We start from the raw sequence: 87,297 nt of genomic DNA, 5'->3' as shown, positions 1-87,297 counted from the left end.
GGTGTGTATTTTAGATTTTAAAAATTATCCACACTTTTTATGTGGATTAGTGTGGATAACGGTGGATAGGGCTAATTTGGTTACCATAAATCAAATAGAGGTAGCAAATAATTTTAAAATAATGTGTATAATTTTGTCCACTGTCGAAAAGGCACAAATAAAGGATTTTTAATGCTATATGTGTAAAAATGAGTCGTAAAAAGTGGATATTTTTGCAGATAATACACAAGTTATCCACAAGTTATCCACAAAATGTGGATAATGTTACGTAAACCATGAAAATAATACACATAATACCTTTTTCCACATATTTGTAAACTGTACTCTGGTATGATAGGGATTCCCGGCTATCCTCAAAAATGCTGAAAAAATCTCGATTTTATGCTTTTTTATGCTTGACGGGCGGCGTTTTTATGAATATAATTGAAATGATGTTCTGATTAGGTTAGAATAATTTAATATTTAGGATAGATAAAGGAGGTGCTTTACCTATGAAAATGACATTTCAGCCGAAAAAGAGATCCAGAGCGAAAGTCCATGGCTTCAGAGCTCGTATGAGCACAAAGGGCGGACGTAAAGTATTAGCTGCCAGAAGATTAAAAGGAAGAAAGCAGTTATCTGCTTAAGACTGATAAGACCGCAGTTAATGTGGTCTTTTCTTCTATATAAAAAAATTTCTTTAGAAAAGGAGAATTAGATGAAATACTCAGACTCCTTAAAGAAGAATCAGGATTTTCAAAAAGTATACCGAAAAGGAACATCACAGGCAAATCGGTATCTGGTGATGTACGTGCTCAAAAATAAAGAAGAGCACATGAAGAATCGTCTGGGAATATCAGTAAGCAAAAAAGTAGGGAATAGTGTGGTACGCCACAGAGTCACCAGGTTGATCAGAGAGAGTTATCGTTTAAACGAAGAGGTATTCAGGCGCGGACTTGATATTGTTGTGATAGCAAGGCCGGGAGCAAAGGGCAGGACTTACAGAGAAATAGAGAGCGCTCTTTTGCACCTTGCGGACAAGCAGCATATTTCCAACAGCCATGATAATGAGACTGAAATTCCGCTGAATAACAGAAATGGGGCTGATCCCGCGGAGGAAAAAGATCATGATAAAAAAGTTAATGATTAAGATGATTCGTCTCTATCAAAAATATTTATCACCGATGAAGAGAACAAAATGTCCTTATATTCCCACATGTTCTCAATATGGTTTAGAAGCAATCGAAAAATATGGTGCGTTAAAGGGCGGACTTCTTGCGGTGTGGAGGATACTCAGATGTAATCCTTTTTCCCACGGAGGTTACGACCCTGTACCATAAAACGACAAAAGGTTACAGTTCAGCTGAAGGATGAACTGCAACACAAAAAGTCTAGGAGGAATTAAACTTGGATATTTTTTTAGCAACGAAGAGCAGTGCGCCTATCATAGGCCAGGTTGCATCCATCATGGGATGGATCATGAATGGCATTTACAAAATGCTTGACAGTCTGTTTGGTATTCAGAATCTTGGCCTGTGTATTATTATTTTCAGTATTATCATATTTGCTCTTATGACACCGCTGCAGATTAAACAGCAGAAATTCTCCAAATTAAGCGCAGTAATGCAGCCTGAAATTCAGAAAATCCAGAAAAAATACCAGAATAAAAAAGATCAGGCTTCCATGCAGAAGATGCAGGAAGAAACGCAGCTCGTATATCAGAAATATGGAGTTTCACCTACTGGTAGCTGTGTGCAGTTAGCCATACAGTTCCCTATTCTGATGGCATTGTGGCAGGTTATTTATAAGATCCCTGCATATGTAGGAAGCGTTGGGGATGTTTTCACAGACGTAGTAGCCAAAATCGTAAGCGTAAACGGATATACGGATTTAATCCAGAACTTTATTACAGATAACAAAATGACCCGTGTGCAGCTTATCCTTGAAGAAGGGAAAGCTACCAGCAATTCCATTATTGACTTTTTGTATGCATTATCTCCTTCCCAGTGGAAGGATTTATCTGAGATGAGTCAGTTTTCCAGCTTTTCCGGAATGATTGACAAGTCTGCTTCAGAGATTTCAAAGATGCAGAACTTCTTTGGATTGAACATTGCAGATCAGCCATTGAACTATATTAAAGCTGCCTTTACTGGCGGTGCAATCGCTCTTGCAATTGCGGCTGTTTTGATTCCTGTTCTTGCATGGGTAACTCAGGTGCTGAACTATAAGCTGATGCCCCAGGCTGCAAATCAGGATGACAGCAATTCTACTATGAATGCTTCCATGAAAACAATGAATACGGTTATGCCTTTAATGTCAGCAGTATTCTGTTTTACATTCCCGGTAGGTCTTGGTATTTACTGGATTTCCAGTGCAGTAGTGCGTAGTGTACAGCAGGTTATGATCAACCGTCATCTTGATAAAATTGACATTAACGATTTAGTTAATGAAAATATGAAAAAGATTGAAAAGAAACGTGAAAAAGAAGGTTTGCCGCCTCAGAAAATAACCAATCAGGCAAGTATAAGCACCAAAAATATTAATACAAAAATTGACAAGGGTGAAAGCGGCAAAAACGCCGGCGAGAGAGCAAAAAAAGTCGATGAATCCTACCAGAATGCAAGGAATGCGAAACCCGGAAGTATTACAGCCAAGGCAAATATGGTAAGAGATTTTGATGAAAGAAACAAGAAGAAGTAATTGGAACGGAGGGTTTCAAAATGCAGGATTACATTCAGTTTTCAGCGAAAACAAAAAGTGAGGCAATCACAAAAGCATGTATTGAGCTGGGAGCATCCAGTGATCAGTTAGATATTCAGGTTGTCAGCGAAGGCAGCTCCGGATTTTTCGGTATTGGCAGCAAGCCCGCTATCATCAAAGCAAAGAAGATTCAGACAGTTTCTGAGGATGAGGAACTGAAGGAAATTGTAGAAGCTGTTAAGGTTGAGGCCATTAAAGAAGAAGGTTTCAAAAAGCCGGTTCAGAAGCCAGCGAAAAAGCCAGCCCGCAAACCGGAGCCTGTAAAGAATGAAGCTGGAAAAGCAGAGCCTGTGAAGGTTCAGAAGGAGCAGCCTAAGGAAGCTGTAAAGGAGCAAAAAGAAACAAAGGAATTTAAGGAAAAACAGCCAAAACCAGCAAGAGAGAAACAAAATAAAGAACGTCCTGCAAAGGAAAAGCCTGTGAGAGAAAGACAGCCGAAGGAGAAGGAAGTTCAGAAAGAAAAACCGGTAAAGGCATCCAAGCCGGTAGAAATCATTTCAGATCCGGAAGAAATTAAAGAGATTGAAGAGAGAGCAAAGGTTTTCCTTCATGATGTATTTGCTTCTATGAATCTTGGAGAAGTGGAAGTAAATTCCAAATATAATACGAAAGACGGTTGTTTGGAAGTGGATTTCGAGGGTGACGATATGGGAATCCTGATCGGTAAGAGAGGACAGACCCTTGATTCTCTCCAGTATCTTACAAGCCTTGTGGTAAACAAAGGAAAATCCAATTACATCCGCGTGAAGCTGGATACAGAGGATTACCGCAGACGCCGTAAGGAAACTCTGGAAAATCTTGCAAGGGGAATTGCCAGCAAGGTAAAGAAAACCAGAAAACCAGTTGTTTTAGAGCCAATGAATCCATACGAGAGACGAATCATCCATTCCGCACTTCAGGGAAACCGATATGTGGAAACTATCAGTGAGGGTGAGGAGCCATACCGTCATGTGGTTGTAAAATTAAAGAGATAGTAAAAAACTATGATTTATAAAGGTGTTATTCCAGGTGAAAGATGGAAGAGCAGGTATGAAAGCGGATGAATCCGTTCTGTTCCTATGTCTTTTTGGAATAACACTTTTTTATTAAAAAAATTCCGTAAAAGACAAATTTTCATAAGGAGATCAATAGATATGGACACAACGATTGCTGCCATTTCTACTGCCGTGAGCGCCTCCGGAATCGGAATCATCCGTATCAGCGGACCGGAATCTATGGATGTTATTTCCCGTATTTACCGCTCAAAGGGAGGCAAAAAAAAGATAAAAGAGGCAGAAACCCATACCATCCATTACGGTTACATTTATGATGGAGAAGAGGAAGTTGATGAGGTTCTGGTCATGATCATGCGCGCTCCCCGTACCTTTACAGGGGAGGATACGGTTGAGATAGATTGTCACGGCGGCGTGTATGCCATGAATCGTGTATTGGAAACTGTTTTGAAAAACGGAGCAAAAACAGCGCAGCCCGGAGAATTTACAAAGAGAGCCTTTTTAAACGGAAGGCTGGATCTGTCTCAGGCAGAGGCTGTTATGGATGTGATCCAGGCAAAAAATGATTATGCCCTGAAAAGTTCCATGAACCAGCTAAAAGGTTCTGTCCAGAAGGCAATTAAAAATATCAGAGGTGACCTGCTTTATGAGATCGCCTATATCGAATCCGCGTTGGATGACCCGGAGCATATCAGTCTGGATGGGTATCCACAAAGATTAATGAGGATTGTGGAAAAAGAAGAAAAAGAGCTTCAGCATTTGTTGAAAACTGCCTCTGACGGAAAAATCATCCGGGAAGGAATCCAGACAGTTATCCTTGGAAAGCCAAATGCCGGAAAATCTTCTCTTTTAAATATTCTTGTAGGTGAAAACAAAGCAATTGTGACAGATATAGCGGGAACGACCCGGGATATTCTGGAAGAATACATCACTCTTAACGGAATCACCTTAAAGATGGTGGATACAGCCGGAATCCGGGAAACCCAGGATGTGGTGGAAAAAATCGGTGTAAGCCGCGCCCGGGAGATGGCAAAAAAGGCGGATCTGATCCTCTATGTGGTAGATTCCTCAACTTCTTTGGATGAAAATGACGAGGAGATCATTTCTCTGCTGAGAGACAAAAAGGCAATCGTTATTTACAATAAAACGGATCTTGAGCCAGTGGTAGATATGGAGGAATTGAAGACAAGGATCCAACATCCGGTAATCCCTGTTTCAGCAAGGGAGGAGACAGGAATCCGTGAATTGGAGGAAGAGATAAAAGCCATGTTTTTCGGCGGAAATATCTCCTTTAACGATCAGGTTTATATCACCAATGCACGTCACAAGGAAGCTTTGGAAGAGGCAAATGCAAGCCTTCTGATGGTAAAGCAGAGTATTGAATTAGGGATGCCTGAGGACTTTTTCTCCATTGATCTTACAAACGCCTGTGAAAGCCTGGGCAGGATCACGGGAGAATCAGTGGGCGAAGATTTGGTAAATGAGATATTCAGTAAGTTTTGTATGGGAAAATAAAGGAGCAGGTGATCATCATGAAAAATTTATGTGAAGATTATGATATCGTCGTAGTCGGTGCAGGTCATGCCGGATGCGAGGCTGCCCTGGCAGGTGCGCGCCTGGGGCTTCGGACGATCATGTTTACCGTAAGTGTGGACAGCATTGCCCTGATGCCGTGCAATCCAAATGTCGGAGGAAGCTCCAAAGGGCATCTGGTGAGGGAGCTGGACGCATTAGGCGGAGAAATGGGAAAAAATATTGACAAAACCTTTATCCAGTCAAAAATGCTCAATTGTTCAAAAGGCCCTGCTGTCCATTCTCTGCGCGCGCAGGCGGATAAGCAGGCGTACAGCAATGAGATGAGAAAAACACTGGAAAATCAGGAAAACCTTACGATCCGTCAGGGAGAGGTGACAAAGCTGCTGGTGGAGGACGGAAGGATAACAGGTGTTTTGACTTATTCAGGTGCTGTTTATCATTGCAAGGCCGTGGTCTTGTGTACAGGAACTTATCTGAAGGCAAGATGTATTTACGGTGATGTAAGCAATTATACAGGCCCGAACGGTCTGCAGGCAGCCAATTATCTCACGGACTCCCTGAAGGAGCTGGGAATCGAAATGTTCCGCTTCAAGACAGGAACTCCTGCCAGAATAGCGGGAAATACCATTGATTACAGCAAGATGGAAGAGCAGTTCGGAGATGAAAGGATCGTTCCGTTTTCCTTTTCCACAAATCCGGAGGATGTACAGATTGAGCAGAAGTCCTGCTGGCTGACTTACACAAATGAAAAGACACATGAGATCATCCGGGCAAACCTGGACCGCTCGCCGCTGTATTCCGGAAAAATAGAGGGAACAGGGCCCCGTTATTGTCCGTCCATAGAGGATAAGGTGGTCCGGTTTGCGGATAAAAACCGTCATCAGGTGTTTATCGAGCCGGAAGGACTTTATACAAATGAGATGTATATCGGAGGTATGTCAAGTTCTCTGCCGGAAGACGTGCAGGCAGAGATGTATCACAGTGTAGCAGGACTGGAAAATGCGAAAATCGTTAAAAATGCCTACGCCATTGAGTATGACTGCATCAATCCGAGACAGCTTTATCCTACTTTGGAGTTTAAAAAGATAAAGGGACTTTTCAGCGCAGGACAGTTTAACGGAAGCTCAGGATACGAGGAAGCAGCCGCCCAGGGCCTGATAGCGGGAATTAATGCAGCGCTGGAAATAAAAGGGCAGGAGCAATTGATCCTGGATCGTTCAGAGGCATATATCGGCGTTCTCATTGATGACCTTGTTACAAAAGAAAATCATGAACCCTATCGTATGATGACAAGCCGTGCGGAATACCGCCTGCTTTTGCGCCAGGATAACGCGGATCTGCGTCTGCGCAAAAAGGGCTATGAGGCGGGTCTGGTGGATGAGAAAACATACCGGAAAATACTGGAAAAGGAGCGCATGATCCAGGAGGAGATCAAGAGGGTGGAAAACACTCACATAGGAAGTACACAGGAGGTACAAAGCCTTCTGGAAAGCTTGAGCAGCACTCTGCTGAAGTCAGGAACAACGCTGGCTGAGCTGATCCGCCGCCCGGAGCTTTCTTATGAAGTTCTTGCGCCTATTGATAAAGAGCGCCCGCAGCTTCCGTGGGATGTAAAAGAGCAGGTTGACATTAACATTAAATATGATGGTTATATCCGCCGTCAGTTGAAGCAGGTAGAACAGTTTAAAAAGCTGGAAGCGAAAAAGATCCCGGAAGATCTGGATTATGAAAAGGTGGGAAGCCTTAGAATCGAAGCGCGGCAGAAGCTGGAATTATACCGCCCTGTCTCCATTGGACAGGCATCCAGGATTTCCGGCGTTTCTCCGGCAGATATATCGGTTCTTCTGGTCTATATGGAACAGTACGGCAGGGAAAAGAAGGAGGATTAGCTTATGAATTACGATCTGACCCTTTTCGAGCAGGGCCTGGAACAGCTTAATATTCCGCTTTCTCAGGCGCAGAAGGAACAGTTTATAAAGTATTACGAATACCTTGTGGAAAAAAATAAGGTCATGAACCTGACCGCTATAACGGAATACGAAGAGGTGATCGTAAAGCATTTTCTGGACAGTCTGTCCCTTGTAAAGGTACAGGATTTTTCCGGGAAAATAGAAGGGAAAACCATGATCGATGTGGGAACCGGGGCAGGTTTTCCGGGTATACCGCTGAAAATAGCCTTTCCGGAGCTTCAGATCGTGCTGTTGGATTCTCTGAACAAAAGAGTAGGCTTTTTAAATGAGGTAATAGAGATGCTGAAGCTGCAGGGAATCAAGGCAGTTCATGGAAGAGCAGAGGATTTTGCACGTCAGAAGGATTACAGGGAAAGCTTTGATTTCTGCGTATCCCGTGCAGTTGCAAATCTCAGCACGTTATCAGAATATTGTCTGCCCTTTGTAAAGGAGGGAGGATGTTTTATTTCCTATAAATCCGGAAAAATAGAGGAGGAGCTTTCTCAGGCAGGGGAAGCTGTAAAAATCCTTGGGGGAAAGGTACAGGATGTGATAAAATTTTCTCTTATGGATCAGGATATGGACCGATCTTTTGTAGTTATAGGAAAAAAGAAACCGACGCCGAAAAAGTATCCGAGAAAAGCTGGACTGCCGTCTAAGGAACCCCTTTCAGCAGCTACAAGGCCAGGTAAATAACAAAATGAATATAAAATAGAATCAGCCGTCCGCACAGACCGCCCTCAAAGCAGGGAAAGTCAAGTGCAGGCGGCTTTAAAAATGCTCACTTTTCATCACTTTATTTTCACATATTACTCACAAAATTCTCACACATTCATCTAAATTTCATCACATATAGTACATAAACTTAAGAGACAGGTTTTAATAAAGGAGGAGAAAAAATTGATTGAAGTAAAAAATCTGGTCAAGCGCTATGGAAACCATACAGCAGTAGACCACCTTTCTTTTTCTATTGAGAAAGGAAAAATCTATGGTTTTTTGGGACCGAACGGCGCCGGAAAGTCCACTACAATGAATATGATAACAGGATACATTGCCTCTACGGAAGGAACCGTAGTGATCGATGGGCATGATATTCTGGACGAGCCGGAGGAGGCAAAAAAATGTATTGGATATCTGCCGGAGCAGCCGCCCCTTTATTTTGATATGACAGTTCTGGAATATCTGAAATTTGTGGCAGATCTGAAAAAAATTCCAAGAGATAAAAAAGCATCCATGATCGAAGAAATTATGGATTTGGTAAAAATTACAGATATGAAAGATCGTTTGATAAAGAATCTTTCAAAAGGATACCGTCAGAGAGTGGGAATTGCACAGGCTGTTTTAGGCTATCCTGAGGTGATCATTCTGGACGAGCCGACAGTTGGTCTGGATCCGAAGCAGATCAATGAAATCCGTGAGCTGATCAAGGGATTGAAAAAGAAGCATACGGTGATCCTGAGTTCTCATATTTTGTCAGAGGTAAGCGCTGTCTGCGATTATGTTCTGATCATTTCTCATGGAAAGCTTGTTGCCAGTGACACACCTGAGAATTTGGAGCGTCTTGCAGTGGGGTCAAACAGCCTGGATATGCTGGTAAAAGGCCATAAAGAGGAAATCCGCATGGCTCTTGAAAAGGTGGATGGAGTGAAGGATGTAACTCTGGCTCACAGTCAGGAAGATCACGTATATAAGGTAAGCCTGAATACAAAAGAAAATGCGGACGTAAGGGAAGATATTTTCTACAGTATGGTAAAGGCGGATTGCCCGATTCTGGAAATGCAGTCCAAGAAGGTATCTCTGGAGGAGATTTTCCTGGAGCTGACAGAAAGTGAAAAGCAGGATGAGAATGATAGCTCAGAATCTGATCCATCAGTAGCTATTGATGTTGATAATGTGGATCATGAACCGGAAGATACGGACATAGAGAAGGAGATTGTGGAAAAGGAGGAAGAAATCAATGACAGCGATTTATAAAAGAGAACTGAAAAGCTATCTTACCTCTATGATTGGGTATTTATTTATATTTTTTATTCTGGTATTGGCAGGAATTTATTTTTCCGCATATCAGCTTTCAGCAGCATATCCGAAATTTGAGTATACCTTAAATGCTCTTACCTTTGTATTTTTGATAGGAGTTCCCATCCTGACCATGCGTGTAATGGCAGAAGAAAGAAAGCAGAAAACAGACCAGCTTCTTTTGACATCGCCGGTGTCCGTGGGAGGCATTGTGATGGGAAAATATCTGGCTTTGGTTACCGTATATGCCATTCCTGTAGGTGTTATGTGTTTCTATCCTTTATTAATGTCTAAGTTCGGAACAGTATCCTTTGCAGGCGCGTACACGGCCATTCTTGGATTTTTCCTTTTGGGCTGCTCTAATATCGCCATCGGTGTATTTTTCTCATCCATTACGGAAAGCCAGGTAATTGCGGCAGTTCTGACTTTTGTGTTCTTATTTGCGTTTTATATGATGAGCGGAATTTCATCCTTCTTTTCACAGACCGCGATGTCTACCTGCATTGCCTTTGGACTGCTGATCCTGGTAGTGTGTATGATTATTTATACTATGATAAAAAATCTGGTGATATCGGCTGTTGTGTGTGTGGTAGGTGAAGCTGCCTTGATCATCACTTATATTTTGAAGTCTAGCATTTTTGAGGGAGGAATCCAGAAGATGCTCGAGGTACTGAACTTAAGCGCCCACTTTGAGAATTTTACAAATAATATTTTTGACGTAACTGGAATTCTTTATTTCCTTTCCGTGATTGCTGTCTGCATGTTTCTTACTATGCAGTCCATTATGAAGAGACGCTGGAATTAGGGGGTGGGAAAATGAAAATCGGAAAGAAAAGAAAAAATAACAATATTGACAAAAAGAAATTTAAAGAAACTATCAACAAAAAATATTTAAAGAACGGATCATACAGCGCGGCAATAACAGTAATATTTATTGCAATCATTATTGTTATAAATTTGATAATTGGAAAACTGCCTTCCAAATATACACAGTTTGATATCAGTGAGCAGAAACTGTACAGTATCGGCGAGCAGACAGCAGAAATGCTGAAAGATCTTGATAAAGACGTAACTATTTACCAGGTGGCTCAAAGCGGAAGTGAGGACGAAAATATCAGTAAGCTGCTTCAGAGATATGAGGATGAGTCAGATCATGTAAAAGTAGAATTAAAGGATCCGGTAGTAAATCCAAAATTTGTTTCTGAATATACAACTGATAATCTTTCGTCCAACAGCCTGATCGTTGTCTGTGGAGATAGAAATAAAATTGTAAATTATAACAATATTTACGAATCTAGTATTGATTACAACACTTATAGCTACCAGACGACGGGATTTGACGGAGAAGGACAGATAACAAGTGCGATTGCCTACGTAACGTCAGAAGATCTTCCGATTTTATATACATTAGAGGGACATGGGGAAGCTACCCTGGATTCTACAATAAAGGAGGATATAGAAAAGGCAAACATGGAGATTAAATCTCTGAATCTATTAACAGAGGGAAGCGTACCGGAGGATGCAGATTGCCTTTTGATCGAATCACCAACGTCAGATATTTCCGAAGATGAAAGAGATGCCATCCTGGAATATTTGGAAAACGGTGGAAAAGCAATGATTTTCTCTGATTATACTGGGAATAAACTGGAAAATTTCAGCGCAATCATGGAAAATTACGGTGTGACAACTGCAGACGGTATTGTATTTGAAGGTGATTCCCAGCATTATGCAATGCAGATGCCATATTATCTTGTGCCAACTATAAACAGCGCAGAAGCTGTTTCAGATGTAGCCTCTGCCGGATATTACGTTTTAGCCCCATATGCCCAGGGAATCCAGAAACTTGAGGATGTAAGAGATACGGTTACGATAGAAAGCCTTCTGACAACCTCTGACAGTGCATATTCAAAGACAAATATGAACAGCGATACTCTTGAAAAAGAGAGCGATGATGTATCCGGACCGTTTGATTTGGGCGTAAGCATTACAGAAACTTTGGATGATGATAAAGAAACGCAAATTGTTTATTATTCAACAGCAAATCTTTTGGAGAGCCAGGTGAACCAAATGGTTTCCGGAGGTAATGAGCAGTTGATCATGTCCTCCTTAAAGTGGATGACCGATACAGAGGAAAATACTTCGGTATCAATTCCTTCCAAGAGCATGGAGGTTTCTCGCCTGACTTTGACAGCTTATGATGCAAGCTTTTGGAAAATCTGTACCATTGGATTGATTCCGGGAGTGTTCCTGGTTGCTGGATTTTTGATTTGGTTAAAGAGGAGAAAAGCCTGATGAAGAAAAAGACGGTAAATTTAGTTACTGCGGTGGGGGTTTTGGTTGTCCTGAGCGGAACTTATGCTGGTGTAAAAACTTATGTAGCAAAACAGGAAGAAAAGGAGCAGGAAAGCGAGGAAGAGGAACCTGTCAGTGTTGTATCTGTCGATACTGAGAAGATAAAATCCATTGGATTCTTAATTGAAAAAAGTGAAGTGGTTTTTGATAAAGAGGACGATAATTGGGTGAAAAGCGATGACAGGAATTTTCCTGTGAATCAGGATAAGCTTACGGAGGCAGCGGGAACGCTGAACTCCGTGGAAGCTGACAGAGTTTTGGAGGATGTTGAGGATTTGAGTGAATATGGACTTGACGTTCCTTCCAATACAATTGCTGTTACTACGGAAGATGAAGAAAAAACGATTTTACAGGTGGGTGAAGAGAATGCTTCCACCGGCCAGTATTATATAAAGAAAAGCGATGACGATTCTACCGTATATGTAGTTGCTAGCTCTGTTGTTGATCCCTTTATGAAAAATCTTTATGATTATGCACAAGCCGATACCTTTCCAACTATAGATTCTTCTACGATAAGTAAAATCTCTGTTAATGAGGAAAACTCGTCATACGAATTAGTGAAAAATGACGAGAGCGGAACCTGGGATATAAAGAGTAAAGAGGAAACAGATAGTGCTGATTCTGCCAAAGCAAGCAGCCTTACTTCTACTTTTTCCAGTATGTCATATGGTGAGTTTGTAAATTATGATTGTGAAGATCTGTCAGAGTATGGATTAGATAAACCTTATGCGGAAATCACTGTGGATTATCAGGAAGAAGTTGAGGAGGATGATTCAGAGGGTTCGGAAGAGAATACGGACGAAACTGAAGAGGAAGAATCTGAGCCTGTGATGGTGGATAAACAGTTGGTACTCCAGATTGGAAATGAAGCGGATGATAATGGACGATATGTCAGAGTGAATGACAGTAATGCTATTTATACAATATCAAATGATACTCTGGATTCATTATTTGGGAAAACGAATGAAGATTTCTGGAATATGACAGTAAATTACTTGTCTGTAAATAATCTGGATTCTCTGGAAGTGACATTTGAAAATGAAACGCATACTATAAATGTTTCACGTGAAACATCAGAAGATGAAGAGGATAGCGAAAGCAGTACAGAAACTCTTTCTTATCAGTTAGATGGAGCCGATATTGATTCTCTGAAGTTTACAACTTTCTATAATAAGCTTATCAATATGGCAGGGCAGAAGAGGTTAACTGAGAAGTTTGAAGTGGCATCAGATCCGGAAATGACAGTAGTGTTTACAGATACAGATGGAAATATTGAAACAGAGGATTTCTATTCTTACGATACTAATTTTTACGCTGCTGTAATTGACGAAAAAGTGTATCTGGTAAATAAAATGACAGCTAAGGAAATGATAAGCTCATTTGAGGAGTTGATTGAACAAAATAGTGAAGAGACTTCAGTAGAGGCAGATGCTGAGGAGTAAAACAAAAACAACATTTCATGTAATACTAGATAACGGCAATCGCTAATAATGGCGGTTGCCGTTTCTTTATGTTATAGAGAAACACTCCATTTGTTCTTTACGGAAGTTTACCAAAATTTCCTATAACATAAAAGACGTAGCTACGCTGTGGGGATTCGCACTGCTTTGTGAGCTATTGCTACTAAGCTTGGAAATACCTCGCTAAGTAAGTGTAATATATGTACTGTAATTGTAATATGTGTACATACAAGAGGAATATGGCTGCTGACGCAACCGCACTTCGGCGCATACTTTTTTATTTCATAGGAAAGCTACTTAGCTTTGCTCTAAATACAAGTCGATTTCCTATGAAACTAAAAACTGCCGGGGGCACTGTGCGCGTTCCCTGGCAGCTTTTTTTACTTTCAAATATAAATCAGAAAAATGCACCAACTTGTTCCAGAAATTCTTCAGCATTTTCAATATGTGGGAAATGTTTGGATTTCTTTACTACTGCAGTTTCGATAGAAGGATTAGTTTTGCAATAATCATCTACAATAGAAGATCCATTCATTTCATCTTCACCTTCTACAATATAAATACTATTATCCAGTGTCGCTAATGCATGACGAATATTAATATTCATATATTTGGACGAAAAACTGGTGTACAAATATTTGGAATAGTATCCTCCTTTATGGGCTGCTTCATAATAAGCGTCCATTAAATCCTGATCTACTCGGAAGGGGTTATAGTATAGACTATTAATAAATTGATTACTTAGTGTTTCACGTGAAACAACCATGTGATAAATCAAAGTTCCAAAAACAGGAAGTTCTACAAGAAACTTGAAAATCTTATCCTTTTCTGTAGTTGTCTGGCAAAGAGTATTCATACTAGTAGGATTTACAAGCATGAGCTTGTTGAAACAATCTTTATCATACATGCTTGCCATAATTGCAAACGAACCGGAAAATCCACTGGCAATAACGTCTGTCTTTTCTTTAATGACTTTTTTGGTGAAATCGCAAAGCATTTGTACAAAAAGGAAGTTTGTGTAAGTCAAACCGGGCTTTTCGGAACGTCCGCATCCCAGTAAATCAATAGTATAAACGGTATGTTCTAAAGCAAGCTTATCTTCTATGCGGTTCCACTCGTAACCGGAAGCTCCGGGCATGGTATCATGAATTAAAAGAAGAGGACTCCCTTTTCCTTTTTTTGTATAATAAATTTTTCCAAAACGCCATTCGAAATAGTTATGGTTGGAAAAATCCAACATTTCTTTCAACTGTGCAGAAGCAGCTACGACTCTATTTGTTATATGGACAATGCAAGTTGCAATAGTAGTTAATGCAGCAAGAGTCACGATTTTATGTCTATTATTTTTCATGCGAATCCTCCTTTATGATATAGTCATATTATACGTCAAAATCAGATGATTTACAATCTTTATATTTTTATTAATATTAATGAGGCAAGATGCGGTTACTGTCCACTGAGAATATTTCACGACACCGAAGGCGTGCTGTGCAAGTGTTTTATTTGATCAAAGGTCACATAAAAAACGAGACATACAAGCGCAAAATTGCATACACGATTTTTGTGATCACGCGTAGTGTGTTTATAAACTACTTCTTTAATTACATTCAATTCTCTCTCTAGGCCGAGGACCTATAACAACAATTTGATTCTGAGTTTGCAGGCGATAAATTGGACAACTGCGATTTCTGTGAAACACTGGAGAGAGTTATTTCGAATGTAGGTGATAGTAAGAAGAGTGATTATATATTAATAAATTTGGATATAATAAAATAGAAAGAGAGACCAGATTTTTTGCAAAAAAATATACAATATTTTGACGAAAAGAAATGCCATTTTCTATGTTTCACGTGAAACATTGTGTGGCGGTATAAAAATAAAAGTGATATAATAGCAATATCCAATGAACTTGATCATTATAATATCTAAATCCACGTAAAAGGAGGGTTGATATTGGGTAGAATTATAGCAGTTGCAAATCAAAAGGGTGGCGTGGGAAAATCTACAACAGCCATTAATCTCTCTGCATGCCTTGCCGAAAAGGGAAAAAAGGTATTAACAATTGACATAGATCCCCAGGGCAATACTACAAGCGGTCTTGGTGTAGATAAAAACTCTGTTGAAAATACTTTATATGAACTGCTTCTGGGAGAAGCCGATTTGCAGAATACCATTGTCAAAGATGTAGTTGAAAGAGTTGATCTGATACCTTCCAATGTAAATCTTTCCGGTGCGGAAATTGAGTTGATAGGAATAGAAAACAAAGAGTATATATTGCAGGGAATCGTGGAAAAGATTCGTGATGAGTACGATTACATAATTATGGATTGTCCACCTTCATTGAGTATGCTGACAATCAATGCTTTAACAGCATCTACATCGGTTCTTGTCCCGATACAGTGCGAATACTACGCATTGGAAGGACTTTCCCAGTTGATACACACAATTGAATTGGTGAAAGACAGATTGAATCAAAAGTTGGAAATAGAAGGTGTTGTGTTTACCATGTATGATGCCCGTACAAATCTGTCGCTGCAGGTTGTGGAAAATGTCAAGGATAATCTACAGCAAAATATATACAAGACCATAATTCCAAGAAATGTAAGACTGGCAGAAGCTCCAAGTTATGGACAGCCAATTACTATTTACGATTCTAAATCTGCCGGAGCCGAAAGCTACCGTCTCCTGGCTGAAGAAGTCATAAACAGGGAGGGTGAATAATGTCAGCGAAGAAAACAGGACTTGGCAGAGGATTAGATGCACTTTTTCCGGAAAAATCAGTGGATAAAGAGCCTGCTAAGAAAACACGGGCGAAAGTGGAACCTATGAAAAAAACTGTAGAAAAAGCAGAGCCTTCTGTGGAAGAGAAAAAAACAGAAATGCTTGTGAAAATCTCAAAGGTTGAGCCTAATCGCAGTCAGCCCAGAAAACAGTTTGATGAGGATGCACTTTTGGAGCTTTCAGAGTCTATTAAGCAGTACGGCATTTTACAGCCCCTTCTCGTGTCCGATAAAGGGGACTTCTATGAAATTATTGCAGGGGAACGTCGATGGAGAGCCGCAAAGCTTGCTGGCATAAAGGAAGTTCCGGTTATTATTAAAGAATTTAATGACCAGCAGGTTGTGGAAATTTCTCTCATTGAGAATATTCAAAGAGAAGACTTAAATCCAATTGAGGAGGCTATGGCTTATAAACGTCTGATGGATGAATTTAATCTCAAGCAGGATGAAATTGCAGAAAAAGTTTCGAAAAGCAGAACTGCAGTAACAAATTCCATGAGACTTTTGAAACTAAATGAAAAAGTACAGCAGATGCTGATCGATGAGATGATATCATCCGGTCATGCAAGAGCAATTCTGGCGATACCGGATGGGGAGATGCAGACAACGGTGGCTATGAAGGTTTTCGATGAAAAGCTGAGCGTCCGTGAAACAGAAAAGCTGGTAAAAGCCGTTATGGAGCCTCCAAAGCAAAAACAGGCAGTGAAAAATACAGCCGAGGATGCCATTTACGAAAGCCTGGAAGAAAAGATGAAGGGAATCATGGGAACCCGGGTATTTATTCACAGAAAGAAGAACAATAAGGGGAAAATAGAAATAGAATATTATTCTAAGGATGAATTGGAAAGAATCATAGAGCTATTTGAATCAATCAGATAAGGAGAAGGCATGAGTAGTATTTTTGACAGCCTGGGAATAGATCCTGGGATTATCATTATTATCCTGCTGATTCTGTCCATCATTCTTTTGGTGAACGTTGTCAGCAGCAAAATGCGTCTCACCCGCCTGGAACGAAAATATAAAATGTTTATGAAAGGCAGTGACGCGCAATCTCTGGAAAAGGTATTCATGCGTAAGTTTGCGCAGATTGACCGTCTCTATGAGGCAAAGGAAGACCACGAGCATGATATTAATTTTATCAAGCACAATATGGAAACCATGTTCAGCAAATACGGAGTGGAAAAGTATGATGCCTTTGATGATGTAGGCGGAAAATTAAGCTTTGCCCTTGCTTTGCTTGATAAAGATAATTCAGGTCTGATTTTAAATGCGGTTCACAGCCGCGATAACTGTTTCCTGTATTTAAAGGAAATAGTAAAAGGGGAGTCTTATGTCATGCTAAGCCAGGAAGAGGTAGAGGCACTAAGAAAAGCCGTAAACTTCGGACTTGGCAACATCGAAACAGAAGAGTAAAATATAGCTGAGCCGTAGAGCGAAGCTATATGCCGCGGTGCGATTTGCAGAGCAAATTGCAGCGATTCCCGTAACTTTATGAAGCGAGGGACGAGCGGAATAAAGTATAGCTGAGCCGTAGAGCGAAGCTATATGCCGCGATGCGATTTGCAGAGCAAATTGCATTGATTCCCGTAACTTTATGAAGCGAGGGACGAGCAAAATAAAAATAGCTGAGCCGTAGAGCGAAGTTATATGCCGCGGTGGAATTTGCAGAGAAAAAATTAGCGTATCGAGATAGAAAACGCACATATACAGGAGGAAAGAAATGTTAGATATTAAATTTGTGAGAGAAAATCCAGATGTAGTAAAACAGAATATCCGCAACAAATTTCAGGACAGCAAACTGGAACTGGTAGATAAGGTTTTAGAGCTGGATAAAGAAAATCGTGAGATTAAACAGGAAGTTGAAGCACTTCGTGCAGAGAGAAATAAAATTTCCAAACAGATCGGCGCTCTCATGGGACAGGGAAAGAGAGAAGAAGCAGAAGAGATCAAGAAAAAGGTTGCTGCTTCCGGTACCCGTATTGAAGAGCTTTCTGCAAGAGAAAAGGCAGTTGAGGAAGAGCTTCTTAAAAATATGATGGTAATTCCAAACATTATTGATCCGTCCGTACCGATTGGAAAAGATGACAGTGAAAACGTTGAGGTTGAGAAGTTTGGAGAGCCGATTGTACCGGATTTTGAAATCCCGTATCATACAGAAATCATGGAAAGCTTTGATGGAATTGACCTTGACAGTGCCAGACGTGTCGCTGGAAACGGTTTTTATTATTTGATGGGAGATATAGCAAGACTTCACTCCGCAGTTATTTCCTATGCCCGTGATTTCATGATCAATAGAGGATTTACCTACTGTGTACCTCCGTTTATGATCCGCAGCAATGTTGTGACAGGCGTTATGAGCTTCGCAGAGATGGATGCCATGATGTACAAAATCGAGGGTGAGGACTTATATCTGATTGGAACAAGCGAACATTCTATGATTGGTAAATTCATTGACCAGATTATTCCGGAAGAGGAGCTTCCAAAAACCCTCACAAGCTATTCTCCATGCTTCCGTAAGGAAAAAGGCGCTCACGGTCTCGAAGAAAGAGGCGTATATCGTATCCATCAGTTTGAAAAGCAGGAAATGATCGTTGTCTGCAAGCCTGAGGAAAGCCCAATGTGGTTTGATAAGCTGTGGCAGAATACTGTGGATTTATTCCGTTCTCTTGATATTCCGGTACGTACTCTGGAATGCTGCTCCGGTGACCTGGCTGATCTGAAGGTAAAATCCGTTGATGTGGAAGCCTGGTCTCCAAGACAGAAAAAATATTTCGAAGTAGGAAGCTGTTCTAATTTGGGTGATGCGCAGGCACGTCGTCTGAAAATCCGCGTAAACGGTCAGGATGGTAAGAAATACCTTGCACATACATTGAATAACACGGTTGTTGCTCCTCCGAGAATGCTGATCGCATTCCTGGAAAATAACTTAAATGCCGATGGCAGTGTGAGCATTCCGACAGCTTTACAGCCTTATATGGGCGGAATGACAAAAATTGAGAAAAAGTCCAATAAATAGTACTAAATTAAAGTTCTATAAATGGTACATTAAAACTTCGCCAGGGAGGTGTTCTTGTGCATAGTTATTTAAAAGCAGTTGGTTTTTCCAATGTCACAAAGCGCAGCGAAATGCAGGAAATAATACAGGATGTTATTAAGACTTATGATGAAAAGATTGCCGTGGAAAATCATCCTGACGGTGTTTTCGTGGAATATTCAAAGAATTATGGCTGTGATTGCGGAATTACCGTCTGCGGTCAGTACGATGAGGACAATGAGTTTCATGTTGAATATTCATTTCCGTTTTTCCGCGGTACAGGGATTACGACCCAGGAACATGTGGTGATTGAAAGACATGCTGAGAAGGAATCCTTTGCAGGTGCCTGTGACGACCTTAGAATTGGCGTGACATTGATTTTTTATCTACAGAATCCGGCAGAATATATGCTGGAAAAGTATAAGGGAAATTATCTGGGAAATCAGCCTTTGACACTTACGGGTCTTGCAAGGGAAGGAACCATACTTTTCCCTGTGCAGAAGGATAAGGAGGCCGTAAAGGTGGAGCGGGAGCTTACAAAGAACCGCAATAACCTTATTGCTGCCGCCAGAAACGGGGATGAGGAGGCGATGGAGAGCCTCACCATGGAGGATATGGATACCTATTCCATGATTTCGGAGCGTATCGTGACAGACGATGTGTTTACTATTGTGGATTCTTATTTCATGCCTTATGGAATCGAGTGCGACCAGTATAATATTATGGGAGAAATCCTGGATATTATGAGCTTCAAAAATATCCTTACAGGTGAAACAATCTACCAAATGACAATAGAGAGCAACGATATGCAGTTTGATATCTGTATCAATAAGAATGACTTGCTGGGCGAACCAGCAGTAGGACGTCGCTTTAAGGGCATTATCTGGCTGCAGGGGCAGCTTCATTTTTAAAACCGGAAGGCCTGAATCGTAATATTATGATGAAAAAAGCTATGACAAAAATACTTTAATGTCTTGTTTTTTTCTGCAGGATATAGTAAAATCATCGTTGTGAAATCTAATTGATAAAAGTTTCATAATTCAAATTGTTCCTATAGCTCAGCAGGATAGAGCGTTCGCCTCCTAAGTCTTGACAACGCTTATCGCTTTTACTACTATAAAAAAATGAGTAGCAGTTCGATTTGAGCAGGAGACGCATAAAATTGACAACATAGTCATCGCCAAATAGGCGATAACAACATCGTCAATCAAAGTGAAATAACAGCGGGTTACGGTCATGAAAACAGACCTTAATCATATATAAGAGAAGTCGGTGAAATGGCAAAAAACCTTGATTTTAAGCCAAAAAACCGATGCTTGTTCCTTTAGTTAAATGGATATAACAAGTGCCTCCTAAGCACTAGTTGTGGGTTCGATTCCCGCAGGGAACGCTAGATTGAAGCGGAAAAACGATTAGCTAGCTAAGCAGATCGGGATCCGCTTCTTTTATTTTGGAAAGATTCTGATTGTGAGATGAAGAAAAATCTCAGCTAAGAGAAATGAAAAATCAATTAGCTGCCAGCTAAGCAAAATCGGTTTCAGCTAAGCGGTGAAAATATGGTTTCTGCTAATAAAAGTTTTTCGTTGTGTGATATGGCAGAGATTTCCCGTATTTGTCCACGTTTTTCCGGTTTTTTCCGGGGAAAGAGGTGGATAACTGCTTAGCAGAATTAGCAGAATGTTACTATATTTCTTAGCTGCAGCTAAGAGGACGAAGAACCTGTTTGGTCAGATGAATAAGCATCTGTCCAGGCGGGTTCTTTTTATCTCAGTCGAATATGCGACTGAGATAAACGCTCCGCGAGGATGCGGAAAGGAAATGGAGTGAGGATATGCAATGCAAGCAAAAAGAAAAGGATCTTGAAGAAAAAGTGATTGAGATCAGCACCGAGAGACTGAAAGGCTTTAAGAATCATCCTTTTAAGGTGAAAAATGATCAGCAGATGGAAGCTCTCCGTGAAAGCATTAGACGTTTTGGAATTCTGAACCCAATCATAGTCAGACCCAAACTGGAAGGATATTACGAGATCGTATCCGGTCATCGTAGATGTGAAGCTGCCAGACAGCTTGGATTTACCAAAGTTCCGGTACTGATCAGGGTTCTGAGTGATGATGAGGCCATTCTGGAAATGGTAGATTCCAATGTTCAGAGAGAACAGATCAGTCCCAGTGAGAAGGCATTTGCCTACAGAATGAAATATGATGTTCTGAGAAGAAGTGTCGGCAGACCGAAATCAGGACAAATCGGCTATGTTTATCCAAAAGGAAAATCGCCACTGCAGGAAATTGGAGCTGAGGCAGGTGACAGTCAGAAGCAGGTACAGCGTTATATCCGGATAACATATCTGATTCCGGAATTTCTGAAATTATTGGATGAAGGAATGCTGGCTTTCAATCCTGCGGTAGATATTTCTTTTTTAAGCGAAGAAGAACAGAAAGAACTGTTAAATGCAATGGATGCCACACAGTCATCGCCATCCATATCGCAGGCACAGAGGATAAAAGAACTGAGCCAGAGTGGCAACTGCACACGGGAAAAGATGCAGGAAATTCTTGGAGAAATTAAAAAGGGTGAAACCAACAGAGTCATGTTCAAGAATGAGCAGTTATACCGTTTCTTTCCAAGAAGCTATACACCGGCGCAGATGAAAAAAGAAATCGTTGCTTTATTACAGACCTATTGTGAACAGTACTGGGGAAATTAAGGAGGAAAAATCATGTGTAAGATTATAGCAATCGCAAACCAAAAAGGGGGCCAGTCCAAGTCAACGACTGCAGTAAATCTGGCAGTTGGACTTGCAAGAAACGGAAAAAGAGTAGCTGTTGTGGATGCCGATCCGCAGGGAAGCTGCACAGCAAGCCTTGGTTATAAGGAACCGGACGAACTGGAAATCACTCTTGCAACCATTCTGGGACATATCATTGATGAAGAGGAATTTGATCCGAGAGCCGGAATTCTTCATCACGAAGAAGGGGTAGATTTAATACCTGCAAATATTGAATTGTCCGGGCTGGAAGTAGCAATGATCAACATCATCAGCAGAGAACATCTGATGCAGGAATACCTGGATATGATCAAAGAAGACTATGACTATATTATTATAGATTGTTCACCCAGTTTGGGAATGATGACGATCAATGCCCTGGTAGCTGCAACATCTGTTCTTATTCCGGTTCAGGCACAGTTTCTTCCGGTAAAAGGTCTGCAGATGCTGTTGCATACGATTACGATGGTGCAGCGCAGACTCAATAAGTCATTAAAAGTAGAAGGAATTCTTCTTTCCATGGTTGATATGCGATCCAATTATACGAAGGATATCTTTGCTACAGTCAAAGAAACATATGCAGACACACTTGGAATATTTGAAACTTATATTCCAATGTCGGTGAAAGCATCTGAAATCAGCGCAGAAGGAATCAGTATTTATGCGCACTGTCCAAACAGCAAAGTTGCAAAAGCATATGAAGCACTGACACAGGAGGTACTTGCGAAATGAAAGAAAGAGTTGGTCAGAAAATCAAATTAACGAATTATGAAGCACTGCTTGGAGTAAGTAATGAAGAATCTGCAGTAGATGTAAGCATCCGTGATATCCACAGTTTTGAAAATCATCCGTTCAAGGTAGTTGATGATGATAAGATGGCAGAACTGGTTGAAAGCATTAAAGTTAATGGAGTTCTTACACCGGTATTGATCCGACCATCCAAAAAGACCAGAGGATATGAGATGATTTCCGGTCACCGCAGATTACATGCCGCCGGACTTGCGGGACTTAGCATGATTCCTGCAATTGTCAGAGAAATGGATGATGATACCGCAGTCCTGGCTATGGTGGATGCGAATATTCAGAGAGAAGAATTACTGCCGAGTGAGAAGGCCTTTGCGTTTAAAATGAAAATGGATGCCATGAGACATCAAGGCACTTCTCGACATGAAGTCGAGAAGTCAGAAAAATGGACTTGTGAAAAAGTAGGTGAAGCGGGAGGTATTGGTGGGCGTCAGGTACAAAGATATATTCGATTGACAGAACTAATCCCAGAATTGATAGAGTTTGTTGATAAGAAAAAAATCCAGTTATCTCTAGGTGTAGATATTTCCTACATAGATAAGGAAATCCAGCAGTGGATTTATGAGTACATCAAAGAGAATGGTACGGTAAAACCGAAACAGATCTCAGCTCTTCGCGAGGAATGTGAAAAAGGAGTTATGACACAGCCAAAGCTGATAATGATTATGAATAACTATCAGACCGGAAAGACTTCTGGCGGCAAGCTCACCTTATCAGAAAAGAAACTCAGAGAGTATTTCCCTGCAAGTTATGGTTCTGATGATATTAAGAATGTCCTGTTCCAGCTTCTGGACAAATGGAAAAACGGGGAGGTGTGACATGAATTTCGATTATTACTATGGTGCTCAGGCCGAGCAGTTCAATTTCATTCGTATCCCAAGAGTTATGATTACCGAGAATACATTTTCAGATTTGTCCCTGCAGGCAAAAATACTCTATTCGATACTTCTGGACCGAATGACATTATCAAGAAAAAACAGCTGGTTCGACGAAAAAAATCGTGTATTTATCATTTATCCGATTTCAGATATACAGTCGGATCTGGGATTTTCCAGAAAAAAAGCCATGGAGTATCTTACAGAACTGGAAGCGTTTGGACTGGTGGAAAAGAAAAAACGGGGATTTGGTCTTCCCAGTATTATATATGTAAAAAGCTTTATGTCACAGGAAGTGACCAGAGGTATCGAAATGGGAACTACAGGAAAAGCCACTAACATATATGAAGCAAGAGGTGCTGAAAAGGGAACTTCTGGTGGTTCCAAGACAGACACGTCAAGAGATCCCCAAACGGGCACTACTATAGTCCCGAAATTGACACGTCAAGAGGTTCCCGTTAGGGCACCTCTAAAGAATAAGACTAATATAAACCAGAACTATATGAATGAGAATAAATCGAATCATATCTTATCGTATTCAGGTCAGGATGCGATAAGATGTGATGAGATGCCAGATCAGACATTGCAGGCATATGGAGAAATCATTCGAAAAAATATTGAATACGGTTCATTGCTGATCACACATAATCATGATCAGGAACTTGTTGAAGGTATTTACAATCTCATTCTGGAAACAGTCATGAGCAAACGAAAAGAAATCCTTATTGCCAGTGAACATTATCCGGCAGAACTGGTGAAAAGCAAATTCCTGAAACTAAATTATTCCCACATAGATTACGTGATCCAGTGTCTGCATGGGAACACAACAAAGGTAAAGAATATCAAGAAATACTTACTGGCAGCGTTGTTTAATGCACCGTCTACGATGGATGGTTATTACTGCGCCGAAGTCAATCATGATATGCCGATGTTTGCAAGATAAATGTAACGAGGGGAAAGAAGAAATATGAAGATGATGAGTTTATTCGGAAATGCCATAATCAGAGCAGCGTTAGTTCCGGTGTTATTGGTGCTGCTCATGTGTCAGGGAGCAATGAAACTTGTGGTGAATGTGTATTCCCTGTTCAAATGGGTGATCGGTGTCTTGTGTGGTATTATTTTGATCGGAACCGTGATCTGGTTCCGTCAGGATTACATGAGATATGTGCTGGTAGCCGTTGTGGAAGCAGTATTGCTTGCAGCTTTGACCTGCGGAGTATTTGTAGAGGTACTTCTGGGTTTTGCTGTAAAGGCAGTATCTGAAAAAATCGTAGGGGGATTTTGAAAATGAAAAAGAAAGAATATCTGCAGTTACCGCCTATTGAATACGGTGAGGATAGCAATACTGTCAAAATAATCTGGGAATATCTTCACTTGGATGATGATGCTCAAAAAGCTGCCAGGGCCGAGCTGGATCTTTTAATGAGTGAAGAATCCGATTCAAAAAAAGGCCATGAGGCAATTATAAGAAATATATCTGCAGAAGACTTGCAGGGGTATCATGAAGCAATACGTGAGACAATCCGTGAGTGTATTCAGCAGGCATGCAGTCTGACATATCTTATTATGAAAGAGTGTTTCTTCAAGGGAAGACCGGTGGAAGATCTGATCGAAGAAATGCCGACGGGAGAAATTATGATCCGCGCAATCTATGAATTATTCCTGACGGATGAAGATACTTTTTTTGAAGATCTTGCAAAAAGCGAAAGTGAAGGTAAAAAATTCAATCCATACGAAAACATGACTTCCTAACACAGTAGGATAAAATAATAAATTACCAGACGGTGATTTTCACAAGTTACGTGAGAGTCACCGTCTTTTTTCTTTTCAAAGACCATTTTTCATGCGAAGGATGATCTTTTTCTATGATTTCACATCCAAAAACCATGTCAAAAACAATATTTCAAAAAATTTTTTCATTTTTTTCAAAATCGTCCTTTATTTTTGCCAAAAACTTTGTCCTTAGAACTTGAGAAGAATAAGTGAAAATTCTCGACACGAACATTGACAACTGAATGAGCTCGCCAATCCGCCGGGATCACTATAGATGGTTCCGGATAATCCGGCAGGATAATCGGTCCTCCGGAAAATAAAACAGAGGTTTGCATTAAAAGGTATCGATGATGCCCACGGCTTTCTATAAGAAGCAGCGAACTTATAATGAGACTCCCGAATGATGTCGGCCAGGAGGAGTGAGGATCCTGGAGACCACATACGATGTGGCTGTGGCTGCCTGCAATGGCGCAAACGGATTGGGTGTTCCCTGAAATGGGAAACACGTGTAAAGAGACAAAGAGCACTGTATGAAAAAAATCAAACTGACAATAGAAGCTGTGCGGCAGAATGGATCGATTGGTTCGGAAAGTTCTGCCGCATTCTTGTGTTGCCGGTTAAGGTGACTGGGAAAAGGAGATGAAAAAATGAGACCATGTATAAAGTCAAGTGAGATTCCGAAAGAATTGAAGGGAGACCTTCCGGTAATCTCAAACACAATCTGTAATGAAAGGTTCTGCACGATCTGCCCTTACTACGGCGGTGTTTATCAGAAAAAACGCAGGTGCATGCTTGTCAGCTGCGCATGGGATGTTGCCAGTGAAATCTTTCATCCGTCATTAAAAAGGATGCTTGCCATTGCAAAGGAAGAATGCAGTGATGCAGAAAAGTATTATCTGAACAAAAAGAAGAGAGTCGATCTTCTGGAGCAGATGTTCGAAAAGGAATTGAAGGAAGACGAGAAGAAAAATAAAAAGTGTTATGGCTGCCCTTATGGAGCAGTACAGCCGTGTATCGGCATCTGTTATGCGGATCTGGCAGGAAGGAGAAGGAAAGTATGAACAAAATTATTCTAATCGGAAGGCTGACGAGGGATCCCGAGTACAATACTTACCCTACTGAAAATGGTGAATTCCGAGTAGCAAAATTCAGTCTGGCGGTAAGCAGAAACACAGAAAGAGATGTCACGGATTTTTTCAATGTCAGAGGATTCAATAAGCTTGCGGACACGGCTTTCAGGTATCTGCACAAGGGGATGCGGATCATGGTAGAGGGAGAACTTCAGACTTCCACCTATCCTGATAAGAAAACAGGAGAAAAGAAAACAGCATATGACATTATTGCCCAGAGATTTGAATTTCTGGACAGCAGGAAAGACAGTGGTAACGATCAGTCAGGTAATTATCCGCCACCGGCACCGGAAGATTTCGACGGATTTATGAGTATTCCGGATGGATATGATGAAGAGCTTCCATTTCGATAGGAGGAAAGACCATGAATCAGGTAGATAAAGAACTCTTGATCAGCAAGAGATTTATGAATGAAGAGGAACAGATAAATGTGAAACAGATTGAGTTAGAAGCCATGATGGAGGCAACCATATTTGCCGGAGCAATCATGGATAACAGTATGGATGTTGATATACTGCTGGCAATCAGTCAGAAGATTATGCATTTAGACTGCAATAATCAGCAGCTTCAAATGCATCTGCTTGTTCAGAGACTTTTTAAAGATAGCAGAGCACGCGGAGAACTGGACAGCTTTTATGTAGCGTCACTTCATGGGGAAACATTAAAAACGTATTCTGTTTGTTTTTCGCGGTTTCTTGTGAAGCTGGTGAATGAAATGTCAAAAACAAAAAAGTCAATTGGAACGAACAGAGGGTTAGAGTTTCCGGTGAGTAAGATCCGCTGGTTAATACTCGATATGCCGCAGAATTATGGTATGGATAATTTTGTAACTGAAATGGAGGCAGAAAAGGAATGATGAACAGATTGGGATATGAACCGGTTGAATGTCTGCAGGTTCCGAAGATCCTGTTCAGGGATCCGGAATACAGAAAAATGTCAGTAGAAGCAAAGGTTTTATATGCACTGCTTCTGGACCGTATGAATGTGGCTGCATTAAACGGCTGGATCGATGATTACGGAACACGCTATGTGATCTATCCGAAAAGTGAGATGAAGAAAGATTTGAATGCTACCCGGCACCGTGTGGACATGGCACTGGAAGAACTTTATCAGAAAGAGAAAATGGTGGTTGTAACACAGCCGTATCCTGGCAGACCATGCCAGATTTATGTGAAAGATATTACAGGAAAAGCTGAGGAGGATAAAAATGATATGAAAAGAATGATGACACAGGAAAAGATGAAAGGATTTCCCAGAAAAGAAAGTGAAGAAAACTATGATGAAAAGGTGGTATATGATCAGTCCGATTTCGATGAAATCCTCAAGATTGAGGGAAGCTTTGGTCGTCTTACAGGTCTTATAGAAATCGTAAAATTTGCATTAAATCAGATGCGCACATACAGCGGTCAGAATGATGAATATTTTGGACTTGATGAGTTAAAAAAAGTTTTGGATAAAGAAGAAGCGGATGTTGCTGCCGGTCTCGATGGAGAGGATGATTTTGAATTGTGCTCACCAGGAGAGCAGAATCAGAAGCGGCAGGAGGCTATCATCAAAGGGGAAATCTTTAAGGAACTGTATGTAAGAAATATGATTAACGACTATGGTAAGCCGGATAGCAACGTGATCCGTCGGAGAAGTACTATGTGTGCGCTTTCCTTTTTCAGTGTGCTTATCGAACTTGATAAGAAAGGTGTAATTGATGGAGACCGTCTGGTGGAGATGATTCGTACATTATATGACTGTAACGATTACGATGGTGTTTATGATGTACTTTATATCATGAAAGAAGTTGTAAACTGGGGTTTTGAAGAGATGCAGGACATTGAATGGCTGCAAATAGGTGATTTGCGCCTGCTTTATATTGATGGTTTTATGAATGCTCTTAACCAGGAAATCTTTGAAACAGAAGAGGCAAATCTGGAAGTTGAAGATGATAAGAAGGAAGAATAAGAACCATGCGCTATTATGACTACTTTCACAGTGGGGAGTCAGATCGCTTTGCTTTTTTCCGGATGCCAAAGATACTGTTTACTGATCCGAAGTTCAATAAAATATCCACAGATTCTAAAGTATTGTACGGACTGCTGTTGGATCGAATGGATATGTCCCGCAGAAATGGATGGGTGGATGAAGAAGACAGGGTCTACATTATTTTTACAGTAGAAGAAATGGCGGAAATTTTGAACCGGTCGGAGAGCTATGTTTATAAGATACTCAGTGAACTGGATACTTCCGAGGAAGGAATCGGGTTGATTGAAAGAAAGCGTCAGGGACAGGGGTATCCAAATATAATCTATGTAAAAAAATTCTATGAGGATTATTTAAGACCTCTACAGAATGGAGGTCAAGACCTCCATGAAAAAGAGATCAAGACCTCCACAGAAAAGAGGTCAAGACCTCCACAGATAAAAGGTCAAGACCTCCACGAAAAACACCCTAATAATACTAATAATAGTAATACAGATAAGAACAAGACGGATAGAACAAGTTACAGTGATTCTGCTTCTGTGTATGGTTCGTTTCATAATGTCCACCTTATGAAACAGGAGCTGGACGAATTGAAAAAAATGTATCCCTACGACTGGGAGTACTGGATCGAGAGTCTTTCAAAATATATGGCATCAACAGGGAGGACTTATCAGAATCATTTTGCAACGATCTGTATGTGGGCAGATAAAGAGAAACCAAAGAAGAAAAAACGCAATTACAGTTTTCCGGAAGGAGCAAGTTTATGACAGAAACTGAGATGATCGATTTTCTGCAGAAAAAAACAGACCAGGTATCTGAAAACAGCAATGTTTCAGAGGAATATCTGGATGAAGCTGGTTTCCGGTGCTGCAAGGTCTGCGGAAAACGCAGGGAAAATGAATATTCCATGCTCGGAAAAATATTCCGGGTCAGATGCCTGTGTGAATGTGAGCAGGCAGAACAGAAAAGAATACAGGAAGAGCAGAGGAAAAAGGAATTTGCTCTGCAGGTGCATGCATTGAAATCTGTAGGTCTTACAGAAAAAAGATTCTATGAATGGTGCTTTGATAATGATAATGGCAGGAATTCTAAGATGGAGCTGGCGTATTCCTATGTGCAGAAGTGGCCGCAGATGAAAGAAAAGAATATTGGATACATTCTCTGGGGAGAAGTGGGAACCGGAAAGAGTTTCTTTGCCGGATGCATAGCCAATGCTCTTATGGAGCAGGGAATCAGTGTCATGATGACAAATTTCTCCAAAATACTGAATGAACTGAATTCAAGATTTGAAGGGAAAAATGAGTTTATCGGGCATCTGGTGTCGTATCCTCTTCTGATCATAGATGATTTTGGAATAGAGAGGAATTCCTCGTTTGCTATGGAGATGATCTATCACGTGATTGATCGCAGATACTGTACTAAGCTGCCATTGATCATTACCACCAATATTTCTTATAAAGAAATGACGGATCCTGAGATGGATGAGGAACATCAGCGTATTTATTCCAGATTGTTTGAAATATGCATTCCTATTTGTTTTGAAGGGCAGGATATGCGTGGAGGAGAGCATTTGAAAAAAAGAGAAGTGTTTCATCAGTTACTGCAGTAGAAAGGGGGTGATTTCATTGCAAGTATAATTTTTAAATCAGAATCGGAAAGAAAGGAGCAGCTTACATGCAGGAAGAAGTTACAAATAAAACCGTGACCTTTGTGGTGCAGACGGCCAAGTTCTCGGCGGACATTATGCGCCGGATGATGGAGAAGTACCTGCAGTCCAGACAGCAGAACCACCGCAGTAAAAAGGCACAGAAACAGCAGGATAAGCTGGCCAGAAAAAGAGAGCCCCCTCAGGGGAGAATCAAAGTAAAAGATCTGGCAAAGCAGAATGCCGGTATGGAAAATTATGAGATTGCAAATAAAGAGCTGAAAAGATTCGAAAAATATGCAAGAAAATATGGTATTAACTATGCTGTAAAAAAAGATAAGAGTAAAGATCCACCGGTATATCTGGTATTTTTTAAAGGAAGGGACAGGGCTGCCATAGATGCAGCATTTAGAGATTTTACCGGGGAACAGCTCAGAAAAAAGAATAAGAACAGGGTTGGTATCCGTAAGAAACTGGCACTGTACAGGGCAGCAGCGAAGAACCAGAAGAAGACTAGAGATAAAAACAGACAGCAGGTGAGATGATCTTTGTCAAAGAAAAAGAAGAAATCATCTGCACTGCCGGAATTAGCCCTGATTCGGCAGTCGATAAGAAAACTGACAGGCAGATTTGAAGTCAGGGACATGAAGAAGTTCCTGATGTTAAATCTGCCTTATCTGTTTGTGTTTCTTCTGTCTGACCGGGCATCACTGCTCTACCGGCTGAGCCCTGGAAGTACTGCAGGAGAGAAAATCCTGTATGTGATGGAGCATTCCGATAAGGTACTGGGGCTTGTGCCGAGCCTGAATTCAAAGGATATTATGGTGGGGATCGGATGTGCGGTCGTGGCAAAATTACTGATCTGGCAGAAACAACTGGATAGCAAAAAGCTTCGAAAAGGAGTAGAATATGGTTCGGCAAGGTGGGGAACGCCGGAAGATATCCGTCCATATCAGGCGGATGATCCATGGATGAATATTCCGCTGACAGCAACGGAAAGTCTTACAATGGAGAGCAGACCGAAAAACCCCAAGTATGCGAGAAATAAGAATATACTGGTCATAGGTGGTTCCGGTTCCGGTAAGACGAGGTTCTTTGTGAAACCATCAGTGATGCAGATGAACTGCTCATATGTCCTCACGGATCCGAAAGGAACTTTGATCGAAGAAGTTGGCTGCATGCTGGAAAAGGGTCCGCCGAAGAGAGATGAAAGCGGCCGGATCGTGAAGGATAAAAACGGCAGAGTGATACATGAACCGTATGATATCAAGGTATTAAATACCATCAACTTCTCAAAAAGCATGCATTATAACCCGTTTGCCTATCTCAGGTCAGAGAAGGACATCCTGAAGCTGGTTACCGTTATCATGGCAAATACAAAGGGTGAAGGCGAAAAAGAGAATCAGGATTTCTGGTACAAAGCAGAAAAGCTGCTGTATACAGCACTGATTGCATTCATCTGGTATGAGGGCAATGAAGATGAAAAGAACTTTTCCACACTTCTGGATCTGTTAAATGAATCAGAGGTCAAGGAAGAGGATGAGGATTATAAAAATCCGGTGGATTTGTTGTTTGAAGAGCTGGAGGAGGAAGAACCGGAGCACTTTGCGGTAAGACAGTACAAAAAATATAAGATGGCTGCGGGCAAGACTGCGAAAAGTATTCTTGTAAGCTGTGGTGCGAGACTTGCATCCTTTGACATTGCAGAACTTCGTGAGATCATGTCCTATGATGAGATGGAACTGGATCTGATCGGAGACAGAAAGACGGCATTGTTTCTGATCATGTCGGATACAGATACTACATTTAACTTTGTGATTGCCATGCTGCAGTCACAGCTTTTCAATCTGCTTTGTGACAGGGCAGATGATGTTTATCACGGAAGACTTCCGGTTCACGTCCGAGTGATCTGTGATGAGTTCGCCAACATCGGTCAGATACCACAATTTGATAAGTTGATTGCAACCATACGAAGCAGGGAAATCTCTGCTTCTATTATTTTGCAGGCACAGTCGCAGCTGAAAACCATATACAAAGATGCTGCGGATACCGTAATCGGCAATTGTGATACCACCCTGTTTCTGGGCGGCAAGGAAAAGACGACATTAAAAGAAATGAGCGAGATTCTTGGAAAAGAGACTATCGATCTGTATAATACATCAGAAACCAGAAGCAACCAGAAGTCTTACGGTCTGAATTATCAGAAGCTGGGAAAACAGCTGATGACAGAGGACGAACTGGCAGTTATGGACGGTGGAAAATGTATCCTGCAGATCCGTGGAACAAGACCGTTCTTTTCTGACAAATACGATATCACAAAGCATAAGAATTACCGGCTTTTGGCGGATGCCAGTGAGAAAAACAGATATCATGTAGAGAAAAAACTGCATCCGGTCTATGAACCATCTCCAGAAGATGAGACGGTTGTGATCCGGATGGAACTTGAAGAGGCAGAAGAAACAGATACAACTGAATAAAGAAAAATAACGATGAGAGCAGTACAGTGCGTAGAAATATGTGTTGTACTGCTCTTTTTTTGTTGCGAAAGGAGAAAAACGAAATGATAAACAGACATTTTTGTGTAGCAGAGGATTTAGAAGAGGTAATGACCAGATGGCTGTGGGATCCATACATTCCGTATGGAAGAGTTACATTTCTGCACGGTGAGGAATCGGTTGGAAAGACGATGCTGGCAATCAGGCTTATGGCAGCGGTAACCGGAAAAGCAAAGATGGATCGTATGGGGGATAAGCCGGAGAAAGGACGATGCCTGTATCTGACAAAAGAAGAACGTTTGTCAGAGGTGATCAAGCCCAAACTGAAAGAGGCAGGAGCAAACCTGAAGGATATCCTGATCATCAATGACAACATCCCTATCACACTTGCGGATGACAGTCTGAAGGAAATCATCAGGAAAGAAGGAATCAGCCTGATGGTCATTGATCCGCTTTCTTCCTATCTGGAAAAGGAGGAGGGGCTGGTAAATAATCCGGGTGCCGTATATCCGATCATCAGGAAGCTGTCAGATCTGGCAGAAGAAACCGGGTGTGCCATCCTGGTGATCGAAAAGTCGGATGGAACAGACTGTTTTCAGTCAAAGGCCTGGAGGACTGGGTTTAACAGCTGTGTATCCAGCTTTCTGTGTCTGGAGTGGGAGGATGAATCTGCATTTGAAGAAAGATGGCTTTTTCACGAATATTCCCTTCTTTCAGTGGAAGGAGATCCCATTGCTTATGAGCTGACTCCCGGAAAGGGATTGAAATGCGTATAAGCGAAAACTCCACTTTAAAAGTGTTTACATAGATACCATGATGGCAGAAAGGAGATGGAGGCGTTGTATGTCGGAAAGTATGAAAGTAACGGAGTGAGGAAATGAGAAGAATATGGAAACAGATATTCGGTATACTGGCCCTGGTGATCGGTCTTGGTATTTATCTGTATCCGGATTACCGGGAATGGAGGCTGATGAAAGAGATTGAAGTAATTACGGAAATCTCACAGCAGGAAAACAGGCAGAAGCATAGCCAGGAAGGGTCTGCGGTATCTGAATATGCTCCGGATGAAACATTTGATCCGGCCAATGAGACTGAATCGGAAACTGATTTGGCATCTTTGGATCTGTGGAGAGCCCTGATGGATTATAACATTCATCTGGCAGAAGAAAAACAGGAGATCACAGATGCCTGGACATTCCGTCAGTCACCTGTGGATATTGCAGCATTGAATAATGGATCTCCGGCAGTCGGCTATATCGAAATTCCGGAAATAGAACTGAAGCTTCCGCTTTTTGTAGGAGCTACAGAAGAAAATATGAGTAAGGGTGCAGTCGTACTTGCGGGAACCAGCATGCCGGTTGGAGGAACGAATACCAACTGCGTGATTGCCGGACACCGAGGCTACGGAGGCAGCCCGTATTTCAGGGATATTGATCAGCTGCAGGTTGGGTCAGAGGTTCATATCAACAATCTGTGGGAAAGCATGACTTACAAGGTGACCGGAACAAGGATCATCCATGCCACAGAATGCGATATCCTGCAGATTCAGCCGGATAAGGATATGGTAACACTCTTTTCCTGTTATCCATATCTTTCTATCGGTACCAAATACCGTCTTGTGATTTTCTGTGAAAGAGCAGAAGAAGAGGAGAAGGAAACAGAGAGTGAGACCACTCTGAATAAAACAGCCACAGTCAGAGATCTGATCGAACAGGATCTGCAGGAGCAGGGAATAGTGATCAGTGATCTGGAAAAGGAAGAACTGTCCCATCAGGAGAATCTGATCAGGAAAATAGTACCGGTAATCTGTATCCTGCTTACATTTCTTCTGATCCTGATTCGCCTGAGACCAGAAAAGAAAAAGCATTCCAAACATAAGAATAATTAAAGGAGAATAATGACCATGAGAAAATTTATTATGAATCTTAGTGCATTCATGCTCAGTGCAGCATGTATGGCAACCAGCGTACTGCCGGTAATGGCAGCACCAAATGACATTATTGATACTTCAAGAAGTGCTTCAGTCACCATCCATAAATATGATATGACTGCAGCGACCAATGACGGCATCGATATTTACCAGTACACAGCCAACGGAAAGAAAGATTCCGGAGCAGAGTCAGCCCTGCAGGATTACGTGATCGAAGGTGTGGAATTTACCTATGCAAGAGTGGGTGATATCAATACGGAGAGTGTGAACGGAAACGTGAAGCTTCTGTATGATATTCCACCGGCACTGGAGTCTGCGCTGAGCCTTTCTGATTCCAGAGGGGATCACAAATACACATCTGATGAACTGAACAAAGCTCTTTCGAGTACTCTTGCCGACAATACTGCAGGTAAGAATACCATTGAGGATTACATCGCATCTGCCAGCGGTTCCACACGAATGTCGCTGACAAAAGCAGACGGAACGACATCAGCAACCGGATTACAGGTAGGTCTTTATCTGTTTGTGGAAACCAAAGTTCCTGCAAATGTTCATACCACTGTGGATCCGTTTTTTATTTCCCTTCCGATGACAGATAACGAAGGTGATGACTGGTTCTATGATGTGGATGTTTATCCGAAGAACCAGACCAACATTCCGGATCTGGATAAAATGGTAAGACAGCATGATGACGCTGCTCTCTATGGAAAAGCGGAGTACGCAGACATTGCTACCGGTTCTGAAGGAGATGTGATGGATTATATTTTTGTCAGCCACCTGCCGAAGATTACATCTGGTTCTACTTATCTGACACAGTATACCTTTGTTGATAAGATGGACAAAGGTCTTACTTACAACAAAGACGCTGCAATCTATTTTTACAACAACGAAGCAGATGCAAGGGCAAACAATACTGCAAATGCAATCAAAACCTGGAGCCATGGAAGTTCAGCTTTTGAAGAGACTTATGAAGGTTCCAACAGTGATTACAACCAGATGACAGTTGCTCCTACTGCAGCTGGACTGAAAGAAATCAATCCTTCCCTTTCCCAGTGCTGGCTTGTCGTTGCATATTCTGCAACAGTAAATTCTGATGCAACACCGGTCCTTGGAGATGCAGGTAACACCAACGATGTTAAGCTTACCTGGAAACGTACAAGCATGGATTATATCGATACCTTAGAGGATAGATGCCGTGTTTATACTTTTGGCCTGAACATCAAAAAGGAATTTACAGATTCCAAAACAAAGGGAGATCCTACAAAAGTTAAATTCGTTCTGAAAAATGAAACAGACGGACACTACATCACAGCTAAGAAAACGGAAGATGGTATCTACTACGTAACTGATGCAGCAAAGGGTGCAAAGGAAGAAGAAGGAACCGTATTTTCACCGGATGGCAGCGGAAAACTGATCATCAATGGTCTTGAGGCTAACACTTATGTGCTGACTGAGACTCATACTTCCGCAGGATATTCCCTTCTGAAGGAGCCGATCACCATCGATATCAAATGTACCGTAGATGATTTGACTCCTTCCCAGACAACTCTTTATGACATCAAGGACATTACAGGAAATGCCCATAAGAACATGATCGAAGCTGCAGGAGAAAGAGCAAGTGCGACTGTAGACGGTAAGACCACAGCCATGAGCGTGGATGCAGTGAAGAATGTAAATTCCACAAATGCCCGCGTGGATATGACAGTTGTGAATACTTCTACTTTTGAACTTCCTCAGACAGGCGGTTACGGAACGATCCTTTTCACACTTGCAGGATGTGCCGTTGCATTCGCCGGTGTGATGGTACTGACTAAGAAGTCCAGAAAAGAGGCGTGATCCATATGAAAAAGCGGGGCATCACAAAGATACTTCTGATGTTCCTGGTTTTTCTGGCATCTTCCGCTCTGATCCTCTACCCGTTCATTGCAAATTATGTATTTGAGCACCGGACAGATTCCATTGTCCAGGCGGTAGAGGAGGAAGCGGACGAAATCGACGATTCCGTGAGAAAAGCAGAGCTGGAGCGTGCAGGGCAGTACAATGAAATGATTGCCAGCGGACATATCCGTCTGCAGGATCCATTTGTGGAACAGGAAGATTATTCAGAGACTTACGGGTCACTGCTCTGCATGAATGAAGACGGAGTAATGGGTTTTATCCGCATTCCGTCAATTGAAGTATCGCTTCCAATCTATCACGGAACAGCAGAGCACACTCTGGAAGCCGGAGCAGGACATCTGGAAGGCTCGTCACTTCCAATTGGCGGATCCAGTACCCACAGCGTCATTACAGGCCATACCGGACTCAGCAGCGCAAAGATGTTTACGGATCTGATCGAACTGCAGGAGGGAGATATCTTTATCCTGAATATTTATGGCGAAAAGCTGATATATGAAGTAGACCAGATTAAAACAGTACTGCCTTATGAACTGGGAGAGCTGACGATTACACCCGGGCAGGATTACTGTACGCTGGTAACCTGTACACCATATGGAGTAAATACACACCGTCTTCTGGTACGGGGTGTACGGACCACAGAATTGGAAGACACAGAACAAGGGGAGGTATTTAAAGCAAAAGCAGTGGAATCCAGATGGATGCAGGAATATAAGAGGGATGTCCTGATCAGCTTTGGATTATTTATTTTGGGCATGATCATCCTTGTCATTACGAGATTTGCCCTAAGAACAAAAGGAGGAAACAGAGAATGAAATTTAGTGTCAGGAAAATGACTTCGGTAACATTACTTGCTTCCATGATGCTTACAACGGTATCGCCTCCTATGATACCCGTACTGGCACAGGAAACAGAGACCGAAATGACATCATCTTCAGAAGTGGAAACAGAAATGGAGATCACATCGGCCATGAAGCTGGACCTGAAGGAAGAGGAAGCTTTTTCGGAAGCAGAACCGGAAACAGATGCTGCCGTAGTAAAAACGGATGAGAAACCACTTACTGAAGCAGTGACGGAAGCGGAAGAACAGACTGAGGCAGAATCGAAGCCTGTAAAAGACAAAAAAGAAGAGACAGAAAAAGAAACATCCGTCCTGGAAGTACATTCTGAAAAAGAGACGGAAGCTGTTACAGAAAGAGTAACAGAGAAGAATACTGAGAAAGCGAGTGAAACAGCAGCAGAAGAAATGACGGAAGAAATGGAACTTATTCCGGTACAGGTACATCTGGACCTTGAACCGGTTGAAATACCGGAAGATGGATCAGATCCAAAACAGGCCGGCCAGGCACAGAAAGTAAAATTCAGTGCAGTGAATCCATCTACAGAGTCAGCAGAACTGAGACTGTATTTCTGGGATTATGCCGGGGAGGAAAGAAACGGACAGAACATTGCACGCACCATTCTGACGGATGTATGTGAAGATGTCATGATTCCAGAATGCAGGGAGACAGGTGTTTTTCCTGTTGTACTGTCAGATGCAGATGGTATGGCAGCATATGAGCAGGCATTTCTTCGAAGCGAACAGGAAGAAGGAAATGTGATTTCAAGATATCTGGAGATCAGTATTCCGGCAGGATATTCCTGTGAAGAGAGTTTCCAGATCCTGGATGAGAAGGCAGAGACGATTGTTGTAAGTCCGGTCGTTTTTCCGGCAGAACTGGAGACAGATCAGGAATACGATAAATGTGTGATTACCTGGAATGAAAAACCAGAGAAAATGACAGAGGAAACTGCTGGGGAAGCTGGCGATGCAGATGAAGCAGAAATAGTAGCAGTTGAAGAAAAGACAGAAACTGTCGAGGAAGAGACGGACGCTATGTTTGTAGAAACTGAGACAGATAGTATTGAAGTTCAGACTTCTGAAACAGAGCAGATTACAGAGGAGCAGAAACCTGCGGCAGATACAGAAGATATGCAGGAAGTTGCAGAAAAAGAAGTGTTTATGGAAGAACTTCTTGGCAGATTAAATGCCGAAGATTTTGCATCGAGACGTCTGATTGTAATTTTAAAAGATGAACAGAAGCTCCGTAAGAGTGATGAAGTCATCAACAATTATGATGATCTGTATGTGATTGATTATGAAACCGTAGAAGAATGTATGGCAGCTTATGCATATTATGCTGAGGTTGCCGAGGCAGTAGAACCGGATGCTTTCATGGAGATTGCATCGGATGGATTCGAGGAGGCGCTTTCCGAAAAGGAGAGCGCTTCTGTTCGTCCTGACGGTGTGACCAGAGTAATTGCACTTCTCGATACAGGTGCATCTGCATCTGCCAATGTGATCGACCGTGTTTCCATGGTTGATGATGCACTGGAAGGACATTCCCATGGTAATCAGATGGTGAATGCGATTGTCAGCCAGAACCCTGATGCACAGATCATGTCTGTCAGAGTTATGGGGAATGATGGACGGGGAACTGTATCCGATATCATTGCAGGCATGAATTATGCGATGGAGCACGGTGCATCCATTATTAACCTTTCCCTGTCTTCCAGAAAAAATGATATGAATGCAGCTCTGGAAGCAGAAATCAAAAAAGCAGTGTCCAAAGGGATTATTGTTGTGGGTGCTGCAGGGAATAATGCCGCAGATGTCATGAATTATATGCCTGGTTCTGTGGAAGAAGCTTATATTATCGGTGCATGCAATACCAGCGGTGTGAGAATTACTTCTTCCAACTATGGTGCAACGGTGGATTATAACGTGATTGCAGGTACAACTTCCGAAGCTGCAGCAAAGTTCAGCGGTTGCGTATCACTTGCCGGTCTGGAAGGACTGCAGGTCAATTCCGGTGTGATTTATGATTCCAACTATGTGGCAGTAACTCCGGAAACAGATCCGGCAGAGTCTGAGACAGAAAATCCGGATGATTTTCTTACAGACGAGGAGCTTGCGGATATGGCAGGTACGGAAGAAGACGGAGAATATCCTGCAAAAGGTTCTTCTATTTCGCAGACCGTGAAGATCTGGACGAGAGATACGGAATTTGATTTCCGTGCTTATAATCCATACAAAAACGATGACAATGTAGCAACCGTTTGTACAGATGAAATTCTGCAGGTGGTAAGTGAAAAATCTTCCAGACGTCAGGCAGAGTATATCTGCAGCTTAAAGGATCAGGAAAACTACAGCTGGAACGTACTGGTTACCTTCCTTTATGTAGATGACAGAAGCATTGTAACAGCAGGTTCTGATCTTCTGGATAATCTGATGCCGGAAGCTGTCAGCCAGGAAAGAAATGCAGGATACGGCGGTATCGTGCCGGAACATATGGGTGAAACCGTTGCTGGAAGAGAATTTACCGTTCTCAAAGGTGATGAGCAGTTTGATCTTTATGGTCTTCTTATTGATTACAATCCGGAAACATTCAAGGTCAACAACCTTGCAGATGACGGCGGATTTGACGTAAATCAGGCAGGAACTTATACCGTTACTTATGAGATGTCTTATTTCATGTATCCGGAATATACCTGGTTTGTGGCAAACAAGGTAAATGTGGTTGAAAAGGAAAATCTGGAAGCGGGCATTTATCTTACTTCCACTGAATCGACCCTGATGTTTAAACGTGCCGGGGACAGCCATTTCAGTGGTTATGGTGATCTGGTCAGAGTGGAAAATGGAGAAGAAATCAAGGTTTCCTGTATTGATGCAGATTATGAAGTGGATTTTATATCCTCATCCGAGAACGTGACAGCAGATATCTGTGCCACGGCAGACAATGAAGATGGAAGCAAGAAGCTTACCATCACCATTCCGGAAGGACTGGAAGAAGCAGTGATCCTGTCTATGTATCGTCCGGGATATCAGTCTGCAAAGTTTTTTACAGGAGGCGGTTGGGTAAACGGCGAAGAATTCAATATCGAAGAAGCTGCTGTTGACCAGCTGACAGCTGAAGATGTGGAACATCTTGAGGAAACTGTGCTTGGAAAAGTTGATAAGGATGATGAGGAATACATGGAAATCGCAGCTGCCTGGTCGAATGTTGAAACCAAAAACATCAGCGGTGTGGTAAAGACTGGTTCTGCCAATACAACAAACCACTCCTGGTCTATCGGAAGTGCAGGTGGATGTAACTATGGTACAGCGCAGATCACAGCAAAGAAGAATGACATTACATCATGGATCAGTGATAAGGGATACGATATGGATCCGGGAGATCTGAGTAACTTTACAGTAAGCTGTTCCAGTGGTCATGATTATCTTGGTCTGTGGCCGAACAGCTCCTATAACGTAACCTTTAAATGTTATATCCAGAAAAGCGGCGATAATTATCGTCTGAAGATCACCTGCAGTCTGCATCCGGGAAGCGACAGTCATGGTAACTACCAGGGCTTTTATGGTTCAAAAACCTACAGCTCACTGACAAACGGTGCAAGACTCAGAGTGTACAAACGTTTCAGAGACCCTGCTTTTATGGACGAGAATCCAAACAAATACGGCTATATCAAGACGACCTTTGCAATCTATCCGGCATCTGCCTACAACAAGACTACAAATGTTCTTGATACCACAGTAGATCCGGAAGGTACGATTGTTCTGAACGATAAGGAAGATGACACGGTTTATGGTGATTCTGACATCCTCGATCCCGGAACCTATTATGTGGTAGAGACCAGACGTATTGCAGGATGTACCCAGAATACAGATATCTATGGCCCTGTTGTGATCAAAGATACTGACAGCGGCGTAATCAAGCTTCACGACAAAGTAAATAATGCGTATTATCCATCCATGGGAAGCAATAACTGGATCTACAATGATCCGATGTACTTTAACGGAAAGATTCTGACAAAGACAGATGATTCCGGACTTCCAGTGGAAGGTGCGATTTATAAAGTCGAATACAGTAACGCCACCAGCGTAGAAAGTTTCAGTACTTATAAGACCTGGTATTTCAAAACGGATGCAAGCGGAAATCTTGCTTATGATCAGAGCCATTACGTAGCTTCCTTCACTTATGGAGGAAAGACCTACAAAAGTGATGAGCTGATCATGAATGCCGGAAAAACAGTAGCTATGCTTCCATTTGGTTTCCTGAAGATCAAGGAGATCATGCCGCCTTCCGATATCTATGATATTGATACCAATACCTATACGATTGAACTGGCAGCCCAGAAGGATGCAGCCGGAGCCTATACAATCCGAAAACTTGCTGTAAAAGGAAATATTCCTTCGTCTGTGGATAAGCTTCGTTACTGGAAGCTGACTGTTGAAAAGGCTTCTCTTGCAAGTGCTGATGTACTGGGACTTCGCTCCTACTCGCTGGCAGGTGCAACATTTGCTGTTTATACAGATCAGGCCTGCACAAAGCTTGCACAGCTTTATACAGATGAAAAGCTTACGACAAAGGTGACCAACAATGTATTTACAACAGATGAAAAAGGTAAAAGACCGACTTATTATCTGAAAGCGGGCGCAGGCAGTGCGACATATTACGTAAAAGAGCAGAAAGCACCTGCAGGACATCAGCTTGTTACCAGCCCAGTTCCTGTTCAGGTTACGATGCCAAACGATGCACTGAAACTGAAAACCGCATCCTTCACTCAGGGCTTTTCCGAACCATACGATTATATGGAATTGGATGCACTGGTTGAGAAACTTTCCATGCATGGAAATCCGGTAAAAGGTGTTGTATTTAAGGTCTGCTATTATGATGATTCCACAGCGAACGCAGGACAGCTGAAAAAGACATGGTATCTTGTATCTGATGATAATGGAAAAGTCCTGATGGATCAGAGCCATGTATATAGCGGAGATGCATCCATGAAGAGTGATGCTTTTTATACTGACGCGGCATCCGGTAAGGTGATCCTCCCAATTGGCGGTTATGTGACCATGCAGGAAGTAAAGGCACCTGCCCAGTATATCATGGATGATACTGTACGTGGATTTGAAACCAAAAAGATGAAAGTCACGATGCAGCGTCTTCATAATGAAACGGTTCCTTGTGAAATCCGGCTGAAAAAATATGATAAGACCGGTGCAAAACCATTAGCCGGAGTACAGTTTGAACTGAAATTCGTGAAGGCATCTGAGAAAGATACTTCCCTGGCAGGCAAATATACCAGACTTCTGAAGGAAGGCGAAACAAAGCTCATGACTACAGATAAGAATGGTGAGATCAAATTCAACAACCTGGATCAGGGTACTTATGAGATCACGGAAGTGAAGACAGTAGCCGGACAGACACTTCTGAAAGAGAAGATCACGGTAGAACTGCCGATCACAATGACAAAGGCAGAAGCTGACAAATACGGAAACGTAGATTTCGCCAGTGCAAAAGAAGATAAGGGCTATACAGAAAAATGGTTCTTCTACAGCTGTCTTTATGAGATCACAAACGAACCACAGTTTACCATTCCACAGACCGGTGGATTTGGAGGATGGAAATACGGTTACCTTGGAGTTGCAATACTGCTTGGCGCATTCGCTGCAATCGCACTGTCGACCAGAAAGAAAAGACATCCCGCATAAAAACTGAATAAAAGATTTAAGAACAGACAGTAAATCCGAAATGAATAAACGGAGAGACTGTTTTTTTCTTGTAAAAAATCGAAAGGAAACAATATGGAATGGATCCGTGCACCCTGTAAATCACAGAAACATAAAGGACAAAAATCAAAGAACTATCCCGAAAACCAGAATACAAAAATAAAAAGAAAGGAAAAGAACCCGATTCCCTGGGATATGAAAGAAAACGGCAAAACAAGCCGTTTAGGGAATCTGGGTTTCGTTAAATTATATGGCATTCTTCTCTAGTGCGATAACAACACTTAGTACCCTCGTTTCGGCGATTGGGGCGGGCCTCGGAGTTTGGGGCGTAGTAAACCTTCTGGAAGGGTACGGGAATGACAATCCCGGCGCGAAGAGCCAGGGCATCAAACAGCTCATGGCCGGCGCCGGAATCATGCTGCTTGGAACATCCCTGATTCCACAGCTTTCCACACTCTTTGGGTAAGGAGAGACAATTAATTGAATACGATCATTGAGCGTATTACGGAGGCGATAAAGGATATCCTGATCGGATTTATCACATCCGGTATGGGAGATATGTTTACGGAAGTAAACGAAAAGGTCGGTACGATCTCTACACAGGTAGGGCAGACCCCGCAGGGCTGGAACGGGAGCATCTTTGCTTTGATTCAGTCCCTGTCGGATACTGTGATCGTCCCCATTGCGGGTATGATCATATCTTTTGTACTCTGCTATGAGCTGATCACCATGGTCACGCAGAAAAACAATTTCCACGAGTTTGAAACATTCAATCTTTTTATCTGGGTTTTCAAGGCATATATCGCAATCTATCTGGTAAGCAATACCTTCAATATCACGATGGCGGTATTTGACGTGGGACAGCATGTGGTGAACAGTGCTTCCGGAGTAATCAGTGGCACCACGGAAATTGATGCGACATCTGCTATAGAAGGTCTGATTGAGACCATGGAAGAGATGGAAGTAGGGGAACTGTTCCTTCTGGCTCTGGAAACGATGCTGATCAGCCTGACCATGAAGATCTTATCCATCATCATAACCGTTGTCCTGTATGGACGAATGATTGAGATTTATCTGACCTGTTCCGTTGCGCCGATTCCGTTTGCCACCATGACCAACAAGGAATGGGGCAATATCGGAACCAACTATTTAAAGGGACTGTTTGCATTGGCATTTCAGGGGTTCTTCATGATGGTCTGTGTGGGTATCTATGCGATTCTGGTGAATTCCATGACCATATCCAGCAACATTCATGGAGCAATGTTTTCAATCGCAGCATATACAGTTATCCTTGCATTTTCATTATTTAAGACTGGAAGCTTATCGAAATCCGTCTTCAATGCACACTAATATTGTGAAAGGAGGAAAACCGGTAAAATGATCCGGTTTCAAACGATCATATGAGTTATGTTCCAGTACCAAAAGACCTGACACAGGTCAAAACCAAAGTAGCATTTAATCTGACAAAACGCCAGCTGGTCTTTTTCAGTCTGGCAGGAGTTACGGGAATTCCGTTGTATTTTCTTTTAAAAAAGCCTCTTACGTCGGGAGTTGCGGCTATCATTATGGTGACTGTCATGCTCCCGTTTTTCTTTATGGCAATGTATGAAAAGGACGGTCTTCCCTTTGAAAAAGTAATGGGCTACATCATCAGGCAGAAATTCCGGTATCCTGCGGTGAGACCGTATAAAACGGAGAATTTCTATGCGGCGGTGGATGCCCTGGTAAAAGAGGGGGTGCCTTATGGCGAAGAGAGAACGCCGGGATCAGCAGCTGTCCCAGCTGGAGGCGGCAGAAAAAAGAAACCGAAGCGAAAGAAAAAAAGCAAAAAAACATAAAGAAACAAAAGAAGAAAAGCTTTCCCGAAAAAGAGAGAAGGAAAGAAAAAAGCTGGAGAAAAAGAGAAGGAAGGATAAGAAGATTCCGAGAACAGCACAGCAGTCTATTCCTTACATCCGTATGCTGCAGGATGGAATCTGCCAGGTGACGAAGACATTTTTCTCCAAAACGATCCAGTTTTATGACATTAACTATCAGCTGGCTCTGAATGAGGACAAAACAACAATCTTTGAGAATTACTGTGATTTCCTGAATTACTTTGATTCATCCATTTCCGTGCAGCTGTCCTTCATCAATCAGCAGGTCGATGTTGCAGAGTATGAGAGGATCATTGATATTCCGTCGCAGAGGGATGCATTCAACGCAATCCGTGAGGAATATAAGACCATGCTGAAGAATCAGCTTTCCAAAGGAAATAATGGTCTGGTGAAAACCAAGTATATTACTTTTGGAATCGAGGCGGAAGATCTGAAAGCAGCAAGGCCACGGCTGGAGCGTATTGAAACAGATATCCTGAACAACTTCAAGGTGCTTGGAGCACAGGCACATTCCCTGAATGGAAAAGAACGTCTGGAAGTGATGTATCATGTTTTCAATCAGGACAAAGTGGAACCGTTCCGCTTTACCTACAAAACACTGCCTTATTCAGGACTGAGTACGAAGGATTTCATTGCACCGACTGGATTTGGATTTTCAAAAAAACAGTCCTTTACGATGGGAAATACCCTTGGATGTGTCAGTTATCTGCAGATCCTGGCACCGGAACTGACAGACCGTATGCTGGCAGATTTTCTGGATGTCGAAGATTCCATCAACGTGAATATCCATATTCAGTCTATTGACCAGTCTTCAGCAATCAAGATGATCAAAGGTAAAATATCCGATCTGGATAAAATGAAAATTGAGGAGCAGAAAAAAGCGGTACGTTCCGGATATGACATGGACGTGCTGCCATCCGACCTGATCACCTATGGCGAGGAAGCAAAAAATCTGCTGGAAGATCTTCAGAGCAGGAATGAGCGAATGTTCCTCGTGACGGTGCTGGTCATGAATACTGCGGCCAGACGTCAGAAGCTTGAAAACAACCTGTTTCAGGTACAGGGGATTGCACAGAAATATAACTGTACTTTGAAACTGCTGGATTATCAGCAGGAACAGGGGCTGATGTCCAGTGTGCCGCTTGGTGTGAATCATATTGAAATTCAGCGTGGGCTTACTACTTCGGCAACAGCAATCTTCGTGCCTTTTACGACACAGGAACTGTTCCAGGATGGGGAAGCTCTTTACTATGGCCTGAATGCATTGTCCAACAACATGATTATGGTGGACAGAAAGAAACTGAAAAACCCGAATGGTCTGATCCTTGGTACCCCTGGTTCCGGTAAATCCTTCTCGGCAAAGAGGGAGATCACCAACTGTTTCCTGATTACGGAAGATGACATTATCATCTGTGATCCGGAGTCAGAGTATTCGCCTCTGGTCAATGCACTGCAGGGACAGGTGATCCGCATTTCACCGGTATCCAGCCAGTACATCAATCCAATGGATCTGAACCTGAATTATTCGGAAGAAGATAACCCGTTGTCATTAAAATCTGACTTTATCCTTTCCCTCTGTGAGCTGATCGTAGGAGGAAAGAACGGACTGGAGCCGGTAGAAAAGACTATCATTGACCGATGTGTAAGGCTGGTCTATCAGGATTATCTTGCAGACCCGGTACCGGAGAAAATGCCGATCCTGGAAGATCTTTATAACCTTCTGAGGGATCAGGATGAACCGGAAGCCCAGAGACTGGCAACGGCACTGGAAATCTATGTAACAGGCTCCCTGAATGTATTCAATCATCAGACAAACGTGGATATCAATAACCGCATCGTCTGTTTTGATATCAAGGAGCTTGGAAAACAGCTGAAGAAGATCGGAATGATCGTTGTCCAGGATCAGGTGTGGAACCGGGTGACAATCAACCGTTCTGTCCACAAAAGTACCCGTTACTATGTGGATGAGTTCCATCTTTTGTTAAAAGAAGAACAGACAGCAAACTATTCTGTGGAAATCTGGAAGAGATTCCGTAAATGGGGAGGTATTCCGACAGGTATTACACAGAACATCAAGGATCTTCTGGCAAGCCGCGAGATTGAGAACATATTTGAGAATTCTGATTTTATTTATATGCTGAACCAGGCATCCGGTGACAGACAGATCCTCGCAAGGCAGCTGAACATTTCACCAACACAGCTGTCTTATGTAACGAACAGTAATGAAGGTGAAGGACTTCTTTTTTATGGAAATGTCATCATTCCATTTGTGGATCATTTCCCGAAGGATTCTTCCCTTTACCGTATCATGACAACCAAATTGACAGAGCAGGAGGAGTAAACATGAGTACGACAGTTTTGGTCATAGGACTTGCAGCAATCTCTTTTATTCTGGGTGCAGTAGCTGGAATCGGGCTTTTTGTTCTGGTTGTGACCAGCGGGAAGCCGTAAGGAGGGATGGCTGTGAGATACATTTTTTATGGAATATCAGCTGTTTTTGGTGCACTGGTTATGCTGGTTTGTATGTGCCTTGCAATCAGTGCCGGAGAGGCTGATAGATTAATGGAGGAGGAATTGTTAAGTGGCACAGAGAATGAAAGCCAGGGCAAAGACCGTTCAGAGGATGACGAGGGACGGTCTTGTGCAGGAGAACCTGAGCAGTAATTCTTCTGTAAGGCTCAGCAGACGAGAGGCTGACCACAGGATGGAGAGGAAGAAGCACCTTGGAAAAGAGAAAAAAGTTTCTGCAGACCGCCGTCCAGGTCAGACCAGGGATGCACCCGTCAGAAGAAATTATAAGTTAAGAAAACAAAGGATACGAAGCTCTGCCGATTCAGTATATGAACGGTCAGAGCTTTCTGTTTCTCTGAAAGAAGGAGAAGCGGCAGGAGAACTGCCTGTGAACGAAAGCGGCAGATCTGTCAGAGGAGGAGCTTCTGCAAAAAGCAAACGTGCTGTAAAAAGAGCTGCATCAGCGATTGATATGAGCGGTGCAAACAGTGCTGATGAGGGGGTTGTGATATCTGGTCAGTCTGGTTCCGGAAGCAAACTAAGACAGAGAAAGAAAGCAACTTATCAGAAACAGAAAAGGATAACAACAGAAGCTGCTGATAAATCTGTGGTATCTGAAATTCCTGATGGCAGACGGTCGTCCATGCGTTCTTCCAGAGATGTCCCGCCAAACGAGAAGGGCAAGTCTAATCCTTCGAGCAAACTGTATCAGAAGAAACATGCTGTTGCAGACAGGCGTGGCGATAGCCGTAAAGCAGAAAATGGCGGAGCGGCAAAGCCACAGAGTAAGAAACGACTGCGTTTTTCCTATGAAGAAACCGGTGCTGCGGATGCAGGAAAAACCGAAAAAGAAGCAGAAAAAAAGCGCAGAAACAGTAGGGAACAGTCTGACCGTTATCAGAATACAGATTATTTCAATCTGAGAGAAGATAAACAGACAGCACGAAACCAGAAGCTGGCTTTTGAAGCAGAACGGAAAGGTACCGCTTCGGAACTGAAGACACATTCCAGAAAAGGAAAAATTTACAGGGAAGAAGCTGCAGGAAAAAAGGTGAGTAAGCTTCTGCATGGCGATCCGGAAGCAGGTAAAAAAAGTATGATCTCTGGTGCTGCAGGTGCGGTAGTGGTTTCAGCAAAGCAGAAGATCCGTCAGGAAAATGATGGAAATGCATCTGTACAGGGAACCCTTGCGGTAGCAGATAGCGCAGGTGCAGGAAAAAGACTTGCGGACAGAAGTGTGAGGAGCCGTAACCAGAGCAGGAAACGAAGGGCGGCCAGGATAGAGAGAAAAGCGGACAGAATAGAAATCAAAGCCAGATATCAGGAAGCACTTCAGAAGGATGCGAAGCTCAGGGACAGTTCACTCCTGAAAAAACAGATTCAGAAAGCCAGAATCAAAAGGGAATATGCAAAAGCCAAAAGAGCAGAGCAGATCACTCAGGGAGCACCGGTAGGAACCGTGGAATTCATCAAAAAAGTCGGCGGTAAGGTAACGAACTTCTTTGTGGAAAACAGAAAGATGTATGTGAGTGTCGGTGTTCTGATCGGAATGATGATGCTGATCATGGCATCGTTTACTTCCTGTTCCGTTATGTTTCTAAACAATGTAGTGGATTACTCCGGATACAGCTATATGTCCACAGATCAGGCCATCCGGGATGCTGATCTGTATTACACGCAGCTGGAGGCTGAACTTCAGGAAAGAGTCAATCGTATGGAAAATGAAAACGGAGGTTATGACAATTACCGCTATAACATCGGTATGATCGGTCATGATCCATTTGTTCTGATGAGCTATCTGCATGCAAAGTATGGAGAATTTACGTTCAACAATACGATAAAAGCAGAGCTGCGATCCCTGTTTGAAGCGCAGTATCAGATATCAACGACTTCTTCTAATGAGACCATTACAGAAACCAGAACCGTAAGAGTTGGAGAATCTTTAGGTCCGGTCGTAACCAGTGCCTACTGTGCATGTTCCATCTGCTGTGGTCAGTGGGCAGGAAGCCCGACAGCAAGCGGTGTCTATCCGACAGCAAATCATACGCTGGCGGTTGATGCTTCAAATCCAATCGTACCTATGGGAACAAAAGTAGTAATGAATGGGGTGGAATACAAAGTTGAAGATACCGGAAACTTTGCCCAGTATGGTGTTGCATTCGATGTTTATTATGACGACCACAATGCAGCACTGAACCATGGACACCAGACCTGGGAGGCTTATCTTTCTGATGCAAATGGAAGTCAGGAGATCGAAGTAACCACAACGACCCAGCAGTCCGTATTTTCAGTCACACTGGCAAGTGGAAGTCTTTCTGTAATCTGTCAGTCAAGGCTTGATGATGAACAGAAGGAATGGTACGACGGCTACAACCATGTCAAAGGTAATCTGCAGATGTTTGAAACTCCGTTGGATTACAACTGGTATTACATGGTCAGCAGTTATTACGGATACCGCATCCATCCGATCACAGGAGAAAACCAGCTCCACAATGGAATGGATATCGCGGCACCGGAAGGAACACCGGTCATGGCAGGTCTGACAGGAAGGGTAACCTCAGCCAGCTATAATGACAGTTATGGCAATTATGTCATACTGGAGGATTCCGATGGCTACGAGATCCGTTATGCACATCTGAACAGTATCAGCGTTTCTGCCGGTGCACAGATTGAAAAGGGAGAAGAAATCGGAACTGTTGGAAGTACAGGTAATTCCACAGGAAACCATCTGCATCTGGAACTGCTTCATAACGGGGAACGTCTGAACCCGATCTTCTATTTTGAAGCAGGAGAAGGAAGCCTATTCGGAGGAGATGTGGAATATTCTTCTGAAGCAGCCAGAAGACTTTGTGAATATGCAGTCCAGTTCCTTGGAACGCCTTATGTATGGGGCGGCTATTCACCGAGCGGTTTTGACTGTTCAGGATTTGTCAGCTACTGTCTGACCAATTCCGGGGCACTGAATATCGGACATGCGACGACCTGGGGACTGATCGCAGCCATGCACAGGGTTCCGGAATCCGAAATGATGCCTGGAGATATCATCTTTTTCCAGGGGACTTATAGTGCAGAGCCACCGACCCACGTTGGCATTTATCTTGGAAATGGACAGATGGTTCATTCCGGACATCCGAACCAGATCACCAGTATTTATGATGCTTACTGGCAGCAGCACTGGTATTGTGTGGGAAGATGGTAATTAAGGGGCGGCCGATGGGCTGCCTCTTTCGATAGAAAGGAGCTATTTATGAAAGCATTGAAGAAAGCAAGGGCTGAATACCAGAAAGCCGTAGCAAAAAGAGATAAGACAAAAGAACAGCTGGAAGCAGATGAGTTTGCAGTAAAGGAATGCGAAGCTAAAGTGATCGAAGCAGAAAATAATGAATATGTAGGTATGATCCGCGAGCTTGGTGTTTCTGTTGAGGAATTCTTGCTGATCAAGGAAGAACTGAAGAGAGGCTCCCTGGCATCCATTGTGGGAGCAGGAAAGGAGAAAAAGGAGAATGAAGAATCTGTCAAAGGTGAATAAGAAAAACAAACATATGAAGATGAGCAGGAAGATCGGAAGAAGCCTGATCACCGGAGCATGCTCAGCCATCCTTTTTTCTGGTATGGCTGCAGTTCCTGCCATGGCAGAAGCAGTTGATCCGGCAGAAGCAATCAGCATTGAAAAGCCCAGCGGATGGAAACAGGGAAGCACGGATGTCCACATCACTGTGGATGGCTCCCATTTTGGAGAAGGAGTATCTGTTTCGAAGGTAGAAGCCAAAGTAGGGGAGGGAAGCTGGCAGGATGTTACTGCAGGCATGGTTGTAACGATCAATACAAATACAACCGTATATGTAAGAATTACAGATTCCGAAGGCAATATCTATGAACAGAACCGCTCTATCCGCTGTTATGACACAGAGAAGCCGACACTTTCTGCATCACTGACAGACGGTGTGCTGACGATCCAGGGACAGGATACTTTTTCCGGAATTTCCAGAATTACCGTAAATGGTGCTGAGTATAAGGAACTGAAGGACGGTGTATTAAAGATCCAGCTGACACAGAAGGATTTTACAACCAAAAAGATCGAGATCACCGTCACAGATGGGGCAGGAAATACATCTGACACTTACTCTTTGCAGAATCCATATTATGAATGGGCTGTAAAACAGGCAATTGCCCAGCAGGCAGATACCTCCGGGGATCTGAGCACGACAACAGGAACTACGCAGGAAACAGAAGTGACTGCACCTCTTCCGCAGTCTGCCACATCGAGTGAACCGACCGAATCCCGGGGAACAGTGGAAGACCGCACGATCACCGGTATTGAGCAGGAACTGGCACAGAAAAATGAAACTGTGGATACGATTTCTTCCACAACAACCGCCGGGGGAAAAGAGTTCTATACGATCTCCACGAAATCCGGAAAGGTGTTTTATCTGATCATTGATAATGACAGCAAACAGGACAACGTATATTTCCTGACAGAAGTTGATAATGAAGACCTGATGAACTTTACACTTTCGGATACTGTGACGCTGCCTGCAGTAGATACAGTGTACGCAACTCTGGAAGATAAGCCGGAGCCTACACCGATGACAGAAGTAACTCCGGAACCGGAAACAGAACAGCCGGAGACAGAGGTTCAGATGCCGGAAGAACAGTCAAAACTGCCGGGATACGTTCTGCTTGGAATTCTTTGTACCGGTGCACTGGCAGGTGCTTATTATTTCAAAATCTACAGACCAAAGAAGGATGATTTTGATGATGAGGAATATGAAGAAGACCTTGCACAGGAAGAGGAAGCACAGGGGGAAGAACCGGAATACCTGGACGATGAGAATGACGAAGGTCTGAATCCGTCAGGATATTTCCTTGATGACGAGGAGGATTAAGGATGGGATATTTTACGGACAGTGTTTTCGAAAGAATACTGACAGCAAGTCCGGGTCCTTCTGACATTGTAAAAAAGAAAATGGAAGGGAGTTGTAACAATGGCTAATTGGAGAAGCTGGGGACCAGATAGAAGAGTTGAATTTGAAAAAGAGCTTTCGGCACCGGAACTGGAACATGAGCTTCGCTATTATCAGAACTATCTCAGTGGTGAGTTTGAAGTAAGAGAGCTTCTGATGTTGAAGGATATTGAAGCAAAAGCCCGCATTGCAGAAGCGATAAATGATCTGCCGGAGTTTCTGCTGGATCAGATTGGGATTGCAATCAATGAGAGGTTATTTGTCCCGGCAGGGAATGCAATCGAAGAGCTTAAGGAAGTTCTGGATGAAAAACTTGGAGGTGAAGATGGGTGAAGCTTGTAATTGCAGAAAAGCCTTCTGTGGCCATGTCGATTGCCAGAGTCCTGGGAGCAGATAAAAGGCACGATGGCTATGTGGAGGGAAACGGATATCAGGTCAGCTGGTGCATCGGACATCTGGTCGGCCTGTGTGATGCCGGAGAATATGATGAGAAATACATCAGATGGAATTATGAAGATCTGCCGATCATACCGAATCAGTGGCAGACAAAGGTACTTGAAAATACGAAAAAGCAGTTTGGCATTCTGAAAAAACTGATGAATGCTTCTGATATCGCAGAAGTGATCTGTGCAACAGACGCTGGAAAGGAAGGAGAACTTATCTTCCGGCTGGTATATGAAAAAGCAGGATGCAAAAAACCAATCAAACGGTTATGGATATCCTCTATGGAAGAATCCGCTATCCGGGATGGTTTTGCAGATTTAAAAGACGGCTCGTGTTACGACGATCTTTATCAGTCAGCACTTTGCAGGGCGAAGGCAGACTGGATCGTTGGTATCAATGCAAGCCGTCTTTTTTCTGTTCTTTACAATAAAAATCTGAGAGTAGGACGGGTTCAGACACCGACACTTGCGATGATCGTAGAGCGAAATCAGAAAGTTACCGGGTTTAAGAAAGAGGCATATTACGAAGTTCATCTGATGAAGGGAGAGCTGGATGCAGTTAGCAGAAAATTCACATTCAGACAGGAGGCAGAGGAGACAGCGGCGAAATGCCAGGGAGCTGATGCCACCGTCATCAAAGAGGATATCCAGAAAAAGACAGTAGCAGCTCCGAAGTTATATGATCTGACAACGCTGCAGAGAGATGCCAACAGGCTGTTTGGTTATACAGCCCAGCAGACACTTACGCAGGCGCAGGCTTTGTATGAGGAAAAACTGATCACGTACCCAAGAACAGACAGCCAGTATCTGACAGATGATATGGGGGATACCTTTAGAAACCTTGTAAATATGATCTGGGAAATGGAATTATTCGGCTGCCGTGGGGTTCCGGCATATCATTTCCAGGGACTCCTGAATTCAAAGAAAGTATCCGATCATCATGCAATCCTTCCTACGCTGGAGATGAAAAAAACAGATTTGTCTGCACTTACAAAACAGAAAAGGGATATTCTCTTTCTTATTGCAGCCAGAGTTCTGATGTCGGCAGAAGAGCCGTACGTTTATGAGACACATCACTGTGAACTTCTCTGCAAGGGTGAGATTTACACGGTTACAGCCAAAGAAGTCCTGCAGACTGGGTGGAAAGAAATACAGAAAGGCTATTATAAATTTCTTGGAAAGGCACGTGAGGAGGAAGATGGGAAAGAGTTTCAGATTCGTCTTCACGATACATTTTCATCCTGTGACGCCCAGGTGCAGGAAAAATTTACTCAGCCTCCAAGGCAGTACACGGAGGATCTCCTTCTTGCAGCAATGGAAACAGCCGGAAAAGAAGAGTTTGAAGAGGGAGCAGAGCGAAAGGGGCTGGGCACTCCGGCAACCAGAGCAGGAATCATTGAAAAACTGATCAGTTCCGGTTTTGTCAGAAGAGAGAAGAAAAACCTGATCCCTACGGATGACGGCAATGTACTGATCACCATTCTTCCGGAGGAACTCCGTTCTCCCAATATGACAGCAGAATGGGAGAATACACTGACCCATATCGCAAATGGTGAAGCAGATCCGAAACAGTTCCTTCAGAAGATCACAGAGATGATGCATACGATCACCAATCGTTATCAGGGAGTTTCCGAGAATGTAAACGCAGAGTTTACAAAAAGGGGCAGAGAATCCCTTGGTGCATGTCCCAGATGTGGATGCGATGTATATGAGGGAAAGCAGAATTTCTACTGTTCCAGCAAAGAGTGCAGCTTTGCACTTTGGAAAAATGACCGCTTTTTTCAGAGCATCGGAAAGGAACTGGATGAAAAGGCAGCCAGGAAGCTTTTGAAGGATGGAAGGATCCATTACAAAAACCTTCATTCCAGAAAGACTGGAAAAAGCTTTGTGGCAACGGTAATCATGGCGGATTCGGGAGAAGGATATGTAAAATTCAACCTTCAGTTTCCGCAGAGATAAAACGAATTATGAAAGACGAGGTAAAAATAGAATGAAGACTGGAAGAATGAAAAGAAAAATGTCAGGCCTGATGGCAATCGTTACGCTGATGAGTTCACTGACAGCTCCGTTTCATGTTCTGGCAGAATCTGTGGAGGAAGTAAAGGTTCCATTTTTTAAGCAGATCAGAGATCTTCTTGATGATAAAGAGGTTGTTAGGGCAAGGGCACTTGGGGTTGATCTTGGCAGCAATTTTGATGTAAAAATCGACTTTTCCAATATTGAGATCCCGGATAATGAGGCTGTTAAAGTTACCTTTGAGGAAGCCAAAAACGAAGAGGGAGACGATTTTTCCACGGAAAAGCTCGATGTGTATGATGCAGTCTATTATGTGGAACCGCTTCTGACAGACCATCCCAAGTATCAGATCAGCAGAAAACTGGTGGTGAAAGAGCCGGGTACAGAGATTGATCTGTCAGTCTATGACGAAGAGGATACGGAAGAAGATGTTTCTGTGCAGGAAAAGGAGAAAGCTGCAGATGAGGAAGGACTTCCGGTTCCCACAGAACCAGTGACGGAAGTACCACAGATGACAGAAGAGACAGAAGCACCCGTACAGACAGAAGAATCCTGTTTGATGACAGAAACACCTGCAGAGGATGAAACCGTGGTGGAAGATGAGACTATCACAGGTCTTGAAGCGATGGATTTTACGGAAGAAACGATGGAAGTCTATCCGGAGCAGGAAGTGCAGGAACTCCAGGAGTCAGAACAGCAGGAGATCACAACAGAGGCCATCCAGGAACCGGAGACGGATGTTATGGCAGTAATTCCGGAAGAAGTGTCCGAAGCAATCAGCGAAACCGTTCAGGAAACAGGGGAAGTGATGCTGGCTGAACAGGACATTACCGAAACTGAGTCGGATGCAGAGGAAACAGATGTTGCAGTATCGGAACAGCAGACAGAAGCAGTTCAGCAGACGGAACAGGAAGTGGCTGAGGAAGTAATAGATGCACAGGTCCTTTCAGAGGCGGGCGACGAGCAGGCAAAGTTTCAGGCGAAACTGAAGATCGTAACAATGGATGCCGATACAAAGCAGCTCATTAAGATCCCGAATACGGAATTCCGTGTATATGACCTGGATCATGAGTGTTATGTGGAGCAGGTAACCAGCTATCCGCAGATTTATACCCATACTTCATATTTTACAGATAGTCAGGGTTCCCTGATCATGCCAAGAAAGATGGAAGCGGGCAATTACCGTATTGAAGAAGTACAGGCTCCTGCAGGCTATGCATTTACAGGTAATGCAATACAGGTAACAGTCAGTCCTGAGAGTACTTATGAAGTAGATGCAACATCCGGTGACAATCTGATCGAGGTGGTATTTGAGCACCAGGCAGTAAAAGGAAAGGTAAATATTACAGCAAAAGGGGAACACTTAGCAGGTTTTGAGGACGGCGCATTTATCTATGAAATGGGCAGTCTTGCAGGGGTGGAATATGAGCTGATTGCAGCAGAGGATATTTATTCCTCTGATTACCAGATGGGAGATGACGGCAAGCGAAGAATTCTTTACACAAAGGGAGCCAGTGTTATGACTGTTGTGACAGATGAAAATGGCGTTGTGGCTGCAGAAAATCTTCCTATGGGTACTTATGAGATCCGTCAGTTGGATGTACCGGAAGGATATCTGAAAAATGACATTTCCAAAACGGTAACATTTGAGTATCAGGATCAGGGAGCTGCACTGATTCAGCAGGAACTGCTGTTTAGCTGTGACAGACAGGTTCTGGAGATCTGTGCCACACAGCATGATGCGGATAATCATTCCTTTGTGGAAGGTGCAGTCTTTGGACTGTATCCGGCGCAGGATTTCAAAACAGCAGACGGGAAAGTGATCCTGAAAGCAGATACTCTGATCGCCAGGGCAGAATCAGGAGAAGATGGAAAAGCGACATTCCGATCCGACCTTGTACCAGGTAAGTATTATGTGAAACAGCTTAAAGCTCCGTCTGGATATGTATCATCGGATGGAGTCATTCCGTTCAGCGTGAAATATATGGGCCATGAAATGGCTGTATTCCAGTTTAGAGGTATGATCCAGAGTGAAATCACTACCATGGAGCTCTCAGTGACAGATAAAAAGACAGGCACTGCCCTTAGCGGAGCTAACATTTACCTTCTGGACAAAAAAGGAAATAAGATATCCGAGTGGACCAGTGAAAAAGACCATTCACTGACAATGAAGCGAATGAAAGCAGGAGAAACCTATACACTTCATGTGGGGTTCGCACCATACGGTTATCTGAGAACATCAGAAAATGTGGAATTTACCGTGGAAGATACAGCAGAAGTACAGAAGCTTCAGGTTGAGCTGGATGTTCCGACTGCACTTCTGATCATCAATTCCAGAGGACAGTTTTTAAGCTCTGTGGATGCAGATACCGATGCTGTTAAGGGTAAAAAGGTGACCTTTAACGTATACGCTGCTGAGGATATCAAATCAGCAGATGGAGTCAGTGCGGATCATTACAAAACAGATGATCTGGTGACGACGATCACAACCAATGAACAGGCCGTTGCGCAGGCTGGAGATCTTCCGGTTGGAAAATACTATGTAGTTGAAGTGCCTGGAACAGGCGGATATCAGCTGGATGATGCAAAGCGATATGTGGATTTAAGTTACCGTGACCAGGATACCCCGGTCGTAACTTATAGTGAGGAATGGCAGTGTGAAAGAGCCAGAGTATCTGTAAAGGTAAGCAGTGTAGACCGCAAGAGTCAGAAAGCACTGCAGGGAGCAGTATTTGGCCTGTATTCTGCAGAAGCAGTAAAAACAGAAGGGGGTGCACAGCTGTATCAGAAAGATCAGTTGATCGAACAGCTGACAACGGATAAAAACGGATCTCTTTCTTTTACAGCAGAACTTCCTGTGAATAAAGGATTCTATGTAAAGGAAATCACGGCAGCGGATGGTTATGTTACATCGGATCAGATGCAGAGCTTTCAGATGAAATATAACGGATCAGACACAGAGGTCATTCCATATGAATTTACTTTTGAAGAGGACATCACTGTCAGCCAGATAGTTATTACGGATCAGAGTTCTGAAAGTAAAGTATCCGGTGCACAGATGAAGCTGACCAGCAAAGAAGGAGATGTGATCGATACGTGGACTTCCGGAAAGGAACCGCATGAGATCAAGGGACTTACTGTTGGAAAAACATATATTCTGATCAATACAAAACCGGCAAAAGGTTATGTCACAGCAAAAAAAGTGAAATTCACTGTAAAGAATGTTGCGACAGAGCAGAAACAGGAAATGCTGACCGATGTGACAAAACTCCAGATCAGCAAGACGGATGCATCCGGTAAGAATCAGGTCAAAGGTGCCGGACTTGTCATCCTGGATAAGAATGATCAGATCGTAGAGAAATGGACATCTGATTCCAGGGAACATTACGTAGAAAAACTTCCGGTTGGTTCTTATACCATCCGTGAAGAGACAACTGCCAAGGGATATGTCATGCGTGGAGATGTGAACTTTGAACTGGCGGATTCTGCCAGGGTACAGTATGTATCCATGAGCAATGAAACAGCAAAAGGAAAGCTTATTCTGAACGTATCTGAGGAAGAGGGAAAGCCTCTGATGGGTGCAGAATTTGAACTGCGTAACAGTGACGGAAAAGTAGTGGATACTTTGAAAACCGACGCTGCAGGACATGCAGAAAGCAGTCTGCAGGCAATCGCAGATTTCAGTAATGGAACGATGGGTAATACATTAAAATATTATCTTGTACAAACCAAATGTGTGCAGGGGTATTCTCCGGATACAGAAAAGCATGAACTGACTTTCTCTTATGCAGATCAGAACACACCGATCATTGAGGTGACAATGGACCTGAAGAATCCGGTGGATACAAAGAATCCGCAGGCACCTGTTTCTGCAACCACCACAAAGGATGTACCGCAGACAGGTGATACTACAAATTTGCTGCTTCCAATCCTGATGCTGTTGTCATCTGCAGCATTTATCATCGGTATTCTGGCAGGCAGAAAACGAAAAACAACAAAATAAATAATCTGGAAATCAGTGCAGTCATTCATGTGGCTGCACTTTTTTTAATTCATTAACAAATTCAATCAAAAGAAAGTGAGGACTATTTTTATGAAGACTATGGCAATGAGCAGAAACCAGGAAACCGTTATGAGAGAGCAGAATATGCTGCACAGACTGATGGCATATCAGAAAAAGTCTGACACCATCAAAAGAGGGAAAACGAACAGACACATGATCAGAAGGGGGTAATATATTATGATGAACAGAAAAGAATTTCAGCAGTATCTGCAGGAAAACGTGAAGGATTATCTTCCGGAAAGCTTTGCAGATGCCAGGATTATTTTTAATGATGTGGTGAAAAATAACGACAATCACATGATGGGAATGTCTATCGTCCGTGAAGGGGAAGGAATAGTACCGAATATTTATATTGACGGGTTCTATCAGCAGTATCAGGAAGGCCGCAATATTGATGAGATCGTGGGAGATATCGCAGATACCCGCATTGAACATGATTCACAGATCCAGGCAGAGGAGATTACGCATAATCTGATGAATTATGAAAATGTGAAAGACAAACTGGAAATCTGTATTTGTGATACAGAAGAAAACAGAGAACATCTACAGGGACTGGTTCATACAGAACATGGTGATTTTTCTGCAACTTATCATGTTCGTATTTCAGAAATGGCACAGGATGGATTGGTAGCCAGTTCTGCTGTAACGCCGCAGCTTCTGGATGTCTGGGGAATTTCTCTGTCGCATCTCCATCAGGATGCGCTGAAGTCAGATATTCAGAGAATGCCACAGTTTATTGACATGATTGATATGATGGAAAGTCTGATGACAGATGAAAATCCGAGGAATCTTCTGGAAACAGGTGAAAAGGTAAGCCCTGACGGAATGGGAATGTACTGTTTGACCAACAGTGAAAGGATGGATGGTGCAAGCCTGATTCTGCAGGATGGACTGATGCAGCAGATTGAAGGTATAGTAGGTGGAAACTTCTATGTGCTCCCGTCAAGCATCCATGAGGTGCTGGTTGTTCCGGACAATGGTCAGCTTGAACTTCGTGAGCTTTCCGCTATGGTCTACAAGATCAATCGTACTGAAGTAGCTCCGCAGGACAGACTCTCGGATTCGGTTCAGTATTACGATGCCGAAACCAGAACTTTGGAAAATGCCCAGAACAGGGAAGGACGTAAGGAGTTGGAAAAATCGGAGAAAATGATTGCAAAAGAAAGCAAAAAAGGCATTCATGACCGTCTTAGTGAAAAGAAGGCAGATGCAAAAGCAACACCGAAAGCCGAAAAAGCTATGGAAAAAGCTGCGAAGAAAAATCAGGATATGTCAATCTGATATTGTCCATTTTATTCTGGCTGGGTCTGTGTTATGCAGACCTGGCCTCTTATGAAAAAAATAAGAGGAAATGAGAATCAAAAGATGTTATGATAGAGACATATCTGAAATCCACGAGGAGGGATAGCATGATTTTGAAAACTTTGATTGCTTTGATATTTGGAGCATTCATTGTGGGTTGTTCAGGAGAACTGAATACTGAAGTCACAACAAATGAGACTGGAGAAAGCATTTCTATTATTGGAGGAGCTGACGGACCGACGTCTATATTTCTTGCAGGAAAGCTGGATGATACAGAGGATGGTCTGGTTCTTGTACAGAGTGAGAACGATAAGAACGAGATCGCAACACTTCCGTTGGAAGTTTCCATGAAGGCTGTAGAATATGAAAAAGGGCAGCTTGCAGTACTGATCGATAACCAAAGCGGGTATGAATATCGTTATGGGAAGGAATATTTTCTTCAGAAAAAAGTGGATGGTGAATGGCAGGATCTGGAAGCTGTTGAGGAATATGGATGGCCGAGGATATCCTTACAGCTAAAGGATACCGAAAATACTACAGAGATTTATGACCTGACAGTATTTGGAAATTTGGAAGCAGGGGAGTATAAGCTGGTAAAAAATGATCTGGAAGCAGAGTTTGAGCTGGCAGAACAATAATTGGAAAAATGAGGCGGTGGTCGAGATGATCATCGCTTTTTCTATTTGGGAGAAGGAAGAACAATGTATAACAAAATGTATTTTCAGATGTATGTGATCGTTCTGAATGATGGAACGGAATTAGAAGTTGCAGAGGATTATGACCGTCCTGAAGAGGACAGCCTGTTTGCTGTGTTTGAAGAAACTGGAATGGATGGGACTATTATTGCAACCAATCGTATGGGCGAATCGATTTGCATATTGAAAAAGAATATTCGGTATATCAGGATGACCCATGTGGAGTCAGTATAAAAGAGGTGCGCTATGAGCAACAAGAATGAAAAATACAGGGAGCTGGCAGACCGGATTTGCAGGGAGCTGGAAGATGTGAAGGATACGGAATTCGTTCTGCAGATTCCATTGAGAAAAGAGGTGGCGGCAGATGCCAGAACGTTATGGATTGGAGCAAGTATCCATACGTATGGTCAGGGATGCTCCGCTGATCAGTGAGGAGTCAATTGAAACACCGGAGGATGCAATCCGTCTTCTGGGAGAGACATTTAAGGATTATGATCGTGAAGTTGTGGGAGTGGTGCACCTGAGGAACGATAATTCTCCTATCAATATGACAATCGTAAGTATGGGCTGTTTGAATCAATCCATCGTGCATCCACGGGAAATGATGAAGGCTGCCTTTTTGAGTAATGCGAGTTCCATTTTGATGTTCCACAATCACCCAGCAGGCAGCCTCAGTCCATCAAAGAATGATATCGCCATAACCAACCGTATGCAGCAGGTGTGTATGATGGCGGGAATTCCCATGCTGGATCATATTATTCTGGGAAAGGAAAACTACTACTATTCCTTCCGTGAAAAGGGGATTCTTCCGATGGAGGAAGTGAGATATTCCACAAGCCTGTCAGATGTGGACTTAAAGGTTGCGGAAAAAGAAGCTGAAAAATACGGATATCAAAAAGCTGAAAAAAGCAGTCCAAAGAAATCCATCAAATCATCCTTGGCTGAAAAGAAAAAGCTGGCTGGGGCTTCTAAAGATACGAAAAAAAGAAAAACAATGAAACGAGGACCGGAATTATAGCCGGTCTTTTTGAATGCAAAAATATAAAAAGAAAGGGGTAAAACAGCTATGGCAAACAGATATACATCAGGCAATGAACAGCGCAGACAGCAGGTTCAGGAACTGACAAAACAGCTGGAAGAAGGCACAAAGGCTGTATTTGAGTCGACCCGCTACGAGGAGTACCTGCGTGTTATGGGTAAATTCCCTAAGTATTCTGTACGGAATACGATCCTTATTGCCATGCAGAGACCGGATGCTTCTCTGGTGGCAGGCTATTCCGCCTGGCAGACGAATTTTGGCAGACAGGTAAATAAAGGGGAACATGCCATCAAGATTCTTGCACCGATGACCTATACCGCAACCAGAGAACGTGACATGATCAATCCGGATACACAGCAGCCTATGATCGATGAATCGGGCAGGGTGATGAAGGAGCAGGTAGAGGTGACCATTCCGTCTTTTAAGGTAACAAATGTTTTTGACGTGAAGCAGACATCAGGACGTCTGCTTCCTACCATTGTGGACGATCTGGAAGGTTCTGTCCAGGGCTATCGTGATTTTATGGAAGCCTTACGAAGAGTGTCACCGGTACCGATTCGGTTTGAGGAAATGGAAGGAAAAGACGGATTCTATCATCAGGTAGAACAGAGAATTGCTATCAATGATGATTTAAGTGAACGACAGACAATGGCAGCAATGATTCATGAAATCGCACATGCAAAGCTTCACGCACTGGATCCGGATAATTTAAAAGAATCTGCAAAGGCCAGAGGAAAAGACCAGAGAACCATGGAGGTTGAAGCGGAGTCGATCAGCTTTGTTGTGAATTCACATTTTGGTATTGATACAAGTGCGAATTCACTGGGATATGTTGCTTCCTGGTCAAAGAATAAAGAACTTCCGGAACTGCATGCATCACTGCAGGTAATTAAGGATACGGCAGCTGAAATGATCGATAGTATTGAAATGGAGCTTATGGAGATCCGTCACGTATATGTGGAAAAGAGTGAAGCACTGGAAGCATTTGATCAGGGAGAATATGTATTTAGTTCACCGGAAAGGGGAATGATGGTTCCGGCAAGACGAAGTGATATTTCCGATGCGGATGAAGGAACATTCTTCCGTATGCAGCGGGAAGAGTGGAAAAACTATAAAAATGTTCAGGCAGAAATGGATCTGGTTCCTGCGGTTACCAGCATCAAAGAGGCCAGACTATTACTCATGCAGGAAGACAGTTTTGGAATCTATCAGGTGAATCCTGAAACCAAAGGCCGTGAGTATGAATACATGAATTTTCAATTTGTAGAAAGTCATAACTTATCAGTGGATCGTGGTGATTATAGTCTGATCTATACCGGAAGCCTGCAGGAAGGTGATACGATGGATCTGCTTTTTGAACGCTTTAACATTGAACGACCGGAAGATTTCCGTGGGCATTCTTTATCTATCAGCGACATTGTAGTTATGAACAGGGAAGGGGAAGTGAAAGCATATTTCGTGGATAGTTTTGGTTTTCAGGAAGTGCCTGAATTCCTGGAAGGAATGCTGATGCCGGATGCTTCTCTTGAGCAGGCAGTTTTTCGAATCGCTGATCGTTATATTGAAATGCACCAGACAGATGGGGGATATGATTACTCCGTTTACGATGCAGAGTACAAACTTCTGGATGGCGGACTGTATGAAAGTGATATCGGTATCATTACGGCAGCAAGAGATGTTGCGGCGGATCTGAAAGAACCGGCATTTAATACGGCGACCGAAAAGTATGAGCGCAGGGAAATTCAGGGGGAGGTTTCTGCAGGTGACAGATTATATCGACTGCCTGCATCAGAACAGGCTTCCTTTCTGGAACAGGCAGAGAAGGCTAATCAGATTATTCCGGCGCAGACACAGGACAGAAAATATCAGCCGCTTCGAAAAGTAGAGGAACTGAAAGAAAGCAATTACAATATGATCGATGAGGTTTTGAACAACGGATTTGGTGATGAAGAAAAAAGAGAAGCATTGCGCCAGTCTGCAGAGCAGTACCAGCAGGCAACGAATGCATCTCTTTCTTTTTTTGCGGCAGCCTGTGAAGAATACCATGATATGGGGCCATTTTATGAAACGGTTTCTCTTCCTGAAGCTGTGGAAAGATACAAAGAAATTTTAGACGATCCGAGAATGAAACATATGGGTAATGTACTGGGAGTGGTACTTCATGATCCTACTCTTCCGGATTATTCGGAGTCAGAACTGACGTTGATTAAGGGTCAGACTATTTTGGGATCAAATCTTGATCTGGTAGAGACATTTCTGCTTCATCCTCTTGTGCAGGAGGCACTGGTCGAACTGAGGGAAACATTCCCGGGATTTGCTTATGAGCCGCCGATGTCTGTTCTGAAAGCAGTCTATCCGGAAAATATGACAGCGCAGGAGATTGCAACAAGTCTGATCAATCTGGCAGAAAACTTTGATCTTTATGATTTCCGGGACAGAGTAGAACATCCGGATCAGCTGCAGGAAGAAGTGACCACTGCAATTTCTGAAGGCAGGGGAATGGAGTATGCTCCTTTTTTGAATGATGTGATGGAAGAATCACCAATGCTTCGTTACCAGGCAGAAATTCTTCTGGAAAGACTTCGAGCCTTTACACCGGAACCGGAAAAAGCAGTCGAAGCAGAAAAATGTATGGGGCCTGCTGAGGTAACGCCGGCAGCGGAGCAGGAAGTTCAGACGAAAGAAAGTACGGTTGGAAAAACTAAAGAACCTGAGAATGCACCTGAAAAAACAAAAGCTGCGAAGATGAAAGGTAAAGAAACGGATGCAGAAAAGAAACCAAAAAAGAAAGGTTCCATTCATAAGCGTTTAAAGGAGAATAAGGAAAAACTGGAAAAACAGCAGGGAAAAGAAAAACCACAGAAGGGAGTTGAGTTATCTTGATCATGTTAACAGAAGAACAGAAAGCATTATTAAATTGTTACCAGGGCGGCAGATATAAAGTGATCCGGCAGTTAAAGGAAGGCATTGAAATTCTGAAGGAGGAGCATGAGGATGTAGAGATGATTGAAGATATGGAAGCGGTTGTCGCATTCCTGCGGGGATGCAGCAATCGAATGTTCTTCCAGATGAAAAAATCCGTAGTGCTGGATACTGAGACAGAAGGTGAAGAGATTGACATGGAAAGAACTGACGGATAAAGATAAGAGACTGATCCGTATGTCCGTGCAGAAGAAATGTGCCTGTTATGATCCGTATTATGGCTGTCTTCCACTGGATGGCGACTGCTATATGACAAAAATCGGATTTACTAACAGCAGTCTGTGCAGGTACTATGAAAAAGTGGTTTTGCCGGATGAGCCTGATATTATGGTATTACTATCCTATGATCGAGGAAAAATGAGGTTATGCAAGATCTGTGGCAGAAAATTTGTTATGAATGGAAACAGACAGTATTGCTCTGATCATTGCTCCCTTATTGCACGAAGAAAAGCCACTGCGAGAAGGATGCGAAAAGCACGTAAAAAAGGGATGTAATGTGACGTTTTCGGCCTCTGGAATGCCTGTATTTATGGGCGTTCCAGAGGCTATTTTTGTGTTAGGCAATACTTTTATCGTTGAAGCCGGAAAACGGGGGTGAAAGCGTCACATTTTTATAGAACATCCTGCGTTCTGGTGGTGTCTGGCTCATGGGCTTTATCCTGCTGATCTTCATGGGAGATATCAACTCCTGCCTCTTCAAGAAGGACTTCAAAATTACTTTGGATAACGGATAGCATTTCCAGATTTCGGTCATGTTTTTTCAATTCGGCTTTCAAGGCTGTACGTTCCTTTTGCAGTTCTTCCAACTGTCGGTCCAGCTTATCAGCGGATGGAAGTTTTGTAATACCAAGATCTTTTAACTCCTGTAGCAGAGTATCATGCAGACGGTATTCCTGTGCATGTGCCTTGCGGTAAGCTGCAGGATCAGCAGCATTTTTTTCGCCCTGAATGATGTCCCTGCACATACGGTAAGCATTGCATTTCTTCTGGATGATCTGTTGCTGTTCCAGTGCTTTATTACAATTTAGAAGTGTCTGTTCTGCAACAGTCTTAGATTCTTTGGCATCAGATACATGCTGCAGAAAGTCATCATAGTTCAAAAGATTATGCTCCGACAGATAGTTATAGGTTTTGGCTGCTTGCTGTAGGTTATGAAGACTGCAGTAGCGTTCATATCCTGGCCTGTTATGTGAATCGACATAAACCGTCATCTGACGAAAGATACGAATTTCCCTGGTAATAAATTTCGGCAGCTTTGCCCTGGTACGATTTTTTTCCAATCTGGCAAGAATACTGTCCTCGGTATAATAGCTCCCAAGAGTTTTGACATTTATAAAATGTTTCTGCTCCGGATGCTTAAACGCCAGGTACTTACCCTGACGGATTTCGTATCCGGCCGACTGCATTTTCATCAGGAATTCATCGTAGGTGACAGAAGACCAGATGGCCCGGTCTACCGTAAATTTCAGCTTCGCCTTCCAACTGTTTCCACGTTTATATTCCATATTTTCCTTGTAGGAACGACTGCGTTCACCGGTCGGCATATTCTCGTTCAGACCATACTCTCTGCAGATTTTATTGCTCAGCATGCAAAGTCTGCGATAACTTTTTTTGTTGGAATGATATTTGTGATAATCCACAAAGCTGGTGGCATTGAAGATCAGATGACAGTGGACATGATCTTTATCGGTGTGTACTGATAGCACATATTCATATTTTCCTTTCAGAGCAGCTTCAGCTATTTTTTCTCCAACCTCCTGTGCAATAGCAGGATCCGTAATCTCGCCCGGCTTGAAAGAAATGATCATATGCCAGGCAAGATTGTCACCTTTATCCATGTTGTTTCGTTTTCCCATTTCTTCCGTGTAAGCAAATTCCATGGCTGCGGTTTCCGGTGCACATGCAAAAGAACTGACCAGATTCTGACTGTCGGTTTTATTCGGATTTGTAATGTATTTCACTGCATGATCTACAGTGGATTTAATCGGGAAGATTTTAATATATGCCATATCTTATTCAACAATCCTTTCATCTCAGCCATATCTTCAGGGGTAGCAGCACCGGTTGTATTTGCAACCTTTGCCAGCTGATTTGCGTTCACACCAATTTTGTGCATCTCCTGAAAAATTTCTTTCTGATACGTCGTATCGATGTTAGTAATAATCCCGTCAATTGCCATCTTCCTAAGATAAGCACTCATATTTCCGGTCTTTGACAGAATCATCTTCTTTCGGATCATCTTCTTTTCCTCTTCATTCACATAGAACTGCAGGGGGATTTTTCTCTTCAAATTTGCCATCGTAGTACCTCACTTTCATTGTTGTTTTGTGTTTTTTGAGCGAAGCGAAAATCAAGATTGGGCAGGGACCCGGTCTTGCAGCGAATGCCCGCCAGAGAAAGTTCATGAATCTGGCTGTCCTTGCTCGTATTTGAAAATCCCTTCATATTCTAAGAACAAAGAAAATGATCTAAATAAAGGAGGGTTTTGGAAAAAAGGATAAAATTTGTATAATTGAAAATACCAATCTGAGATTGAAGAATTTTTCAGGCCGAATTATAATAAAAATGTCGAATTTTGGGTTCTTGTGAAGATATGCGTTGCTTTGAATTGTACAATAGATAATATCATGGAGGTTATCATTGAGGGAAAATGACATAATACGATTTAATCAAATCGAATGGAGGTATAGGTGTGAAAAAACTAATTTCTTCAGTATTTATTATTGGGATTACTCTAATATTGTCTGCAATTCCGGTTGCAGCATCTACTGGAACAGGTGGATTTAGGCAGATAGATTCTTCAGAAAGTACAACTGAGTTAAGAAATGAACAACCTGTTTCTTCAAAGACCTTGGAGGGTATGGTATCTTCTCAAACAATCCAGGAAGTCCAGGAAAAGCTGAATGAATTGGGATACGATTGCGGTATACCCGATGGTATTTCAGGAGATAAAACAATTGAAGCTGTGAAACGATATCAAGAAGAACATGAGATGATGGTATCGGGTATCATTGATCCTGATTTTGCAGCCGCACTATTAGATTATTCCAATCACGAAGGAATTCAGATTAGTACTTTCTTAGAACGCTATAATCAGGGTGTTACTTATTATAATCGGCTTACAGGTAGTTCTTTAAATGAATGGAATTTTGTTCCAGATCCAAGTTTAGGATTATCTTCTAATGGTGGAACATTTTATTTTGAATTTGATTCCGATAAAGATCATATACGACAGGTGACATATACGTCGAGTTCAAAAAAATACTATGATAATGATAATCGTAATCTTACATGTATTGTGTATGCGATGAATCCGTTCCTTGATAGTATTGATAATACGGAGCGAACTGTAAAAATTATACGTTATTATTATGATGGAAGCGCAGAGTACTCATTGCTGTCAATAAAAGGAGAGGAAGCGTTTGCAAAACAATATAATCAGATTATTTCTTATCGTATAGAGAATTCGATTATTAATAAAGAATTGGATATCTCAATATGGGAGAAGGATATTCCAGTAGAACCAGAGAAAGAAGAACCGATTGATTCATCAGAACCTTTATCTGCAACACCAACTCCCAAAATAACAGAAATTTATGATCACATTTGTGAGGCAGATGATTGCAAGGAAGAGGGGATTAGATTGGTTACAGGTATTTCTGGTTTACCAGAATATTACTGTGAGACTCATTATCAGGAAATTCAGAAAATCATTGATAAGATGGAAAAAGATGTTGGAAATGGTTCTTACTCGAAACATACATGCATTGTAGAGGGCTGCAGTAAAGAAGGAACCAGAGAGTTTGACGGTTTTTCCGGAACCGAGTATTACTGTACAGAACATTATAATGACTTATTATCTATGTTTTCAGAACTTTTAAAATAGTAGTTAATCAAAGCGAAGGAGTATATGATTATTGGCCATAAATTACGTTGTATATTCTGCAAGAAAAAGACACGATAAGTGAGGTTGATATTATATGGCAGATATAGTATATACGCCAGAAACGAAGAAATTTAGTATAAAATTTGAGATAAAAGATAGTGGTAAGGATACGTTTTATTAGGACAAACTGGAAGATATTATCAGCGGGTATATTATTCTACGTTTTGATCAGAATGGAACTGAAAAGATACTGTGCAGTATCGGACCAAACGAAATATAATTTACTGATGGAAATCCACTGTATGGAGAAACATGCAAATATTAGATTCTTGCATATAAAAGAGTTATGAAGACGAACAAGATTCTTGCAGAGTCCAATGAGGTTAATGTTGTTGTTCCAGAAAAACAAGTACCTAAAGTGAAACCGGAAAACAGACCCATAACAGTGCGCAGTACATTGGAAAAAATTGATTCCATGGAAGGACATGCATTTGAATCATTTTGTACAGAACTATTAAGGTTAAATGGCTATCCCCAAGTAAACGTTACGAAGGGGAGTGGTGATTAGGGTTTAGATCCAATTGCACACCGTGACGGTGTTGATTTTGGAATATAATGCAAATGCTACAGTTCGGATATAGGGAATAAAGCAGTCCAAGAGCCATTCGCTAGAAAAACATATTATGGCTGTCATGTGGCAATTGTTTTAACGAATCAATACTTTACAAAAGCGGCGAAAGATTTGGCTGAAATTAATAAGGTTGTTTTATGGGATCGAGATAAGCTCGAAGAATTTGTGAAGAAGACGATAAAATAATTCAATATATACAATTACAAAAGAGTGGTGAGATTATTATGGCAAATGATAAATTTACCGTAGTCGGTACGAATATAGCAGAAAAAGCAACGATGATCTGGAACGTAGCAGATATGCTGCGCGGTCCTTTCAAACCTCATGAGTATGGTCTTGTTATTCTTCCAATGACAGTAGTAAAGCGTTTCCATGACTGCCTTGTTCCTACTCATCAGGCTGTACTTGATACTTGGGAGAAAGTGAAAAAGTTTGCAGTAGTAGATGGGTTTCTGACCAAGGCATCGGGCTATCAGTTTTACAATACAAGCAAATTTACTTTTGATGCTTTGCTTGCTGATCCTGAAAATATTGAAGCAAACTTCAAAGATTATTTGAATGGTTTTTCTGCGAATGTGCAGGATGTTCTGTCTAAATTCGACTTTGATAATGTCATAAAACGTATGGTGGAAAGCAATACCCTGTATCTTGTTATTAAGGAATATAATTCGCAGAAGGGATACCTTGGGCCAGATAAAATCAGTGCGGTTGATTGTGGCTACATCTTTGAAGATTTGGTAAAAAGATTCTCAGAAAGTTTTGGTGAAGAAGCAGGAGCACATTTTACAAGTCGTGATGTAATCTATCTTATGACAGACATTTTGCTCAGTGATGCAGACCTGAGCAAGGGTGGTAATGTTACTGTTTATGATATGGCAATGGGAACAAGTCAGATGCTTTCCTGTATGGAAGAACGTGTTCATGAGCTGAATGCAGATATTGATGTTACTTGTTTTGGTCAGGAATTTAACCCTTCTACTTTTGCTATTGCAAAGGCGGATATGATGATCCGAGGTGGTGATCCTAACAATATGAGATTCGGAGATACACTTTCTGAAGATCAATTTTCTGGTTATCAGTTCCAGTACATCATATCAAATCCGCCATTTGGAATTGACTGGAAGCGTGAACAGAAAGCCGTCGAAGCAGAAGCAAAGAAAGGTGAACTCGGACGTTTTGCACCAGGACTTCCTAAGATATCTGATGGTCAGCAACTCTTTGTGTTAAATGGACTTTCAAAGCTAGCAAACAATGGAAAGATGGCAATTATTCAAAATGCATCTGCGATGTTTTCGGGAGATGCTGGTAGTGGTTCATCGAACATTAGAAAATACATTATTGAAAATGATTGGTTGGATGCAATTATAGAACTATCTACAGATCAGTTTATGAATACTGGGATTGGAACATATATTTGGATTATAGATAAGAATAAAAAGAGTCACAGAAGGGGTAAGGTACAGCTGATTGATGCGTCTCATTGCTACGAACCTCGAAGAAGGCCGATAGGAACCAAGAGATGCGATATATCTGATGACTGTAGAAAAATGATTGTTGCTGCTTATGGTGAATTTAGAAATAGCAAGATATATGGGGATTTATCAGGTATATACTGTGAAAGTAAAATTGTTGAGGCCAGTGAATTTGGATATAGAAAGGTTGTTATTGAAAGACCACTACTTGATGACACCGGAAAAATCATTAAGAAAAATGGGAAACCTATTCCTAATCAGGAGCTAAGGGATACAGAAATGATTCCGTTGACCGAAAAAACTGAAGACTTTATGAGTAAAAAAATATATCCTTTATCGCCAGACGCATGGATTGACGAGAAGAAAACAAAAATTGGATATGAGATATCTATGACAAAGTACTTCTTTAGGTATAGTAATTTGGAAAGTGTTAACGATGTGATTCAGAGAATTAAAGCCTTAGAAGAAAATATATCTTCTCATATGAGAACTCTTTTTGGAGAAGGGAGCATTCAATAATGCGAATAATGAAGGATAGTCATGAAGCTTGGATAGGACATATTCCATATGAGTGGGATTTAACAACGATAGGGGATATATACAAAGAACGTTCTGTAAAAGTGAGTGATTTGGATTATCCTGCTCTTTCGGTAACCATGAATGGTGTTGTGCCCCAACTTGATTCAGTGGCTAAATCTGATGATAGATTTAATCGAAAACTGGTTAGAAAAGGCGACTTTGTCATTAACAGTAGATCAGATCGGAGAGGAGCATATGGTGTTGCGAGCCAAGATGGTTCCTGCTCACTAATAAATATTGTATTACAGTCAAAATCTTGTGATGTTGATTATTATAATTATGTATTTTTTACTAAATCCTTTCCAGAAGAATTTTATAAGATGGGAAATGGAATTGTCGCTGATTTATGGACAACTCGTTGGGACAAAATGAGACACATAAAACTTCCTAATCCTCCAATTGGTGAACAAAAAAGGATTAGTAAATATCTGGATAAAAAGTGTGAAGAAATAGAAAAGCTTATTACGCTTATTGATGCTTCGATAAAAGAATACAAAACTGTAAAAAATGCTTTAATACTTAAAATAGTATTAGAAGGAATTAATGATTCTCATCCTCAAAAAGTACATAGAAATGATTGGCTACAATTAGTCCCTGCTGATTGGAAGATAGGAAGAATTGCTGATTTATTTAGGGAAATAAGTGAGCCAGGGGAAGAGGATCTTCCAATTTTAACAGTATCCATAAATACTGGAGTATCTGATCGTGAATTATCAGAAGATGAACAGGATAGAGCATTTGTACGAAGTGAAGATCGGACAAAATACAAGCGAGTATATCCGGGCTGCATTACGTATAATATGATGAGGGCTTGGCAGGGAGCTATTGGAACTGTAAGGGTGGACGGATTAGTTAGCCCTGCGTATGTAGTCGCAAGACCAATTTCCAATGTAGATAGTAGATATATTGGGTACTTGATATCAACAAAACCTGCTATCGAAGAAATGCGTCGATATTCCTATGGCGTTGCAGATTTTAGGTTGAGATTATACTGGAGATATTTCAAAAATATGTCAGTATGTTTGCCGCCACTAGAAGAACAGGTTATGATTGCTGATTATTTGGATGAAAAGATAGTAGCTATTGATTCACTTATTAGAGAAAAAGAACAACTTTTAACAGAATTAAAAAACTATAAAAAGGCTTTGATCTACGAATATGTTACTGGCAAAAAGGAGGTCCCGCAGTCATGAGTGTTGACATTACAAATGAAAAACGTTTTGAAGACGATATCACTGCGTCCTTCTTGTCTCCAGATGGTGGCTACACTATCAATGAGGATGTTTATGATACGAATCTTGGATTATTCCCTGACACATTAATTCGCTTTATACAGAACACACAGCCTAATGAGTGGAGAAGATTTGAGTTGCAAAACAGCGGTGATACCACTCGCAAATTTTGTCTGAATTTTAATAATGCATGTGATACATACGGACTTTTGGAAGTACTGCGCCATGGTTTTAGACATCGTGGTATCAGTTTTAAAGTTTGTTATTTCAAGCCGGAATCAGGATTGAACCAGACTGCAGCGGAACTGTATGCGAAGAACGAAATTACATGTAATCGTCAGTGGTTTTACTCAACAACATCGCATAATTCTGTAGATATGATGATTGCGATTAACGGTATTCCTGTCTTTGCATTTGAATTAAAAAATCAGTACACAGGACAGAACGTGGATAATGCAAAGCGACAGTGGATGTATGACCGTGATCCGCGTGAGATTTGTTTTCAGTTCAACAAGCGTATCCTGGGATATTTTTGTGTGGATCAGCTTGAAGTGTGGATGACAACAAAACTGGATGGAAAGAATACATATTTTCTTCCTTTTAATCAGGGATCCAATGGTGCTGGCAATGATGGTGGCAAAGGAAATCCTGCAAATCCTGAAGGCTATCCGTCGGCATATCTCTGGGAATATGTCTTCCAGAAAGATAGCATGATGGACATTGTTCAAAAGTTTATCCATCTGCAGGTGAAAGAAGATAAGAAGTTGCTGTCTGATGGAACAGAACGAGTAACAAAGAAAAAAGCGTTGATTTTCCCAAGATATCATCAGCTTGATGTTGTACGGAAACTGATTGCAGATGTTCGTGAGAATGGATCAGGACAAAATTATTTAATTCAGCACAGTGCCGGTTCAGGAAAATCAAATTCGATAGCGTGGACAGCATATCGTCTTGCATCTTTACATGACGAAGAGAATAAAGCTGTATTTAGCAGCGTAGTTGTTGTAACAGATCGTACTGTATTGGATGCTCAGTTACAGGAAACAATATCTGGTTTTGATCATACGATTGGCGCCGTTGAGACGATTGGTGAGGACAAGAATTCTAGAGATCTGCGTGATGCTCTTAACAATGGAGTACGTATTATCGTCACGACATTGCAGAAATTCCCAGTGATTTATCAGGAAGTAGATGCGGCAGCAGGACGTAATTATGCAATCATTGTTGATGAAGCACATTCATCTCAGACTGGAAGTTCCGCAATGAAATTGAAATCAGCCCTTGCTGATACAGAGGAAGCCCTGTGCGAATATGCAGAAATCGAAGGCAAGAGCGAGGATGAAATAGACCAGAATGATAAGGTTGTGCAGGAGATGCTGACCCACGGAAAGCATAAGAATTTATCGTTCTTTGCATTCACGGCAACTCCAAAAGCCGCAACACTTGAAATGTTTGGTACCGAACTCGATGATGGATCATTCCATCCATTCCATATATACAGCATGAGACAGGCTATTGAAGAGGGATTCATTCTGAATGTCCTTCAGAATTATATGACCTATAATACCTGTTTCAAAATTGCAAAGAATACGGAAGATAATCCTGAACTGCCAGAAAGCCGGGCAACAAAAATTATCAAGAAGTATGAAAAATTGCACCCATACAATATCAGCCAGAAAGCCCAGATTATCGTTGAGACATTCCGTGATACTACCCGCCATAAGATTGCCGGACGTGGAAAGATGATGGTTGTTACAGATTCCAGACTAGCAGCAGTGCGCTATTTCCATGAAGTGAAGCGATATATTCAGGAACAGAAATACTCAGATATGGATGTACTGGTAGCTTTTTCCGGCGTTGTTAAGGATGGGGAAGAAGATGTCACAGAATCTGGATTAAACGTTCGAAGAGATGGCAGTCATATTTCTGATACACAGACTAAAGCAGAATTCCATGACAATTTCAATGTTTTGATTGTTGCGGAGAAGTATCAGACAGGTTTTGATGAGCCACTCCTTCATACAATGATCGTAGATAAGAAACTGAAAAATGTAAAAGCAGTTCAAACATTGTCGCGCTTGAATCGTACCTGCCCGGGCAAAACAGATACTTTTGTTCTTGATTTTGCAAACAGAAAAGAAGACATTTTGGATGCATTCCAGCCATTTTATCAGGAAACCAGCTTGGAACAGGAAGTAAATGCGGATCTGATTTATCAGACGGAACGTGAGTTGTTAGATTATGCGATTTATAATCAGAATGATGTAGTGGCATTTATCGAGGTCTGGAATAAACCAGGTAAGCAAGATGATCGAGCAATGGGGCGAATGACAAGTGTTCTTAAGCCGGTTGCTGACCGATATAATCTGAAAAATCCGGAAGAGAGATACCAGTTCAGAAGATTGGTTCGTAGCTTGATTCGTTGGTACAGCTACATTACACAGGTTGCCAGAATGTTCGACAAAGATATGCATAAGGAATATCTGTTCCTGAGCTATTTGATTAGTTTGCTTCCTGCAGAACCGGAGGATCCTGTTGATCTTGATGGAAAACTGAAGTTGGAATACTACAAACTTCAGAAGACATTCGAAGGTGAAATTCGTCTTGAAAATGTAGATGGGCAGTATGTTCCGGCAACCAGCAAGAGTGCTCAGGGTAAACGCCAAAAGAGTACGCTGGATGAAATACTGGAGAAGATTAACGAGAAATACAAGGGTGAGTTCAAGGATTCTGATCGTGTAATGATTGGTGCGCTTCATGATAAACTGATTGCTGATAAGAAATTGGAAAGTTCTGCCAGAACCAGTGATCCAAGAATCTTTGTGGAAAGCATTTTCCCGGCTGCGTTTGGTACAGCTGCGATGGAAAGTTTTATGGAATCGCAGGAGAGCTATTCTGCACTTTTCGAAGATCAGTCAAAATACAATGCTGTTATGAGTGCATTGGCAGGTGTTATTTATAGAGAAATGAGACAAGCTGCCGAGAGTACAACCTGACACAATGGAGGGAATAAATGATTAACGATGCACTATTGGCAAATCCAGAAGACCGTCTTCGTGATCTGGCAGCCAATATTGAAGAAATCAAAATGATTCTGAAGGATATCCAGGCTATGCTGGATGATAATGACGAGTATGATAATGCGACTGAGGCAATTGTGGAAATCGATCATGCTCTGGAGTTTTTGGATTCTGCATTTGACAGCGTAGATGAGGCAGGTGACCTGCTCGAATTGTAAAGAGAAAGAATGGAAGGAGGATCGGTATGCCTTTAAAAATTGTTCGAAATGACATTACAAAAATGAATACGGAAATCATTGTGAATACGGCGAATGATCATCCGACCGTTGGGACAGGTTGTGATTTTGCCATATATCAGGCGGCAGGTTGCGAGGAATTGCTTGCATATCGCAGAGAGCATATTGGATATGTTCCGGAGGGTGAAGTGTTTATCACTCCTGCATTTCATCTTCCTGCAAAGCATATCATTCATGCGGTTAGTCCGTATTATGAAGATGGATTGCACGGTGAAGAAGAAAAACTACGTGCCTGCTATCGCAAAAGTCTGCAACTTGCATATGAGGTTCATGCAGAGTCGATTGCATTCCCGTTGATATCCACAGGCGGGTTTGGATATCCAAAAGAAGAGGGACTGCGTATTGCTGTGGATGAGGTCAATACGTTTTTACTCAGCTACGATATGCTTATTTATCTGGTAGTATTTGATCAGAAAACTTCGAAGCTTGGCATCAGGCTGTACCCGGATCTGGAGTCATATATTGATCAGAAGTACGTAGAGGAAAAGCGACAGGAAGAATACTGTGGATCTTACGATGCAGGTAATTTTGTTCCGTCAATGGATTCTGATACAACAGCAGCCTTTTCAGATTATACTCAGCGCAGAAGAAGAGAGGAGCCTGATAGCAGAAGCAAAAACATGATGCTATCTCAGGTATCGTCGGAACCACTGCCTCCGCAGGCGGCAAAAAAGAAAGGCATCTTTCCGGAGTTTTCCTGGAAAAAGAAAGATAAAAAGGTACAGTCTGAAATTTTACAGGAAGAATTACAGGAGTCCTGTACGGTAGACGCCGTATCCTTTGAAGAAGGAGAAGACGAGTTCCTGGATTTTGAGAGTTTGCATGAAAGCAAGCTGCAGGAACGGATGCTTCATCTGTCAGATACATTTTCTCAGTATCTGCTATATCTGATTCAGTCAAAGAACATGGAAAATGCGGAAGTGTACAAACGTGCGATTGTTGATAAAAAGATCTTTTCAAAGATCAAGAACAACGTGAATTATCATCCACAGAAGATGACAGCTCTCTGCCTGTGTATCGGTGCAAAGCTGAACCTGGATGAGAGCCGGGATCTGCTGGCAAGAGCAGGATATGCGCTTTCTCCATGTGACAAAACGGACGTGATCTTTTCATATTTCATAGAAAACAAGATATATGATATGATCGAGCTGGATATCCAGCTGGAGGAACACGGACTTCCGTGCATTATTTCATAGCAGATATAAATTTGCAGGTCGTTTCTGAAGCGACCTGTTTTTTTAACCCTTACGCTATAATGAGTCCATCAGATGAAACAAGAACAAATCAGAAAGATCAGGGAGGATATCAATTATGCGTAAAGGATTAACAGAAGTAGTTTTTATTTTGGACAGAAGCGGATCAATGAGCGGACTGGAAGCAGATACGATTGGTGGTTTCAACAGTATGATCGAGAAACAGAAAAGAGAAGATGGAGAGGCTGTCATTTCCACGGTTCTTTTTGATGACAAAACGGAAGTCATCTATGACAGAGTATCCATTGACAAGGTGGCTCCAATGACAGACAAGGAATATTATGTAAGAGGATGTACCGCTCTTCTTGATGCAATCGGCGGGGCAATTCATCATATCGGAAACGTTCATAAATATGGCCGCGAAGAGGATCGTCCGGAGAAAACTCTTTTTATCATTACAACTGACGGTATGGAGAATTCCAGCCGTATTTACAGCTATGACAAAGTAAAGAGAATGGTAGAGAAAGAAAAAGAAAAATACGGATGGGAATTCCTGTTCCTTGGTGCAAACATCGATGCTGTTTCTGTAGCAGGACGATTTGGCATCGGAGCAGACAGAGCCATTGATTATGAGTGTGATGAAGAAGGAACACTTCTGAATTATGAAGCTATCTCTCAGACTGTTTCAGCCATGAGAAGATCCAAATCAAAAGCAGAGATGGACATGGCATTCGATGCCTGCATGGCACCTGTTCGTGCAGATTATGCAAAAAGACATGGTGGAAGAAGAAACTGATAATCACAGCATGGTAAATGTGAATGCGAAAGTAAAATAAGTAAAAAGAAGACCAGCTGATTTCAGGTTTTTGCCTGTAATCAGCTGGTCTCTTTATGAGGAGAGAGTTATTCTTGCTAACAATATTCACTGTATTCTGTGGATCCGTATGCTGCCTTATCTTCCTTCAGATAATTGCCCTTTGCATAATCCGAGGAATAGGCGGTGTACCCTTTGTGCGAGAATGTACGGAGCTTTAAATCCAGAAGAGCAGGCGGTACATTCAAGATGGAAGCGGCATTAAAAAATGCGTGGGAATGAAGTGCTTCCAAAGCGGCTTCATCTTCTATTAAAAGTTCAGAAGCGAACATATTTGCCTCGAATTCCTCATCCTGAATGGAATTCTTTTCATCAGCTTCAAGCAGCTCGTATTCCTGAAATACGAATGGATGCACCATTCCTGTCTGACGGTGCAGAAAATAATGTCCCAGCTCATGTGCCATCAGTACTCGGTAAAAAATTTCCTGAATGTTACTGTCAATGACAATGATGGGCACTTCATCTGCCGGGTTAAAATAAAAATATGCTTTCAGTTTTTTCTGCAGGTCATGTCTTCTGATCAGGATGTTATAATAGCTGCAGATATCTTCAAGATTACGGGAACCAACCGTTTCAATGATCTCGTTTACAGCGTTAATAATGTAATCAAATTTCAATTCTTTGTTACCTCCCGATAGTATATAATCCACTGTATTCAGCCTACCTATAGTTTACTCACCTTGATGTCCGTTTGTTTGTACAACTAAAGATGAATTTCTGCTTGACAGCCGGGCGGTTATGTGCCGAATCTCTATCATTCTGTGGGATCGATCAGTGACTGACCGGTCTTCTTTTTTCTTCTGCGTGCAGCCTCCTGTTTGGAATCGATATAGACTTCCATCAGGGACTGGATAAACACTTCTTTCGCATCATCATCCAAATCACCACCGGCAAGAAAGGTTGATACATGATCCAGGATTTCCTGAGCTTCGTGTGCACCTTTATTTCCCTGGGTATCTTTTATTTTATGAATGAAATCCTTCTTTTCCATATCTTTCTGCGTATTTTCTTCAGCATCATCCAGCAGATAGGTTACCGATACATGTAATGCCTTTGCAAGTTTTTCAAGATTGCTTTTGCGAGGGATGATATTCCCCTGTTCATAGGTATAGAGAGAACGTTCGGAAATGCCGGTCAACTGTGCAAGTTCTGTCTGAGTGATGTTCAGAGTGGTACGTGCTTTCAAAATCTTTTGGCCGAATGTCATGGTCAGATAACCTCTTTTCTAAAATATTTCTTCTTAACTTCCGATTAACTATTGACAAACTTCTGAAGCGTGCTTATAATCACAAATATAAAAGAAGTTCCGAATAACTAAATATTACTTCCGATTCGGAAGAATGTCAAGAAGTTTTCGGAAGTTCTAAAGGGTATAAATGAAAACTAAGGGTTAAATAAAGATTAAACAAATGGGAAGTGAACAATATGGACAGAAGTATTCTTCATGTTGATGCCAACTCTTTTTACGCTTCGGTAGAGATGCTCCATCATCCGGAACTGGCGGGAAAGCCGCTGGCTGTTGGAGGGGATCCGGAAGCAAGACACGGTATTGTGCTGACGGCAAATTATATAGCGAAGCGCAAAGGTGTGAAAACAGGAATGGCATTATGGCAGGCCAAACAGGCTTGCCCGGACATTGTATTTGTCCCTGCAAGAATGGATCTGTATCTCAGATTTTCCAGATATCTTCTGAATATCTATTCGGATTATACGGATAAGATTCAGAGCTATGGATGTGATGAGGCATGGCTGCAGGTGGATGAAAGTGCAGCAATCAAAGGGGATGCCATGAAGATTGCCAGAGAGATCAGCAATCGCGTGAAACGGGAGCTTGGAATCACAGTCAGTATCGGAATTTCCTGGAATAAGATTTTTGCAAAACTCGGCAGTGATTATAAGAAGCCGGATGCCATTACAGAAATCAATCGGGAAAATTACAGGCAGATTGTCTGGGGACTTCCGGCATCGGATCTTCTGTATGTGGGAAGGCGTACCGCACCAAAACTTGCAAAGTATGGAATCCACACGATTGGCAATCTGGCACAGACAGATCCTGCTTTTCTGGAACAGCAGCTGGGAAAGATGGGACTGATTCTGTACGCATTTGCAAATGGAATGGATGATTCTCCGGTAACAAAGGAAGGATACGATGCACCGATTAAATCCATCGGAAACAGTACTACTACACCGAGAGATCTGACCTGTGACCAGGATGTGCAGATCATCTTCCAGGCACTGGCAGAGAGCGTTTCTGCAAGGCTTCGCAAACATGGATTTCAGTGCAGGGTAGTCGGCATATCCATACGAAGCAACGATCTATATCACTTTTCCAGACAGAAAAAGCTGTCAGAGCCGACGAATATAACAGAAGAAATCATGGCAGCTGCATTTGAGCTGTTTCAGGACAATTACGATTGGAGGCTTCCAATCAGAAGTCTCGGTATCCGGGGAGCGGATCTTGTAACGGATGACTATCCGGTTCAGCTGGATCTTTTTATGAACGAGCAGAACCGTGAAAGACAGAAAAAACTGGATGCATGTGTAGATGAGATCAGAAGACGTTTTGGTTATTTCAGCATACAGAAAGCATTCATGTTGAAGGACCCGGCACTTGCGGGACTGGATGCGATGGGAACCCACACCGTACACCCAGTTGGATATTTTTAGCCTGGTTACGGAATGCATTTTATCATAGAAACAGGAGGCAAAATTATGTCAAGAGTACGATTATCAGATAAACAGGCAGAGGTGTTCTGGTTCATCCAGGACTGTCAGGACAAGAAAGGCTGGTCACCAACGGTGAGAGAGATTGCAGATGCGATTGGAGTTGGTTCAACATCCACTGTATATGCGTATCTGAAAGCGCTGGAGAAAAAAGGCTTCATTGAGAGAATGAAGGGATCGCCAAGAGCCATTAAAATCCTGAGAAATTACAATCTGATGGAAGAAATCATGTATCTGATTGCAGAAGGGGCAGGAGAGGATTATGAACAGAGAAGCGGAGAATGCACAGACAACAGCGGCTTTAAAGGTATATGTGGATGTTCATGCCCTGCTTTCTAAGGAAGGCGATCTGATACCAAAGTCTTTCGTATGGGAAGACGGCCGCACCTATGAAATTGACAGAATCAAGAAAAAAGAAATGCAGGCAAACAGAAAGGCCGGAGGAACCGGTCTCATGTACACGATTATCGTAGATGGTAAGGAATGCCATCTGTACTACGAAGTAGATAGGTTCTTTATGGAAAAGAAGCTGGTTTGAGAGCAGATAATACCAATCAGGAAAATACTATCCGTGGACGTTGACTTTCCCTTTACCATTCACGGATTTATATAAGGACTTCCTGCCAGATCAGAGGGCAGACACCCACAACCTGCCATGGTATAGTCCTGAAATTGAAACATACGTATCCCATCAAATCATAGGGAATATCAGAAAGCAGACAGCTTTTACAGATGAATTTGAAGGAGTAAAGAAACAATTGAAGATAAATGCAAGAGAATATGCAATCAAAAGTATGCGCGACGTCGCAGAAAAATTACGAGGCAGGAGCATTACAGAAGCCGGAGACCATGAAAAGGAAATGAAGAGTTTCTTCAGAAGATACGGCGAAATGCTGCAGAACAGCCAGCTGGGTATCCACGAACTGGACGAAGAGTGCCACGAAATGATTAACGAAAGCCTGGATTATGCACTGACATACCTCTTCGACTGGGATTACCGCATCAACGTTCCGAAATTAAAGAAAGAAGTACACAGACTGATGGATCTGAAATGCCTTTGCGATCTGGTATCCAGAGCAAGGATTCTGACAAAATACTATGCACCGAACGGTGTGGTACTGGAAGAACTGATCTACCGGAGATATTGCAGTAATATTGTCCGTACTGATGTTGAAGTATGGCAGGAGATGGGATTCAGCCGGTCAGTCTATTATGAAAAGAAAAAAACAGCACTGCAGTATATGGGATTCTTTTTCTTCGAGATCGTGATCCCGCAGGCAGTTGATAATCAGAAAAGAGTATCTGAGATAGGCTGGATTTAATAAATACGGGAGGAATTGTTATGCTGCTGAAAATGAATCAGATGAAAGAAATAGCAGTAAAGACTGTAAAGGAGTATCTTGGAGAGAAATATCCAGGAATTGAAGTGGAATTTGAGTCGGAAGTGGATGAAAATTCAGTAACGACAGAGTATCTTATGATATCTGATCATCATGTTATGGGATTTAGAATTCCAGTAGAGAAATTATTTGATAAGTGCCGGAATGGCGAAGATGTTGAAGAGTATCTGAAAGAGGAATTGGGAGAGTTCCTGAAAGAATATGAAAAAGTAAAGGAAGCCTATGCATTCTTTGATCATGTAAAGGAAGATTTTTCAATAGCAAAGGAATACCTCGTCCCATACGTATTCGATGCAGAGGCCAGGTCAACGCTTCTTGAGAATCATCCGTATCGACGTATTGGAGATATTGCACTGGAATGTCATCTGTTATATGAAAGAGACGGTCTTGGAATGCAGATGTCTATTAATCACGATACGATTCAAAAATGGGGAATTACAGAAGATGAAATGGTGGAACTCTTATTTGCCAGACATCAGGAAAATGTATATTTGGCAGGTGCAAACGAAATGGAATATTGTATTGAAAATGAAAAAGAGCCTGGCAATCTTCTGAAAACAGGTGATAAATCTGGTGCAGAAACAGAGTACATTCTCGGATGTTCATCCCTTTATGATTATGAAGCTGCTTTTATCTTCAATTCTGCAATTATGAAAAAAGTGGCAGATGTTCTTGAGGATGATTTCTATGTTATTTCGGTGTGTACGGATAATGTAATTATAACTCCTGTAGGATGTTGGAGCGGAGCGAACAGGATGGAAGAACTTCATGAAAAGATACATCAGTTGATGGTGGAAATGGAAGAGGATAGAAATGTGTTGTCGGAACAGTTAATGATGTACAGTAGAGAACTTGGGAAAGTGGTAGTGGTTACGGAAGAAGAAAAAGGGCAGATGGCTGGATAAATGAAATAGGAACTTTTCTTTCTGCATAAATGGAAAAGGCGGAGAGCAGTGTGATGAGCATTGCTTTCCGCTTTTTCAAATGTTTGGAGAATCATCGATGAATTCTATGATATCTGAAATGGAACAATGGAGAATTTTACATAATGCATCAAGGGTATTAGTAGATACAGATTCATTTGCCTTTAAGCGGCGGATCGTAGAACTGCTAATATTTCCTTTCACTTGCAGCGTATATGTAGTTGCACCAGTTTTTTTCATTGTTTCCCACAACCGGTCGTATGAAATCAAATTCTCATCACCTCATATCATTGACAGATATGCTCATTATTGCCTATAATCAGGGTAAAGTGTTATAGGCAATAATGCCTATAACAGAGCAATGAAAAAGCATGTCGCAGCAAAGAATGAGAGAGTTGATTCGTAAAGTTGCTTAGTCTACGAAAACTGTCGAAAAGAGAGGTGCTTCTATGGACATCGATAAAATCATTAAGCAGGTAGCCAGGGTACACAATACAATAGCGGAAGAAGTATATGCTGAAATGCAGATTGCTTTAGATGCCGCATTTCAAAGTAAAGACCCAGAGGTACAGAAAGAGTGGGCGAAGATTCCTTTTAAAGGAGATCATCCGATCCCTGAGGATGTCATCCCGTATCTGGTGGGTCAGTTAAAGAATCCGCAGGCGGCAGTTTCATGAAGGGGGCTGGTCGGATCGCAGTTCTGGCTCTATTGGTTTGTTGTATTGGCTCTGGGTGCAACAATAAAAAAGAAGGAGAGCCGGATTTGCTGAGTAGCTTCAGCATGAACCGTGATGAGAACCTTGTGGTAATAGCAAATCGGGATAAGATCGAGGATAAGGATGAATTTGCACGGTTGCTCGTTCGTATGTGCAAGGAGAATTCATTCCAGTCCATCAGGTTTTCCACAGACCGCGGGTATGCAACAAGCCTGGATATGCGTGTGTATCTTTGGAGGGATGAGGTCGAAGGTAATGATCCTGTTATGACAGTGGAATACAAACCGGAAGAGTGGAACCACGATTATGATATCATCAACAATCCGGAAGAATTCAGGCTCTATGTTGATGGAGAATTGATTGAAAATCAATGATAAAAGATGATAGGCTCAGTAATACGGAAATGCCGTATTCCGGAGCCTATTTTTTTTAATGCCTACTGTGTAGGTATCTCATCTGCCAGGGACACGGTTGATGGCCTGAATACGCTCAGGCATTTGAAAGACCTGGAAATAGAGGTCTATTTTGTAAAAGAGAACATATGGACGCTGGATGCCAAGGGCGAGTTGATGATAACCATCATGAGTTCCCTGGCACAGGAGGAAAGCCGGAGTATTTCCGAGAACACGACCTGGGGCAAGCGAAAGCAGTTTGCCGATGGCAAAGGCAGCGTTGCCTTTGGTTGTTTCCTTGGGTATGACAAGGACATTAAGATAAACGAGGAACAGGCAGCCACGGTTCGACTGATTTATCGGCTTTTCATCAGCGGTCTTTCCCTTTACGCCATCACAAAAGAACTGGAAAACTGGGGCATCAAGCCAGAAGAATGTTTTCTGGCAGGTGCTAACGATATGGAATACTGTATCGAGAATGATAAAAAGATGATCAATCATCTGAAACCAGGTGCTAAATCCGGATACGAATCAAGTTACGTTCTTGGCTGTAATACTCTTTATGATTTCGAAGTAGCTTTTATTTTCAACACTGCAATTATGAATAAAGTGGCATATGTTCTTGATGATGATTTCTACATCTCACCAGTGTGTACGGACAATGTGGTTGTGACACCGGTAGGATTGTGGAAGGGAACTGACAAGATGGCAGAACTTCATGCGAATATCCGTGAATTGACTGCGGAAATGGAAGAGTACAGAACTAAGCTGCCGGAACAGCTGATGATGTACAGCAGGGAACTTGGGGAAGTTGTTGGGGTAACAGAAGAAGAAAAAGGACAGATGGCTGGGTAAATGAAATAATTTTTTCCCATCTCTCTTTCTTATATGTAAGAAAAGGCGGAGGACAATGATGAGCATAGTTCTTCGCCTTTTCGTGTGTTCTGAAAATATATTGGATCATCGGGTCATAAAGCAATGTAATGTTATAGGCGAAATATGACCTTTATTTGATTTCAGTGGTACTTTCTGTACTGACAATATTGCCAGAGTGATGAAACTCATTATTGAGATTATAGTTATATTATCATAGGTAATTGCGAAACAAGTTCGCAATCCTGAGAGAATCGGCGAAAAAACAGAAAAAAATGTCTATTCATGAGAGACTAAATATTAACAAGGAGCTGATTGTAAAACAGCAGGGAGAATAAAGGAAAGCGAAAGGGGCTGAAATATTTTAGAAACCAATATTCTATTCGGAAGTTTTTGCATGCTGAAAAGTGGAAATTGATAAGCCGAGATCATATAAGTGTGCAGGTTTGATGAACGTACACACTTATATAATCATACAGAGAGTATTATTTGCCAAATCCGATGGATTTTGTATTAGTTGGTAAATTTTCTTTAAGATAATTTTGCATCTTTGTACAAGTGTATTCCACTGGAAGGGAAGGAATACCATTATTGAATTGGAGAATATCAAGAATAATATTTTCCAATTCTCTTTCTATTTCTCGGATACCTGAACTTCTTGAATATTGGTTCACAAATAGTTGCAACGCATCATCATGGATATGAATTATTGAACTATTTAAAGTATACTTTCCTAATAGTTTTGGAAGAACATAATTTTTAGCAATATGATATTTCTCGTCACATGTATAGTCACCGAGTTCAATTTCGTAAAATCTATTACGAAGGGGCGATGAAAGTAAATTAATATCATTTACTGTTCCGATGAAAATTGTCTCTGATAAATCAAGATCTAGCCCAAGAAAAACATCTGTAAATCTATTAGATGAGTCTAGTAGGTCAATCAATGTATTTTGTACGGAAAGTGAACATTTTTCAATTTCATCCAATCGCACTATGCAACGAGTAGTACCTGCTTGACAAATTTGCTTGGCAATTAATCCTGGAGTTGCATCAATATATGTTATAGAAAAACCTTTTAAACTCTCAGGATTAGAAAGTCCATTCATGTTGATTGTTACAAGTGGTCGATTTAAAGCTGTAGCAATAGCGGTGGTTATAGAAGTTTTTCCAACTCCTGGTTTTCCAGATAAAAGAATTCTTGCCTCGCTGATTTTTCCGGTTACCGCATGGCTATAAAAAAGTCGAGCTATTTGGCGTTTAACACTAACCATTCCAAAGTGACTGCTAGACAGCGTTGTATGGATGGTATTCACATCTAAACATTCCGGGGAAGATTCAGCAAAAAGTTTACATAATATCTCTAGTTTCTGTTCAAATTTAGCAATAGTTGTGTTCTCCGAATCAATACTTTCCATATGGTACAATGTTTTGCGAATTTCATTTCGTACCTTGTCATCATAATAAAGCTCATTTCTTTTAAATATGAGTTTGGGGCTAGTACTATCAATCAGTGATAAAAAACAGTCATCAATATATGCTTCATCAATGACAGTAGTTGTAGGTTTTTCTGAGAGAATGCGAGTAATTAATTTCTGAAGATGACCGTTATAACATCTCATTCCATCATCATCTGTATACCATGCAATGCGTTTTAATGCACTTTCGGAAAATGATAAATTGTTTAATTGATAATTAGATAACATTGAAATAGACTTGCTTTTACCAATTATCGCTTTCTCTTCGATTGTATAGGAAGGAAATCTAATTATATGAGTAAATCGCTGGCGGAGGACCTCAGGAATACCTTCTTCGTAGTTTGCCGTTGCCACTATGATAGAATGTCTCATATCTAGATATGTTTCTAGATAACGGTCATAGTGCAAGCCATCAGCAAGTAAGCCTAGAAGAGACATATAGGGATCTCCGTTTTTATTGTTTCTACTCATTTTATCAAGTTCATCAAATAGAAAAACACATTCTGAGGTACTACCATTTTGGTACATTTTCTTAACAATTTCACTAGGAGATGCTTGATCAAAGGCAGCTTCATCACCAGTGAAAGGGATAGCGGTACTAATACCGGCGCAAGAAATCGAAGAGAATGGAATTCCAAGATTATTACTATAAATGAGTAAATCCCAAATATTGCACAAAATAAAGATACCCTCCGTTGAATGATGTATAATTGAAGTACCAACAAACAACATACACATTTCAACAAGGGGTGCCTGTTGCAAACAGTATACATCATTCTAACAGTATTTACAATTACTTTAACGCTTTAAAACTCGGATTATTTTTGTCCGATGTGTACCTGAACCATTTGATGACCATTATCGTTTCTGTTTTCCTTCGAGGTTACAAAGGAAAAACCATCGATTTTGCAGAAGTCAGCTCTATGCACCGGACTACAACTGCTTTTTCCTGAATCACGGTAAATGGGATGACTATGCTCTCCAGACTGTTTTGAAAAACAGTGTGATACAGGTTGTCTACC

Annotated in this window: 78 protein-coding genes, 1 tRNA gene and 3 pseudogenes; 75 read left to right on the top strand and 7 right to left on the bottom strand. The window is 41.9% G+C overall.

What is annotated here, in order from left to right; genetic code table 11:
• The first annotated feature begins 491 nt into the window (after positions 1–491).
• The 12 genes from rpmH to ACESZH_RS16605 all read left to right on the top strand — a co-directional run bounded on the left by rpmH (position 492) and on the right by ACESZH_RS16605 (position 13,026).
• Positions 492–626 (top strand): 50S ribosomal protein L34, encoded by a 135-nt coding sequence (gene rpmH, locus ACESZH_RS16660; RefSeq protein ID WP_005423866.1) that lies wholly within the window; start codon positions 492–494, stop codon positions 624–626.
• A gap of 71 nt (positions 627–697) precedes the next feature.
• Entirely contained in the window at positions 698–1,129 is a 432-nt protein-coding gene (rnpA, locus tag ACESZH_RS16655; RefSeq protein ID WP_373215787.1) for a ribonuclease P protein component, read from the top strand.
• Positions 1,110–1,319, top strand: coding sequence for a membrane protein insertion efficiency factor YidD (gene yidD / locus ACESZH_RS16650; protein WP_373215908.1), 210 nt, complete (start codon positions 1,110–1,112; stop codon positions 1,317–1,319). The genes rnpA and yidD overlap by 20 nt, the downstream gene beginning before the upstream one ends.
• Before the next feature lie 67 nt (positions 1,320–1,386).
• Positions 1,387–2,679, top strand: a complete 1,293-nt coding sequence (gene yidC, locus ACESZH_RS16645) for a membrane protein insertase YidC (protein WP_373215789.1) — start codon at positions 1,387–1,389, stop codon at positions 2,677–2,679.
• A gap of 20 nt (positions 2,680–2,699) precedes the next feature.
• Positions 2,700–3,713, top strand: a complete 1,014-nt coding sequence (gene jag, locus ACESZH_RS16640; RefSeq protein ID WP_373215791.1) for an RNA-binding cell elongation regulator Jag/EloR — start codon at positions 2,700–2,702, stop codon at positions 3,711–3,713.
• Positions 3,714–3,872: 159 nt separating this feature from the next.
• Entirely contained in the window at positions 3,873–5,246 is a 1,374-nt protein-coding gene (mnmE, locus tag ACESZH_RS16635; protein WP_373215793.1) for a tRNA uridine-5-carboxymethylaminomethyl(34) synthesis GTPase MnmE, read from the top strand.
• Between the two features lie 17 nt (positions 5,247–5,263).
• Positions 5,264–7,156, top strand: a complete 1,893-nt coding sequence (mnmG, locus tag ACESZH_RS16630; RefSeq protein ID WP_373215795.1) for a tRNA uridine-5-carboxymethylaminomethyl(34) synthesis enzyme MnmG — start codon at positions 5,264–5,266, stop codon at positions 7,154–7,156.
• Between the two features lie 3 nt (positions 7,157–7,159).
• Positions 7,160–7,912 carry a 16S rRNA (guanine(527)-N(7))-methyltransferase RsmG gene (gene rsmG, locus ACESZH_RS16625; protein WP_373215797.1) on the top strand — a complete coding sequence of 251 codons (753 nt, stop codon included), beginning with the start codon at positions 7,160–7,162 and terminating at the stop codon, positions 7,910–7,912.
• 204 nt (positions 7,913–8,116) lie between these two features.
• The gene (locus tag ACESZH_RS16620) at positions 8,117–9,190 is read left to right on the top strand and encodes an ABC transporter ATP-binding protein (RefSeq protein ID WP_373215799.1); all 1,074 of its coding nucleotides are present in this window, start codon (positions 8,117–8,119) and stop codon (positions 9,188–9,190) included.
• Complete coding sequence (locus ACESZH_RS16615) at positions 9,174–10,037, top strand: ABC transporter permease (protein ID WP_373215800.1); 864 nt, start codon at positions 9,174–9,176, stop codon at positions 10,035–10,037. The genes ACESZH_RS16620 and ACESZH_RS16615 overlap by 17 nt, the downstream gene beginning before the upstream one ends.
• An 11-nt stretch (positions 10,038–10,048) precedes the next feature.
• Positions 10,049–11,524 carry a GldG family protein gene (locus ACESZH_RS16610; RefSeq protein WP_373215802.1) on the top strand — a complete coding sequence of 492 codons (1,476 nt, stop codon included), beginning with the start codon at positions 10,049–10,051 and terminating at the stop codon, positions 11,522–11,524.
• Complete coding sequence (locus tag ACESZH_RS16605; protein WP_373215804.1) at positions 11,524–13,026, top strand: DUF4340 domain-containing protein; 1,503 nt, start codon at positions 11,524–11,526, stop codon at positions 13,024–13,026. Before ACESZH_RS16610 ends, ACESZH_RS16605 begins: the two co-directional genes overlap by 1 nt.
• Positions 13,027–13,441: 415 nt before the next feature.
• On the opposite strand, the gene ACESZH_RS16600 is transcribed toward ACESZH_RS16605, so the two are convergent.
• Positions 13,442–14,395, bottom strand: a complete 954-nt coding sequence (locus ACESZH_RS16600; protein ID WP_373215806.1) for an alpha/beta fold hydrolase — start codon at positions 14,393–14,395, stop codon at positions 13,442–13,444.
• 602 nt (positions 14,396–14,997) lie between these two features.
• On the opposite strand from ACESZH_RS16600, the gene ACESZH_RS16595 reads away from it, so the two are divergent.
• The 46 genes and pseudogenes from ACESZH_RS16595 (at position 14,998) to ACESZH_RS16370 (ending at position 65,081) form a co-directional block, all read left to right on the top strand.
• A complete protein-coding gene (locus ACESZH_RS16595) occupies positions 14,998–15,765 on the top strand; it encodes a ParA family protein (protein WP_373215807.1) in 768 nt (255 codons plus the stop codon).
• Entirely contained in the window at positions 15,765–16,703 is a 939-nt protein-coding gene (locus ACESZH_RS16590; protein WP_373215809.1) for a ParB/RepB/Spo0J family partition protein, read from the top strand. The genes ACESZH_RS16595 and ACESZH_RS16590 overlap by 1 nt, the downstream gene beginning before the upstream one ends.
• 9 nt (positions 16,704–16,712) lie before the next feature.
• Positions 16,713–17,237 (top strand): DUF4446 family protein, encoded by a 525-nt coding sequence (locus tag ACESZH_RS16585; RefSeq protein ID WP_373215812.1) that lies wholly within the window; start codon positions 16,713–16,715, stop codon positions 17,235–17,237.
• Between the two features lie 307 nt (positions 17,238–17,544).
• The gene (serS, locus tag ACESZH_RS16580; RefSeq protein WP_373215815.1) at positions 17,545–18,840 is read left to right on the top strand and encodes a serine--tRNA ligase; all 1,296 of its coding nucleotides are present in this window, start codon (positions 17,545–17,547) and stop codon (positions 18,838–18,840) included.
• A gap of 56 nt (positions 18,841–18,896) precedes the next feature.
• Positions 18,897–19,769 (top strand): DUF3881 family protein, encoded by an 873-nt coding sequence (locus tag ACESZH_RS16575; protein WP_373215816.1) that lies wholly within the window; start codon positions 18,897–18,899, stop codon positions 19,767–19,769.
• Between the two features lie 407 nt (positions 19,770–20,176).
• A tRNA-Arg gene (locus tag ACESZH_RS16570) sits at positions 20,177–20,248 on the top strand.
• A 441-nt stretch (positions 20,249–20,689) separates the two neighbouring features.
• Positions 20,690–21,562, top strand: coding sequence for a ParB/RepB/Spo0J family partition protein (locus tag ACESZH_RS16565; protein ID WP_373215818.1), 873 nt, complete (start codon positions 20,690–20,692; stop codon positions 21,560–21,562).
• Between the two features lie 12 nt (positions 21,563–21,574).
• Positions 21,575–22,354, top strand: a complete 780-nt coding sequence (locus tag ACESZH_RS16560) for a ParA family protein (protein WP_373215820.1) — start codon at positions 21,575–21,577, stop codon at positions 22,352–22,354.
• Complete coding sequence (locus tag ACESZH_RS16555) at positions 22,351–23,244, top strand: ParB/RepB/Spo0J family partition protein (protein WP_373215822.1); 894 nt, start codon at positions 22,351–22,353, stop codon at positions 23,242–23,244. The genes ACESZH_RS16560 and ACESZH_RS16555 overlap by 4 nt, the downstream gene beginning before the upstream one ends.
• Before the next feature lies 1 nt (position 23,245).
• Positions 23,246–24,244 (top strand): DUF6017 domain-containing protein, encoded by a 999-nt coding sequence (locus tag ACESZH_RS16550; protein ID WP_373215823.1) that lies wholly within the window; start codon positions 23,246–23,248, stop codon positions 24,242–24,244.
• Positions 24,245–24,268: 24 nt separating this feature from the next.
• A complete protein-coding gene (locus ACESZH_RS16545; RefSeq protein WP_373215825.1) occupies positions 24,269–24,586 on the top strand; it encodes a hypothetical protein in 318 nt (105 codons plus the stop codon).
• Between the two features lie 2 nt (positions 24,587–24,588).
• Complete coding sequence (locus ACESZH_RS16540; RefSeq protein WP_373215826.1) at positions 24,589–25,053, top strand: hypothetical protein; 465 nt, start codon at positions 24,589–24,591, stop codon at positions 25,051–25,053.
• A 668-nt stretch (positions 25,054–25,721) separates the two neighbouring features.
• Entirely contained in the window at positions 25,722–26,135 is a 414-nt protein-coding gene (locus tag ACESZH_RS16535) for a hypothetical protein (protein WP_373215828.1), read from the top strand.
• Positions 26,132–26,557, top strand: coding sequence for a single-stranded DNA-binding protein (locus tag ACESZH_RS16530; protein ID WP_373215830.1), 426 nt, complete (start codon positions 26,132–26,134; stop codon positions 26,555–26,557). The genes ACESZH_RS16535 and ACESZH_RS16530 overlap by 4 nt, the downstream gene beginning before the upstream one ends.
• A gap of 11 nt (positions 26,558–26,568) precedes the next feature.
• The gene (locus ACESZH_RS16525; RefSeq protein WP_373215831.1) at positions 26,569–27,060 is read left to right on the top strand and encodes a hypothetical protein; all 492 of its coding nucleotides are present in this window, start codon (positions 26,569–26,571) and stop codon (positions 27,058–27,060) included.
• A complete protein-coding gene (locus ACESZH_RS16520; protein WP_373215832.1) occupies positions 27,057–28,157 on the top strand; it encodes a replication initiator protein A in 1,101 nt (366 codons plus the stop codon). The genes ACESZH_RS16525 and ACESZH_RS16520 overlap by 4 nt, the downstream gene beginning before the upstream one ends.
• Before the next feature lie 5 nt (positions 28,158–28,162).
• Positions 28,163–28,942: a replication initiator protein A gene (locus ACESZH_RS16515; protein ID WP_373219942.1), complete on the top strand. Its 780-nt coding sequence runs from the start codon at positions 28,163–28,165 to the stop codon at positions 28,940–28,942.
• Complete coding sequence (locus ACESZH_RS16510) at positions 28,939–29,784, top strand: ATP-binding protein (protein WP_373215834.1); 846 nt, start codon at positions 28,939–28,941, stop codon at positions 29,782–29,784. The genes ACESZH_RS16515 and ACESZH_RS16510 overlap by 4 nt, the downstream gene beginning before the upstream one ends.
• 65 nt (positions 29,785–29,849) lie before the next feature.
• Positions 29,850–30,365 (top strand): PcfB family protein, encoded by a 516-nt coding sequence (locus ACESZH_RS16505; protein WP_373215835.1) that lies wholly within the window; start codon positions 29,850–29,852, stop codon positions 30,363–30,365.
• 99 nt (positions 30,366–30,464) lie between these two features.
• Entirely contained in the window at positions 30,465–32,297 is a 1,833-nt protein-coding gene (locus ACESZH_RS16500; protein WP_373215910.1) for a VirD4-like conjugal transfer protein, CD1115 family, read from the top strand.
• An 83-nt stretch (positions 32,298–32,380) separates the two neighbouring features.
• Positions 32,381–33,091 carry an AAA family ATPase gene (locus ACESZH_RS16495; protein ID WP_373215836.1) on the top strand — a complete coding sequence of 237 codons (711 nt, stop codon included), beginning with the start codon at positions 32,381–32,383 and terminating at the stop codon, positions 33,089–33,091.
• Between the two features lie 101 nt (positions 33,092–33,192).
• Entirely contained in the window at positions 33,193–34,203 is a 1,011-nt protein-coding gene (locus tag ACESZH_RS16490) for a class C sortase (RefSeq protein WP_373215838.1), read from the top strand.
• 15 nt (positions 34,204–34,218) lie between these two features.
• Positions 34,219–36,081, top strand: a complete 1,863-nt coding sequence (locus ACESZH_RS16485) for a SpaH/EbpB family LPXTG-anchored major pilin (RefSeq protein ID WP_373215839.1) — start codon at positions 34,219–34,221, stop codon at positions 36,079–36,081.
• Positions 36,082–36,086: 5 nt separating this feature from the next.
• The gene (locus tag ACESZH_RS16480; RefSeq protein ID WP_373215841.1) at positions 36,087–36,956 is read left to right on the top strand and encodes a class C sortase; all 870 of its coding nucleotides are present in this window, start codon (positions 36,087–36,089) and stop codon (positions 36,954–36,956) included.
• Complete coding sequence (locus tag ACESZH_RS16475) at positions 36,953–42,676, top strand: SpaA isopeptide-forming pilin-related protein (RefSeq protein ID WP_373215842.1); 5,724 nt, start codon at positions 36,953–36,955, stop codon at positions 42,674–42,676. Before ACESZH_RS16480 ends, ACESZH_RS16475 begins: the two co-directional genes overlap by 4 nt.
• 268 nt (positions 42,677–42,944) lie before the next feature.
• Entirely contained in the window at positions 42,945–43,160 is a 216-nt protein-coding gene (locus tag ACESZH_RS16470) for a Maff2 family mobile element protein (RefSeq protein WP_373215843.1), read from the top strand.
• Between the two features lie 14 nt (positions 43,161–43,174).
• Positions 43,175–44,044, top strand: coding sequence for a VirB6/TrbL-like conjugal transfer protein, CD1112 family (locus tag ACESZH_RS16465; RefSeq protein WP_373215845.1), 870 nt, complete (start codon positions 43,175–43,177; stop codon positions 44,042–44,044).
• A gap of 50 nt (positions 44,045–44,094) precedes the next feature.
• Positions 44,095–44,532, top strand: coding sequence for a PrgI family protein (locus tag ACESZH_RS16460; protein ID WP_373215846.1), 438 nt, complete (start codon positions 44,095–44,097; stop codon positions 44,530–44,532).
• Entirely contained in the window at positions 44,438–46,912 is a 2,475-nt protein-coding gene (locus tag ACESZH_RS16455; protein ID WP_373215849.1) for a VirB4-like conjugal transfer ATPase, CD1110 family, read from the top strand. The genes ACESZH_RS16460 and ACESZH_RS16455 overlap by 95 nt, the downstream gene beginning before the upstream one ends.
• A 122-nt stretch (positions 46,913–47,034) precedes the next feature.
• Complete coding sequence (locus ACESZH_RS16450; RefSeq protein ID WP_373215850.1) at positions 47,035–47,235, top strand: hypothetical protein; 201 nt, start codon at positions 47,035–47,037, stop codon at positions 47,233–47,235.
• Entirely contained in the window at positions 47,153–50,281 is a 3,129-nt protein-coding gene (locus ACESZH_RS16445) for a CD1108 family mobile element protein (RefSeq protein ID WP_373219940.1), read from the top strand. Before ACESZH_RS16450 ends, ACESZH_RS16445 begins: the two co-directional genes overlap by 83 nt.
• Before the next feature lie 48 nt (positions 50,282–50,329).
• Entirely contained in the window at positions 50,330–50,611 is a 282-nt protein-coding gene (locus tag ACESZH_RS16440; RefSeq protein ID WP_373215855.1) for a DUF4315 family protein, read from the top strand.
• Positions 50,586–51,968 carry a CD1107 family mobile element protein gene (locus ACESZH_RS16435; RefSeq protein ID WP_373215857.1) on the top strand — a complete coding sequence of 461 codons (1,383 nt, stop codon included), beginning with the start codon at positions 50,586–50,588 and terminating at the stop codon, positions 51,966–51,968. The genes ACESZH_RS16440 and ACESZH_RS16435 overlap by 26 nt, the downstream gene beginning before the upstream one ends.
• Positions 51,969–52,067: 99 nt before the next feature.
• The gene (locus ACESZH_RS16430) at positions 52,068–52,379 is read left to right on the top strand and encodes a hypothetical protein (RefSeq protein WP_373215860.1); all 312 of its coding nucleotides are present in this window, start codon (positions 52,068–52,070) and stop codon (positions 52,377–52,379) included.
• Positions 52,376–54,448 carry a DNA topoisomerase 3 gene (locus ACESZH_RS16425; protein WP_373215863.1) on the top strand — a complete coding sequence of 691 codons (2,073 nt, stop codon included), beginning with the start codon at positions 52,376–52,378 and terminating at the stop codon, positions 54,446–54,448. The genes ACESZH_RS16430 and ACESZH_RS16425 overlap by 4 nt, the downstream gene beginning before the upstream one ends.
• Positions 54,449–54,479: 31 nt before the next feature.
• Positions 54,480–58,508 carry a SpaA isopeptide-forming pilin-related protein gene (locus ACESZH_RS16420; protein WP_373215865.1) on the top strand — a complete coding sequence of 1,343 codons (4,029 nt, stop codon included), beginning with the start codon at positions 54,480–54,482 and terminating at the stop codon, positions 58,506–58,508.
• A gap of 90 nt (positions 58,509–58,598) precedes the next feature.
• Complete coding sequence (locus ACESZH_RS16415) at positions 58,599–58,739, top strand: hypothetical protein (RefSeq protein ID WP_373215867.1); 141 nt, start codon at positions 58,599–58,601, stop codon at positions 58,737–58,739.
• A gap of 6 nt (positions 58,740–58,745) precedes the next feature.
• The gene (locus ACESZH_RS16410; protein ID WP_373215869.1) at positions 58,746–59,849 is read left to right on the top strand and encodes a DUF5688 family protein; all 1,104 of its coding nucleotides are present in this window, start codon (positions 58,746–58,748) and stop codon (positions 59,847–59,849) included.
• Positions 59,850–60,076: 227 nt separating this feature from the next.
• A pseudogene (locus tag ACESZH_RS16405) lies at positions 60,077–60,145 on the top strand (oxaloacetate decarboxylase); the annotation flags it as partial.
• Positions 60,146–60,217: 72 nt separating this feature from the next.
• Positions 60,218–60,508, top strand: coding sequence for an immunoglobulin-like domain-containing protein (locus tag ACESZH_RS16400; RefSeq protein ID WP_373215912.1), 291 nt, complete (start codon positions 60,218–60,220; stop codon positions 60,506–60,508).
• A 63-nt stretch (positions 60,509–60,571) separates the two neighbouring features.
• Positions 60,572–60,799 (top strand): hypothetical protein, encoded by a 228-nt coding sequence (locus ACESZH_RS16395; RefSeq protein WP_373215871.1) that lies wholly within the window; start codon positions 60,572–60,574, stop codon positions 60,797–60,799.
• A gap of 12 nt (positions 60,800–60,811) precedes the next feature.
• Positions 60,812–60,997, top strand: coding sequence for a hypothetical protein (locus ACESZH_RS16390; RefSeq protein WP_373215873.1), 186 nt, complete (start codon positions 60,812–60,814; stop codon positions 60,995–60,997).
• Positions 60,930–61,583 (top strand): JAB domain-containing protein, encoded by a 654-nt coding sequence (locus tag ACESZH_RS16385; protein WP_373215874.1) that lies wholly within the window; start codon positions 60,930–60,932, stop codon positions 61,581–61,583. The genes ACESZH_RS16390 and ACESZH_RS16385 overlap by 68 nt, the downstream gene beginning before the upstream one ends.
• Before the next feature lie 48 nt (positions 61,584–61,631).
• Positions 61,632–64,487 carry a YodL domain-containing protein gene (locus ACESZH_RS16380; protein ID WP_373215876.1) on the top strand — a complete coding sequence of 952 codons (2,856 nt, stop codon included), beginning with the start codon at positions 61,632–61,634 and terminating at the stop codon, positions 64,485–64,487.
• Complete coding sequence (locus ACESZH_RS16375; protein ID WP_373215878.1) at positions 64,484–64,744, top strand: hypothetical protein; 261 nt, start codon at positions 64,484–64,486, stop codon at positions 64,742–64,744. Before ACESZH_RS16380 ends, ACESZH_RS16375 begins: the two co-directional genes overlap by 4 nt.
• Positions 64,719–65,081, top strand: a complete 363-nt coding sequence (locus ACESZH_RS16370; RefSeq protein WP_373215880.1) for a cysteine-rich VLP protein — start codon at positions 64,719–64,721, stop codon at positions 65,079–65,081. The genes ACESZH_RS16375 and ACESZH_RS16370 overlap by 26 nt, the downstream gene beginning before the upstream one ends.
• Positions 65,082–65,197: 116 nt before the next feature.
• Here ACESZH_RS16370 and ACESZH_RS16365 read toward each other — a convergent pair whose 3' ends face one another.
• Positions 65,198–66,595, bottom strand: a complete 1,398-nt coding sequence (locus ACESZH_RS16365) for a relaxase/mobilization nuclease domain-containing protein (protein WP_373215882.1) — start codon at positions 66,593–66,595, stop codon at positions 65,198–65,200.
• Complete coding sequence (mobC, locus tag ACESZH_RS16360) at positions 66,556–66,885, bottom strand: plasmid mobilization relaxosome protein MobC (protein WP_373215884.1); 330 nt, start codon at positions 66,883–66,885, stop codon at positions 66,556–66,558. Before mobC ends, ACESZH_RS16365 begins: the two co-directional genes overlap by 40 nt.
• 232 nt (positions 66,886–67,117) lie before the next feature.
• Between mobC and ACESZH_RS16355 the strand changes: the two genes are divergently transcribed.
• The 9 genes and pseudogenes from ACESZH_RS16355 to ACESZH_RS16315 all read left to right on the top strand — a co-directional run bounded on the left by ACESZH_RS16355 (position 67,118) and on the right by ACESZH_RS16315 (position 77,691).
• Entirely contained in the window at positions 67,118–67,240 is a 123-nt protein-coding gene (locus ACESZH_RS16355; protein ID WP_373215914.1) for a helix-turn-helix domain-containing protein, read from the top strand.
• 38 nt (positions 67,241–67,278) lie between these two features.
• On the top strand, positions 67,279–68,472 hold the full coding sequence (locus tag ACESZH_RS16350; RefSeq protein ID WP_373215886.1) for a peptidoglycan-binding protein: 1,194 nt from the start codon (positions 67,279–67,281) through the stop codon (positions 68,470–68,472).
• A gap of 346 nt (positions 68,473–68,818) precedes the next feature.
• Positions 68,819–69,289: pseudogene (locus ACESZH_RS16345) on the top strand (restriction endonuclease).
• A gap of 38 nt (positions 69,290–69,327) precedes the next feature.
• Positions 69,328–71,094: an N-6 DNA methylase gene (locus ACESZH_RS16340; protein ID WP_373215887.1), complete on the top strand. Its 1,767-nt coding sequence runs from the start codon at positions 69,328–69,330 to the stop codon at positions 71,092–71,094.
• A complete protein-coding gene (locus tag ACESZH_RS16335) occupies positions 71,094–72,347 on the top strand; it encodes a hypothetical protein (RefSeq protein WP_373215889.1) in 1,254 nt (417 codons plus the stop codon). The genes ACESZH_RS16340 and ACESZH_RS16335 overlap by 1 nt, the downstream gene beginning before the upstream one ends.
• Positions 72,344–75,382, top strand: coding sequence for a type I restriction endonuclease subunit R (locus ACESZH_RS16330; protein ID WP_373215890.1), 3,039 nt, complete (start codon positions 72,344–72,346; stop codon positions 75,380–75,382). The genes ACESZH_RS16335 and ACESZH_RS16330 overlap by 4 nt, the downstream gene beginning before the upstream one ends.
• A 17-nt stretch (positions 75,383–75,399) precedes the next feature.
• Positions 75,400–75,624: a hypothetical protein gene (locus ACESZH_RS16325; protein ID WP_373215892.1), complete on the top strand. Its 225-nt coding sequence runs from the start codon at positions 75,400–75,402 to the stop codon at positions 75,622–75,624.
• Between the two features lie 26 nt (positions 75,625–75,650).
• Complete coding sequence (locus tag ACESZH_RS16320) at positions 75,651–76,898, top strand: macro domain-containing protein (RefSeq protein WP_373215893.1); 1,248 nt, start codon at positions 75,651–75,653, stop codon at positions 76,896–76,898.
• Between the two features lie 115 nt (positions 76,899–77,013).
• Positions 77,014–77,691: a hypothetical protein gene (locus ACESZH_RS16315; protein ID WP_373215894.1), complete on the top strand. Its 678-nt coding sequence runs from the start codon at positions 77,014–77,016 to the stop codon at positions 77,689–77,691.
• A gap of 116 nt (positions 77,692–77,807) precedes the next feature.
• On the opposite strand, the gene ACESZH_RS16310 is transcribed toward ACESZH_RS16315, so the two are convergent.
• Both ACESZH_RS16310 and ACESZH_RS16305 read right to left on the bottom strand, forming a co-directional pair.
• Complete coding sequence (locus tag ACESZH_RS16310; protein ID WP_373215895.1) at positions 77,808–78,386, bottom strand: ImmA/IrrE family metallo-endopeptidase; 579 nt, start codon at positions 78,384–78,386, stop codon at positions 77,808–77,810.
• A 137-nt stretch (positions 78,387–78,523) separates the two neighbouring features.
• Positions 78,524–78,976 carry a helix-turn-helix domain-containing protein gene (locus ACESZH_RS16305; RefSeq protein WP_373215897.1) on the bottom strand — a complete coding sequence of 151 codons (453 nt, stop codon included), beginning with the start codon at positions 78,974–78,976 and terminating at the stop codon, positions 78,524–78,526.
• A gap of 218 nt (positions 78,977–79,194) precedes the next feature.
• Here ACESZH_RS16305 and dinB point away from each other — a divergent pair, with 218 nt between their 5' ends.
• The 5 genes from dinB to ACESZH_RS16280 all read left to right on the top strand — a co-directional run bounded on the left by dinB (position 79,195) and on the right by ACESZH_RS16280 (position 82,798).
• Positions 79,195–80,436: a DNA polymerase IV gene (gene dinB, locus ACESZH_RS16300; RefSeq protein ID WP_373215898.1), complete on the top strand. Its 1,242-nt coding sequence runs from the start codon at positions 79,195–79,197 to the stop codon at positions 80,434–80,436.
• 45 nt (positions 80,437–80,481) lie between these two features.
• The gene (locus ACESZH_RS16295; protein ID WP_373215899.1) at positions 80,482–80,832 is read left to right on the top strand and encodes a helix-turn-helix domain-containing protein; all 351 of its coding nucleotides are present in this window, start codon (positions 80,482–80,484) and stop codon (positions 80,830–80,832) included.
• On the top strand, positions 80,756–81,031 hold the full coding sequence (locus tag ACESZH_RS16290) for a hypothetical protein (RefSeq protein ID WP_373215900.1): 276 nt from the start codon (positions 80,756–80,758) through the stop codon (positions 81,029–81,031). Before ACESZH_RS16295 ends, ACESZH_RS16290 begins: the two co-directional genes overlap by 77 nt.
• Before the next feature lie 220 nt (positions 81,032–81,251).
• Positions 81,252–81,815 carry a hypothetical protein gene (locus ACESZH_RS16285; protein ID WP_373215901.1) on the top strand — a complete coding sequence of 188 codons (564 nt, stop codon included), beginning with the start codon at positions 81,252–81,254 and terminating at the stop codon, positions 81,813–81,815.
• Between the two features lie 20 nt (positions 81,816–81,835).
• Positions 81,836–82,798 (top strand): DUF5688 family protein, encoded by a 963-nt coding sequence (locus ACESZH_RS16280; protein ID WP_373215902.1) that lies wholly within the window; start codon positions 81,836–81,838, stop codon positions 82,796–82,798.
• A gap of 75 nt (positions 82,799–82,873) precedes the next feature.
• Here ACESZH_RS16280 and ACESZH_RS16275 read toward each other — a convergent pair whose 3' ends face one another.
• A complete protein-coding gene (locus ACESZH_RS16275) occupies positions 82,874–83,068 on the bottom strand; it encodes a helix-turn-helix domain-containing protein (protein WP_373219944.1) in 195 nt (64 codons plus the stop codon).
• 197 nt (positions 83,069–83,265) lie between these two features.
• On the opposite strand from ACESZH_RS16275, the gene ACESZH_RS16270 reads away from it, so the two are divergent.
• The 3 genes and pseudogenes from ACESZH_RS16270 to ACESZH_RS16260 form a co-directional block, all read left to right on the top strand.
• Entirely contained in the window at positions 83,266–83,493 is a 228-nt protein-coding gene (locus ACESZH_RS16270; RefSeq protein WP_373215904.1) for a sporulation initiation factor Spo0A, read from the top strand.
• Positions 83,490–83,906, top strand: coding sequence for a hypothetical protein (locus tag ACESZH_RS16265; RefSeq protein WP_373215905.1), 417 nt, complete (start codon positions 83,490–83,492; stop codon positions 83,904–83,906). Before ACESZH_RS16270 ends, ACESZH_RS16265 begins: the two co-directional genes overlap by 4 nt.
• Before the next feature lie 84 nt (positions 83,907–83,990).
• Positions 83,991–84,350 (top strand): annotated as a pseudogene (locus ACESZH_RS16260) (recombinase family protein); the annotation flags it as partial.
• Positions 84,351–85,282: 932 nt separating this feature from the next.
• Here ACESZH_RS16260 and ACESZH_RS16255 read toward each other — a convergent pair.
• Positions 85,283–86,953 (bottom strand): AAA family ATPase, encoded by a 1,671-nt coding sequence (locus ACESZH_RS16255; protein ID WP_373215906.1) that lies wholly within the window; start codon positions 86,951–86,953, stop codon positions 85,283–85,285.
• Positions 86,954–87,297 lie beyond the last annotated feature (344 nt).

It is taken from the genome of Ruminococcus sp. 5_1_39BFAA (genome assembly GCF_964240875.1).
Classification (GTDB): Bacteria; Bacillota; Clostridia; order Lachnospirales; family Lachnospiraceae; genus Blautia_A.
This window is presented reverse-complemented; position numbering and strand designations above follow the sequence as displayed.

Excerpts from the sequence above, each read along its gene's own strand:
- ACESZH_RS16280 (WP_373215902.1), top strand. The coding sequence starts at position 81,836 with ATGCTGCTGAAAATGAATCAGATGAAAGAAATAGCAGTAAAGACTGTA.
- ACESZH_RS16540 (WP_373215826.1), top strand. The coding sequence starts at position 24,589 with ATGAAAAAGAAAGAATATCTGCAGTTACCGCCTATTGAATACGGTGAG.
- ACESZH_RS16505 (WP_373215835.1), top strand. The coding sequence starts at position 29,850 with ATGCAGGAAGAAGTTACAAATAAAACCGTGACCTTTGTGGTGCAGACG.
- ACESZH_RS16560 (WP_373215820.1), top strand. The coding sequence starts at position 21,575 with ATGTGTAAGATTATAGCAATCGCAAACCAAAAAGGGGGCCAGTCCAAG.
- ACESZH_RS16610 (WP_373215802.1), top strand. The coding sequence starts at position 10,049 with ATGAAAATCGGAAAGAAAAGAAAAAATAACAATATTGACAAAAAGAAA.
- ACESZH_RS16525 (WP_373215831.1), top strand. The coding sequence starts at position 26,569 with ATGAATCAGGTAGATAAAGAACTCTTGATCAGCAAGAGATTTATGAAT.
- ACESZH_RS16590 (WP_373215809.1), top strand. The coding sequence starts at position 15,765 with ATGTCAGCGAAGAAAACAGGACTTGGCAGAGGATTAGATGCACTTTTT.
- ACESZH_RS16555 (WP_373215822.1), top strand. The coding sequence starts at position 22,351 with ATGAAAGAAAGAGTTGGTCAGAAAATCAAATTAACGAATTATGAAGCA.
- mnmG (WP_373215795.1), top strand. The coding sequence starts at position 5,264 with ATGAAAAATTTATGTGAAGATTATGATATCGTCGTAGTCGGTGCAGGT.
- ACESZH_RS16415 (WP_373215867.1), top strand. The coding sequence starts at position 58,599 with ATGAAGACTATGGCAATGAGCAGAAACCAGGAAACCGTTATGAGAGAG.
- ACESZH_RS16265 (WP_373215905.1), top strand. The coding sequence starts at position 83,490 with ATGAAGGGGGCTGGTCGGATCGCAGTTCTGGCTCTATTGGTTTGTTGT.
- ACESZH_RS16605 (WP_373215804.1), top strand. The coding sequence starts at position 11,524 with ATGAAGAAAAAGACGGTAAATTTAGTTACTGCGGTGGGGGTTTTGGTT.
- ACESZH_RS16460 (WP_373215846.1), top strand. The coding sequence starts at position 44,095 with ATGAGTTATGTTCCAGTACCAAAAGACCTGACACAGGTCAAAACCAAA.
- ACESZH_RS16535 (WP_373215828.1), top strand. The coding sequence starts at position 25,722 with ATGAGACCATGTATAAAGTCAAGTGAGATTCCGAAAGAATTGAAGGGA.
- ACESZH_RS16390 (WP_373215873.1), top strand. The coding sequence starts at position 60,812 with ATGAGCAACAAGAATGAAAAATACAGGGAGCTGGCAGACCGGATTTGC.
- dinB (WP_373215898.1), top strand. The coding sequence starts at position 79,195 with ATGGACAGAAGTATTCTTCATGTTGATGCCAACTCTTTTTACGCTTCG.
- ACESZH_RS16490 (WP_373215838.1), top strand. The coding sequence starts at position 33,193 with ATGAGAAGAATATGGAAACAGATATTCGGTATACTGGCCCTGGTGATC.
- ACESZH_RS16330 (WP_373215890.1), top strand. The coding sequence starts at position 72,344 with ATGAGTGTTGACATTACAAATGAAAAACGTTTTGAAGACGATATCACT.
- ACESZH_RS16420 (WP_373215865.1), top strand. The coding sequence starts at position 54,480 with ATGAAGACTGGAAGAATGAAAAGAAAAATGTCAGGCCTGATGGCAATC.
- ACESZH_RS16585 (WP_373215812.1), top strand. The coding sequence starts at position 16,713 with ATGAGTAGTATTTTTGACAGCCTGGGAATAGATCCTGGGATTATCATT.
- ACESZH_RS16385 (WP_373215874.1), top strand. The coding sequence starts at position 60,930 with ATGCCAGAACGTTATGGATTGGAGCAAGTATCCATACGTATGGTCAGG.
- ACESZH_RS16455 (WP_373215849.1), top strand. The coding sequence starts at position 44,438 with ATGGCGAAGAGAGAACGCCGGGATCAGCAGCTGTCCCAGCTGGAGGCG.
- ACESZH_RS16295 (WP_373215899.1), top strand. The coding sequence starts at position 80,482 with ATGTCAAGAGTACGATTATCAGATAAACAGGCAGAGGTGTTCTGGTTC.
- ACESZH_RS16400 (WP_373215912.1), top strand. The coding sequence starts at position 60,218 with ATGAAGGCTGTAGAATATGAAAAAGGGCAGCTTGCAGTACTGATCGAT.
- ACESZH_RS16325 (WP_373215892.1), top strand. The coding sequence starts at position 75,400 with ATGATTAACGATGCACTATTGGCAAATCCAGAAGACCGTCTTCGTGAT.
- ACESZH_RS16430 (WP_373215860.1), top strand. The coding sequence starts at position 52,068 with ATGGCTAATTGGAGAAGCTGGGGACCAGATAGAAGAGTTGAATTTGAA.
- ACESZH_RS16475 (WP_373215842.1), top strand. The coding sequence starts at position 36,953 with ATGAAATTTAGTGTCAGGAAAATGACTTCGGTAACATTACTTGCTTCC.
- ACESZH_RS16565 (WP_373215818.1), top strand. The coding sequence starts at position 20,690 with ATGCAATGCAAGCAAAAAGAAAAGGATCTTGAAGAAAAAGTGATTGAG.
- ACESZH_RS16315 (WP_373215894.1), top strand. The coding sequence starts at position 77,014 with ATGCGTAAAGGATTAACAGAAGTAGTTTTTATTTTGGACAGAAGCGGA.
- ACESZH_RS16500 (WP_373215910.1), top strand. The coding sequence starts at position 30,465 with ATGAAGAAGTTCCTGATGTTAAATCTGCCTTATCTGTTTGTGTTTCTT.
- rsmG (WP_373215797.1), top strand. The coding sequence starts at position 7,160 with ATGAATTACGATCTGACCCTTTTCGAGCAGGGCCTGGAACAGCTTAAT.
- rnpA (WP_373215787.1), top strand. The coding sequence starts at position 698 with ATGAAATACTCAGACTCCTTAAAGAAGAATCAGGATTTTCAAAAAGTA.
- ACESZH_RS16545 (WP_373215825.1), top strand. The coding sequence starts at position 24,269 with ATGAAGATGATGAGTTTATTCGGAAATGCCATAATCAGAGCAGCGTTA.
- ACESZH_RS16495 (WP_373215836.1), top strand. The coding sequence starts at position 32,381 with ATGATAAACAGACATTTTTGTGTAGCAGAGGATTTAGAAGAGGTAATG.
- ACESZH_RS16510 (WP_373215834.1), top strand. The coding sequence starts at position 28,939 with ATGACAGAAACTGAGATGATCGATTTTCTGCAGAAAAAAACAGACCAG.
- ACESZH_RS16290 (WP_373215900.1), top strand. The coding sequence starts at position 80,756 with ATGAACAGAGAAGCGGAGAATGCACAGACAACAGCGGCTTTAAAGGTA.
- mnmE (WP_373215793.1), top strand. The coding sequence starts at position 3,873 with ATGGACACAACGATTGCTGCCATTTCTACTGCCGTGAGCGCCTCCGGA.
- ACESZH_RS16410 (WP_373215869.1), top strand. The coding sequence starts at position 58,746 with ATGATGAACAGAAAAGAATTTCAGCAGTATCTGCAGGAAAACGTGAAG.
- jag (WP_373215791.1), top strand. The coding sequence starts at position 2,700 with ATGCAGGATTACATTCAGTTTTCAGCGAAAACAAAAAGTGAGGCAATC.
- ACESZH_RS16440 (WP_373215855.1), top strand. The coding sequence starts at position 50,330 with ATGAAAGCATTGAAGAAAGCAAGGGCTGAATACCAGAAAGCCGTAGCA.
- ACESZH_RS16520 (WP_373215832.1), top strand. The coding sequence starts at position 27,057 with ATGATGAACAGATTGGGATATGAACCGGTTGAATGTCTGCAGGTTCCG.
- ACESZH_RS16470 (WP_373215843.1), top strand. The coding sequence starts at position 42,945 with ATGGCATTCTTCTCTAGTGCGATAACAACACTTAGTACCCTCGTTTCG.
- ACESZH_RS16320 (WP_373215893.1), top strand. The coding sequence starts at position 75,651 with ATGCCTTTAAAAATTGTTCGAAATGACATTACAAAAATGAATACGGAA.
- ACESZH_RS16335 (WP_373215889.1), top strand. The coding sequence starts at position 71,094 with ATGCGAATAATGAAGGATAGTCATGAAGCTTGGATAGGACATATTCCA.
- mobC (WP_373215884.1), bottom strand. The coding sequence starts at position 66,885 with ATGGCAAATTTGAAGAGAAAAATCCCCCTGCAGTTCTATGTGAATGAA.
- ACESZH_RS16365 (WP_373215882.1), bottom strand. The coding sequence starts at position 66,595 with ATGGCATATATTAAAATCTTCCCGATTAAATCCACTGTAGATCATGCA.
- ACESZH_RS16395 (WP_373215871.1), top strand. The coding sequence starts at position 60,572 with ATGTATAACAAAATGTATTTTCAGATGTATGTGATCGTTCTGAATGAT.
- ACESZH_RS16435 (WP_373215857.1), top strand. The coding sequence starts at position 50,586 with ATGAAGAATCTGTCAAAGGTGAATAAGAAAAACAAACATATGAAGATG.
- ACESZH_RS16550 (WP_373215823.1), top strand. The coding sequence starts at position 23,246 with ATGAATTTCGATTATTACTATGGTGCTCAGGCCGAGCAGTTCAATTTC.
- serS (WP_373215815.1), top strand. The coding sequence starts at position 17,545 with ATGTTAGATATTAAATTTGTGAGAGAAAATCCAGATGTAGTAAAACAG.
- ACESZH_RS16480 (WP_373215841.1), top strand. The coding sequence starts at position 36,087 with ATGAAAAAGCGGGGCATCACAAAGATACTTCTGATGTTCCTGGTTTTT.
- ACESZH_RS16530 (WP_373215830.1), top strand. The coding sequence starts at position 26,132 with ATGAACAAAATTATTCTAATCGGAAGGCTGACGAGGGATCCCGAGTAC.
- ACESZH_RS16305 (WP_373215897.1), bottom strand. The coding sequence starts at position 78,976 with ATGACATTCGGCCAAAAGATTTTGAAAGCACGTACCACTCTGAACATC.
- ACESZH_RS16615 (WP_373215800.1), top strand. The coding sequence starts at position 9,174 with ATGACAGCGATTTATAAAAGAGAACTGAAAAGCTATCTTACCTCTATG.
- ACESZH_RS16485 (WP_373215839.1), top strand. The coding sequence starts at position 34,219 with ATGAGAAAATTTATTATGAATCTTAGTGCATTCATGCTCAGTGCAGCA.
- ACESZH_RS16515 (WP_373219942.1), top strand. The coding sequence starts at position 28,163 with ATGCGCTATTATGACTACTTTCACAGTGGGGAGTCAGATCGCTTTGCT.
- rpmH (WP_005423866.1), top strand. The coding sequence starts at position 492 with ATGAAAATGACATTTCAGCCGAAAAAGAGATCCAGAGCGAAAGTCCAT.
- ACESZH_RS16600 (WP_373215806.1), bottom strand. The coding sequence starts at position 14,395 with ATGAAAAATAATAGACATAAAATCGTGACTCTTGCTGCATTAACTACT.
- ACESZH_RS16340 (WP_373215887.1), top strand. The coding sequence starts at position 69,328 with ATGGCAAATGATAAATTTACCGTAGTCGGTACGAATATAGCAGAAAAA.
- ACESZH_RS16270 (WP_373215904.1), top strand. The coding sequence starts at position 83,266 with ATGGACATCGATAAAATCATTAAGCAGGTAGCCAGGGTACACAATACA.
- ACESZH_RS16380 (WP_373215876.1), top strand. The coding sequence starts at position 61,632 with ATGGCAAACAGATATACATCAGGCAATGAACAGCGCAGACAGCAGGTT.